The 112656-nt window shown below is 65.4% G+C and carries 109 protein-coding genes (2 of these 109 running past the window's edge); 56 read left to right on the top strand and 53 right to left on the bottom strand.

Features of this window, described 5'->3' with window-relative positions; genetic code table 11:
• From cphA (FBX97_RS15035) to FBX97_RS15025, 3 genes are all read left to right on the top strand, one after another.
• On the top strand, positions 1–162 hold the final stretch of the coding sequence (gene cphA, locus FBX97_RS15035) for a cyanophycin synthetase (RefSeq protein ID WP_141832924.1). The gene continues 2022 nt to the left of window position 1, outside the view; 162 of the gene's 2184 nt are visible here — the last part of the coding sequence; its start codon lies beyond the left edge, outside the window; it ends in the stop codon at positions 160–162.
• Between the two features lie 106 nt (positions 163–268).
• On the top strand, positions 269–2839 hold the full coding sequence (gene cphA / locus FBX97_RS15030; RefSeq protein ID WP_141832922.1) for a cyanophycin synthetase: 2571 nt from the start codon (positions 269–271) through the stop codon (positions 2837–2839).
• Positions 2840–3031: 192 nt separating this feature from the next.
• Positions 3032–3400, top strand: coding sequence for a hypothetical protein (locus FBX97_RS15025; protein ID WP_141832921.1), 369 nt, complete (start codon positions 3032–3034; stop codon positions 3398–3400).
• Positions 3401–3426: 26 nt separating this feature from the next.
• Here FBX97_RS15025 and FBX97_RS15020 read toward each other — a convergent pair whose 3' ends face one another.
• Positions 3427–4617 carry a hypothetical protein gene (locus tag FBX97_RS15020; protein WP_141832920.1) on the bottom strand — a complete coding sequence of 397 codons (1191 nt, stop codon included), beginning with the start codon at positions 4615–4617 and terminating at the stop codon, positions 3427–3429.
• A gap of 207 nt (positions 4618–4824) precedes the next feature.
• On the opposite strand from FBX97_RS15020, the gene FBX97_RS15015 reads away from it, so the two are divergent.
• From FBX97_RS15015 to FBX97_RS15005, 3 genes are all read left to right on the top strand, one after another.
• Positions 4825–5115: a hypothetical protein gene (locus FBX97_RS15015; protein ID WP_141832919.1), complete on the top strand. Its 291-nt coding sequence runs from the start codon at positions 4825–4827 to the stop codon at positions 5113–5115.
• Between the two features lie 159 nt (positions 5116–5274).
• The gene (gene mutS, locus FBX97_RS15010; RefSeq protein WP_141832918.1) at positions 5275–7971 is read left to right on the top strand and encodes a DNA mismatch repair protein MutS; all 2697 of its coding nucleotides are present in this window, start codon (positions 5275–5277) and stop codon (positions 7969–7971) included.
• On the top strand, positions 7971–8945 hold the full coding sequence (locus tag FBX97_RS15005; protein WP_370457247.1) for a hypothetical protein: 975 nt from the start codon (positions 7971–7973) through the stop codon (positions 8943–8945). Before mutS ends, FBX97_RS15005 begins: the two co-directional genes overlap by 1 nt.
• Before the next feature lie 68 nt (positions 8946–9013).
• Here FBX97_RS15005 and FBX97_RS15000 read toward each other — a convergent pair whose 3' ends face one another.
• Positions 9014–9553: a peptidylprolyl isomerase gene (locus tag FBX97_RS15000; protein ID WP_141832917.1), complete on the bottom strand. Its 540-nt coding sequence runs from the start codon at positions 9551–9553 to the stop codon at positions 9014–9016.
• Between the two features lie 79 nt (positions 9554–9632).
• Here FBX97_RS15000 and FBX97_RS14995 point away from each other — a divergent pair, with 79 nt between their 5' ends.
• From FBX97_RS14995 to FBX97_RS14985, 3 genes are all read left to right on the top strand, one after another.
• Positions 9633–10757 carry a cupin domain-containing protein gene (locus FBX97_RS14995; protein WP_141832916.1) on the top strand — a complete coding sequence of 375 codons (1125 nt, stop codon included), beginning with the start codon at positions 9633–9635 and terminating at the stop codon, positions 10755–10757.
• Between the two features lie 10 nt (positions 10758–10767).
• The gene (locus FBX97_RS14990; protein WP_141832915.1) at positions 10768–11247 is read left to right on the top strand and encodes a hypothetical protein; all 480 of its coding nucleotides are present in this window, start codon (positions 10768–10770) and stop codon (positions 11245–11247) included.
• Between the two features lie 292 nt (positions 11248–11539).
• Complete coding sequence (locus FBX97_RS14985; RefSeq protein ID WP_141832914.1) at positions 11540–11833, top strand: hypothetical protein; 294 nt, start codon at positions 11540–11542, stop codon at positions 11831–11833.
• A 150-nt stretch (positions 11834–11983) separates the two neighbouring features.
• Here the strand turns inward: FBX97_RS14985 and bamC are convergent, their stop codons facing one another.
• The 8 genes from bamC to FBX97_RS14945 all read right to left on the bottom strand — a co-directional run bounded on the left by bamC (position 11984) and on the right by FBX97_RS14945 (position 19190).
• A complete protein-coding gene (bamC, locus tag FBX97_RS14980; protein WP_255517473.1) occupies positions 11984–13102 on the bottom strand; it encodes an outer membrane protein assembly factor BamC in 1119 nt (372 codons plus the stop codon).
• 37 nt (positions 13103–13139) lie between these two features.
• Positions 13140–14015 (bottom strand): 4-hydroxy-tetrahydrodipicolinate synthase, encoded by an 876-nt coding sequence (gene dapA / locus FBX97_RS14975; protein ID WP_141832912.1) that lies wholly within the window; start codon positions 14013–14015, stop codon positions 13140–13142.
• A 125-nt stretch (positions 14016–14140) separates the two neighbouring features.
• Positions 14141–14707: a bifunctional 2-polyprenyl-6-hydroxyphenol methylase/3-demethylubiquinol 3-O-methyltransferase UbiG gene (locus tag FBX97_RS14970; protein WP_141832911.1), complete on the bottom strand. Its 567-nt coding sequence runs from the start codon at positions 14705–14707 to the stop codon at positions 14141–14143.
• Between the two features lie 14 nt (positions 14708–14721).
• Complete coding sequence (locus FBX97_RS14965; protein WP_141832909.1) at positions 14722–15927, bottom strand: tryptophan--tRNA ligase; 1206 nt, start codon at positions 15925–15927, stop codon at positions 14722–14724.
• Positions 15928–15934: 7 nt separating this feature from the next.
• A complete protein-coding gene (locus tag FBX97_RS14960; protein ID WP_141832907.1) occupies positions 15935–16588 on the bottom strand; it encodes a site-2 protease family protein in 654 nt (217 codons plus the stop codon).
• Positions 16589–16670: 82 nt separating this feature from the next.
• Positions 16671–17294 carry an L-threonylcarbamoyladenylate synthase gene (locus FBX97_RS14955; protein ID WP_141832905.1) on the bottom strand — a complete coding sequence of 208 codons (624 nt, stop codon included), beginning with the start codon at positions 17292–17294 and terminating at the stop codon, positions 16671–16673.
• 92 nt (positions 17295–17386) lie between these two features.
• Complete coding sequence (locus FBX97_RS14950; RefSeq protein ID WP_141832903.1) at positions 17387–18220, bottom strand: 3',5'-nucleoside bisphosphate phosphatase; 834 nt, start codon at positions 18218–18220, stop codon at positions 17387–17389.
• A 94-nt stretch (positions 18221–18314) separates the two neighbouring features.
• Positions 18315–19190 (bottom strand): alpha/beta fold hydrolase, encoded by an 876-nt coding sequence (locus FBX97_RS14945; RefSeq protein WP_141832901.1) that lies wholly within the window; start codon positions 19188–19190, stop codon positions 18315–18317.
• Positions 19191–19364: 174 nt separating this feature from the next.
• Here FBX97_RS14945 and FBX97_RS14940 point away from each other — a divergent pair, with 174 nt between their 5' ends.
• The 4 genes from FBX97_RS14940 to FBX97_RS14925 all read left to right on the top strand — a co-directional run bounded on the left by FBX97_RS14940 (position 19365) and on the right by FBX97_RS14925 (position 22424).
• The gene (locus FBX97_RS14940; RefSeq protein WP_141832899.1) at positions 19365–19889 is read left to right on the top strand and encodes a gamma carbonic anhydrase family protein; all 525 of its coding nucleotides are present in this window, start codon (positions 19365–19367) and stop codon (positions 19887–19889) included.
• Positions 19890–19892: 3 nt separating this feature from the next.
• Positions 19893–20849 carry an Hsp33 family molecular chaperone HslO gene (gene hslO / locus FBX97_RS14935; protein WP_141832897.1) on the top strand — a complete coding sequence of 319 codons (957 nt, stop codon included), beginning with the start codon at positions 19893–19895 and terminating at the stop codon, positions 20847–20849.
• Positions 20850–21032: 183 nt separating this feature from the next.
• Entirely contained in the window at positions 21033–21524 is a 492-nt protein-coding gene (locus tag FBX97_RS14930) for a Dps family protein (RefSeq protein ID WP_141832895.1), read from the top strand.
• 135 nt (positions 21525–21659) lie between these two features.
• On the top strand, positions 21660–22424 hold the full coding sequence (locus FBX97_RS14925; protein WP_141832893.1) for a DUF3108 domain-containing protein: 765 nt from the start codon (positions 21660–21662) through the stop codon (positions 22422–22424).
• A gap of 63 nt (positions 22425–22487) precedes the next feature.
• Here FBX97_RS14925 and FBX97_RS14920 read toward each other — a convergent pair whose 3' ends face one another.
• Complete coding sequence (locus FBX97_RS14920) at positions 22488–23483, bottom strand: cyanophycinase (protein WP_185748597.1); 996 nt, start codon at positions 23481–23483, stop codon at positions 22488–22490.
• 372 nt (positions 23484–23855) lie between these two features.
• On the opposite strand from FBX97_RS14920, the gene FBX97_RS14915 reads away from it, so the two are divergent.
• Together FBX97_RS14915 and FBX97_RS14910 are read left to right on the top strand one after the other, a co-directional pair.
• A complete protein-coding gene (locus tag FBX97_RS14915) occupies positions 23856–24491 on the top strand; it encodes an OmpA family protein (RefSeq protein WP_141832889.1) in 636 nt (211 codons plus the stop codon).
• A gap of 28 nt (positions 24492–24519) precedes the next feature.
• Positions 24520–25692, top strand: coding sequence for a YsnF/AvaK domain-containing protein (locus FBX97_RS14910; RefSeq protein WP_141832887.1), 1173 nt, complete (start codon positions 24520–24522; stop codon positions 25690–25692).
• A gap of 58 nt (positions 25693–25750) precedes the next feature.
• Here FBX97_RS14910 and FBX97_RS14905 read toward each other — a convergent pair whose 3' ends face one another.
• The 5 genes from FBX97_RS14905 to FBX97_RS14885 all read right to left on the bottom strand — a co-directional run bounded on the left by FBX97_RS14905 (position 25751) and on the right by FBX97_RS14885 (position 30540).
• Positions 25751–26044: an addiction module antidote protein gene (locus FBX97_RS14905; protein ID WP_141832885.1), complete on the bottom strand. Its 294-nt coding sequence runs from the start codon at positions 26042–26044 to the stop codon at positions 25751–25753.
• Between the two features lie 2 nt (positions 26045–26046).
• The gene (gene ftsB / locus FBX97_RS14900; RefSeq protein WP_141832883.1) at positions 26047–26427 is read right to left on the bottom strand and encodes a cell division protein FtsB; all 381 of its coding nucleotides are present in this window, start codon (positions 26425–26427) and stop codon (positions 26047–26049) included.
• Between the two features lie 80 nt (positions 26428–26507).
• On the bottom strand, positions 26508–27794 hold the full coding sequence (eno, locus tag FBX97_RS14895; RefSeq protein ID WP_141832881.1) for a phosphopyruvate hydratase: 1287 nt from the start codon (positions 27792–27794) through the stop codon (positions 26508–26510).
• A 203-nt stretch (positions 27795–27997) separates the two neighbouring features.
• Positions 27998–28852 (bottom strand): 3-deoxy-8-phosphooctulonate synthase, encoded by an 855-nt coding sequence (kdsA, locus tag FBX97_RS14890; RefSeq protein ID WP_141832879.1) that lies wholly within the window; start codon positions 28850–28852, stop codon positions 27998–28000.
• The gene (locus FBX97_RS14885; RefSeq protein WP_141832877.1) at positions 28849–30540 is read right to left on the bottom strand and encodes a CTP synthase; all 1692 of its coding nucleotides are present in this window, start codon (positions 30538–30540) and stop codon (positions 28849–28851) included. Before FBX97_RS14885 ends, kdsA begins: the two co-directional genes overlap by 4 nt.
• A 215-nt stretch (positions 30541–30755) precedes the next feature.
• On the opposite strand from FBX97_RS14885, the gene FBX97_RS14880 reads away from it, so the two are divergent.
• The 4 genes from FBX97_RS14880 to FBX97_RS14865 all read left to right on the top strand — a co-directional run bounded on the left by FBX97_RS14880 (position 30756) and on the right by FBX97_RS14865 (position 35359).
• Positions 30756–31874 (top strand): YjgN family protein, encoded by a 1119-nt coding sequence (locus FBX97_RS14880; protein ID WP_141832875.1) that lies wholly within the window; start codon positions 30756–30758, stop codon positions 31872–31874.
• A gap of 5 nt (positions 31875–31879) precedes the next feature.
• Positions 31880–32947 (top strand): M48 family metallopeptidase, encoded by a 1068-nt coding sequence (locus tag FBX97_RS14875; protein WP_141832873.1) that lies wholly within the window; start codon positions 31880–31882, stop codon positions 32945–32947.
• 170 nt (positions 32948–33117) lie between these two features.
• Entirely contained in the window at positions 33118–34845 is a 1728-nt protein-coding gene (locus FBX97_RS14870) for a methyl-accepting chemotaxis protein (RefSeq protein WP_141832871.1), read from the top strand.
• Positions 34846–34957: 112 nt separating this feature from the next.
• Positions 34958–35359, top strand: a complete 402-nt coding sequence (locus FBX97_RS14865) for a PRC-barrel domain-containing protein (protein ID WP_141832869.1) — start codon at positions 34958–34960, stop codon at positions 35357–35359.
• A 172-nt stretch (positions 35360–35531) separates the two neighbouring features.
• On the opposite strand, the gene FBX97_RS14860 is transcribed toward FBX97_RS14865, so the two are convergent.
• Positions 35532–36857, bottom strand: a complete 1326-nt coding sequence (locus tag FBX97_RS14860) for an amidohydrolase (protein WP_141832867.1) — start codon at positions 36855–36857, stop codon at positions 35532–35534.
• A 313-nt stretch (positions 36858–37170) separates the two neighbouring features.
• Between FBX97_RS14860 and FBX97_RS14855 the strand changes: the two genes are divergently transcribed.
• Complete coding sequence (locus tag FBX97_RS14855; protein WP_141832865.1) at positions 37171–38922, top strand: methyl-accepting chemotaxis protein; 1752 nt, start codon at positions 37171–37173, stop codon at positions 38920–38922.
• Positions 38923–39025: 103 nt separating this feature from the next.
• On the opposite strand, the gene FBX97_RS14850 is transcribed toward FBX97_RS14855, so the two are convergent.
• Positions 39026–42241: an error-prone DNA polymerase gene (locus FBX97_RS14850; protein ID WP_141832863.1), complete on the bottom strand. Its 3216-nt coding sequence runs from the start codon at positions 42239–42241 to the stop codon at positions 39026–39028.
• An 82-nt stretch (positions 42242–42323) separates the two neighbouring features.
• On the opposite strand from FBX97_RS14850, the gene FBX97_RS14845 reads away from it, so the two are divergent.
• Together FBX97_RS14845 and FBX97_RS14840 are read left to right on the top strand one after the other, a co-directional pair.
• The gene (locus FBX97_RS14845) at positions 42324–43118 is read left to right on the top strand and encodes a PhzF family phenazine biosynthesis protein (RefSeq protein ID WP_141832861.1); all 795 of its coding nucleotides are present in this window, start codon (positions 42324–42326) and stop codon (positions 43116–43118) included.
• Entirely contained in the window at positions 43115–43543 is a 429-nt protein-coding gene (locus FBX97_RS14840; protein ID WP_141832859.1) for a GNAT family N-acetyltransferase, read from the top strand. The genes FBX97_RS14845 and FBX97_RS14840 overlap by 4 nt, the downstream gene beginning before the upstream one ends.
• A gap of 123 nt (positions 43544–43666) precedes the next feature.
• On the opposite strand, the gene FBX97_RS14835 is transcribed toward FBX97_RS14840, so the two are convergent.
• Together FBX97_RS14835 and FBX97_RS14830 are read right to left on the bottom strand one after the other, a co-directional pair.
• Positions 43667–43984: a hypothetical protein gene (locus tag FBX97_RS14835; protein WP_141832857.1), complete on the bottom strand. Its 318-nt coding sequence runs from the start codon at positions 43982–43984 to the stop codon at positions 43667–43669.
• A gap of 129 nt (positions 43985–44113) precedes the next feature.
• Entirely contained in the window at positions 44114–44524 is a 411-nt protein-coding gene (locus FBX97_RS14830; RefSeq protein ID WP_141832855.1) for a DUF4259 domain-containing protein, read from the bottom strand.
• Between the two features lie 251 nt (positions 44525–44775).
• On the opposite strand from FBX97_RS14830, the gene FBX97_RS14825 reads away from it, so the two are divergent.
• Positions 44776–45018, top strand: coding sequence for a hypothetical protein (locus tag FBX97_RS14825; RefSeq protein WP_141832853.1), 243 nt, complete (start codon positions 44776–44778; stop codon positions 45016–45018).
• Positions 45019–45026: 8 nt separating this feature from the next.
• Here the strand turns inward: FBX97_RS14825 and FBX97_RS14820 are convergent, their stop codons facing one another.
• Both FBX97_RS14820 and FBX97_RS14815 read right to left on the bottom strand, forming a co-directional pair.
• Positions 45027–45374: a hypothetical protein gene (locus FBX97_RS14820; RefSeq protein ID WP_141832851.1), complete on the bottom strand. Its 348-nt coding sequence runs from the start codon at positions 45372–45374 to the stop codon at positions 45027–45029.
• A 28-nt stretch (positions 45375–45402) separates the two neighbouring features.
• Positions 45403–46272, bottom strand: a complete 870-nt coding sequence (locus FBX97_RS14815; RefSeq protein ID WP_141832849.1) for a hypothetical protein — start codon at positions 46270–46272, stop codon at positions 45403–45405.
• A gap of 178 nt (positions 46273–46450) precedes the next feature.
• Here FBX97_RS14815 and FBX97_RS14810 point away from each other — a divergent pair, with 178 nt between their 5' ends.
• Positions 46451–46768 carry a Dabb family protein gene (locus FBX97_RS14810; RefSeq protein WP_141832847.1) on the top strand — a complete coding sequence of 106 codons (318 nt, stop codon included), beginning with the start codon at positions 46451–46453 and terminating at the stop codon, positions 46766–46768.
• A 16-nt stretch (positions 46769–46784) separates the two neighbouring features.
• Here FBX97_RS14810 and FBX97_RS14805 read toward each other — a convergent pair whose 3' ends face one another.
• The 8 genes from FBX97_RS14805 to FBX97_RS14770 form a co-directional block, all read right to left on the bottom strand.
• Positions 46785–47216 carry a hypothetical protein gene (locus FBX97_RS14805; RefSeq protein ID WP_141832845.1) on the bottom strand — a complete coding sequence of 144 codons (432 nt, stop codon included), beginning with the start codon at positions 47214–47216 and terminating at the stop codon, positions 46785–46787.
• 175 nt (positions 47217–47391) lie between these two features.
• The gene (locus tag FBX97_RS14800; protein WP_141832843.1) at positions 47392–47904 is read right to left on the bottom strand and encodes a ferritin-like domain-containing protein; all 513 of its coding nucleotides are present in this window, start codon (positions 47902–47904) and stop codon (positions 47392–47394) included.
• A 131-nt stretch (positions 47905–48035) separates the two neighbouring features.
• The gene (locus FBX97_RS14795; protein ID WP_141832841.1) at positions 48036–48383 is read right to left on the bottom strand and encodes a hypothetical protein; all 348 of its coding nucleotides are present in this window, start codon (positions 48381–48383) and stop codon (positions 48036–48038) included.
• 61 nt (positions 48384–48444) lie between these two features.
• Positions 48445–49506, bottom strand: a complete 1062-nt coding sequence (locus tag FBX97_RS14790; RefSeq protein ID WP_141832839.1) for a glycoside hydrolase family 43 protein — start codon at positions 49504–49506, stop codon at positions 48445–48447.
• Complete coding sequence (locus tag FBX97_RS14785; protein WP_141832837.1) at positions 49503–50522, bottom strand: LacI family DNA-binding transcriptional regulator; 1020 nt, start codon at positions 50520–50522, stop codon at positions 49503–49505. Before FBX97_RS14785 ends, FBX97_RS14790 begins: the two co-directional genes overlap by 4 nt.
• Before the next feature lie 76 nt (positions 50523–50598).
• Positions 50599–52074 carry a glycoside hydrolase family 30 beta sandwich domain-containing protein gene (locus FBX97_RS14780; protein WP_255517472.1) on the bottom strand — a complete coding sequence of 492 codons (1476 nt, stop codon included), beginning with the start codon at positions 52072–52074 and terminating at the stop codon, positions 50599–50601.
• Between the two features lie 31 nt (positions 52075–52105).
• Positions 52106–54805, bottom strand: a complete 2700-nt coding sequence (locus tag FBX97_RS14775) for a TonB-dependent receptor (RefSeq protein WP_141832835.1) — start codon at positions 54803–54805, stop codon at positions 52106–52108.
• Positions 54806–54991: 186 nt separating this feature from the next.
• Positions 54992–56485, bottom strand: coding sequence for a glycoside hydrolase family 30 beta sandwich domain-containing protein (locus tag FBX97_RS14770; RefSeq protein WP_141832833.1), 1494 nt, complete (start codon positions 56483–56485; stop codon positions 54992–54994).
• Between the two features lie 178 nt (positions 56486–56663).
• Here FBX97_RS14770 and FBX97_RS14765 point away from each other — a divergent pair, with 178 nt between their 5' ends.
• The 4 genes from FBX97_RS14765 (at position 56664) to FBX97_RS14750 (ending at position 60908) form a co-directional block, all read left to right on the top strand.
• Complete coding sequence (locus FBX97_RS14765; RefSeq protein ID WP_141832830.1) at positions 56664–57722, top strand: AI-2E family transporter; 1059 nt, start codon at positions 56664–56666, stop codon at positions 57720–57722.
• An 80-nt stretch (positions 57723–57802) separates the two neighbouring features.
• Entirely contained in the window at positions 57803–60184 is a 2382-nt protein-coding gene (locus tag FBX97_RS14760; protein WP_255517471.1) for a TonB-dependent siderophore receptor, read from the top strand.
• A gap of 81 nt (positions 60185–60265) precedes the next feature.
• Positions 60266–60589, top strand: a complete 324-nt coding sequence (locus FBX97_RS14755; protein WP_141832828.1) for a hypothetical protein — start codon at positions 60266–60268, stop codon at positions 60587–60589.
• An 85-nt stretch (positions 60590–60674) separates the two neighbouring features.
• A complete protein-coding gene (locus FBX97_RS14750; RefSeq protein ID WP_141832826.1) occupies positions 60675–60908 on the top strand; it encodes a hypothetical protein in 234 nt (77 codons plus the stop codon).
• 29 nt (positions 60909–60937) lie between these two features.
• Here FBX97_RS14750 and FBX97_RS14745 read toward each other — a convergent pair whose 3' ends face one another.
• Positions 60938–61378, bottom strand: a complete 441-nt coding sequence (locus FBX97_RS14745; protein ID WP_141832824.1) for a PACE efflux transporter — start codon at positions 61376–61378, stop codon at positions 60938–60940.
• A 139-nt stretch (positions 61379–61517) separates the two neighbouring features.
• Between FBX97_RS14745 and FBX97_RS14740 the strand changes: the two genes are divergently transcribed.
• Entirely contained in the window at positions 61518–62411 is an 894-nt protein-coding gene (locus FBX97_RS14740; RefSeq protein ID WP_141832822.1) for a LysR family transcriptional regulator, read from the top strand.
• Between the two features lie 124 nt (positions 62412–62535).
• The gene (locus FBX97_RS14735; protein ID WP_141832820.1) at positions 62536–62781 is read left to right on the top strand and encodes a hypothetical protein; all 246 of its coding nucleotides are present in this window, start codon (positions 62536–62538) and stop codon (positions 62779–62781) included.
• A gap of 50 nt (positions 62782–62831) precedes the next feature.
• On the opposite strand, the gene FBX97_RS14730 is transcribed toward FBX97_RS14735, so the two are convergent.
• The 3 genes from FBX97_RS14730 to FBX97_RS14720 all read right to left on the bottom strand — a co-directional run bounded on the left by FBX97_RS14730 (position 62832) and on the right by FBX97_RS14720 (position 66140).
• Complete coding sequence (locus FBX97_RS14730; protein WP_141832818.1) at positions 62832–63110, bottom strand: hypothetical protein; 279 nt, start codon at positions 63108–63110, stop codon at positions 62832–62834.
• Between the two features lie 131 nt (positions 63111–63241).
• Positions 63242–63823, bottom strand: coding sequence for a PEP-CTERM sorting domain-containing protein (locus FBX97_RS14725; protein WP_141832816.1), 582 nt, complete (start codon positions 63821–63823; stop codon positions 63242–63244).
• 70 nt (positions 63824–63893) lie between these two features.
• Entirely contained in the window at positions 63894–66140 is a 2247-nt protein-coding gene (locus FBX97_RS14720) for a phosphocholine-specific phospholipase C (protein ID WP_141832814.1), read from the bottom strand.
• Between the two features lie 384 nt (positions 66141–66524).
• Between FBX97_RS14720 and FBX97_RS14715 the strand changes: the two genes are divergently transcribed.
• Positions 66525–67493, top strand: coding sequence for a tetratricopeptide repeat protein (locus FBX97_RS14715; RefSeq protein ID WP_141832811.1), 969 nt, complete (start codon positions 66525–66527; stop codon positions 67491–67493).
• Positions 67494–67611: 118 nt separating this feature from the next.
• Here the strand turns inward: FBX97_RS14715 and FBX97_RS14710 are convergent, their stop codons facing one another.
• Positions 67612–69414, bottom strand: a complete 1803-nt coding sequence (locus FBX97_RS14710; RefSeq protein WP_255517470.1) for an ABC transporter ATP-binding protein/permease — start codon at positions 69412–69414, stop codon at positions 67612–67614.
• 217 nt (positions 69415–69631) lie between these two features.
• Complete coding sequence (locus tag FBX97_RS14705) at positions 69632–69982, bottom strand: CzcE family metal-binding protein (RefSeq protein ID WP_141832807.1); 351 nt, start codon at positions 69980–69982, stop codon at positions 69632–69634.
• Between the two features lie 170 nt (positions 69983–70152).
• On the opposite strand from FBX97_RS14705, the gene FBX97_RS14700 reads away from it, so the two are divergent.
• Entirely contained in the window at positions 70153–70824 is a 672-nt protein-coding gene (locus FBX97_RS14700) for a heavy metal response regulator transcription factor (protein WP_141832805.1), read from the top strand.
• Positions 70821–72242 (top strand): heavy metal sensor histidine kinase, encoded by a 1422-nt coding sequence (locus FBX97_RS14695; RefSeq protein ID WP_185748596.1) that lies wholly within the window; start codon positions 70821–70823, stop codon positions 72240–72242. The genes FBX97_RS14700 and FBX97_RS14695 overlap by 4 nt, the downstream gene beginning before the upstream one ends.
• Here FBX97_RS14695 and FBX97_RS14690 read toward each other — a convergent pair.
• The 4 genes from FBX97_RS14690 to FBX97_RS14675 form a co-directional block, all read right to left on the bottom strand.
• Positions 72205–73536 carry an ATP-binding protein gene (locus tag FBX97_RS14690; RefSeq protein WP_141832801.1) on the bottom strand — a complete coding sequence of 444 codons (1332 nt, stop codon included), beginning with the start codon at positions 73534–73536 and terminating at the stop codon, positions 72205–72207. The two genes, FBX97_RS14695 and FBX97_RS14690, sit on opposite strands and share 38 nt — an antisense overlap.
• Positions 73537–73556: 20 nt before the next feature.
• The gene (locus tag FBX97_RS14685; RefSeq protein WP_141832799.1) at positions 73557–74219 is read right to left on the bottom strand and encodes a response regulator transcription factor; all 663 of its coding nucleotides are present in this window, start codon (positions 74217–74219) and stop codon (positions 73557–73559) included.
• Between the two features lie 48 nt (positions 74220–74267).
• The gene (locus FBX97_RS14680) at positions 74268–75809 is read right to left on the bottom strand and encodes a Do family serine endopeptidase (RefSeq protein WP_141832797.1); all 1542 of its coding nucleotides are present in this window, start codon (positions 75807–75809) and stop codon (positions 74268–74270) included.
• 220 nt (positions 75810–76029) lie between these two features.
• On the bottom strand, positions 76030–76500 hold the full coding sequence (locus FBX97_RS14675) for an Hsp20 family protein (RefSeq protein ID WP_141832795.1): 471 nt from the start codon (positions 76498–76500) through the stop codon (positions 76030–76032).
• A gap of 246 nt (positions 76501–76746) precedes the next feature.
• On the opposite strand from FBX97_RS14675, the gene FBX97_RS14670 reads away from it, so the two are divergent.
• The 3 genes from FBX97_RS14670 to FBX97_RS14660 all read left to right on the top strand — a co-directional run bounded on the left by FBX97_RS14670 (position 76747) and on the right by FBX97_RS14660 (position 79716).
• Positions 76747–78645, top strand: coding sequence for a M61 family metallopeptidase (locus FBX97_RS14670; RefSeq protein ID WP_141832793.1), 1899 nt, complete (start codon positions 76747–76749; stop codon positions 78643–78645).
• Positions 78646–78705: 60 nt separating this feature from the next.
• Positions 78706–79035 (top strand): hypothetical protein, encoded by a 330-nt coding sequence (locus tag FBX97_RS14665; RefSeq protein WP_141832791.1) that lies wholly within the window; start codon positions 78706–78708, stop codon positions 79033–79035.
• 144 nt (positions 79036–79179) lie between these two features.
• Positions 79180–79716 (top strand): GNAT family N-acetyltransferase, encoded by a 537-nt coding sequence (locus FBX97_RS14660; protein WP_141832789.1) that lies wholly within the window; start codon positions 79180–79182, stop codon positions 79714–79716.
• Positions 79717–79880: 164 nt separating this feature from the next.
• On the opposite strand, the gene FBX97_RS14655 is transcribed toward FBX97_RS14660, so the two are convergent.
• Together FBX97_RS14655 and FBX97_RS14650 are read right to left on the bottom strand one after the other, a co-directional pair.
• Positions 79881–81281 (bottom strand): PQQ-dependent sugar dehydrogenase, encoded by a 1401-nt coding sequence (locus tag FBX97_RS14655; RefSeq protein WP_255517469.1) that lies wholly within the window; start codon positions 81279–81281, stop codon positions 79881–79883.
• A 30-nt stretch (positions 81282–81311) separates the two neighbouring features.
• The gene (locus FBX97_RS14650) at positions 81312–81947 is read right to left on the bottom strand and encodes an NAD(P)H-dependent oxidoreductase (protein ID WP_141832787.1); all 636 of its coding nucleotides are present in this window, start codon (positions 81945–81947) and stop codon (positions 81312–81314) included.
• Positions 81948–82044: 97 nt separating this feature from the next.
• Between FBX97_RS14650 and FBX97_RS14645 the strand changes: the two genes are divergently transcribed.
• The 3 genes from FBX97_RS14645 to FBX97_RS14635 all read left to right on the top strand — a co-directional run bounded on the left by FBX97_RS14645 (position 82045) and on the right by FBX97_RS14635 (position 85084).
• Complete coding sequence (locus FBX97_RS14645; protein ID WP_141832785.1) at positions 82045–82962, top strand: LysR family transcriptional regulator; 918 nt, start codon at positions 82045–82047, stop codon at positions 82960–82962.
• An 88-nt stretch (positions 82963–83050) separates the two neighbouring features.
• Positions 83051–84196, top strand: a complete 1146-nt coding sequence (locus FBX97_RS14640; RefSeq protein WP_141832783.1) for a tetratricopeptide repeat protein — start codon at positions 83051–83053, stop codon at positions 84194–84196.
• A 21-nt stretch (positions 84197–84217) separates the two neighbouring features.
• Entirely contained in the window at positions 84218–85084 is an 867-nt protein-coding gene (locus tag FBX97_RS14635; RefSeq protein ID WP_141832781.1) for a hypothetical protein, read from the top strand.
• 490 nt (positions 85085–85574) lie between these two features.
• Here the strand turns inward: FBX97_RS14635 and FBX97_RS30180 are convergent, their stop codons facing one another.
• The 3 genes from FBX97_RS30180 to FBX97_RS14625 form a co-directional block, all read right to left on the bottom strand.
• Positions 85575–85697: a hypothetical protein gene (locus FBX97_RS30180; protein WP_255517468.1), complete on the bottom strand. Its 123-nt coding sequence runs from the start codon at positions 85695–85697 to the stop codon at positions 85575–85577.
• Positions 85698–85815: 118 nt separating this feature from the next.
• The gene (locus FBX97_RS14630) at positions 85816–86289 is read right to left on the bottom strand and encodes an AtaL-like protein (RefSeq protein ID WP_141832779.1); all 474 of its coding nucleotides are present in this window, start codon (positions 86287–86289) and stop codon (positions 85816–85818) included.
• Between the two features lie 29 nt (positions 86290–86318).
• Positions 86319–87188 carry an SDR family oxidoreductase gene (locus FBX97_RS14625; protein WP_141832777.1) on the bottom strand — a complete coding sequence of 290 codons (870 nt, stop codon included), beginning with the start codon at positions 87186–87188 and terminating at the stop codon, positions 86319–86321.
• Between the two features lie 117 nt (positions 87189–87305).
• Here FBX97_RS14625 and FBX97_RS14620 point away from each other — a divergent pair, with 117 nt between their 5' ends.
• Positions 87306–88199 (top strand): LysR family transcriptional regulator, encoded by an 894-nt coding sequence (locus FBX97_RS14620; RefSeq protein ID WP_141832775.1) that lies wholly within the window; start codon positions 87306–87308, stop codon positions 88197–88199.
• On the opposite strand, the gene FBX97_RS14615 is transcribed toward FBX97_RS14620, so the two are convergent.
• The gene (locus tag FBX97_RS14615) at positions 88189–88824 is read right to left on the bottom strand and encodes a CatA-like O-acetyltransferase (RefSeq protein ID WP_141832773.1); all 636 of its coding nucleotides are present in this window, start codon (positions 88822–88824) and stop codon (positions 88189–88191) included. The genes FBX97_RS14620 and FBX97_RS14615 overlap by 11 nt on opposite strands.
• Before the next feature lie 85 nt (positions 88825–88909).
• Here FBX97_RS14615 and FBX97_RS14610 point away from each other — a divergent pair, with 85 nt between their 5' ends.
• Both FBX97_RS14610 and FBX97_RS14605 read left to right on the top strand, forming a co-directional pair.
• Positions 88910–89389, top strand: coding sequence for a GNAT family N-acetyltransferase (locus tag FBX97_RS14610; protein ID WP_141832771.1), 480 nt, complete (start codon positions 88910–88912; stop codon positions 89387–89389).
• Positions 89390–89581: 192 nt separating this feature from the next.
• A complete protein-coding gene (locus FBX97_RS14605) occupies positions 89582–92404 on the top strand; it encodes a PAS domain S-box protein (RefSeq protein ID WP_185748595.1) in 2823 nt (940 codons plus the stop codon).
• On the opposite strand, the gene FBX97_RS14600 is transcribed toward FBX97_RS14605, so the two are convergent.
• Positions 92401–93171, bottom strand: coding sequence for a S9 family peptidase (locus FBX97_RS14600; RefSeq protein ID WP_141832767.1), 771 nt, complete (start codon positions 93169–93171; stop codon positions 92401–92403). The two genes, FBX97_RS14605 and FBX97_RS14600, sit on opposite strands and share 4 nt — an antisense overlap.
• Before the next feature lie 122 nt (positions 93172–93293).
• On the opposite strand from FBX97_RS14600, the gene FBX97_RS14595 reads away from it, so the two are divergent.
• The 4 genes from FBX97_RS14595 to arsH are packed head-to-tail and all read left to right on the top strand — an operon-like array spanning position 93294 to position 96125.
• Complete coding sequence (locus tag FBX97_RS14595; RefSeq protein ID WP_141832765.1) at positions 93294–93629, top strand: helix-turn-helix transcriptional regulator; 336 nt, start codon at positions 93294–93296, stop codon at positions 93627–93629.
• Positions 93626–94105 (top strand): arsenate reductase ArsC, encoded by a 480-nt coding sequence (locus FBX97_RS14590; protein ID WP_141832763.1) that lies wholly within the window; start codon positions 93626–93628, stop codon positions 94103–94105. Before FBX97_RS14595 ends, FBX97_RS14590 begins: the two co-directional genes overlap by 4 nt.
• A gap of 9 nt (positions 94106–94114) precedes the next feature.
• Positions 94115–95395 carry an arsenic transporter gene (locus FBX97_RS14585; RefSeq protein WP_141832761.1) on the top strand — a complete coding sequence of 427 codons (1281 nt, stop codon included), beginning with the start codon at positions 94115–94117 and terminating at the stop codon, positions 95393–95395.
• A gap of 13 nt (positions 95396–95408) precedes the next feature.
• Positions 95409–96125: an arsenical resistance protein ArsH gene (arsH, locus tag FBX97_RS14580; RefSeq protein ID WP_141832759.1), complete on the top strand. Its 717-nt coding sequence runs from the start codon at positions 95409–95411 to the stop codon at positions 96123–96125.
• A 21-nt stretch (positions 96126–96146) separates the two neighbouring features.
• Here arsH and FBX97_RS14575 read toward each other — a convergent pair whose 3' ends face one another.
• From FBX97_RS14575 to FBX97_RS14565, 3 genes are all read right to left on the bottom strand, one after another.
• Positions 96147–97622: a DNA polymerase Y family protein gene (locus tag FBX97_RS14575; RefSeq protein ID WP_141832757.1), complete on the bottom strand. Its 1476-nt coding sequence runs from the start codon at positions 97620–97622 to the stop codon at positions 96147–96149.
• Positions 97552–98262 (bottom strand): translesion DNA synthesis-associated protein ImuA, encoded by a 711-nt coding sequence (gene imuA, locus FBX97_RS14570; protein ID WP_141832755.1) that lies wholly within the window; start codon positions 98260–98262, stop codon positions 97552–97554. The genes FBX97_RS14575 and imuA overlap by 71 nt, the downstream gene beginning before the upstream one ends.
• Before the next feature lie 62 nt (positions 98263–98324).
• Entirely contained in the window at positions 98325–98939 is a 615-nt protein-coding gene (locus tag FBX97_RS14565) for a TetR/AcrR family transcriptional regulator (protein WP_141832753.1), read from the bottom strand.
• Between the two features lie 73 nt (positions 98940–99012).
• Here FBX97_RS14565 and bdcA point away from each other — a divergent pair, with 73 nt between their 5' ends.
• Positions 99013–99726: an SDR family oxidoreductase gene (gene bdcA / locus FBX97_RS14560; RefSeq protein WP_141832750.1), complete on the top strand. Its 714-nt coding sequence runs from the start codon at positions 99013–99015 to the stop codon at positions 99724–99726.
• A gap of 47 nt (positions 99727–99773) precedes the next feature.
• On the opposite strand, the gene FBX97_RS14555 is transcribed toward bdcA, so the two are convergent.
• Positions 99774–100253: a hypothetical protein gene (locus FBX97_RS14555; protein ID WP_141832748.1), complete on the bottom strand. Its 480-nt coding sequence runs from the start codon at positions 100251–100253 to the stop codon at positions 99774–99776.
• 208 nt (positions 100254–100461) lie between these two features.
• Here FBX97_RS14555 and FBX97_RS14550 point away from each other — a divergent pair, with 208 nt between their 5' ends.
• Together FBX97_RS14550 and FBX97_RS14545 are read left to right on the top strand one after the other, a co-directional pair.
• Positions 100462–100911 carry an Rrf2 family transcriptional regulator gene (locus FBX97_RS14550; RefSeq protein WP_141832746.1) on the top strand — a complete coding sequence of 150 codons (450 nt, stop codon included), beginning with the start codon at positions 100462–100464 and terminating at the stop codon, positions 100909–100911.
• Complete coding sequence (locus FBX97_RS14545; RefSeq protein ID WP_141832745.1) at positions 100901–101821, top strand: NAD(P)/FAD-dependent oxidoreductase; 921 nt, start codon at positions 100901–100903, stop codon at positions 101819–101821. Before FBX97_RS14550 ends, FBX97_RS14545 begins: the two co-directional genes overlap by 11 nt.
• On the opposite strand, the gene FBX97_RS14540 is transcribed toward FBX97_RS14545, so the two are convergent.
• Positions 101809–102231, bottom strand: a complete 423-nt coding sequence (locus FBX97_RS14540) for a VOC family protein (RefSeq protein WP_141832743.1) — start codon at positions 102229–102231, stop codon at positions 101809–101811. The genes FBX97_RS14545 and FBX97_RS14540 overlap by 13 nt on opposite strands.
• 202 nt (positions 102232–102433) lie before the next feature.
• Here FBX97_RS14540 and FBX97_RS14535 point away from each other — a divergent pair, with 202 nt between their 5' ends.
• The 6 genes from FBX97_RS14535 (at position 102434) to FBX97_RS14510 (ending at position 110711) form a co-directional block, all read left to right on the top strand.
• Positions 102434–103687, top strand: coding sequence for a putative Na+/H+ antiporter (locus tag FBX97_RS14535; protein WP_255517467.1), 1254 nt, complete (start codon positions 102434–102436; stop codon positions 103685–103687).
• A gap of 138 nt (positions 103688–103825) precedes the next feature.
• Positions 103826–104299 carry a DUF86 domain-containing protein gene (locus tag FBX97_RS14530; protein ID WP_141832741.1) on the top strand — a complete coding sequence of 158 codons (474 nt, stop codon included), beginning with the start codon at positions 103826–103828 and terminating at the stop codon, positions 104297–104299.
• Positions 104300–104378: 79 nt separating this feature from the next.
• Complete coding sequence (locus FBX97_RS14525; protein ID WP_141832739.1) at positions 104379–104975, top strand: DUF2760 domain-containing protein; 597 nt, start codon at positions 104379–104381, stop codon at positions 104973–104975.
• A 5-nt stretch (positions 104976–104980) separates the two neighbouring features.
• Complete coding sequence (locus FBX97_RS14520) at positions 104981–106831, top strand: Hsp70 family protein (RefSeq protein ID WP_141834507.1); 1851 nt, start codon at positions 104981–104983, stop codon at positions 106829–106831.
• Between the two features lie 6 nt (positions 106832–106837).
• The gene (locus tag FBX97_RS14515) at positions 106838–109687 is read left to right on the top strand and encodes an Hsp70 family protein (RefSeq protein ID WP_141832737.1); all 2850 of its coding nucleotides are present in this window, start codon (positions 106838–106840) and stop codon (positions 109685–109687) included.
• Positions 109688–109976: 289 nt separating this feature from the next.
• Positions 109977–110711, top strand: coding sequence for an SDR family oxidoreductase (locus tag FBX97_RS14510; RefSeq protein WP_141832735.1), 735 nt, complete (start codon positions 109977–109979; stop codon positions 110709–110711).
• Position 110712: 1 nt separating this feature from the next.
• Here the strand turns inward: FBX97_RS14510 and FBX97_RS14505 are convergent, their stop codons facing one another.
• Positions 110713–111627 carry a LysR family transcriptional regulator gene (locus FBX97_RS14505; protein WP_141832733.1) on the bottom strand — a complete coding sequence of 305 codons (915 nt, stop codon included), beginning with the start codon at positions 111625–111627 and terminating at the stop codon, positions 110713–110715.
• A gap of 314 nt (positions 111628–111941) precedes the next feature.
• Here FBX97_RS14505 and FBX97_RS30415 point away from each other — a divergent pair, with 314 nt between their 5' ends.
• Positions 111942–112656: the 5' portion of a methyl-accepting chemotaxis protein gene (locus FBX97_RS30415; RefSeq protein WP_141832731.1), read on the top strand. The gene runs 428 nt beyond the window's last position; only the first 715 of its 1143 coding nucleotides appear in the window; it begins with the start codon at positions 111942–111944; its stop codon lies beyond the right edge, outside the window.

Below are 112656 nucleotides of genomic sequence, written 5' to 3'. Positions count from 1 at the left end.
AACGAGACGTCGCTGCTGAGCATGAGCAAGGTCAAGCCGGCGACCGCCGGCCAGCCGGAGGCGGTGCTGGCCGCCGCCGCCGCGGGCTGGGCGCTGGACGTGCCGCACGACCTGATCTGCGCCGGACTGCGCACGTTCGATGCGGCTGGCGCAAAGAAGTAAGACGTTAAATGGATAAGCGTCCCGCCATCGAGCGGGGCGCATCGCGCTGCCCGAATGCATGCAGCTTGCATCGGCGGCGCGGGATCACACAAAGGATCGAAGGTTTATGGAAGTATCACGCGTACGCGCCCTGCGCGGCCCCAACCTGTGGAGCCATCACACTTCGGTGGAAGCGATCGTCGCCTGCACCCCTGACGAAGAATCGATCGGCGCCCTGCCCGGTTTCGAGACCCGCCTGCGCGGCCTGTTCCCCGAGATCTGGCCGCTGCAGCCGATGGGCCATGACGACACCATCCCGCTGGCGCAGGTACTCGAAGTGGCGGCGCTGGCCCTGCAGGCGCAGGCCGGCTGCCCGGTAACCTTCTCGCGCACCACGGCGACGCTGGAACGCGGCATCTACCAGGTCGTGGTCGAGTACAGCGAGGAAGACGTGGGCCGCCTGGCGCTCGAACTCGCGGAAAAGCTGTGCGCCGCCGCGCGCAACGACCAGCCCTTCGACCTCGAAGCCGCCCTCACCCAGCTGCGCGAACTGGACGAGGACGTGCGCCTCGGCCCGTCGACCGGCTCGATCGTGCACGCCGCCGTGGCGCGCGGCATTCCGTTCCGCCGCCTGACCGAGGGCAGCCTGGTGCAGTTCGGCTGGGGCAGCCGCCAGCGCCGCATCCAGGCCGCCGAGATCGACGCCACCGGCGCCATCGCCGAGACCATCGCCCAGGACAAGGAACTGACCAAGAAGCTGCTCGACGCCGCCGGCGTGCCGGTGCCGCTCGGCCGCGCCGTGCGCGACCCGGACGACGCCTGGGCCGCCGCGCTGGAAGTCGGCCTGCCGGTGGTCATCAAGCCGAAGGACGGCAACCAGGGCAAGGGCGTGACCGTCAACGTGACCACGCGCGCGCAGCTGGATGCCGGCTTTGCCGCCGCGTCCGAGTTCCGCGACGACATCATGGTCGAAAAATACCTGCCGGGCCACGATTACCGCCTGCTGGTGATCGGCAACAAGCTGGTGGCCGCCGCCCGCCGCGATCCGCCGCACGTGGTCGGCGATGGCCGCCACAGCGTGCGCGAGCTGGTCGAGATCGTCAACCGCGACCCGCGCCGCGGCAGCGGCCACGGTACCGCCCTGACCAAGATCCGCTTCGACGACATCGCCCTCGCCTCGCTCGCCAAGCAGGGCTTCGATGCCGAATCGGTGCCCGACAAGGGCCAGCGCGTCACCCTGCGCAACAACGCCAACCTGTCCACCGGCGGCTCGGCCACCGACGTCACCGACGACGTGCACCCGGACGTGGCGGCGCGCGCCATCGCCGCTGCGCACATGGTCGGTCTCGACATCTGCGGCGTCGACCTGGTGTGCGACAGCGTGCACAAGCCGATCGAGGACCAGCACGGCGGCATCGTCGAAGTGAATGCCGCGCCGGGCCTGCGCATGCACATCTCGCCGTCCTTCGGCAAGGGTCGCGCGGTCGGCGAAGCGATCATGGACACCCTGTACGCGCCGGGCGACGACGGCCGCATCCCGGTGGTGGCCGTCACCGGCACCAACGGCAAGACCACCACCGTGCGCGTGATCGCGCACCTGCTGGCCGCCTCCGGCCTGCGCACCGGCATGACGAATACCGACGGCGTGTATATCCAGGGCCGCCGCATCGACAGCGGCGACTGCAGCGGTCCGCGCAGCGCGCGCAACGTGCTGCTGCACCCGGACGTCGACGCGGCCGTGTTCGAGACCGCGCGCGGCGGCATGCTGCGCGAAGGCCTCGCTTTCGATCGCTGCCAGGTCGGCGTGGTGACCAACATCGGCGCCGGCGACCACCTGGGCCTGAACTACATCACGACGCTGGAAGACCTGGCCGTGCTGAAGCGCATCATCGTGCAGAACGTGGCGCCGAACGGCATGGCGGTGCTGAACGCGGCCGACCCGATCGTCGCCGCGATGGCCGAGAACACCCGCGGCGACGTCACCTACTTCGCCCAGGACTGCTCGCTGCCGCTGATGCAGAAGCACCGCGCCCAGGGCCGCCGCATCGTCTATGTCGACAACGGTGACCTGGTGTGCGCGCAAGGCAAGCGGGAAGAACGCATCGCACTGAGCGAGGTGCCGATCACCCGCGGCGGCGTGGTCGGCTTCCAGGTCGAGAACGTGATGGCGGCCGTGGCCGCGGCCTGGGCGGTCGGCATCGCGTGGGACGCGGTGCGCGCCGGCCTGCGCACCTTCGTCGGCGAGAGCGACAACGCGCCGGGCCGCTTCAACGTGTTCGATTACAAGGGCGCGACCGTGATCGCCGACTACGGCCACAACCCGGACGCGATCGCCGCGCTGGTGAATGCGGTCGAGTCGATGCCGGCACAGCGCCGCTCGGTGGTGATCAGCGGCGCCGGCGACCGCCGCGACCAGGACATCCGCGAACAGACCGTCATCCTCGGCAAGTCCTTCGACGACGTGCTGTTGTACGAAGACCAGTGCCAGCGCGGCCGCCAGGAGGGCGAAGTCGTGGCCCTGCTGCGCCAGGGACTGGCCGGTGCGCCGCGCACCAGCCACGTGGAAGAGATCAAGGGCGAATTCGTCGCGATCGACCGCGCGCTGGCACGCCTGCAGCCGGGCGACCTGTCGCTGATCCTGATCGACCAGGTGGACGAAGCGCTGGCGCATATCGCCAAGCGCGTGGCCGAAGCCTGAACGCCGGTGGCGTAGATGAGTCCAACGGGCGCTGCGGCGCCCGTTTTTCATGGCATCTGCATCGCCGCGCCTTGCTGCTGCGCAATTTCCTGTGCAACAGATGACCGGGCGCGCGCGCTCGAGACAGCCAATGACGTAGGATGGGCAGTCACGGCTTTCAACCCTCAGCTTCCATCAGACAGCGGTGTGATCATGACCCTCGAAAAGGATACGCAGCCCTCCGTCACCGACGAGCACCTGCCCGAGATGCCGTTCCGGCGCCTGCTCTACCGCTTCCTGTTCTTCGACTGGCTGTTCCGCGACGTCAGCGCCGCGCGCGACCGCATCGAGCGCCACGCCGCCCACCAGCACAACCGCAAGATGAGCCGCTACCTGCCGGTCTACCTGCGCCGCTGGTCCTTCCTCACCGCCTTCGACTTCGCCCTCGGCGTGCTGTTCGAAAAAGTCTTGCAGGCCGGCCTGGTGTCGGCCTGGTTCTTCACCTGGTCGTGCGTGACGCTGACCGGCATGGTCGTGATCACGGTGGCCTGGGTGATCCTGAACCATGCGCGGCTGTCCTAGCCCTGCCGTTGCCGGCGCCGGCGCCGTCAGCCTGCCGGCAGCGGCGGCGCCGGCGGCGGGGCCAGCGCCTGCGGCACCGTGTGCTGGCGCCTGAGGTTGGCCTGGGCAAACAGGAACAGCATCCACACCGGCGCTTCGTAGTAATACATGCGTGAATTCAAGGGCATCGCAAAGATGACCAGGCTGAGCAGGATGCCGTTGAAGTAGGCCAGCCGGCCGAACAGCACCAGCAGCACCAGCAGCATCAGCAGTCCGCCGCCGCTGAGCAGGTTGGCGATCACGCCCATGTTCTGGAAATAACAATTCACGCAGGGCGGATGCTCGTAGCCGAGCCCGATGATCTTTTCCTCCAGCCCGGTATTCAGATAACTGTGCAGCCCGGTCTTCCAGATCGACAGGCTGCCGTCGTCGTTGTGGGCGAAGCGCTGGTCGAGGTGGTCGAGGATGTTCGAGGTGCCGAGGAAGGCCAGGATGCACAGGAACAAGACCAGCACGTGCCATTTCTTGATGCGGTGGCTCCACAGCAGCGGCAGCAGCGCCAGCATCACGCAGGTGAAATAGACCGAGGTGGCCGAGCCGGTCAGCAGCATCGACAGCACGGTCAGGATCGAAATCCAGTAGACCCGCTTGCGATAGCCCGAGGTGAACAGGTAGACCGCCAGCAGGAAAGCCATGTTGTTGGCGTAGGTGCCCGGCTCCACCTGGATGCCGGAAAAGCGGTTGATGCCGACGAAATCGACCGCGTCGCGGCTGGGCGAATTGAACACCATCTCGTGCAGGTCGACGATCGGCCCGCCCAGCAGGTAGTACATGGCGATCTGGATGTAGAGCGCGGCGAGATTGATCACCAGCAGCCAGCCGACAGCGGCATTGAATTCCCTGGGCCAGCGCTTGCTGGCTTCGTAGATCAGCACGGCCAGCAGGATGTTGGTGCCCACGAAGATCGGGTAGATGAAGGACACCTGCTTGAAGAAGATCGTGTGCAGCAGGATGATGAGCAGCCCCACCAGGATGTACATCGACGACGCGCCGATGCGGATCGGCCGCGCCAGCATGACCGGCAACAGGCACACCAGGCAGACCCCGGCCGCGAAGTAGCGCGGCCACATCGTGTTGGTCTGCAGGTCTTCGAACGGCGTATAGAACAGGAACACGGCGCCGAAAAAGGCGATCGTGGCGGCGACGGAACGCACATTCCATTTTTCGGTGAGAGGCATCGTCGGCTTCTGATTGGCGCGGATATGCTTACTATCAAGCCGCCACGCCGGGCTGGGCTTGTGCGTTCTCAAGGCTCATCAGCATCGGATAAAGGGCACCGTGGTCACAACGGACAATTGCTTGGCCTCTTCTATTTCATTGATGTCAACTAAATAGCAAAAGCACAAGAGGAACAGGATTTCTTTACCCAACCACGGAGAATTCCGATGACCTACTTGCATATTCATGACCAGGGCTTGCCGCAACGTGCACTCGGCGAGCGGCGCACCGATCGCGCCACCGCCGACAATGTCGAAGATGCCTTGCGGGCGCATGGCTTGCGGGCGGCGGCGCAGGCGATGGAGCACCAGCACGTCGACCTGGCCATCGCCTTGCGCGTGCTGTCCCATCCGGCCAGGCGGCGCGCACCGGTAGCGGCCGCGGCCGCGCCGGGACAGCTGCGGCCCGCCCGGCCCCACAGCGCCACGCCCGACGATTTCCTTGCCGTTCCGGCCTGACCCGCCGCGCCGCGCCTTCCCGCACAGGGAAGGCGCGCCCTCGTTCCGGAAACCCGTTGTTACCAAACCGCACCGCCCAGCCCTCCCGGCGCTTGTCGAACGCGGTAAAATGGCAACTCTCGGCCGGCGCCCTGCCCGGCCTCTTGCATACCGTACCCCATGAACGTCCCACGCGAAATCAATGCCGACGCGGCCAAACGCCTCGCGACCGAAAAGCACACCCCGATGATGCAGCAGTACCTGGGCATCAAGGCCGATTACCCGAGCATGCTCGTCTTCTACCGGATGGGCGACTTCTACGAGCTGTTCTTCGAGGACGCCGAGAAGGCCGCCCGCATCCTGGGCATCACGCTGACCGCGCGCGGCAGCTCGGGCGGCAATCCGATCAAGATGGCGGGCGTGCCCTTTCACTCGCTGGATCCCTACCTGGCCAAGCTGGTCAAGCTGGGCGAGTCGTGCGCGATCTGCGAGCAGATCGGCGATCCGGCGTTGGCCAAGGGCCCGGTCGAGCGCAAGGTGGTGCGCGTGGTGACGCCCGGCACGCTCACCGATTCGGACCTGCTGCCGGAAAAGGCCGAGCGCCCGCTGCTGGCCGTGTGCACGGTCACCAGCCGCAAGGTGGTGACGACCGGCCTGGCCTGGCTGTCGCTGGCCAGCGGCAAGCTGCGCCTGATGGAATTTAGTGGCGACGCTAGGGCCGCCGCCGTACGCCTGGTGCAGGAGCTGGAACGCATCGTGCCGGCCGAAGTGCTGCGCGCGGACAGCCTGGACACCTTCGAAGAAGCGCCGATGGGCCACACCCAGCGCGTGCCGGAGTGGCATTTCGACGTCGTGCACGGCCATAAATCCCTGCTCGACCAGCTGAACGTGGCGACCCTGTCCGGCTTCGGCTGCGACGGCCTCGGCGCCGCCTTCGGTGCGGCCGGCGCGCTGCTGCGCTATGCCCAGTCGACCCAGGGCAAGGGTTTGCAGCACGTGAAAACCGTGGCCGTCGAATCCGAGAGCGAATTCATCGGCCTGGATGCCGCCACCCGGCGCAACCTGGAATTGACCGAGACCATCCGCGGCCACGAGTCGCCGACACTGTTCTCGCTGCTGGACGGCTGCCGCACCGCGATGGGTTCGCGCCTGCTGCGCCACTGGATCCACCACGCGCGCCGGGATCAAGGGGTGGCGCGCAGCCGCCACGAGGCGATCGCCGCGCTGATCCAGCGCGAAGCGGCGCCGGGCCTATCAAGCACGCTGGCCCACGTGCCGGACATCGAGCGCATCACCACCCGCGTCGCCCTGCTCAGTGCGCGCCCGCGCGACCTGTCCTGCCTGCGCGACGGCCTGAAGCAGTTGCCGGCCCTGCGCGAGCTGGTCTCGAGCTGCTTCATCCCAGGCGATTCCTCCCTGCTGCGCGCCATCCATGACGCGATCGCGGTGCCGGAAGCCTGCGTCGACCTGCTGGTGCGTGCCGTGGCCGAGGAGCCGGCGGCGATGGTGCGCGACGGCGGCGTGTTCGCGCCCGGCTTCGACGCCGAGCTCGACGAACTGCGCTCGCTGTCGCAGAACGCCGGCCAGTTCCTGGTCGACCTGGAGACGCGCGAGCGCGCGCGTACCGGCATCGCCAACCTGCGCGTCGAGTACAACCGCGTGCACGGCTTTTATATCGAGGTCACCAACGGCCAGGCCGACAAGGTGCCCGAGGATTACCGGCGCCGCCAGACGCTCAAGAACTGCGAGCGCTACATCACGCCCGAGCTGAAAGCCTTCGAGGACAAGGCGCTGTCGGCACAGGACCGCGCGCTGGCGCGGGAAAAGCTGCTGTACGACCTGCTGCTGGCCGACCTGGCGCCGCACATCGGCTGCCTGCAGCGCATCGCCTCCGGCATCGCCCAGATCGACACGCTGGTGGCGCTGGCCGCGCACGCCCAGCGCAGCAACTGGTGCGCGCCGCAGCTGGTCGACGCGCCCTGCCTGAGCATCGTCGAGGGCCGCCATCCGGTCGTGGAGAACCAGATCGAGCGCTTCATCGCCAACGATTGCCGCCTGCTTGATGACCGCAGGCTGCTCTTGATTACCGGCCCGAACATGGGCGGTAAATCGACCTTCATGCGCCAGGTGGCCCTGATCACGCTGCTGGCCTACATCGGCAGCTACGTGCCGGCGACGAGCGCCAGCATCGGCCCCATCGACCGCATCTTCACCCGCATCGGCGCGTCCGACGACCTGGCCAACGGCCGCTCCACCTTCATGGTCGAGATGACCGAATCGGCGACCATCCTGAACGGCGCCACCGACCGTTCGCTGGTGCTGATGGACGAAGTCGGGCGCGGCACCTCGACCTTCGACGGCCTGGCGCTGGCGTGGGCGATCGCGCGCCACCTGATCGACGTCAGCCGCAGCTTCACGCTGTTCGCGACCCACTACTTCGAGCTGACCCAGTTGCCGGAGGCGCATCCGAGCGCGGTCAACGTGCACCTGTCGGCGGTCGAGCACAAGGACAGCATCGTGTTCCTGCACGCGGTGCAGGACGGTCCGGCGTCGCAGAGCTACGGCTTGCAGGTGGCGCAGCTGGCCGGCGTGCCGCCGACCGTGATCCGCGCCGCGCGCAAGCACCTGGCGCGGCTGGAATCGCAGGCGCTGGATGCGGCGACGCCGCAGCTGGACCTGTTTGCAGCGCCGCCTTGCGATGATGCGCAGACGCCTGCAGACGACGCTGTGCAGGCGGAACCGCCGGCACCCGCGGCGGCCGCAGCGCTGGAGTCGGCGGCGCTGGACCTGCTCGACCAGATCGACCCGGACGCGCTCACCCCGCGCGAGGCGCTCGAGCGCTTGTACGAGCTGAAGCGCCTGGCGGCTGCCGCCTGATGCCGATGCCGCGTGTCCGCCTGCGCCTGAGTACCCTGCTGTGCGCCACCCTGCTCGCCGCCGGCGCCTGCGCGGCCGCGCCCAGGGACAAGGACGACAAGAAGGCCGACACCAGGGAAGACGGCACGCACCGCTTCGCCCTCATCGGCCACAGCTTCAACGACGGCGGCGAGAAGCGCCTGAAAAAGGCGATCGACGAGACCGACGACAAATCGACCGCCTTCGTGGTCGTCACCGGGATCAAGGCCACGGGCGAACCCTGCAGCGACAAGCTGTACCAGCAGCGGCGCGAGCTGATCGACGACGCCAGGCGTCCGATGGTGGTGCTGCCCGCCGGCAGCGACTGGACCGAGTGCCGCAACAGCGCCGGCCGCACCAATGCGATCGAACGCCTGAACCGCGTGCGCGAGCTGTTCTATGGCGAGCCGTCCTCGCTCGGCGAGCGCAAGCTGGCGCTGACGCGGCTGTCGATGAGCCCGCGCTTTCGCAGCTATGCGGAAAACGCCCACTGGTCGATGGGCAAGGTGCTGTACGCCACCGTCAACCTGCCGGCCAACAACAACCACTACATCATGGAAGCCGGGCGCAACAGCGAGTACGAGGACCGCCTGGTGGCCAATCGCTTCTGGCTGAACCGGCTGTTCGCCATCGCCAAGCGCGACAAGCTGGAAGCGGTGGTGCTGTTTTCCGAAGGCGATTTGAAGGCGCTGTCGCAGCCGACCGGCTTCCGGGCGCTGCTGCGGCGTGCAGTGCCGGACAACGACGGCTTCGCCGAGACGCGGCGCCAGGTGCTGGCGCTGGCGCAGAAATTCCAGGGCAAGGTACTGCTGGTCGACACGGCCGCGCCGGCCAAGGGCGCGAAGCCGGCGATCGAATGGCGCGGGAACGTGGGGCACCTGTCCACCGGCGCGACGGCGCTCGAGGTGGAGGTGGATCCGGGCGGCAAGAACCTGTTCAAGGTCGAAGCGCCGTAGGGTGGGTCCGGGGAGCCCACCCTGCATATTCAGGTATCCGTTGCGACGGAGACCCGACAGGAGCGACTTTACTGCAGCGGCTGGCTACGGAAATGGTCGCCTTCGTCGCTGTCTTCCGGCTCATCGCCATGGTGGTGGCCATGGGCGCCGTGCACGTGGCCGTGCTGGATCTCTTCTTCGGTAGCGGCGCGGACGTCGATCACCGACAGCTCGAAGCGCAGGGCCATGCCGGCCAGCGGGTGGTTACCGTCCAGCACGACCTTGTCGTCCGCCACTTCGGTCACGGTGAAGATCACCGGCTCTTCGTCGCCACCTTCGGCCACGCCTTCGAACTGCATGCCGACTTCGATCGGCTCCGGCAGGCGGTTGCGCTCTTCGACCTTCAGCAGGTTCGGGTCGTAGTCGCCGAAGGCGTCTTCCGGCTCGATCTGGATGGTCGACGCGTAGCCCACGTCCTTGCCGTCCAGTTCCTCTTCGATCTTCGGCAGCGTGTTCTCGTAGCCGCCGTGCAGGTACACCATCGGCTGGGCGCCGTCTTCGATCAGGTTGTTCTGGGCGTCCGACAGTTTGTAGTTGACCGTCACGACCGTATTCTGGGCAATCTTCATTGCGCTTCCTTTCGTGGATAAGGTTCCGATTATAACCTTGGTATCGCAATTCCCGACTGCGGGCTGGTTATAATGGCGCATGCAAAAATTACAGCTCCTCGGCAATATCACGCCCGCCCAGTTCCTGCGCGACTACTGGCACAAGAAACCGCTCCTGATCCGTCAGGCGATACCTGATTTCAAGCCGCTCCTGAAGTTCGACAAGCTGGCCGAACTGGCCAAGCTCAACCACGTCGAATCACGCCTGGTGACCCAGGGTGCCGACGGTAATTGGGACATGCAGCACGGCCCGCTGGCCGAGCTGCCGCCGCGCACGCAGCGCGAATGGACGATGCTGGTGCAAGGGGTCAACCTGCACGAGCCGAAAGCCGATGCCCTGCTGCGCCAGTTCCGCTTCGCCCCGGATGCGCGCCTGGACGACCTGATGGTCAGCTTCGCCACCGACGGCGGCGGCGTCGGTCCTCACTTCGATTCCTACGACGTGTTCCTGCTGCAGGCGCAGGGCAAGCGCCGCTGGCGCATCAGCGCGCAGAAGGACCTGAGCCTGGTCGAAGGCCTGCCGCTGAAGATCCTGGCCAACTTCGAGGCCGAGCAGGAATTCGTGCTGGAACCGGGCGACATGCTCTACCTGCCGCCGCACTACGCCCACGACGGCGTGGCCGAGGGCGAATGCATGACCTATTCGATCGGCTTCCGCTCGCCGTCGTACCAGGAACTGGGCGAAGCCTTCCTGCAGTTCATGGCCGATTCGATCGACCTGCCGGGCCGCTATGCCGACCCGGGCCTGCAGCCGGCCAAGAACCCGGCCGAGATCCCGCGCCACATGCTCGACACCATCACCGAAGAGCTGAACAAGGTGCGCTGGGACGAGGAAGACGTCGCCATCTTCCTGGGCGAATACCTGTCCGAGCCGAAGCACAACGTGTTCTTCACGCCGGTGGCCAAGCCGCTGACGGTCGGCCGTTTCATGGAACAGGCGGCCAAGCGCGGCCTCAAGCTGTCGGCCAAGACCCTGATGCTGTACCGCGGCAAGCACGTGTTCATCAACGGCGAATCGTTTGCCGTGGGCCGCGCCGACAAGGCCGTGCTGGACGTGCTGGCCAACCGGCGCGGCCTGGACGGCAGCCTGCTCGACGGGGCGTCCGACGACGTGCTGGAAGCGCTGTACACCTGGTACCAGGACGGCTGGCTCGAACTGGCCTGATCCGTTCCCGATGAGCGAACCCAGGACCGAGCGCTTCGACACCCGCACGCAGTTCCAGCAGGAACTGCGCAGCCTGCTGGCGCGGGCGCGTGGCACGCTCGACCTGTTCGATCCGGACTTCGCCCTGTTCACGCTCGGCACCCCGGAAACGGAGTCCGAACTGCGCCGCTTTCTGCACAACGGCGGCACGCTGCGCCTGGCGATGCACGAGAGCGGCTGGCTGGAGCGCAACGCCCCGCGCTTCCTGCGCCTGCTGCGCGACTACAACCACCGCATCGAATGCCGTGTCACGCCGCGCGGCCTGCGCCAGCTGACCGATTCCTTCGCCATCGCCGATGCCCTCCACGTGGTGCGGCGCTTCCATAGCGATCACCTGCGCGGTGCCGCTGCCTTCGACGCGCCGGACCAGGCCGATCTCCCGCGTGAACGCTTCAATGTGATCTGGGCCGAATCCCTTCCCGGCCTGCACCCGACGGTGACCGGGCTTTGAAGGGAATCGGCCACGCTGGCACCAGGTTTTGCTGTACCGCAAGCTGTAAAACTTTCGTCACATCTTGTAACAATATGAACGTTGCTAGATGGTGCAATAGTTCCAGTTTGGCACGTGTTTTCTGTTGCGAATCAGTAAATTTGGCTATAATATCGGGTTAGGAAGGTTCCGTTGTCCGTATGCACTTTTTCCAAAGTTAAGAAAGCTACGAGAATTCCTGACGAGCGATAATTACCGGTAATTATTCATCGCAACAGAAGTACTTACCTTTTGAATTAATTAAGGAAAAACCATGAAAAAATCCCTGCTGATCGTTTCCCTGCTGGCTGTTGCTCTGGCTGCTTGCAGCAAGAAAGAAGAAGCTCCGGCCGCTGCTCCGGCTGCTGAAACCACCGCTGCTCCGGCTGCCGCTCCGGCCGCTCCGGCTGCTGACGCAACCGTCGCTGCTCCGGCAACCACCACCGACACCACCGCTGCTTCGCCGGCCGCTGCTGACGCTGCTGCTTCGGCTGCTTCGGCTGCTGCTTCGGCTGCTTCGGCTGCTGCTGACGCCGCTTCGGCTGCTGCCGCTCCGGCATCGAAGTAATCAGCGTTGCTTCATTAAAACCGGCCTGCGGGCCGGTTTTTTTTCGCCTGCGATTTCATGGACGGCGACATGCCGGGTAAGGGACGCATTATCGCCAGCCATAAAAAAACCGGCCTCGATGGGCCGGTTCTTTAATCACCATTCACATGGTTATTTCAGTTCATCCGTCAGCAATTGCAGGATCTTGGCGCCGGTCGCCGTCGTTTCCGGCTTGCCGTCGTTGGTCTGCACGGTAATATCGCTGGTGGTGGCATTCGGCACGGCCGAGACCAGCACGCGGTAACGCTGCGCTTCCTTGTTCTTGTCTTCGCTACCGAACAGCTTGCTGAAGAAGCCATCCTTCTTGGCCGAGTCCGGATCGACATAGCGCACGAAGTAGATGCCCTGCACGCGGTCGCGGTCTTCGACGGTGAAGCCGACGCGGTCCAGCGCCAGGCCGACGCGGCGCCATGCGCGGTCGAAGCCTTCGTCGACGGTGACCTTGCCGTTTGCCAGCTTGGCGTGCTGGGCTTCCGGCGTGGCGTTGGCGACGGCAGCGGTGGCTTCCTTGACCTTGACGCCGTTCAGCTTGGCCACCAGGCGGCCCAGGAATTCGGCTTCCAGGCCCGGATCGTTCGGACGCACGGTCCAGGTCGCGACTTCCTTCTGCGGACCGGTCAGCACCTCTTCGGCGCCGCGGTGGCTGATGTAGATCTCGGTGGCGCCATCCGGACGGCGCTCGAGGCGGGTGCGGAACTTGTCGCGCTCGCCGGTCGAGTAGGCAGAATCGAACACGCGGCCGATGGTCCGGCGCAGGATGTCCTGCGGGATCTTGGAGCGGTTCTCGTTCCAGTTGGTTTCCATGACGCCGGTCTGCGGCGATTCCATGTCCAGCGTGAAGCCGGCATCGGTCCAGAACTGCTGCAGCTGCGGCCACAGCTGTTCCGGCGTCTGCTTGACCACCAGCCAGCGCTCGTTACCGGCGCGCTCGATACGCACGGCATCGGTCGAAACCGGGCCGATGGCATCATTGGTCGCCGCCGGCACGCCGACCGGCGCGGCCGCGGTGCCATTGGCATCGCGCTGCTGCTGGAAGCCCGATGCGGTGGCAACGCCGCGGCCATCCGGCACGGCGTAGCGGTTGTCCTTCTGGAGCTGGGTCAGGTCGGGCGGGACGTCCAGCGGTGCGGCCTTCTTGGTCGACTTGTAGTCCACCTTGTCGGATTCGAACACGGTCGTGCACGCAGCCAGGCTGAGCGCCATGGCGGTCAGCGCGAGGGTGCGGGTCATAGTCTTGCAATTCGTCATATGGTTAAAGCTCGAGTCATCAAAGGACGCCGGACTCGCGCAGCGCGGCGCGAACGGTATCGTGATATTGCGCAGACAGGGGTGCCAGCGGCAGGCGCAACCCAGACGGCATCTTGCCCATTTCGGTCAGCGCCCATTTGACCGGAACCGGATTCGGTTCGACAAACAGCTTGCTGTGCAGCGACAGCACGCGGTTGTTGATCTCGACGGCACGTGCGGCCTGGCCGGACAGGGCGGCGTCGCACATGTCCTTCATCAGGCGCGGCGCGACGTTGGCGGTGACCGAGATGTTGCCGGCGCCGCCGCACAGCATCAGCGCGACCGCGCTGGCGTCGTCGCCCGAGTACACGCCGAACGATTTGTCGACCATGCGCAGCAGTTCGGTGCCGCGGCCGATGTTGCCGGTCGCATCCTTGATGCCGACGATGTTATCGACGCTGGAGAGGCGCACCACGGTCTCGTTGGCCATGTCGGCCACGGTACGGCCCGGCACGTTGTAGAGGATGACCGGGATGTCGACCGCTTCGGCGATCGCCTTGAAGTGGCGGTACATGCCCTCCTGGGTCGGACGGTTGTAATACGGGACCACCTGCAGCGTGGCGTGGGCGCCGACGTCCTTCGCATGGCGGGTCAGTGCGATCGCTTCCGCGGTGGAATTGCCGCCCGAGCCGGCGATCACCGGGATACGGCCGGCGATGTGCTCGACCGTCAGCTTGATCAGTTCGCAGTGCTCCTCCGGGCTGACGGTGGCCGACTCGCCGGTGGTGCCGACGATGACGATGCCGTCCGTGCCTTCCGCGACGTGCCAGTCGAGCAGCTTGCGCAAGCTGTCTTTATCCAGGCTGCCGTCCTCGAACATCGGAGTGACGATTGCTACTATGCTGCCCTTAATCATAATCAGTGGACCGTGCTGTTAATAAATAAAAGTCTGATTGTAGCGGATCGCCCGCGCTTATGGTTCATTCCATGCCACATAAATGGCTCAGTTCGGGGCGCCACGGCGGCGATTCTTACAGCCGGTTACAAATCCAGTTTCGCGGTGCCCAGATCGAAGGCCGGCCCGGCGGCGCACACCCGCTGTACCCGCGCCGGCTTCGGATTCTGCACCACCCCATCCTCGAACCCGAGCACGCGCAGGCCGGCGCGGCCTGCCAGGCCCATCAGTTCACTGGGCATCAGCAGGAAGTCCGGGTTGGACGGTTTGCCGAACACTTCGTTCCCGCGCGCAAAGGTTTCATAGATCAGGATGCCATCCGGCGCCAGCGAGGCGCACAGCGACGGCAACAGCGGCCGGTACAGGTAATTGGTGACCACGATGCCGGCCAGGCTGTGCGGCGCGAACGGCCAGGCGGCGCCCGGCGCTTCCAGGTCGTATTCGACGGTGATGATGTCGTCGCCGTGCTCGCCGGCTTCGATGCGCGCCAGCGCGCCGGCGTCGCGGTCGAGCGCGATCACCGTGTGGCCGAGCGCGGCCAGCAGGCGCGCATGGCGGCCGCCGCCGCAGGCCAGGTCGAGCACTTCGCCGTGGCGGATCAGCGGCGCCCAGCGCCGGACCCAGGCCGAGGCCTGCTCAGTCGGTGCGTGCATGGTGTTCCTTTCAGTCAGCTCAAATGGGAGAGACCCATGGTCTCGCGCACGTCGCGCATGGTTTCCTGGGCCAGCTTGCGCGCCTTGTCGCAGCCGTCGGCGACGATCGCGCGCACCAGGCTCGGATCGTCCAGGTATTGCTGTGCGCGTTCGTGCATCGGTGCCTGCTCGGCCAGCACAGCCTCCACCACCGGCTGCTTGCAGTCCAGGCAGCCGATGCCGGCGCTGGTGCAGCCCTGCATGACCCATTTGCGGGTCGCGGCATCGGAATACACTTCGTGCAGCTGCCACACCGGGCACTTGAGCGGATCGCCCGGATCGCTGCGGTGCACGCGCGCGGGATCGGTCGGCATGGTGCGGATCTTCTTCGTGACCGCGGCCGGGTCTTCGCGCAGCGAGATCGCGTTGCCGTAGCTCTTGCTCATCTTGCGGCCGTCCAGGCCCGGCAGGCGCGCGGCCGCGGTCAGCTCGACTTCCGGCTCGACCAGGATGATCTTGCCGCTGCCTTTCAGGTAGCCGAACAGGCGCTCGCGGTCGATGTTCGACAGGCTGCCGGCTTCGTCCAGCATCGCCTCCGCCTGCTCCAGCGCGGCGGCGTCGCCTTCCTGGTGCCAGGCGCTGCGCAGCTCGGCATACAGGCGGGCACGCTTGCTGCCGAGCTTTTTGACGGCATCGAGCGCCTTTTGCTCGAAGCCCGGCTCCTTGCCGTACAGCCCATTGAAGCGGCGTGCGATCTCGCGCATCATCTCGACGTGCGGCACCTGGTCCGCGCCCACCGGCACCTGGGTCGCACGGTAGATCAGCACGTCGGCCGCTTGGAGCAGCGGATAGCCGAGGAAGCCGTAGGTGGCGAGGTCGCGCCCGGCCAGGTTCTCGATCTGGTCTTTATAAGTCGGCACGCGCTCCAGCCAGCCGAGCGGCGTCGCCATCGACAGCAGCAGGTGCAGCTCGGCATGCTCTGGCACGCGCGACTGGATGAAGAGCGTGGCCTGGGACGGATCGACGCCGGCCGCCAGCCAGTCGACCACCATGTCCCAGGTATGCTTTTCGATGACGCCCGGTTCCTCGTAGTGCGTCGTCAGCGCATGCCAGTCGGCCACGAAGAACAGGCAGGGCAGCTCGGATTGCAGGCGGATCCAGTTCTTGAGCGCGCCATGGTAGTGACCCAGGTGCATCAGCCCCGTGGGGCGCATGCCGGAGACGACGCGGTCGGGGAACATGGCGGCCTCAACTCAAAAGGAGGATCAGCGGCGATGCGATCAGGTACAGCAATTTGCCGGCGATCGAACCGACGAAGAACAGCCAGATCGTCACCACTTTCAGCAGGATCAGCGCCAGCAGGATCAGGAAGCCGTAGGGTTCGAGGCGCGCGAACTGGTAGGCGGCCTTCTGCGGCAGCAGGCTGAACACGATGCGGCCGCCATCCATCGACGGGATCGGCAGCAGGTTGAAGGCCATCAGCCACAGGTTGACCTGCACGCCGGCCTTGGCCACCAGGTTGGGGAAGGATTCGTCGACCTGGAAGTATTGCAGCAGGATGCCGAAGATCAGCCAGATCAGCGCCATCACGAAGTTGGCGCCCGGGCCGGACAGCGCCACGAAGGCCATGTCGCGCTTCGGATGGCGCATCTGGCCGTAGTTGAGGGGCAGCGGCTTGGCATAGCCGAACACGAAGCTCGTCATCAGGTACATGACCACCGGGATCACAATCGTCCCGACCGGGTCGATGTGGGCCAGCGGATTCAGGGTGGTGCGTCCGGCAGCGTGGGCGGTGTTGTCTCCGAAACGGCGTGCGACGAAGGCCTGGGCGGCATCGTGCATCGTGAGCGCGAAGAGGACAGGCAGTGCGTAGACCGCCAGGTTACGTATAAGTTCATCCATAACCTGGGATTTTATCAGAGCGCGCGGCCGTGGACGGGGCGATGCGCCCCGCCGGGCCAAAATGACGGCTTGATTGCCGGTTTTAGAGACCGAACACGGCCGGATCGCCGCGGCCTTCGCGCAGCAGCACCGGGTCGGCGCCGGACAGGTCGATGATGGTGGTCGGCTCCAGCGTGCCGGCGCCGCCGTCGATGACGACCTCGATCTGTTTATCCAGGCGCTCGCGCACCTCCTCCGGATCGGACAGCATGTGGTCGTCGCCGGGCAGCTGCAGCGTGGTGCCGATCAGCGGCTCGCCCACTTCTTCCAGCAGCGCCAGCAGGATCGGGTTTTCCGGCACGCGCACGCCGATCGTCTTGCGCGACGGGTGCGACAGCCGGCGCGGCACTTCCTTGGTCGCTTCCAGGATCACCGTGTAGGGGCCGGGCATGGCCGACTTCAGCTGGCGGTACTGGCGGTTGTCGACGCGGGCGTAGGTCGCGATCTCGGACAGGTCGCGCACCAGCAGCGTCAGGTGGTGCTTGTCGTCGACGCCGCGGATGCGGCGCAGCTTCTCGACCGCGGCCTTGTCGTCGAGGCGGCAGACCAGGGAATAGGCGGAATCGGTCGGCACGGCGGCGATGCCGCCGGACTGGATGAGTTGGGCCGCCTGCCGGATCAGGCGCTGCTGCGGGTCGACCGGGTGGATTTCGAAATAGTGGGTCATGGGCTTGAGACCTGACGGGATTCTTGTAAGGGGCACAAGATGAGGTTGGCAGCCCGGAGTTTCAAGTACCGCTACACCGTCGTTGCCAGCACTTAAAACCAGTCATGCCACACCGGCGTCAACCCTGCCGGCAGCGGCGCCAGCTTGTCGAACTCGACCCGCGCCTCGCCCGGCGCATGGAAATCGGTGCCGCGCGAGGCCAGGAAACCGTGGCGCTTGGCCACTTCGGCATACACGCCGTACTGATCGGGCGTATGGCTGCCGGTCACCACCTCGATGGTATTGCCGCCCAGCTGCTTGAACTCGTCGAACAGCGCCCCTTCGGCGGTGCGGTCGAAGCGGTAGCGGCCCGGGTGGGCGATCACCGGGATGCCGCCGGCGCTGCGGATCCAGCCGACCGCGTCGGCCAGCGTGGCCCAGCGGTGCGGCACGTAGCCCGGCTTGCCTTCGCTCAGGTATTTGCGGAACACCTCGGGCGTGTTGGCGCAGGCGCCGATCTCGACCAGGTAGCGCGCGAAGTGGGTGCGCGACAGCAGGTCCGGGTTGCCGACGTATTTCAGCGCACCTTCGTAGGCGCCCGGGATGCCGGCGCGCGCCAGCTGGTTGGCGATCTCGCGTCCGCGCGCGTCGCGGCCGGCGCGGGTGGCGGCCAGGCCCTGCACCAGCTGCGGGGCGTCCTCGTCGATCTGCAGGCCGACCACGTGCACGGTTTCATTGGCCCAGGTGACCGAGATCTCGACGCCGGGCACGAAGCGCATGCCGAGCGCGGCCGCCGCCTGGCGCGCAGCCTTGATCCCTTTGACCTCGTCGTGGTCGGTCAGCGCCCACGCGTCGACGCCGCCCTTGCGGGCGTAGGCAGCCACCGCGGCGGGGGCAAGCACGCCGTCGGAGACGTTGGAATGGCAGTGGAGGTCGACTTTCAGCATGGTGCGGAATCCGGAAATAATGTCAGCGCGAAGCGTTCATTGTACGCGGATCGGCTTGACCGGGCAGAGCGTGCGTTGCGCCGCGGTGAGGGATTTATTGGAGGAATTCCTCGATCATCCGCGCCAGCAGTTCCGGTTGATCATGATGCAACATATGCCCCGCGTCCGGCATCATGCGCGGCGTGACGTTGCTGATCTGCGCCAGGCGCCGGTCGACTTCATGGCGCGCCTCTTCCTTCGGTCCCATCCAGCGCCACATGTCGGTGTGCTCGGCTTCGATCCACAGCACCGGCGCCGTTATGCGGCGCCAGCAGGCCAGCACTTCCTCGGCCTGGTACAGCAGCGGCCCCGGCATCTTGTGCGCCGGGTCGCCGAGGATTTCCCACTGCCCTGCCCCGTTCCGGGCCGCCCAGTGCTGCGCCAGGAAGGCGGCGCGCGCATTCGGCAGGCGCGGGTTGGTCTTCTGCAGGCGCGCCGCTACCTCCTCGACACTCGCATAGCCGCGCATCGACGGCGGCACCTTCAGTTCGTCGAGCCATTTGGCGTAGCGGCCCGGTGCCTGCTCCGGCTTCGTGGCCGGCAGGCCGAAACCTTCGAGGTTGACCAGGCGCGCGATGCGTTCCGGACGCACGCCGGCATACACGCTGACGATGTTGCCGCCCATGCTGTGGCCCAGCAGATTGACGGGCTGGCCCGGCGAATAATGGTCGAGGATGGCTTCCAGGTCGGCAAAATAATCCGGGAACCAGTAAGTATCGTTGCCGGAACGCGCGGTCAGGCCGAAGCCGCGCCAGTCGTGGGCGATCACGTGCCAGTCGCCCTGCAGGGCGTCGACCACGAACTGGAAAGACGCAGACATGTCCATCCAGCCATGGGCCATGAACAGCTTGGGCGCTCCTTCGCGGCCCCAGTGACGGACGTGGGTGCGCAGGCCGCGGATGGTGAGGAATTCGGAACGGGACGGGGTCATGGGATCTCGGATTAAATAGAACGACCGTTTTATTATACGTAAAAGAAACGTCGAAAACCGGATTGGGGGTGCTTGCAATCGTCCCCCACGGCCCCATCTAGGCCGCTTGCCGGACGATGGCAGGCGGGAGGGCGTAAAATAGCGCCTTGTTCAAACCCTTCCGCGAGCACATCCATGGCGATTTACCAGTTGGGCGAGCATGCGCCCGAGATCGACGCGTCGGCCTATGTGGCCGATTCCGCCACCCTGATCGGCCAGGTGACGGTCGAGGCGAATGCCTCGGTCTGGTTCGGGGTGACGATCCGCGGCGACAACGAACGCATCACGATCGGCGAAAACAGCAATGTCCAGGAAGGCACGGTGATGCATACCGACATGGGCTTCCCGATGGTGATCGGCAAGAACGTCAGTATCGGCCACCAGGCCATGCTGCACGGCTGCACGGTCGGCGACGGCTCGCTGATCGGGATCCAGGCCGTGCTGCTCAACGGCGCCAGGATCGGCAAGGGTTGCCTGGTCGGCGCCGGCGCCCTGGTGACCGAAGGCAAGGAGTTCCCGGATCACTCGCTGATTCTGGGCAGCCCGGCCAAGGTAGTGCGCACGCTCACGGAAGACGACCTGCTCCGCCTGCAAGGCAACGCCGACGGCTATGTCGAGCGCGGCCGCCGCTTCAAGGCGGAGCTCAAGAAAATCGGATAAAGAATGACGACTGATACCAGCAAGGACATCCTGCAAAAATTCATCTTCGACAACGCGGCCGTACGCGGCGAGCTGGTCGAGATTTCCAATGCGTGGCGCGAGATCCAGTCGCGCCACGACTACCCGACCGCAGTGAAAGGCTTGCTGGGCGAGATGGTCGCCGCGGCTGCGCTGCTGTCGGCCAACCTCAAGTTCAACGGCGCGATCGTGATGCAGATCTTCGGCGACGGCCCCGTGCAGCTGCTGGTGGTCGAATGCGACGCCGACCTGCACCTGCGCGCCACCGCCAAGCTGGCGGCGAATGCCGTGGTGGCCGACGATGCGTCGCTGGTCGACCTGCTGAACAAGACCGGCAAGGGCCGCTTCGTGATCACGCTCGACCCGAAGGACAAGGTCCCGGGCCAGCAGCCCTACCAGGGCGTGGTGCCGCTGATCGGCGACAACGTCGCGACGGTCATCGAAAACTACATGCTGCGTTCGGAACAGATGGACACCAAGCTGTGGCTGGCGGCCGATGACGGCGTTGCCCGTGGCCTGCTGCTGCAGAAGCTGCCGCGCAACAGCGCTGTCGAGGGCCAGGTCGCGCAGGCCACCGAGGAAGAAGACCTCGAGACCTGGAACCGCGCGCTCGCACTGGGCGGCACCCTGAAGCGCGAGGAACTGCTCACCACCGACGTGGAGACCCTGATCCGGCGCCTGTTCTGGGAAGAAACGATCCGCGTGTTCGACCCGGCGCACCCGGAATTCCGCTGCACCTGCTCGCGCGAAAAAGTCGGCGACATGCTCAAGATGCTGGGCCGCGAGGAAGTCGAATCGGCGCTGGCCGACCTGGGCCAGCTCGGCATCAACTGCGACTTCTGCGGCAAGCACTACGGCTTCGACGCGGTCGATTGCGCGCAGCTGTTTGCGACCGACAGCACCGCTGACGCCGTGGCACCGGTTTCCGACGTCAAGCATTGATCGTAGGGTGGACGGGTCTCCCGTCCACGCTTTCAACCGGCGCCTGCCTTACCGGGCGCCATCAATCCGCGCTATCCGCCCGATAAAAATACTGCGCTACAGAGTTTTACCAATAATGCTAAGCTGATATCTATCAAGCGGCCCAACCGCATTGCCAACAGCTATCATGAATTGGAGAAACGTATGAGCATCGATATCGGTATCTCGACTGAAGACCGCGCAAAAATCGCCGAAGCCCTGTCGCAGACCCTGGCTGACAGCTACCTGCTGTACCTCAAGACCCACAACTTCCACTGGAACGTGACCGGCCCGATGTTCCAGCCGCTGCACTCGATCTTCGAAGAGCAGTACACCGAGCTGTGGAACGCCCTGGACGACATCGCCGAGCGCATCCGCGCGCTGGGCCACTTCGCACCGGGCACTTATGCCCGCTATGCCGAGCTGTCCTCGATCAAGGAAGAGCCGACCGTGCCGGACTGGAAAGAAATGCTGCGCCAGCTGGTCGAAGGCCAGGAAACCGTGATCCGCACCGCACGCAACGCCTTCCGCATCGCCGACGACGCGAATGACCAGCCGAGCGCCGGCATGCTGAGCGACCGCATGGAAATCCACGAAAAGAATGCGTGGATGCTGCGTTCCTTCCTGGGCAACCAGGCCGACGGCACCCAGACCTGATTCTGGTATTCATAAACAGACCATGCACGTCATGGACTGCCCTTCCGGGCAGGACATGACGTGCATATCCATTTTTTGTTGCCTGATAAACAGCGCAACCGCATACTCGGCGCTATCCCACCTGCGGAGATCGCCATGCCCACCCTGCGTCGTGCGCTGTTGCCGGCCCTGCTTGCCGGCCTGTCCCTGTCTTCCCATGCGGCCGTCGTCAACGTCGACGTCGGCACCCCGCTGCCCCGCTTCGCCCTGCTCAAGCCGGGCACCCATCACTACCTGCGCTACGTCAAGACGACGGATGGCGCCAGCAGCCCGGTCGACATCTGGAAGCGCGAAGTGCGCTTCGACGAGCGCGGCGGCAAGCGGCAGTTGCACATCGTCCAGCGCTGGGATGGCGTGGTGCCCGGACCCTCGGTGCGCCGCTTCGATTCCTGGTTCGACGCGGGCACCTTCCGCCCACTCACCCACGAACGCATCAGCGAGAAAGACGGCAAGCGCACCGTCGAGGGCTTCGTGTTCGCCCCGGACCGCATCAGCGGCATGCAGGACCTGCCGGAGAACACCCAGAAAGACCTGTCGATGGCGTCGAACGAACCGGCCTTCAACTTCGAGACCGACATCGAACTGCTGCAGACGCTGGCACTGGCCGAGGGCTACGACGCGCGCATCAATTTCTACCACCCCGGCGGCAAGGCGGCGCCGCAGCGCTATAGCTTCAGGGTGACCGGATCCGAGACCATCGCCGGCCCCGCCGGTCCGGTGGATTGCTGGGTGGTGAGCACCGACTACAACGAGCCGGGTTCGGTGTCGACGTTCTGGTTCGCCAAGGGCACGCAATTGATGGTGCGCCAGCAAGGCACGCTGCCCGACGGCCGGGTGCTGGTGAAGACGCTGATCGACTGAGCCGGCCCAGGATGCCCGGCCGGCGTCTTCCTGCGCGGACCGGTGCCGCGCAGGTCCGCCCATTCAATAGATTGCGCCGCCCGGCTGGCTGGACACGAGCGTGCCCTTGACCGCCGACAGCGAATAATTGCTTGTGGCGCCGTACCCGGACCAGTTGTCGAGATCGAAGGTGCCCGTGCCCGACAGGCGCTGCACACCGACGTTCTGGTAGGTCAAGGGCGTCTGCGGGGCACACACCTGGGGCAGGCCGACCGTTTTCAGGAAGTACACCGCGCCGACGCCGACCCGGCTTGCCTGGCCATTCTCGACCAGCAAGGCCGTCTCGACGTCGACGCCGATGCCGCGCGCCGTGCTGGTCCAGCCATCGTTGACGACGCGCGCCAGGAAGGTGACCAGGCGGCCCAGGCGGTCGCGGGCGTCGAGATGGGAATCGGTGATCGCGCCCAGCAGTGGCGGCAGCGACAGGAAATCACGGTCCAGCGTGACGTTCTTGCTGTACGGATTGGCAAGCGCCTCGCTCGACGTGACCGACTGGTTCAGGCCCGAATAGATGAACTGGCCCAGCACGGCGAGGCCGGCGCTGGTGCCGCCGATCGGGACGTTGCGGTTGGCCAGTTCCTGCAGCGTCGCAGACAGCGGCGTCCCTTTCCAATACTGCAGGTAATCGCCCTGGTCGCCACCCGCGATGAACACCGCTTCGGCGCCGCGCAGGCGTTGCAGGACGAAAGGATCGCTGGCCGCATCGCGGCTCGGCACGACGATCGTCTCGACCGAGCGCACGCCGCCCATCGCGAAGATGTAGGGGTTGTAGGCGTCGGTCCCGGTGGCACGGATCACCACGAAGTTGCCGCCCCCGCCTTTGCGGATCATCCATTTGAACGCATCGTCCACGTCCGGCCCGCCGCCCATCAGCACGAATGACTGTTGCGCGGGACGCGGCACGACGGCATCGCTGGTGTCGCCGACGGCGTAATACTTGTACGGCTTGCCTGCATGGGCTGCCGGTGCGATACACAGGCTCAGGGCAAGCATGCCGATCCAGCGCTTGAATATTTTCATGAAGAACTTTCGCAAAGAGATACGGGAAGGCCAACAGTAAGACAAGTTGGACAGAATATAACGAAGCTTCGCTCGGGACGAGGCCATCCGTACAACATTTTTGGAGATGGGCGATCGCGCTTGAAGTGCTGATGAAGTTCCCCAACAAGACTGTGGGGAAGTGTGTACAGCACCCCCGCCCTTTGTCCTACATGACCCGACGCGGTTTCCTTACAGGATAAGCGGGTGGCTATTGAACAAATAGCTAAAATAAATCCCACCCTCGAGCATCAAGGCAATTGACGGTAGTAAATAGATTTAACCGTATATTTGCTGGCGTTATGCGCCACGGCTCAAATTTCTGAAATGTATGTAACTAAAGGAGACCATTAAATGGCAAACCCGGATCACAAAGGCGACGGCGCACCGCCAAGCAAAATTCATGTTGGCCCAGCCACGAAAAAGGCAGGCTGGCTTCCCTGGGTACTTCTGGCCCTGGGGATTCTTGCCCTCCTGTTCGGGATGCGGCGCTGCAGTAAAGACGACACCGTGACCCAAAGCGCAGCAGTACCGGCGACGGCACCTGCCACCGGGACGGCAACGACGCCTGCCACTACCACTACCAGCGCGGCGCCTGCATGGACCTCGGGCATCGGCAGCTATCTGGCCGGCACCGAAGCACTGCCGCGTACCTTCGCCTTCGAAAAACTCCATTTCGATACGGCCAAAAGCGATATCCGCGCGGCCGATCGTGATGAGCTGAACACGCTGGCCGCCACGATGAAGCAGTATCCGAATGCGCGCGTCCGGGTCGTCGGCTATGCCGATGCACGCGGCGCCGCCCCTGCCAATGCCACGCTCGGCAAGGAACGTGCAGACAGCGTGAAGGCTGCGCTCGTCGCTGAAGGCATTGCCGCGGATCGTATCGACACCGCTTCCGGCGGCGAGAGCAACCCTGTCGATACCAATGCCACGTCTGTCGGTCAAGCCGAAAACCGGCGCACCGAGCTGGTCGTCCTCCAGCGCTAAACCCAATTGATCTTGCAAGGAGAATCCCATGTCACGCACTCTTACCGCACTGTTCGACACCCGCGCCGATGCCGACGCCGGCCGCCAACGCCTGCTCGAGGCCCGTGTCGATACCGATCATGTCAGCATCTACGACCAGTCCTCAGTTGCCGCAAGCGGCTACTCGTCGCAAGGCGAACCGGGCTTGTGGGCGGCGCACCCGAACGCATTCCTGCCCGACGAAGACCGCCACGCGTATGAAGAAGGCGTGCGCCGCGGCGGCTTCCTGCTCATCGCCGATGTCGATGAGGACGAGGTCGACGACGCCGTTCGCGTCCTCAACGAATCGCACATGCGCACCGTCGATATCGACCAGCGCGCCGACCAGTGGCGCTCGGAAGGCTGGACGCCGCCCGCTTCTGGCATGGCGGGCATGGCCGGGATGGCGGGCATGGCCGGCAGAAGCACCGGCATGCAGCAGTCGATGCCGATGTCGGCGCAGTCGGGGCAGTCAGGGAATCTGCAGGGCGACATGGCGCGCACCGATTCGCTCCAGCGCGATACCGCGGTCCAGCGCATTCCGGTCGTCGAAGAGGAACTGAAGGTCGGCAAGCGCGAAGTCCAGCGGGGCGGTGCACGCGTCTATTCGCGCATCGTCGAAACGCCTGTCAACGAAAGCATCGAATTGCGCGAGGAGCACGTGGACGTGCAGCGCCGTCCGGTCGACCGCCCGATCGACCCTGCCGACGTCGACGCTTTCAAGGAGCAAAGCATCGTGATGCGTGAAACGGCCGAGGAAGCCGTGGTCGAGAAATCGGCGCGCATCGTCGAGGAAGTCACGATCAGCAAGGAAGTCGGCGAGCGCCAGGAACACATCCACGACACGGTGCGCCATACCGAGGTCGACGTCCAGCGCCTGGATGGCATGGCCGGGCGCGGCGCGGACGACGACACTTACTACCGCAGCCATTTCCAGAGCAACTACGGCAGCGCGGGCGGTGCATACGACGACTATGCCCCGGCGTACACGTACGGCACCCAGATGCGCGGCGACAGCCGCTACAGCGGCCGCCAGTGGGATGCCGTCGAAAGCGACCTGCGCAGTGACTGGGAGTCGCGTCACGCCGGCACGGGGTCGACCTGGGAAAAGATGAAAGCGGCGGTGCGTCACGGATGGGATCGCGTGACCGGCGACGACGGTGCCACCACCCGCTCGTACTAATGAGGTTGTGAGAGGCAATAAAAAACGCGGGCATGCCCGCGTTTTTTATTGGAATTTTTTATTGAAACAAGGCCGGATCCGGCCCGTCCCCGGGCCGATGCAGGTCGATCACCTTCATCAGGGTCAGCGTGGTGTCCAGGCTCATCTCGCCTGCGCTGAGCGCCTCGGCCAGCTGGGCGCGCGGCAGGCCGGTGGCGGCGGCCAGTTCGGCCAGGCCGTCGGCTTGCGCGACGGTGGACAGCGCACGGGTCAGCAGGTCCGGGTCGCCGGATTCGAAGGCGCTGGCGAGGTAGGCAGCGATGGCTTCGAGCGTGTCGAGGGCCGGGTCGTTCGGAGGCGTTGGGTCGGCCATGATCAGTCTTCCGGAGGTGGCAGCGGTCGGTTCGTGCCCTTGGCGGTCTTGGTGCCGGGCTTGGGTTCGGGCTTGGGCGGCGGCACGGTCATCATAACCGCCGGCTTTTCATCCTTGCGCAGCACCTGCACGAAGATCTCGTTCTGCTTGATCATGCCGAGATCGTAGCGCGCGCGCTCCTCGACCGCGCCCAGGCCTTCGCGCAGGTCGCGCACTTCGGAGTCGAGCTTGGCGTTGCGCGCCTTCAGCTGCTCGGTGCGGACATGGCTGGCGGCCAGCTGGTTTTCGAGATCGGTGACGGCAAGCCAGCCCCCTTTCCCCAGCCACAGCGGGTACTGGATCAGCAGCAGCAAGGCGGCGAGGACTAGGGTGATGATGCGCATCTAACTATGATTTACAAAAAGACGGGACACGATCCACCCGGCCACGCCGGTGGGATCGCATCCCGGATTTTTAAAGCTTATTACTTAATGTTGTAGAACGCGTCGCGGCCTGGGTAGGACGCGATATCGCCCAGGTCTTCCTCGATGCGCAGCAGCTGGTTGTACTTGGCCATGCGGTCCGAACGCGACATCGAGCCGGTCTTGATCTGCAGGGCGTTCAGGCCCACCGCAATGTCGGCGATGGTCGAGTCCTCGGTCTCGCCCGAACGGTGCGAGATGACGGCGGTGTAGCCGGCGCGCTTGGCCATTTCGATGGCGGCGAAGGTCTCGGTCAGGGTGCCGATCTGGTTGATCTTGATCAGGATCGAGTTGGCGATGCCCTTCTGGATACCTTCCTTCAGGATCTTGGTATTGGTGACGTAGAGGTCGTCGCCGACCAGCTGCACCTTCTTGCCCAGGCGGTCGGTCAGGATCTTCCAGCCGTCCCAGTCGCCTTCGGCCATCGCGTCTTCGATCGAGATGATCGGGTACTTGTCGCACCAGGTCGCCAGCATGTTGGTGAAGTCTTCGGCCGACAGCTGCAGGCCGCCTTCGCCTTCCAGCACGTACTTGCCGTCCTTGAAGAATTCGCTCGCGGCGCAGTCCAGGCCGATGGCGATCTGGGTGCCCGCTTCGTAGCCGGCCTGCTCGATCGCCTGCATGATCAGCTTGATGGCTTCCTCATGGTTGGCCACCGACGGGGCAAAGCCGCCTTCGTCGCCGACGGCGGTGTTCAGGCCCTTCGAATGCAGGATCTTCTTGAGGGTGTGGAACACTTCGGCGCCGTAGCGGATCGCTTCCTTGAACGACGGTGCGCCGATCGGGATGATCATGAATTCCTGGATGTCCAGGTTGTTGTCGGCGTGGGCGCCGCCGTTGATGACGTTCATCATCGGCACCGGCATCTGCATCGCGCCCGAACCGCCGAAGTAGCGGTACAGCGGCAGGCCGGCTTCTTCGGCGGCGGCCTTGGCGACGGCCATCGAGACGGCCAGCATCGCGTTGGCGCCCAGGCGGCTCTTGTTCTCGGTGCCGTCCAGGTCGATCAGGGTGCGGTCCAGGAAAGCCTGTTCATTGGCGTCCAGGCCCATGATGGCTTCGCTGATCTCGGTGTTGATGTTCTCGCAGGCTTGCAGTACGCCCTTGCCGAAATAACGCTTGGGATCGCCGTCACGCAGCTCGATCGCTTCGCGCGAGCCGGTCGAGGCGCCCGACGGGACGGCCGCACGGCCCATCACGCCGGATTCCAGCAGCACATCGCACTCGACGGTCGGATTGCCGCGCGAGTCAATGATTTCGCGGCCGATGATATCAACGATAGCACTCATGGTTCTTCAGTCTCCAGAAGGTAAGAAATCGATACGGGCGCATCCAGCCGCAGGATGCGCTTTGCGTTAGCGCTAGTACGTCGTCCCTGCGAAGGCAGGGACCCAAGTTATCGGCGACATCACGAACTTGGACCCCTGCCTTCGCAGGGGCGACGCTCATACGTTCGTAGGTTTGTTCTTTTACGTTGTGTTTCTACATCCGTTTATCGGAAGTCGGACTCGATGAAGCCCGCCTTCTTGACGATCCGGTCGATATCGACCAGCGTGCTCAAGAGATCCTTCATGCGTCCCAGCGGCACCGCATTCGGACCGTCCGACAGCGCGCAGGCCGGATCCGGGTGCGTCTCCATGAACAGGCCCGACACGCCGGCCGCCACCGCGGCGCGCGCCAGCACCGGCACGTGTTCGCGCTGGCCGCCCGACGAGGTGCCCTGGCCGCCCGGCAGCTGTACCGAGTGGGTGGCGTCGAACACCACCGGGCAGTTCGATTCGCGCATGATGGCGAGCGAACGCATGTCCGACACCAGGTTGTTGTAGCCGAACGAAGCGCCGCGTTCGCAGGCCATGAAGCTGTCTTCCGGCAGGCCCGCTTCTTTCGCTGCGGCGCGCGCCTTGTCGATCACGTTCTTCATGTCGCCCGGGGCCAGGAACTGGCCCTTCTTGATGTTGACCGGCTTGCCCGAACGCGCGCAGGCGTTGATGAAGTCGGTCTGGCGGCACAGGAAGGCCGGGGTCTGCAGCACGTCGACGACGCTGGCCACCACCGGGATCATCTCCTCGTCGTGGACGTCGGTCAGGACCGGCACGCCGATGGTCTTGCGCACGTCGGCCAGGATCTCCAGGCCCTTCTCCATGCCCGGACCGCGGAACGACTTGCCCGACGAGCGGTTGGCCTTGTCGAACGACGATTTATAGATGAACGGAATACCCAGCGCGCTGGTGATTTCCTTCAGCTGGCCGGCGACGTCCATCGCCATGTCGCGCGACTCGATCACGCAGGTGCCGGCGATCAGGAAAATCGGCTGGTCGAGACCGACGTCGAATCCACACAGCTTCATGCTGCATCTCCTTGCAGGGCCGCGACGTCATTGACGTTCGCAGCTTGTTGGTTGCCGGCCTGGTGCGCCAGGGCCGCCTTGATGAATGCCGAGAACAGCGGATGGCCGTTACGCGGGGTCGACTTGAACTCCGGGTGGAACTGCACGCCGATGTACCACGGGTGGGAGCCGGCGCCTTGGCGGGGCAGTTCCATGATCTCGCACAGGTCTTCGTTCGGGGTGCGCGCCGACACGATCAGACCCGCTGCTTCGACCTTCGGCAGGTAGTAATTGTTCGCTTCGTAGCGGTGACGGTGGCGCTCGGTCACGAGGTTGCCGTAGATCTCGGCCGCCAGCGTGCCCGGGTTCACCGCGCAGGTCTGGGCGCCCAGGCGCATGGTGCCGCCCAGGTCGGAATCGTGGCTGCGCTGCTCGACCTTGCCGTCGTGGTTCTGCCACTCGGTGATCAGGGCGACCACCGGCTGGTCGGTCTCCGGATCGAACTCGGTGGAATTCGCGTTCGGCAGGCCGGCCATGTGGCGCGCGTATTCGATCAGCGCGACCTGCATGCCCAGGCAGATACCCAGGTACGGGATCTTGTTTTCGCGTGCATAGCGCGCGGCCATGATCTTGCCTTCCACGCCGCGCTTGCCGAAGCCGCCCGGCACCAGGATCGCGTCGTACTTGGCCAGGTGGCCGCAGCCGGTGGTTTCGATCTCTTCCGAGTCGATGTACTCGATGTTGACGCGGCTCTCGGTGTGGATGCCGGCGTGGCGCAGCGCCTCGGTCAGCGATTTGTACGATTCGATCAGGTCGACGTACTTGCCGACCATGCCGATGGTGACTTCGTGCTTCGGGTTTTCCAGGGTGTGGATCAGCTTGGTCCACATCGACAGGTCGGCCGGCGGCGCCTCGAGGCCGATGGCTTCCAGGATGATGTCGTCCAGGCCCTGGTCGCACAGCACCTGCGGCACCTTGTAGATGGTGTCGACGTCCCACACCGAGATCACGGCCTGCTCTTCGATGTTGGCGAACAGCGAGATCTTGGCGCGCTCGTCGTCCGGGATGCGGCGGTCGGCGCGGCACAGCAGCGCGTTCGGCGAAATACCGATCTCGCGCAGTTTCTGCACCGAGTGCTGGGTCGGCTTGGTCTTGAGTTCGCCGGCCGACGAGATCCAGGGCACCAGGGTCAGGTGCACGAAGGCGGCGCCCTTGCGGCCCGAGCGCAGCGACAGCTGGCGCGCGGCTTCCAGGAACGGCAGCGATTCGATGTCGCCGACGGTACCGCCGATTTCCACCAGCGCCACGTCGACGCCTTCGGCGCCGCGGCGGATGTAATCCTGGATCTCGTTGGTGATGTGCGGGATCACCTGCACGGTCTTGCCGAGGTACTCGCCGCGGCGCTCCTTGCGGATCACGGATTCATAGATCTGGCCGGTGGTGAAGTTGTTCACCTTCTTCATGCGGGTGCTGATGAAGCGCTCGTAGTGGCCGAGGTCGAGGTCGGTCTCGGCGCCGTCGTCGGTCACGAACACTTCGCCGTGCTGGGTCGGGCTCATCGTGCCCGGGTCCACGTTGATGTACGGGTCCAGCTTGAGCATCGTGACTTTGAGGCCGCGCGATTCGAGGATCGCGGCGAGGGAAGCGGCCGCGATTCCCTTGCCCAGGGAAGATACGACGCCGCCAGTGACGAATACAAATTTGGTCATTGTGCAGAAGGTGCCGAACGGCACGCGCGGGAAATTGAAATTATACCTTAAACCGGCCAAACCTTTTTAATACAACTTGGCAACTTCCGGCAAAACGGCCGTTGTCGCGCCATGCGTGGCGTATCCGACGCAAGGCAGGACGGGGAAGTTGTAAAAATCATCAAAGTACGATCAATGTCGCTACACTGGTATTTCTATCCGTCAACAGCGATGCGATGAACGAATCCAGCCAGCAGGACGATCCCCTTTTCTCCGCCGACGATGCGCCGCTGGCCTTCGCGTTCAGCGGCAGCGGCGGCGACTACTTCCGCATCTGGATCGTCAATCTGCTGTTGACGCTAGCGACCCTCGGCATCTATTCGGCCTGGGCCAAGACCCGCCGGCTGCAATACTTTTACCGCAACACCCGGCTGGCCGGCGCCGGCTTCGACTTCCGCGGCGACCCCAAAGCCATCCTGCGCGGCCGCATCCTGGCCGTCCTGCTGCTGGGGCTTCTATATGCCGCGTTCGGCACGTCGATCGAGGGTGGGCTGCTGGCCGGGACCCTCGTTCTCGCCGCCGTTCCATGGATCATGCGGTCGGCCTTGCGCTTCCGGCTGGCGAACACCTGGTACCGCGGCCTGCCGTTCGGCTTTGCCGGTACGCAGGGAAAAGCCTATCTGATCTACCTGTTCCCTCTGGGGATGCTGTTCTTTTCCGACGCGGTGGACGAGCTCTTGCCGGACAGCCTGTTGTCGAACGCCTTGCTCATGGCCTACTTCGGCTGGCCATGGATGCACGCCTCGATGAAGCGCTACCAGCACATGCACCTGATGTATGGCGACCAGCAGGCCGGCTTTGCCTTGTCGATGCATGCCCTGGCCCGGCCGTATGTCCGGATCGTCGTCGTGCTGTGCGCCGCCGTGGCCGTGCTGCTGCTCGTCGTCACGGGCATGGCCTCCCAGCAGCGCCCGGATGCGCAATGGGAGCGCCTGTTCGACACCACGTGGTGGATCTACGGCTACCTGTTCCTCCTGCTCGGCCTGCCCTTCACCGCGGTGCGCATGACCAACCTGGCCTGGTCGGCCACTGCCTTTCCCGGCATACGCATCACCTGCGCCATCCCGCCTGCAGGCTACCTGCGCCTGCAGGCCGTCAACTGGCTGCTGACCCTCCTCACCCTGGGCCTGTTCCGCCCGTTCGCGGCGGTGCGCACCTGGCGCTACCGGCTGGCGCATGTGCAGGTGCACGCGCCGGATGGCGCCGCGCTGACGGCACGCTATGCCGCGCGGACCAGCCGGGCCGCAACCGGCGACGGCCTGGCCGACCTGGCCGGCCTGGACCTGTCGTGGTGAGCGCGATGACGAACGCCAGCTACTTCGATGGGCACAACCCCCGCATGCAGCCGGTCACCCTGACGGTCGACGCCGGCCGCTTGCACATCGCCGGACCGGGCCTGGCACGCAGCGTCCCGCTCGGCACCGTGCGGCCGGGAGAACGGTTTGCGCGGGCGCCGCTCGTGCTGCGACTGGACGGCGGCGCCTGCTGCGAGGTGGCGCCCGGTCCGGCCTGCGGCCAACTGCTCGCGGCGATCGGCCACCGCGAAAGCCTGGTGGCGCGCTGGCACGCGCGCCGGCCGCTGGCCCTGCTGGCGCTGCCCGTGCTGGTCCTGCTGCTGGCACTGCTCTACTTGCGCGGACTGCCGCTCGTGGCCAAGCCCATCGCCGCCACGCTGCCGCTCACGGTCGACCGCGATCTCGGCAAGGCCGAGCTGGACGGCCTCGAGGCGGAAGGCGAGCTGCGGTCTTCCCGCCTGCCGGATGCGCGCGTCGCCGAAGTGACGGCCCTGCTGCCCCCGCTGCTGCCGGCGCATCCGCGGCTGCCGGTCCGGCTGCTGGTCAGGGATGGACCGGAGATGGGCGCCAACGCCTATGCGCTGGCGGACGGCACCATCGTCGTCAGCGACGACCTGGTACGCCTGTTCCAGACCGGGGACGGCCGGCTCGACGCCGAAGGCAAGGCCGCATTGATGGGGATACTCGGGCACGAAGTGGGCCACCTCGAACACCGCCACAAGGCACGCATGATCGCGGTGTCCTCGCTCGGCACGATGTTGTCGGCCACGCTGTTCGGCGATATCAGCGCGGTGGCCGCCGCCCTGCCGGCCCGGCTGGCGCGGATGCACTACTCCCGCGACATGGAACGCGAGGCCGATGCGTATGCGGCCGAGGTACTGCGCCGCCAGCATTTATCGGTCAGGCATTTCACGGATGCCTTGTCCAGGCTCGAGGAGGCGGAAGGCGATACCGCCCGGCTGCCACGCTGGGTACAGGACTCGATGGGCTACCTGTCCACGCACCCTGGGACCACTGAGCGTATCCGCCGGCTGCAAGAGATTGGCGAAGCAGACGCACGTGCTTTCAATTAACAAATTCGCACAAAATTGATGAAAACGCACACATATGGTGCATTTATTGCACCATATGTTCAATATTATCTGTTGCGTGTACGCACAAACTTTAAATAGAGATATAAAAATTGCTGTAGGGCAAAGTAGAATCGAACCCCTGTTTGTGTCGGTTATTGAAAGGATGTTCGATGTCTGCTCTTGAAAACATTAGTATCGGCAAGCGCCTGAGCGGCGGCTTCGCGCTGGTGCTGGCGATGACGCTGGCGATCGGCGGTGCCGGTGTCGTCTCCCTGGACAGCATCGGCACGGCCACCCACACCGCAATGGACGTGCCCCTGGCCAAGGAGCGCATGATCACCGAATGGCACACCCAGACCTTCGGCGCGGTGCGCCGCACCGCCGCCATCGTCAAGAGCGCGGACCCCAGCCTGATCGACTTCTTCAAGGAAGACGGTGCCAAGACGTCGGGCCGCTCGACCGAACTGATCAAAAAGATCGAACCGCTGCTGTCGAACGACGAAGAAAAAGAACAGTTCCGCAAGATCGGCGAACTGCGCAAGACCTATACCACGGCCAAGGACAACGCGATCAAGGCCAAGACCGCCGGCGACAGCGCCGAAGCCGCCCGCCTGCTGGACCAGGAATTCATTCCGGCCTCCAAGGCCTATGAAGCCGGCCTTGCCAAGCTGGTCGAGATGCAGCACCAGCACATCGACGCCACCGCCAAGGACATCGACGGCGACATCAACGGCAGCGCCCGCATCATCGGCCTGCTGTGCGCGCTGGCGCTGGCGGTTGGCGCGGTCTGCTCGTGGCTGCTGACGCGCGGCATCGTGCGCCCGATCCGCGAAGCCGTCGACCTGGCCGAGGCCGTCGCCGGCGGCGACCTGACCCGCCGCATCGAGTCGGATGCGCGCGACGAAACCGGCGCCCTGCTGCGCTCGCTGCGCGACATGAGCGACAGCCTGGTACGCATCGTCAGCGAAGTGCGCAGCGGCACCTCGACGATCCACGGCGCCGCCGGCGAAATCGCGGCCGGCAACCTCGACCTCTCGAACCGCACCGAACAGCAAGCCTCGTCGCTGGAAAGCACGGCCTCGTCGATGGCGCACCTGACCGACACCGTGCGCCAGAACGCCGACAATGCACGCCAGGCCAACCAGCTGTCGATCACCGCCTCCAGCGTCGCCTCGGAAGGCGGCGCCGTGGTCGAACAGGTGATCCAGACCATGGGTTCGATCAACGAATCGTCGCGCAAGATCGTCGACATCATCAGCGTGATCGACGGCATCGCCTTCCAGACCAATATCCTGGCGCTGAATGCGGCCGTGGAAGCGGCCCGTGCCGGCGAACAGGGCCGCGGGTTCGCGGTCGTGGCCGGCGAAGTGCGCACGCTGGCCCAGCGCTCGGCGGCGGCGGCCAAGGAAATCAAGAGCCTGATCGACGATTCGGTCGGCAAGGTCGATACCGGCGCCAGGCTGGTCGACCAGGCCGGCGCCACCATGCAGCAGGTGGTCGGCGCGATCCAGCGCGTGACCGACATCATGGCCGAGATCGCATCGGCCAGCCAGGCGCAGACCGGCGGCATCGAGCAGGTGAACAGCGCGATCGGCCAGATGGACCAGGCGACCCAGCAGAATGCGGCGCTGGTCGAGGAATCGGCTGCCGCGGCCGGCTCGCTGCAGGAGCAGGCCGCCAAGCTGGCGCAGGCGGTCGACCAGTTCAAGCTGGAGTACACCGCGCCGGCGCGGGCAGCTGCCGCAGTCCCGGCCGCACCGGCGGCCAGGGTGCCGGCCGTACGCACGCGCGCCGAACCGAAGCTGGCACGCCCTGCCCCGGCCCCGGCCCCGGCGAGCGCCCACACGACAGGCAAGCGCGTGGCCGCGACCGCCGGCGATGACTGGGAAGAATTCTGATCGACGATGCCGGCCATGCGCCGGCATTTTTTTTGCCCCTGCATGACGTATGCTTTCGTACGGAATCCAGCGGACTCGGGTTATCCTTGCGGCTCCAATGAAGGAGATCCACATGTCTTACCTGGAACGCGACGATTACGGTATGTACAAGAACAAGCACGGCAAGGGACCGGGCCCCGAACTGATGGGCGCCCACACCCTGCTCGGCGACCACGTCCATAACCTGCAGAACGAACATCTTGGGGTGATCAAGGAACTTATGGTCGACATGCGCACCGGCACGATCGCGTATGCGGTGATGTCGGCCAGCCGCTTTCTCGGACTCGGCGAAAAACTGTTCGCGGTGCCGTGGCAGGCGCTGACACTGGACCCCGGGCACAAGCGCTTTACGATGGACGTGTCGAAGGAACGCATCGCCAGCGCGCCGGGGTTCGACACGGATCACTGGCCGGACATGGCGGACCGCAGCTGGATGGGGGAAGTGCACGCTTACTATGGGACGCAGGCGGCATAAACGTCAAAGCACCTGCGTCAATTGAACTTGCTGCTCGCCCCAGAACCGTCGCCCCTGCGCAGGCAGGGGCCCAAGTTCATGGCACAGCGCAAAACTTGGGCCCCTGCCTGCGCAGGGGCGACGTGTCGATCTAGCGGACGATAACGGGCACTGCCGCCGCCCGATTACTTCATTACTTCTTCGGCGCCAGCAGATCCAGCAGGATCGCCGTTTCCGCCTTGATGGTGTTGGTCACGGTCGGCTTGAAGTCCGGCGCCCACTGCGGCGAATGGGTGCCCGGCAGCGGCTGGCCGGCCTTCTTTGCCGCGTCCAGGCGCGCGCCATCGACCGCGCCGATGTGCAGCAGCACCGCCTTCACGCCCGGCTGCAGGCCGTACTGCGAAAAGTCTTCCGAGGTCATCTTGGGCGGCATCTCCTTGACCCACTCCGGACCGACCGCGCCCTGCACCACCTTGACCATGCGCTCGATCAGCGCCGGATCGTTGTAGACCGAATCGGTGCCCGGCTGGACGTCGACCAGCGGCTCCTTGGGCGCACCGGCGGCGATCGCCTCGCCCTTCACTTCGCGCGCGATACTGGCCAGCACGCGCTTGCGCACTTCCGGCTTGAAGGTGCGCACCGACAGCGACATCGTGACCTGGTCCGGGATGATGTTGGCGACGGTGCCGCCATGGATGCTGCCGATGGTGATCACGACCGGGTCGATCGGATTGTTTTCGCGCGATACCAGGGTCTGGATCGCCATCACCATGCGCGCCGCCATCACGATCGGATCGCGCGCCTCGTGCGGCACCGCGCCGTGGCCGCCCTGGCCGTAGACCGTGATGTTGACCACGTCGGACGAGGCGCGGAACGGGCCGGCATGGTACATCACCGTACCCGACGGCATGGTGGCGTCATCGTGGAAGGACAGCGCGTAATCCGGTTTCGGGAAGCGCTTGAACAGGCCATCCTTCAGCATCGCTTCGGCGCCGTGCACGGTTTCCTCGGACGGCTGGCCGATCAGCATCAGGGTGCCGCTCCAGGCCTTGCGGTTGTCGGCCATCAGCTTGGCGGTGCCGTACCAGGCCGACATGTGCAGGTCGTGGCCGCAGGCATGCGCCACCGACACGGTCTCGCCGGCGGCAGTCTTGGTGCTGACCTTGCTGGCATACGGCAGGCCGGTCTTTTCCTGGACCGGCAGCGCATCCATCTCGGTACGCAGCATCACGACCGGGCCGGGACCGTTCTTCATGATCGCGACCACGCCGGTGCCGCCGACGCCGGTGGTCACCTCGAAGCCGAGGGACTTGGCGCGCTCGGCCAGCTTGGCGGCGGTCTGGTGTTCGGCGAAACCGAGTTCCGGATTCTTGTGCAGGTCCTGGTAGAAGGTTTCGATGGCCGGGTAGTTGGCGTTCAGCTGCTGGGCGAACGGGGCCGGCAGCGGTGCGGCGTAGGCGGCAGCGCCGATCAGTCCGGCGGCGAACAGGGTGGTACGGAGAATGCTGGATGGCTTCATGAGGAGAACTTCACTTTTTCTGGGTGAAACGAGGAATGGTAGGCATGGGTGGGCTTACCGCCTTTTTTCAGACTACCAGATCGCTCTGGATGCAACAATTTTCAACTTAACAATCTTGCGAGAGAAGTGTCGGATAATACCTACAGAAATGTGGCATAAAGATTTCTAAATGGAATTTTAATTCCCCAAAGAAACGCCTTTCATTACAATTCCCAGCTCCCGGCCAGCCCCCTTTCAACCGTGCCCATGCTCCCCATCCGAGCAGGTTCCTTCACGTGTGGCGGCCGTTTTCTGGACAAAAAAGGACTGTATTATGGGATTTCTTGGAAACATCAAGATCGGCAAGCGCCTCGGTCTCGGCTTTGCGCTGATCCTGGCAATGACTCTGGTGATTGCCGCCGTCGGCGCACTGCGCATGACCGAAGTGGCCACCGCGACCAAGGCGATGATGGCCGTGCCACTCGCCAAGGAGCGCTTGATCACCGACTGGTACAGCCTGAACTTCGCATCGATCCGCCGCACCGCCGCGATTGTGAAAAGCACCGATCCGTCGCTGGGCGCCTACTTCAAGGAAGATGCGGCGGCCTCGGTCAAGAAGGCGGCCGAACTGCTCAAGCAGATCGAACCGCTGATCGCCGCAAGCGGTCCCGAGAAAGACCTGTTTGCCAAAATCCTCGAGCAGCGCAAGGCCTACAGCGCCTCGCGCGACGGCGCCGTCAAGGCCAAGGCCGACGGCAATGAAGAAGAAGCCGCGCGCCTGCTGGACAAGGCATTCACCCCGGCCGCCCAGCGCTACCAGGACCTGCTGCAGGAACTGGTGACGATGCAGCGCGCCAGCATGGACGCGACCGCGGGCGGCATCGACGACAACGCGGTACGCAGCACCAAACTGATGATGATCCTGGCCGCCTGCGCCCTGCTGGCCGGCGCCGTGTTCGCGTGGCAGCTCACGCGCGGCATCGTGCGTCCGATCCAGGACGCCGTGACGGTGGCGGAAACCGTCGCCGGCGGCGACCTGACCCACCGCATCGACGCTTCGGCCCAGGACGAAACCGGCGCCCTGCTGCGCGCCCTGCGCCACATGAACGACAGCCTGGTGGGCATCGTCAGCCAGGTCCGCGGCGGCACCGACACCATCGGCACCGCCTCGCGCGAAATCAGCGCCGGCAACCTCGACTTGTCGAGCCGTACCGAGCAGCAGGCCAGCGCGCTGGAACAAACCGCCGCCTCGATGGAAGAACTGACCACCACCGTGCGCCAGAACGCCGACAACGCGCGCCAGGCCAACCAGCTGGCGATCGCCGCCTCCGAAATCGCGATCCAGGGCGGCACCGTGGTCGGCGAAGTGGTCACCACGATGGGCGCGATCAACGACTCGGCCAAGCGCATCGCCGACATCATCGGCGTCATCGACGGCATCGCCTTCCAGACCAATATCCTGGCCCTGAACGCAGCCGTGGAAGCGGCGCGCGCCGGCGAACAGGGCCGCGGCTTCGCCGTGGTCGCGTCGGAAGTGCGCAACCTGGCCCAGCGCTCGGCGGCGGCCGCCAAGGAAATCAAGGAACTGATCACCGCCTCGGTCACCAGCGTCGACGCCGGCGCCCGCCTGGTCGACCAGGCCGGCACGACGATGGAACAGGTCGTCACCAGCATCCGCCGCGTGACCGACATCATGGCCGAGATCACCAGCGCCAGCCAGGAGCAGACCACCGGCATCGAGCAGGTCAACCACGCGATCGGCCAGATGGACCAGGTGACCCAGCAGAATGCGGCCCTGGTCGAGGAAGCGGCGGCAGCGGCGGCGTCGATGCAGGACCAGGCGGCGACGCTGGCGGACGTGGTCAGCGTGTTCAAGCTGGATCGTGCGCACGGGGCTGCTGCCGTGGCACCGGCGGCCAGGGTGGCTGCGGTAACGGCACCGGCGGTGCGTGCGGCGGTGCGTGCGGCGGTGCCGGCTGCAAAGGCGATCGCTGCGAAGCCGGTCAAGCGCGAGCCGGCTGTCCAGCGCGCGCCGGCGAAGCGTGAGCCGGTGGCTGCCGGTGCCAGCGATTGGGAAGAGTTTTAAGTTAGCCGCAAAACGTCGTCCCCGCGAAGGCGGGGAGCCAAGTTTGCCAGCCTCTCGATAACGCAAACAAAGCCCGCTGGCCACGCACGATGCGCATCGGCCGCTAACAAAAATCCCGGCTCCGCGTATCCAGCTTCCCCAGCAGGTGCGACATATCCACCAGCCGCTTGGCAACCAGGTGCCGCACCTCCCCTTCGCGCTGCCACACCCCGTACACACCCAGCAAAGGCGCATGCAGCACCTCGCGCCGCTGCTGGTCGACCAGCGTCGGCCACACGATCACGTTGACGTTCCCGGTTTCGTCTTCCAGCGTCAGGAACAGCACGCCCTTGGCCGTGCCCGGACGCTGGCGCACGGTGACGATGCCGCAGGCGCGCGCCAGCTGGCCGTTCTGGAAGTCCATCAAGACCTCGGCCGGAATGAAGCGCTTGGCCAGCAGCTGGGTGCGCAGCAGCGCCAGCGGATGGCGGCCCAGCGTCAGGCCTTGCGCGCGGTAGTCGCCGACGATGTCCTGGCCTTCGCTCGGGGGCGCCAAGAGCGGCGTCTCCTCGACCGGCTCGGTCGGGCGCAGCAGGTCGCGGTCGGGTACCGCCCCCACCGCTTCCCACAAGGCCTGGCGCCGGTGGCCGGCCAGCACGCCCAGCACATTGGCGCCGGCCAGCACCTGCAGGTCGCCGCGGTCGAGGTGGGCACGGCGCGCCAGGTCGGCCACGCTCGCGAACGGCCGTACCGCGCGCGCTACCTCGATGCGCTCGCCCGCTTCCGCGCTCAGGCCGCGCAGCATGCGCAAGCCGAGGCGCACCGCGGGCTGTGGACGCGCGCCGTCCCGCACACTGCCAGGCGCCGCGCCAGCGGGCACGAATTCTTCCAGCGTCGAGTCCCAGCCGCTCAGCGTGACGTCGGCCGGACGCACCTCGATGCCATGGCGGCGCGCATCCTGCACCAGTTGCGACGGACTGTAGAAACCCATTGGCTGGCTATTCAACAAGGCACACAAAAAGGCGGCCGGCTCGTGGCACTTGAGCCAGGAACTGGCATAGGCCAGCAGCGCGAAGCTGGCGGCGTGCGACTCGGGAAAACCGTATTCGCCGAAGCCCTGGATCTGGCTGAAGATCTGCTCGGCGAAGGATTGTTCGTAGCCGCGCGCCAGCATGCCGCCGACGATGCGCTCGTAATACTTTTCCAGCCCGCCTTTTCTCTTCCAGGCCGCCATCGCGCGGCGCAGCTGGTCGGCTTCGCCCGGCGTGAAGCCGGCGGCCAGGATCGCCACCTGCATCACCTGCTCCTGGAAGATCGGCACGCCCAGCGTGCGTGACAGCGCCCTTTCCATTTCCGGACTCGGATAATGGACCGGGTCCTTGCCCTCGCGCCGCCGCAGGTAGGGATGGACCATGCCGCCCTGGATCGGCCCGGGACGCACCACCGCCACCTCGATCACCAGGTCGTAGAAGCGGCGCGGCTTCATGCGCGGCAGCATGCTCATCTGTGCGCGCGATTCGATCTGGAACACGCCGACCGTATCGGCCTTGCAGATCATGTCGTAGGTCGGCTTGTCGTCGGGCGGGATGTCCTGCATCTCGAACACGGTGCCGCGGCGCTGCCCGACCAGTTCGAGGCCGCGCCGCAGCATCGACAGCATGCCTAGCGCCAGCACGTCGACCTTCATCAGGCCCAGCTCCTCGAGGTCGTCCTTGTCCCACTGGATGACGCTGCGCTCGGGCATGGTCGCGTTTTCGATCGGCACCAGGCGCGACAGCTTGCCGCGCGCCATCACGAAGCCGCCCGGGTGCTGGGACAGGTGGCGCGGAAAGCCGAGCAGGCGCTGGGCCAGCGAGGCCCACTGCTGCGACAACGGCGCTTCCCGATCGAGGCCGCTGTCGGCCAGGCGGTTCAGCAAATCCGCCTTGCCATCGAACCAGTGGTGCTGCTTGCAGACGCGCTCGACGATGGCCAGGTCGATGCCGAGCGCGCGTCCGCTGTCGCGCAGCGCGCTCTTGGGCCGGTAGCTGATCACCACGGCCGCCAGCGCCGCCCGCGTGCGGCCGTACTTGCGGTAGATGTACTGGATGACTTCTTCGCGGCGCTGGTGCTCGAAGTCGACGTCGATGTCGGGCGGCTCGTTGCGCTCCTTCGAGATGAACCTTTCAAATAACAGGTTCGCCCGCGCCGGATCGACTTCGGTGATGCCCAGGCAGTAGCACACCGCCGAATTGGCGGCCGAGCCGCGCCCCTGGCACAGGATGTGTTGCGAACGCGCGAAGCGCACGATGTCGTACACGGTCAGGAAGTAGTGCTCGTAGCCCATCTCGGCGATCAGCATCAGCTCATGCTCGACCTGCTGCTGCACCGCCGCCGGGATGCCGTCGCGGAAGCGCCGGTGCGCGCCAATATACGTTTCGCTGCGCAGGTAGCTGCTGGCGGTGTGGCCGGACGGGACCACTTCGTCCGGATACTCGTAGCGCAGCTCGTCCAGCGAAAAGGTGCACAGGCCGGCGATGCGCAGCGTCTCCTGCAGCGCCGCGCGCGGATAGATGTTCCCGAGGCGCACGCGCGAGCGCAGGTGCTGCTCGGCGTTCTGCGCCAGCGCATAACCGCATTCGGCCACCGGCTTGCCGATGCGGATGGCGCTCATCGTGTCCTGCAGCGGCTTGCGCGAGCGTACGTGCATCACCACGTGGCCGAGCGCGACGATGGGGAGCCCGTGCTGCCAGCCGACTTCCTCGATGGTGGCGCGGTGCGCATCGTCGAAGGCGCGGTGCAGCAGGTTCAGGCCGATCCAGGCGCGTCCGGGGAACACGCGCGCCATCCATGCCGCCTGCGCGTGCAGGCGGTCGACGCCGGCCGGCTCGTGACCAGGATACGCCGGCAGCAGGATCGCCAGACAATCCGGCATGCCTTTCAAATGCGTCAGCTGCGGCGGCGGCGCATCGAGGTCGGCGGGACGCAGCAGGTAACTGCCCTTTTCGCTGCGCGTGCGCCCCAGCGTGATCAGCTCGGACAGGTTGCCGTAGCCGTTGCGGTTCTGCGCCAGCAGAATCAGCGACAGCGCCGGCTCGCCGCCTCCGCTGTCGTCGTGCAGGTGAAAATGCGCGCCGACGATCAGCGGCAGCTTTGCCTTTTTCGCCTCCCCATGCGCACGCACGACGCCGGCCAGCGAACATTCGTCGGTGAGCGCCAGCGCTGCGTAGCCCAGCTGCACCGCCCGCGCCACCAGTTCCTCCGCGTGCGAAGCCCCCTGCAGGAAGGAGAAGTTCGACAGGCAGAACAGCTCGGCATAAGCTGGCAAGCCCTGGATGGATGATGGCGGATCGGATAGCATGGATGGGCGGCAGATTTATCTTAGCTAAAAGAAATACTGTATAAAAACACAGTATAACTTACGAACCCGACAATTGCGAAACATGCACGTACACGCCTTGATCTGCTTCAGTTCGAGTCCCGGCCAGGGCAACCCGGCGCTGGTGATCGAAGGCGCGCCGCGCGACAGCGCCGCCCGCCAGGCGCTGGCACGCGAACGCAACACCACCTGCGTCTTCCTCGACGAAGACGGGGCAGGCACCCAGGTCGATTTCTTTTACCCGCACATGCGCAGCCCGCTGTGCCTGCACGCGACGCTGGCCGTGGCCGCTGTGCTGTTCGCGCGCCCGGGCGCGCCGGCCACGATCGCGGTCGAGACAGCGCTGAAGGGCCAGCGCCTCGAGCTCGCGCGCGAGGGTGCCGGCTATTTCGTGAAGCTGGCGCCGCAGGCGGTACCCGCCATCGACGTCACCCCGGCGCAGGTGGCGGCGCTGCTGGCCGCACCCGCCATCGCCCTGCCCTCGCCGCCGCGCCTGGCCTCGGTCGGCAGTCCCAAGCTGCTGGTGGAGGTGGCGGACACGGACGCGCTGTATGCGCTGGCGCCGGACCTCGCGGCCATCGCCGACTGGGGCCATAAAAACGGCGTCAGCGGCATCTACGCCTGGTGCCGCCGCACGGACGGCGACTACGAAGGCCGCAACTTCAACCACCTGGACCCGGCCCTGGAAGACAGCGCCACCGGCGTCGCGGCCGGCGCGCTGAGCGTGGCGCTCGGCCAGGGGCTGACCCTGCGCCAGGGCCGTGCCACCGGACGCGATTGCCTGATCCGCACCCGCGTCGACGGCGCCGCGGTGCTGGTCGGCGGCGCGGCCGAACCGGCCGGCCAGACCAGCGCATGACGATTCGTGAAGCCGGTCCGGGAGACTTCGAGCGCATCGCCGCCCTGTTCGGCCAGCTCGGCTACCCGAACGACGCCGGACAATTGGCCCGGCGGCTGGCCGCGCTGCCGGCGGGCGACACGATACGGGTGCTGGTCGCACAGGAAGGCGACACCGTCGCCGGCGTGGCCGTGGTGCACGTGATGGCGCCGCTGCACGTGCCGGACCGCTGGGCGCTGCTGTCCGCGCTGGTGGTCGACGATGGGCAGCGCAGCGGCGGCATCGGCGCCGCGCTGCTGCAGGCGGCCGAAGCCTTTGCCCGCGAACACGGCTGCGCCCACCTCGAACTGTCCAGCAATGTGGCGCGCACCCGGGCGCACCGATTCTACGAACGGCAGGGTTATCGGGAAAAGCGGATGCGCTTCGTGAAAATGCTGGTGCCGTGAGATTGCCATGGCTTGGTGAATCCCAACGGTGCCCCATCGGTCAGAATCGCCATGGTGAGCCTTGGCCGGGACTTGCAACACACGCGTCGATGCCTGCATGCCGCTCATGAAGAATTGGCGCGCCTAACGCTCCTGCTTGTCTTGCCCTTCACTATCATTGTCTTTCGGCACAACGGCTAACGAACCCATAAAAGCCACCAGGACTGCCAGAAGGCCAATACCCACCGAAGTAAGGATAATCGAGGGCGCTAGTCCGTAGCGAACAAGCTTTTCAAACGCTACGCTTGGCCCGTTACGTATCAGTACATTGAGAAACAAACACCCATAAGTTGCGAGCGTTACAGAAAGAAAAACTATCTGATATTTGAATCCGCTCATCCATGCCGCAAGCCCAGGGCCAAATAGACCACCGAGTAGGCCGGCGAATACGCCATCCATCATGACCCTGTCCTGTTCTTCGTTGTTACCGGAGAATGGGAATACGCCTTGCACCGCAACTGTACGCCTCGGCGCATTGAATGAGCCCTCCACGCCAGACCTGAAGCCGGCCATGTCCGCATCACGCCAGCGCTATGCACCAACGCGCGCCATCAGCGCCTTGAGCGCCGCCCGCCACGCGTCCGAGTCATCCGACTCGTCCCAAAGCTCCATCAATTCGGAAGGCTCGGTCTGTATGCGATCAAGGGCCTGGCGCGCCTTGCCAATCAAGCTTGCCGAAGGTTTTACCTTGACGCGCTGTAGCCATGCATCGACATTCCAGGATATTTCATCCTGAGTGCCGACATTGCCTTGTGACCGCGCCACGACTTCTGCAGCCGCAATGGCCGCGCATGCTTCCGGTGCTTCGAGATAGTCACTACCGGTGTTGATCACTGCATCGAGTGCGGATTCGACAAAGCTGAAATCATCCTGCTCTTCCAGTTGTGCCACCCAATCGCAGGCGTCATCGTTGCCGAACGACTCGTAAGACCAAGCTCCCATTCAATTCTCCTGTTGTACGGCTTTTTATATTGTCTGTTTTTGAATGGCCAGGCATGAGACCTTGCCACTCGAATCACCGGTGTATCAGCCGCGCCACGTTGTCGTTGCAAGACTTACCACTGATATGCCTGCCTGGTGCGGAATTCATCCTGCCGTTACGCGACTGCTGTATTCTCGGTGACTTATCCACCTCGACGAGTGCGCCGCCCATGCAAACCCAAACGACTCTTCCAGACAGCGTTGTCGCCCTCATGACCTATGTTGACGATGCCGGGTGGACCGAGCACGCCGAGCTCGTCGTTCAAATCATGATGTCGAGCGTCCATCCTGACGTCGAGTCGTCGGTCGCCACGGCCGCTTTCCTGCCCCGCAGCGTGCGCACCAACGTCGCCGGTTTCCTGAGCGAGATGCTGGTCGACGGTCTCAGTAACGAGCAGCGCAACGCGATCTTTTCCTGGACCCAGTGCTGGGCGCTGGCCAGCCTCGACCAGTAACACCGATCTCAGGTCAAGCTGGCGGAGTTGTCTGGCGTCGCAAATCTTTTCAGGAGCCAGCTGCACACTGAAAAGATGGCAAACGTCAGCATCCACATCATGAGGTTGAGGTCGTCGATAGGCCCACCTTTTCCATCCAAGCCGTCGAGCAGAAAAGCGGCCCCGCCCGGAAAAGGGATGGCACCATGGCCGCCCGCAAATATGCCGGGACTCAGCATGGCGGAAAATCCCAGACTGAAGAGGCACGTGCCCACTATCCCAAAACGGCGTATGAATGCAAACCATAGCGCCGCGTAGAAGACTGTCGAGATCAACAGCCAGATAACGAGCGGCCCGCTCGAAGACGATGCGATCAACTTTCCTCCCACAACGATAAGCCGCGCTTCACCATCCCTCGAGTAAGAAAATGTGCCGGTAGCGGTAAACGTAATCCGGCGCAAAATCGCCTGCAGGACGCGGGTAGCGCGCCAGCGCGAAGTTGCTCTTGCCTTTCAAGTAGTTGACCAGGCTGTTCCTGATCTCGCGCGGATTATTCAGTTCCTCGTTGGCCAGGTTGCGATAGAACGCGCCGCGCGAATTCTCGTCCACGTCGAGTTGGTCGACTGTCCAGGTGATGGTGCCGTTTGCCGGTACGAATTCCATGTTGAAACTGCCCGACACGCTGTTGCGCAAGGCCACGCGCGGATAGCGGACCTGGGACACCAGTTCGTTCACCACGCCGATCAAGTAGACGCAACTCTGGAACGTTGCCGGCGGCATGGTTTCCAGCGCCCTGTTGAAGCCGTCCTGATCGTTCATCGGGTCGGCGGCGGGAATGCAGCGCGACGGATACGCGATTTGATCGCCACTGCGGGCGGCCCACCAGATGGCCATGCCATTGTCGCGGCCGGGGCGGGCATACCCCGCCGCCAGCCGCTGGATCGCATAGCGCTGGCCCGCCTCGTGCGCGCGCATGTAGAGGCCGGCCGCCTTGTCCCAGTCCGGCTTGACGCACAATCCTTCCTCGTACATGTTCCCGGCCAATAGCATGATGTAGGGCTTTTTCGCCGCCAGGCCGGACTTGATCGCGCCCACGGCGCTCGAACACAGGCCGTCGCCCAGCATTCTTTCGATCGCTTCGGTTTGCATGCGTTCGCTGCGTTCCGCGAGCGTTTCCTTCGCATGCGCCGCACCGGCCCAAAGCCATGCACCCGAGAGTAAGGCAGTGCTCGTCCATAACAGAAATCGTTGATTCAGGCGGGAACCGGCGTTCATGGTCAGGCGTCGTTGTCGTTATCGGTATGGCCATATCATCCCATACCGGCGCACCCGAAAATGCGCGCTTTCTCACCGCGACCTGGCCGCGTCCATGCAATCGCCGGCGCGCCAGCGGCACCCTGCAGGCCGCGCTGGGCGATGCTAAGATAATGATCCATTGTTAACATGACCGATCATGACCAACCCATCCACCACCCTGCGCCACGTCGTCCTGTTTGCCTTCAAGGACGAGGCCAGCGCCGAACAGGTCCAATCCATCGTCGACGGCTTCAAGGCACTGCCGTCCACCGTGCCCGGCATCACCGCCTATGAATGGGGCACCAACGTCAGCCCGGAAGGCTTGAACGACGGCTTCACGCATTGCTTCACGCTGACCTTTGCCAGTGCCGAAGACCGCGACACCTACCTGAGCCATCCCGAGCACCAGCGCTTCGTCGGCACCCTGGGAGCCGTGCTGGCGCGCTCGCTGGTGCTGGATTACTGGGCGCAGTAACCCCCCCGCAGCCGGATCAGGAGCGCAGCCGCGCGCGCTCCTGGTCGCGCTCTTCGTCCGCCTGGCCGCGCAGCGAACGCAGGAACAGCCCGAGGCCGCCGAAGGCCAGCGCCAGGATGAAGATCAGCTCGAACGCCGACATGGTGCGCAGGTTCATGCTGACCGACGAGATCACGCCGAACACCATCGCGCCGAAGGCGCCGACCGCCAGCAGCCAGCCGAAGAAGTTACGCGCGTTATAAAAGATCATGGCGATGCCGATCACCAGCGGCATCAGGATCATCCCGCCGGTCACGCCATAGCCGCCGATGCCGAACAGGCGCGCGCCCATGCCGAAGGTGGAACTCACCACCACCGAATTCAGCAGCAGATAAAAGCCGCCGCACATCAGGATCAGGCCGAGGAAAAACTGGCCCGCACCGCCGCTGGTTCCGCCTGCACCTTTCATTGCCGCCTCCTTTCGATGTGTGATGCGTTCAATTAAACAGCTGGCAATAAAATAACATCACAGCGGCGCCTGCACCGCGGTAAAAGACGGCATTTTTTAACGTGGGAATGGAAAACGGGGCCGCGTGGCCCCGTTGCCGCCCAGGCCGGGCGGGCGCCCGGCCGAAGGGAGGGATTCAGACTTTCGCGGTCACGCCGGGCTGCTCGGCGCGTGCCAGGAAGGCTTGGGTGACTTCCGGCAGGTGTTCCAGCAGCCAGGCCGCCATCGCCTTTTCCTGGACGATGATCTGTTCGCAGGCCGCCTGGGTCGCCGTGTCGCCGACGGCCTGTGCCGCGGCGATCAGCGAAGTGTAGCTGGCGATTTCGAGGTTCTCGAAGACGTAGCCGGCCATGGCGCCTTTCACGACTTCGTCGCTGGTCGTCATGCCGCCCACGGCCTGGCCGAAGGCCATCAGCTTGCCGCCGAGGTCCTTGACGATCGAATTGCTGATGCCGCGGCGGGTCAGGCATTCGTCCAGCAGGCGCTGCTGGCCGCGCGTTTCCTCAATGTGCTGGACGATGCGTGCACGCAGCGCCGGATAGTGTTCCAGGCGCTCGGCCTGGGCGGTGAGCATTTTTTCGGCCTGCTGCTCCATCGCGTGGGCGTCGCGCAGCCAGTCGTTGAGGTTGTCGTTTGCCGTGGTCGTCATGATTCCTCCGCTAAAGGTAAGTTGATGTCGGCGGCAGCCATGCATGCAGCATGATCTCGAGCCCGCCAAGTCTCCTACCTTCGCAGAGTCGCCGTGCGGCGTTTGTCAGTTGCCTCACATTGCGAGGCAATTTATTCGTCGAATTCCTCGGCGAGGTTCTTCCAGCCGCGGCTCTTGGCGAAGGCCGCGAATTCCTCGGGCGCCTCCAGCACGATCAGGCGGCTTTCCTGCAGGCCAGGGTCGCTGAGGCCGAAGTCCGGCCCCTTGTAGCCGAGCGCACGCAGGCGATCGACGATCTGGCGCAGCAGCACCGTGTCCTTGTGCGCGCCGGATTCGAGTTGCGCCTTGAAGTCCACGTACACGTCAATGATCCCGTAACCCTCGTCGAAGATGCGGATGGCCTTGACGTCGAGGGTACGGCCGTTGCTGTCCTTGGCCTGGAAGGCGCCGGACAATTCAATATCGGAATCGGTAGTCATGGCCACAGCATACCACCGGCGCGCACGGCGCGTCGCCGGTGCGCACGCTGCCTCGGCCGCCTCAGCCGCCTGCCGCGAGCGGACGCGGTTCCACCCCTTCGCGGGTCATCTTGACCGGCTTGATGGTGCCGTCCTCGTTGAAGGTCAGGTGCTCGATGGCCATTTCGCGGTGGTTACCCTCGTTGTCGCCCAGCGGGCGGCGGTGGTAGGCGATGTACCAGTCGTCGGTGCCGGGCACGTTGACGATCGAATGGTGCCCTGCCCCGCGCGCGATCTTGCCGTCCTGCGCCAGGATGGTGCCGATGCGCTTGAACGGGCCAGTGGGCGAATTGCCCATCGCATACGCCACCTTGTAGTCCGGCCCGGTCCAGCCGCCCTCCGACCACATGAAGTAATAGATGCCCTTGCGCTTGGCCATGAACGAGCCTTCCACATATTGCGGATCCGGCGTGATCTCCTTGTAGGTAGTGCCGTCCGCGAATGGCAGCACGCTCAGCAGGTCGGGCGCCAGGCGCACCACGTTGGCGTGTTTCCAGCCGCCGTAGTACATGTAGATCTGGCCGTCGTCGTCCTTGAACACCATCTGGTCGATCGGCTGGGCGCCGTTGTGGATCTCGCCGATCAGCGGCTTGCCGAGGGCATCCTTGAACGGCCCTTCGGGACGGTCGCTGACCGCGACGCCGATGCCGCCCAGCTGGCCGTTGGCCTTGATGTCGTTGGCGCCGAAGAACAGGTAGTACTTGCCCTTGTGCTGCACGGCCGAGGGCGCCCACACCGCGTAGGCAGCCCAGGACACGTCGGCAACGTCGAGCACGCGCCGGTGCTTTTCCCAGTGCACCAGGTCGCGCGACGAGAAGGCGTCGAGGAAGGTCTGCTTGAGGTAGGGTTCCCAGATCAGGTCCTTGCGCGCGCGCATGCGCTGCTGCTCGGGCGTGAATGCCGCCGAGCGCTCCGGCTTGCCGAGATCGTCCGAATAGGTCGGGTAGATCCAGTACTGGCCATCGAAGGCGCGGATCTCGGGATCGGCATACCAGCCGGGCACGATCGGATTCGCGGCCTGGGCATCGAGGCCGGCGGCCGCCAGCAGCAGCACCAGGCTGCGCAGCGCAAGGGACTTCTTCATCGGGCATTCCTTTCACAGGTGACCAGCGAGGCCCGCATGCTCACGCTGACCGGAAAGGTGCGCGTGACGGGCTTCTGCAGGCCGTAACAAAGATTGAGTAATTCGGCGACGCCATTGCGCGTCATTTCGCGCCATGGAATGTGCACCGAGGTCAGGCGCGGCGCCGCATAGGCGGCGGCGGGGGTATCGTCGTAGCCGATCACGGACACGTCCTGCGGCACGCGGATGCCGGCTTCGTGGAACCAGGACAGCGCGCCCAGCGCCATCTCGTCGTTGGCGCAGAACAGCGCGCTGAAGCGGCGGCCCGAGGCGACCAGTTCCTGCGCCGCGGCGTAGCCGGCGCCAGAGGAGAAATCGCACTCGGCCGCCCACAGTGCGCGGGTATCGATGCCGGCGGCTTCGAGTTCGCGCATGAAGCCGTCCATGCGGTCGATGTTGTCGGCCACCGTGGACGGGCCGGCGATCACCGCGATCTCGCGGTGGGCATGGTCGAGCAGCGCGCGCGCGGCCAGGCGGCCGCCCAGGCGGTGGTCGACCGTGAAGCTGCGGCCGGCGCTGCTGTCGAAGCTGTGGTTGAGCGCCACCAGGCGGTCGCGCTTCGGTCCCAGCGTGGCCAGGTCCTCGTCCGTGAACGGACTGGTGAGGACGATCACCCCGTCGCAGCCGTGTTCGACCAGGAAGCCGACGCCCTCCACCGCCTGGCGCCGCGCATCCTCGCGGCTGACGCCGAAGGCCACCATCATGTGCAGGCCGGCGGCGCGCAATTCGGTGTCGATGACCTGCAGCAGCGAGGTATAGAAGGTGCCCGACAGCAGCGGGATATACACGCCGATCATGCGGCTGCTGCCGTACAGCAGCGAGCGTGCCGCGTGCGAGGGCCGGTAGCCCAGCGCGTCGATCGCCTTTTTCACGCGTTCCAGCTTGGCCTGCGATACCGAACCCTGGCCGCGCACCACGCGCGACGCGGTGCCCAGGCCGACGCCGGCCAGGCGGGCTACGTCCTTGATAGTCGCCACGAACAGTCCTCAGTCGTTGTTATCCTTATATTCCAGCCGCCCAAGCATACTATAGGTTGCCCGGGCGGCTGCCGGATCAACGGACCGCGGTCTGGATCGCGTGGGCTGGAATGTCGACCTCCACCTCGGCGCCGTCGACCACCAGGCGGTAGCGCTGGGCCTTGTCGGTCTGGTTCAGCACCACCACCGCCAGGCTGCCGTCGGCGTTGCGGAAGGCGGTCGCATCCAGCGTGCTGCGGCTGGTGGCGGCGCTCACGCGGCGTGCCTGCGGCCGGATGTACCGGGTGAAGTGGCCCATGTAGGCGTAGCTCGGCGTGAAGACCAGCTGGCCGTCGTCGCTGGCGTGCAGCAGCGCGAAGCAGTAGTTGCCGACGTGGTTGGGGCCGCCACGGCTGTCGAGCAGCATGTTCCAGTCGACCCAGCCCGACGAGCCGGCGTTCAGGTCGGCCAGGATCTCGCTGCCGTAACGCTCGCCGTTGGCCCAGGACTGCATCTGCGACGCGTCGAACTTCTCGACCGAGGACTCGGTCAGCAGCAGCGGCACGTCCGGGTACGCCTCGTGCACGGCGGCCAGGTTGCGGTGCATCGGCATGCCCTTGGCCCAGGTCTCGTACCAGTGGTAGCCCACGCCCCAGATATAAGGACGCGCCTTGGGGTCGGACAGGATGGTGCCGGCGCGCTGCGGCAGCAGGTCGCGGTTGTGGTCCCAGACGATGACCTTCTTGTCGCCCAGCCCCGCCGCCTTCAGCGCCGGCCCCAGGTGGTCGCCCAGGAAGCGGGTCTCTTCGTCGGCCGTGAAGATCATCGATTCCCAGGTCTGCTTGGCCATCGGCTCGTTCTGGATGCTCAGGCCCCACAGCGGGATGCCGGCCTTTTCGTAGGCTTTCACGAAGCGCACCACGTACTGCGCCCACAGGTCGCGGTACTCGGGCAGCAGGCTGCCGCCGCCCAGCATGCTGCCGTTCGACTTCATCCAGGCCGGCGCGCTCCAGGGCGAGGCGAAGGTACGCATTTTGGTGCCGTAGGACGCGCCCGCGGCCAGCGACTGGCGCATCAGCGGCACGCGGTACTTCATGTCGTGCTCGATGCTGAACGAATCGAGCGTGCGGTCGCCGTCCTTCACGTAGGTGTAGCTGGCGCTGCTGAAGTCGGAGCTGTGGATCGTGGTGCGCAGGATGCTGTAGCCCAGGCCCCCCTTCGGATCGAAGTAGGCCGCCAGGAAGGCCTGTTGCTGGTCGGGCTTGAGCTTCGCATACACCTCGGCGGTGGCGTCGGTGACGGCGCCGCCGAAGCCGAACACTTCCTGGAACTGCTTGCGGGTGTCCACGAACACCGCGGTTTCGGTTTCCATCGGCTGGGTCGCCGCGCGCGGGCTGCTGGATGCCTGCTGCGCGAAGCGCCGGTTCGAACCCTGGGCCGTCGTGTAGATCTGCCATGGTCCCTGGGCCTGGGCCCGGGCTTGCGCCGGCGCCGCCATCGCCACGCCGCTACACAGGCTGCCGCCCATCACGGCTGCGCCGCACAGCAACTGCATCATTTCTCGTCTTTTCATATGCGTCCGTCTCCTTGTTCGAATACCCAGCTTACAGCTTGTAGTTCAGGCCGACCAGCACCTGGCGGCCATAGGTCGTGTAGCGTTCCGGGGCATAGGCGCCGCTCGAGAACGGGCTGCCCTGGATGGTCTGGTAAGGCGCGTTGTTCAGGTTATTCGCCTGCACCATGATCGACAGGTTCTTGTACGGTCCCTCCTGGAATTCGTAGCCGATCTGCAGGTCGATCTGCTTCTCCGCCAGGATTTCGCTGAAGGCGCGCTGGGCGAACAGGCCGGTGACTTCGCCGCGGTATTTCGAGCGATAGCGCTCGCTGACGCGGGCCGAGAAGCCGTTCTTTTCATAGAACACGGTCAGGTTGGCGACCACGCCGGACAGGCCCGGCAGCTTTTCCGAGGTGCCCGGTCCGTTCGGATGGATCGAACTCTCGGTGCCGGAGGCGCTGGCCTGCACGCCGAAGCCGTCCAGTCGCTGCGCGAACATCCCGAACTGCAGCGAGGCGGTGAGCTCGATGCCGCGCACGAAGCCGCCCTGGCCGTTGGCCGGCTGGTTGATGGTGCCGATGTTCTGGATCGGGACCACGGTGCTCGGGTTGGGGAAGCCGGTGTAGTCGAACTCGCGCTGCTGGTTGTAGATATAGCTCTTCAGGTCCTTGAAGAAGTAGGCGGCCGACACGTAGCTGCCCTTGCCCAGGTAATGCTCGAGCGACAGGTCGTACGAGTTGGCGCGCCACGGCTCCAGGTTCGGGTTGCCGCCGCCGCCGTTCCACATGCGGGTGGTGGCATCGACGCCGGCGCCGATGCCGGCGCGCATGTCCGACATGCGCGGCCGCGCCACGGTCTTGGCGGCGCCGAAGCGCAGGTAGGTGTCGCCGACGTACTCGCCGAGGTCGAAGTTCAGGTTCAGGCTCGGGAGCAGGTCGTTGTACGAGGTGCCGCCGGTCAGGTCGGTGATCACGCCGCCGTTGACGGCCTTGCCGCGCGCCTGCTGGTCGACGTGCACGTACTGCACGCCGGCGTTGCCGCGCACCGGCACCCGGCCGAGCTGGGTGTCGATGCCGAGGCGCGCATAGCCGAGCGTCTGTTTCTCGATGACGCCCCAGTCCTGCTGGGCGACGTCGGTATCGACCGGCATCTTGTCGTAGTAGCGGTCGAGGGCCGCGCGCGGGTCGAAGCTCAGCACGCCCGGGATGCCGGCCCAGGCCAGCGAGGTGGTCGGCTGGATGATGTCGCCGTCCACCGTGGTCAGCGCGCGGTTGTTCTTCAGGGCGTAGCGCTGCGACACGTCCTCGTGCGACTTCTCGCGCCGGGAGTAGCTCAGGCCGGCCTGGAAGTCGCGGAAGAACCCGTCCAGCTCGCGCTTCACGTTCACCTTGGCCGCGCTCAGCTTGTCCTCGACGATCGGGTGGTGCATGGTGGCGTCGTGGCCCCAGCCGCCGACGTCGGCCAGCTTGATGATGCCCGGGTTGGTGAAATCGACCGAGGGCGTAAAGGTCGGCAGGCCGGCGCCGGTCGGGATCCGGAAGCCGAAGTTGTTGTCGGCGGCGCCCGAACCGGAGCGGCCGAGGCCGGCGTAGGTCTCGGAAGTGGTCTCGCGGCGCTTGGCCGACGAATACGACAGGTCGCCGTCGGCGCTCCACTTGTTCGCCAGGCGCAGGCTGGTGTTCCAGCCGGCGGCGAACAGCTTGTCCTTGCGCGTGTTGTAGTCGTTGCGGACGATCGGTTCCAGGTTGACGATATTACCGCCTGTAAGCAGGCGTGTGCCGCCGATAGTCGAGATCTGCGGGTTGGTGTAGGTGACGGTATCGGCCGAATTCCACATCATGCCGCGCATGATTTCCTTCTGGTCGAACTGCGAGTAGTACAGGTCGAGCACGGAGCGGAGGTCGCGGTTCGGCTTGTAGTCGATCACCGCCATCAGGCCGTCGCGCACCTGCTTGCGCGAGGTCGCCGTGACTTCGGCGCCCTTCAGCGCGGTGACGTCCTCGTTCCCCGGCGGCAGCTTGTTGTTCTGGCCCCACCACCAGGACTTGTATTCCTTCTGCTGGCCCGGCGAATCCAGGTGGGCATAGCCGATCGCCAGGCCCAGGGTGCGGTTCATGAACTGGTCGATGTAGGAGATCGAGGCGCGGCCGCCGTTGGCCGACCAGCCCGAATTGATGCTGCCGTTGCCGTTATGCTCGCCGCGCACGTTGAACGCGATCGTGCGTTCGCGCCGGTCCAGCGGGCGTACGGCGCGCAGGTCGATGGTGCCGGACAGGCCGGCCGCGGTCATCGCCGCATCCGGCGTCTTGTACACGGTGACGCCGCCCAGCAGTTCGGACGGGTACTGGTCGAATTCGGCGCTGCGGTCGTTGCTGGTGCTGGTCTGCTCGCGGCCGTTCAGCAGGGTGACGCCGAAGTCCGGCGCCAGGCCGCGCAGCGAGATCACCTGGGCGCGCCCGGCCACGCGCTGCGCGGTCAGGCCCGGCAGGCGCGCGATCGATTCGGCGATCGAGGAATCGGGCAGCTTGCCGATGTCTTCGGCGGTGATCGCTTCGACGATGGAATCCGAGTCCTTCTTGATCGCGATCGAGCTTTCGATACTGCCGCGGATGCCGGTAACCACCACCTTGGACGCGGTGTCCAGGGTGTCTTCCTGCGCCAGCGCTGTCGTGCTCCACAGCAGCATGGCGCAGGCGGCGGCGATCGGGGTCACGGAAAGCGGGTGGCGCTTGTTGCCTTGATAGGCCATGTCATGTCTCCAGTATTTTTTATAAGGGTTGGAAACGTTGCCAAATCGGGACGCAATGAAATTGGAAACGTTGCCAAATTGCGGCACATTATTGTATTGCCGTTAATTCGATGTCAAGACGCGTTGTGCGTGTGCGCAACACCGTGCGTCGATCCAGCCCACCCGGTGTCGCCGCCAACGCTGCCCTCAGGGCTGCGCCACGCCCTGCCAGGTAAAGCTGGCCACGCTCCCGGCCGGCAGCGTGTAGGCGAAGCCGCCTCCTGCAACGCGCACCGCCACCTGCCGCGGCGCCGCGCCGCCATTCGCCACCAGCAGCGCAATGGAACCGTCCGGGTTGCGGAAAGCGACGTTCGGCAGCACCCTTTCCCCTTCGCTGGACGCGATCCGGTAGGCCCCCGGCAGCACGAAGCGGCTGGCGTGCGCGAGCGCGTAATACTCGACGTTGCGCGTGACCGCGCCGGTGCGCGCATCGATGGTCACCACGCCGCGGCAATCCTTGCAGCCGCCCAGGTGCGGGCCGTCGTCCTGGTCCAGCGCCAGGTTCCAGAACAGTACCCCGCGCGCCCAGCCGCGGGTGGTGTCGATCACCAGGGTCTTGGTGAAGTACTGCAGGTTCCTGGCCCAGTCCGGCGACCAGCGCCCGCCCGAGCATTCGGTGAACCAGGCATCCTTGGCCGGGAACAGCGCGTGCAGCCGCCCCATCGCGCGCACGTCGCCGCCGTAGCAATGCCAGGCGATGCCGCTGACGTATCTGGCGGCGCGCGCATCGGACAGCACGATGGCCGGGGATTCCGGCTCGTCCCAGTTGTGGTCCCAGTCGAAGATGGCGGTGCCGGGATTGGCGCGCGCCAGCAGCGGACCGAGATGGCCGCCGATGAAGGCGGCGCGCTTGGCCGGGTCGACCCGCATGCCGGGATAGCTGTCCGGTTCGAAGTGCGGCTCGTTCTGCAGCGTCAGCGCGGAAATCGGCACGCCTTCATGCTTCATCGCATCGACGTAGCGGTTCAGGTAGCGCGCAAAGGCATCGTAGGCTTCCGGTTTCAGCGTGCCCTGCACCAGGCTGCCGCCGCTCTTCATCCAGCCCGGCGCACTCCAGGGCGAGGCCATCACCTTCAGTTGCGGGTTGATCTTCAGGGCCGCCTTCACCGTCGGCAGCACGGTGTCGCGCTGCGGGTCGAGCGAAAAACGGGCGAGTTGCGGATCGCTCTGCCCCGGCGGCATGTCGTCGAAGCTGTAGTGGCTGCGCGAGAAATCCGAGGCGCCGATGGTCAGCCGGGTGAACGACAGGCCGATGCCGTCCGGCCGCTTCGCGTTGCCGGTAGAGCGCCCGAACAGTTCCTGCATCAGGGCGCCGCGCTGCGTCGGCGTCATGCGCTTTTCGATCAGGTAGGCGGAGGCGTCGGTGATGGCGGCGCCGAAACCGGCGATCTGCTGGTAACGGGTGGCGGGATCGATCTCGATCACGGCGCCCTGGGCGCCGGCGGGCGCCGCCGCGCCGAACTGCGCATCGGGTTCGCGCGACAGCAGCTTGGCTTGGTCGCCGGTGGTGATCCAGGCCTGCACTGCGCCTGCTGGTGCCGCCGTGGCCGCCGCATGCACCATGACGGGCGCTAGTACGGACAGTGCACCGAGCAGCAGTGCGAGCGCGGGCCGGCGCCCGCTCGGGGTCGGAATCGACATCGTGTCTCCTGTAGATTGTTATGGATGGCAGCGCCCGATACAGAAATTGGAAACGTTGCCAAATTATTGGCGGCCACTATAGCACCTGTGTTCCGGATGTCAACGTGAACGCGCCCCGGCCAGGCAGATGCACTATGATGAGCGTGAACAAATTACTCAAATTACATTATTGGCATTTATGAACCAATTCACCCTGCAGCAAAAGTTTTTCTTGCTCCTGCTGAGCCTGATCACGATCGGCTTCTTCTGGATCCTGTTCCCCTATTCCGGCGCCGTGTTCTGGGGCGTGGTGTTCGCCATCCTGTTCGAGCCGCTGTACCGCTGGCTGCTCGGCAAGACCAAGCAAAAACCCACGGCGGCAGCCCTGCTCACGCTGCTGTCGATCGTGGTGATGGTGCTGATCCCGGTGGCGCTGATCACGGGCTCGCTGATGCAGCAGGCGGCCGGCGTGTACAGCATGATCAGTTCCGGCCACATCGATGTCGGCGCCTACTTCCGGCAAATCATGGGCGTCCTGCCGGACTGGGTGATCAGCCTGCTGGAACGCTTCGACCTTACCTCGCTCTCGACGCTGCAGCAAAAACTGCAGAACGCCGCCTCCCAGATCAGCCAGACCGCAGCCCGCCAGGTCATCAACGCCGGCCGCAACACCTTCGATTTCCTGGTCGGCCTGACCGTCATGCTGTACCTGCTGTTCTTCCTGCTGCGCGACGGCAAGGGGCTGGCCGCGAAGATCCGCGCCACGGTACCGCTGAGCCGCAAGTACAAGCAGCGCCTGTTCAACAATTTCACGACCGTCGTGCGCGCCACCGTCAAGGGCAACGTGCTGGTCGCCCTGGTCCAGGGCGCGCTGGGCGGGCTGGCGTTCTGGTTCCTGGGTATCCAGGCACCGCTGCTGTGGGCGGTGGTGATGGCCTTCCTGTCGCTGCTGCCGGCGGTCGGCGCCGCCATCGTGTGGGCGCCGGTGGCCATCTACCTGCTGGTGTCGGGCTCGATCTGGCAGGGCGTGGCGCTGATCGTGTGGGGCGTGGTGGCGATCGGCCTGGTCGACAACGTGCTGCGCCCGATTTTGGTCGGCAAGGACATCAGGATGCCGGACTACCTGGTGCTGATCTCGACGCTGGGCGGCATGGAACTGTTCGGGCTGAACGGGTTCGTGATCGGCCCGATGATCGCGGCGCTGTTCATCGCCGTGTGGGACCTGTTTGCCACGGCCGAGGAATTTCATCAGGAGTGATTTGTTGCAGTTATGAGACGTTCGGTTTGTTGCTCACGGGTTAATTGATTAGGATTCAATTTTCCCTGGAGCTGATCACCTTGAAACTGAAATTGATACGCCAAGCTGTCCTGCTGGCCGCCTACGGTAGCGCCGCCGTCACTGCCGCCCCGGCGGCCTTCGCGCAGACCGCCCCCGCTGCCGACAGCACCATGCAAAGCGTCAGCGTCGTCGGCTCGCGCCGCGTCGGCAACACCTCGTCCACCGACACCCCGGTCCCGGTCGACTACATCCCGATGACCAAGGTGGCCGAGCAAGGCGGCCAGTTCGACTTGGCGCAATCGCTGGCCAACATCTCGCCCTCGTTCAACTCGACGCGCCAGACCGGCGCCGACGGTGCCGACCTGGTCGACTCGGCGGCCCTGCGCGGCCTCGGCTCGGACCAGACCCTGGTGCTGGTCAACGGCAAGCGCCGCCACACCACCGCCCTGGTCAACCTGTTCGGCGCGCGCAACCGCGGCAACACCGGCACCGACATGAACGCCCTGCCCCTGCTGGCGATCAAGGACGTGCAGGTGCTGCGCGACGGCGCCGCCGCCCAGTACGGCTCGGACGCGATCGCCGGCGTGATCAACGTCGAACTGAAAAAGAGCCTGGGCTGCGAATCGGTGGTCGGCTTCGGCGAATACTCGCAGCACGACGGCAAGAACTGGCTGGCCTCGGCCTACTGCGGCGTGGCCGTGGGCGGCGGCGTGCTGGGCATCACCGGCGAATACTACGACCGCGGCCGCTCCAACCGCGCCGAGCCGGACAGCCCGCGCATCATCGGCGACACCAAGAGCCGGAACGAGACCCTGTACGTGAACGGCGAATTCCCGGTCGGTCCCGGCAAGCTCTACCTGACCGCCGGCGCCCAGACCCGCGACGCCTCCTCGGCCGCCTTCGCGCGCGGCGGCCTCGGCACGGACGACATCCCGACCCGCAACTCGGCCGCGATGTACCCGGAAGGCTTCGTCCCCTTCATCAACGGCGACGTCGACGACCGCTACGCCACGCTCGGCTACCGCGCCCGCTTCGGCGAATGGGCCGGCGACTTCTCGCAGACCTACGGCTACAACCGCATGCGCTATACCATCGCGCATACGCTCAACGCCTCGATCGCCAACCAAGACCTGCTGAACGGCGGCCAGGGCATCAGCCCCTCGCAATTCGACGCCGGGGGCTTCTCGTTCCGCCAGCTGACCACCAACGCCGATTTCAGCCGCTTCTACCCCGACGTGCTGGGCGGCCTGAACGCGGCCTTCGGCTTCGAATACCGCGCCGAGAACTACAAGATCTTCGCCGGCGAGCCGGCTTCCTACATCGATGCCGACGGCGTGGGTGCCGGCGGCGCCGGCGGCAGCCAGGGCTTCCCGGGCTTCCAGCCGGGCGACGCCACCGACCGCAACCGCCACAGCAGCGCCGCCTACCTCGACTTCGAAGCCGACCTGACCGAGCGCACCAAGCTGCAGGCCGCCGTGCGCCACGAGCGCTACTCCGACTTCGGCTCGACCACCACCGGCAAGCTGGCCGGCTCGTTCAAGGCCACCAACGACGTGCTGCTGCGCGCTTCCGCCAGCACCGGCTTCCGCGCGCCGTCGCTGCAGCAGGTCTACTTCTCGTCGACCTTCACCGACTTCATCGGCGGCGTGCCGATGGACGTGGTGCTGGCGCCGAACGGCGGCGCGGTCGCCAACGCTGCCGGCATCCCCAAGCTCCGCGAAGAAAAATCGAAGAGCTACACGCTGGGCGCGACCTGGACCCCGACCCCGTCGATCTCGGTGACCGCCGACCTGTACGACATCGACATCGACGGCCGCATCGTGCTGACCGGCCGCTTCGACGCCGACAACTACCCGGCGCTGGGCAGCGTGCTGCAATCGCTGGGCGTCGGCCAGGCCCAGTTCTTCGTCAACTCGATCGACACCCGCACGCGCGGCCTGGACCTGACCGCCTCGCACCGCACCGCCCTGGGCGGCGGCCGCCTGACCACCTTCCTGGCCATGAACTTCAGCAAGACCGAAGTCAAGGACGTGCATGCCCCGGCGGCGCTGGCGGGCTACGAAGACGTGCTGCTGTCCGAGCGCGAGCGCCTGTTCATCGAACAGGGCGGCCCGCGCCGCAAGGCCACGCTGGACTTCGACTACGTCCTGGGCAAGCTGGAAACCGACTTCCGCATCGTCCACTACGGTCCGCAGACCCTGGGCACCTTCTCGGGTCCGCCGGTACCGAACCAGCACTACGAAGCGAAGACCTCGGCCGACCTGGCCTTTACCTGGTCGTTCACCGACAAGACCAAGCTGACCGTCGGCGGCACGAATATCTTCAACGTGCATCCGACCACGCAGAACGCGGACGAGACCGACAACGGCTTCAAGTACGAGAGCCTGCAGTTCGGCCTGAACGGCGCGGCCTACTTCGCGCGCCTGTCGCACAAGTTCTGATCGTTTGATCGGGCCGGTTTGACCTGGCTGTTACCGGCAGAGTGGCTTATGCTGGTAACAGCCTGACAACCGGAGACGATCATGATCTTGCGCGAATGGCGGGCCGAGGTCCGCCGCGACAAGCTCGACGCGTATGTCGCCTATGTCCGCGAGACGGGACTGGCCCATTACGCCGCCACCCCCGGCAACCTGGGGGCGGCGATCGCGACACGGCACCTGGATGCCACGCGCAGCGAGATCGTGACCCACAGCTACTGGACGTCGCTGGAGGCCATTGCGGCGTTCGCCGGCGAGCCGATCGACCGGGCGCGCTATTTTCCGATGGATGACCAGTATTTGTTGACGCGGCCGGAGACGGTGGCGCATTTCGAGGTGGCGGATGGGCGCTTGCCGGTGGCTGAGTAGAAAGGTCAGAGAATCTCTGGGCACTGGACGGATGAACGCGGCCAGAAGCGGGCATCCATGGAGGCGCTCCGTGACCGGAAATTTGATGTCGTCCGTCAAAATCTACGACGTGGTCACTATCAAAGGACTGCGCAAGCCCATCGATTTCCAGCCCGGCGATATGAACGTTCGCGCGCCAGCCATTGGCGATGTCGCGGCAGTAGTCGAGGTGTATAGCAATCCTCCTGGCTACGAGCTCGAGTGCAGCGGAAAGGACGGAGTAACCATATGGCTTCACGCATTCGCGCCTGAAGATGTCGAGCTTGAAGTGATCGGTTGATCAGCGGCTTTACTGCCCGTTCAAGCTCGCTATGCCCGCCCAGTTCCATACGCCGCCGTCGCAACGACGGGAAACACGCGATCGTACGCGATGTTGAACAGGAATCCGTACACGAGATAGAAAATCACGATCGCAATATCCATCAACAGCGCCGCCCACAGGCCGATGCCCAGGTACCAGGCAATCATCGGGATCAGCATGGCGACCAGTCCCGCCTCGAACAGGAAGGTATGGGCCACCCGGATCGCCATCGTCTTGTGGACGCTGCCGCGCAAGCGCAGCATGGCGCGGTCGAACCCCGCGTTGAACACGAAGTTCCAGACCGTGGCGACCGTCGCCGACGCGATGCCGATCACGCCCATGTGCTGCACCGGCTGGTCGAAGACCGCTGCCGATCCGGGGATGAAGATGGCCAGCGCCACCGCTTCGAACAGGAGTGCGTGGCGGACGCGATCTCGGAATGTACGCATGTAGATTTTCTTTCTTGACAGCGCTCGCGGACTTATCGGTACGGCCTTTGCCCGGATGCGCGATTGACGTTACGGAAGCATCATCGCATACTCGATAAATGTATGCATACAGGAAAAATCGAGACATCATGCTTCAAATATGAAACATCTGAACTGGGATGACTTGCGGCTGCTGGCGCTCATCGCGCAGGAAGGTACCTTGCGCGGAGCGGCCAAGAAGGCGGGCCTGAGTCCAGCCACGCTCTCGCGCCGGCTTGACGACCTCGAGGAAGCGGTCGGACACAAGCTCGTCGAGCGCTTCCAGGGCGGTTGCATTCCGACGGCGTTCGGTACCGATGTCATTGCCTTGGCCGGCCAGATGGGCGAGATCGCGCTGGACGTCGAGCGCACGCGCGATCGCCAGGATGCGCATGCGGCATCGGGCCTGGTGCGGATCAATACCGATGAGTGGCTGTCCTATTTCCTGACGACCCGGTTTGCGCGCTTCCATGACGCCTATCCGAACGTCGAGGTGGAAATCATCACCTCCCACCGGCCCTACAGTTTGACGCGCCGGGAAGCCGATATCGCGATCCGGCCTTACCGCCCCGAACAGCTCGACCTCGTCACGCGCCGCATCGGCACCTTGTCCTTCGGGCTGTACTGCAGCAGGGATGTGGCGACGCGCCATGCCGCTGCGCTGGCCAACCGGGAATGGGCGAGCGTGCCCTTCGTGGGTTTCGACGAGCCGCGCGCGGAGTTCCAGTCCGACCGCTGGCTGCGCGCACTGCCCGGCGCACCGGCGCCATGGATGAAGTGCAGTTACGGGCTCGGTATCCTCGATGGCGTGACCCATGGCGCCGGCCTGGGTGTGCTGGCGACCTTTCTTGCCAACGACGCGCAGAATCTGGTCGCCGTGATGCCCCATATTCCCGAGCTGGATCAGGAAATCTGGCTATCGATGCACGGCGGCTTGCGTACCAGCGCGCGTGTCAGGGCAGTCGTGGATTTCATGGAGCAGGTGTTCAGCGCATATGGGGAAACGGGCCGATAACGGATGGCCCGCTCATCGTTGGATGAACGTACGGTACGTCCTACACAGCGACTTGCACTCATCCTATTTTGAGCGGTGCCGAGCGCGTCCATGATTGCTGTACATATCAATGAGAGGAGCAATCATGAAAACTTATCAAAGCGTACTGATTGCCGGTCTGATAGCGATGGGCCTGGCAGCCTGCAGCTCGACCGACATGAATTCCGGCAGTACCGGCAGCTCGTCGATGGGATCGACGGCCAGCGGCACCCGGGCGGATATCGCCAACGCCACGGACCGCACCAACGGCAGCAACGGCGGCGGCGCCGACAACTCGATGGGCAATAACGCCGGCACCGGCAACAGCGGTGCCGGATCGAACAGCCGCTGAGTCAGCGGCTTTCTCGCGCCCGCTCTTGAGCGGGCGTTACGCGATCCTGCTCAAGCGCGGCGGCGTCCTGCATAAGCATGGGCAAAACCGTCGAGCACGTGCGCGGGCAGCATTTTTGCCATGCTGTGCAGCACCAGCGGCACGATCATGAGTTCGTCGACCGCGCCGAGTACCGGCAAGGTGAAATTCAAAGGCTCGACGGCAAACAGTCCCAGCACCGCCAGCCCTGGCAGCAGCCACACCGGACGTTGTTCATGGCGGATGGCGAACCACAGCAGGCGCAGGTCCTGGCCGGCCACCACACGCCACAATGCAAAGATGCGTTTCATGCGTTCTCCTCCATGGCTGGGGTTTTTCCCTGCCCCTAGATGGGTCGTCACGCCCTGAACACAATAGGTAATTCGACAAGGCTGTCACCTTTCAATGCGACAGCCTGGGGTCATGCCATGCAGGACCGCGTTCATGATTTGCGTGCTCGCCGCACGGCCCCGCCCAGCCCCAGCCCTGCCAGCAGCAGCGCCAGCGAACCCGGTTCCGGCACCGCGGCGGCGCTGTCGAAGCTCAGGTCATCCATCACGTAGGTCGCCTGGAAGTCGCTGGCCACGACCACCGTGTCGACAAGACCGTCCCAGCCGGCGTCCAGGAAGGCCGGCGTCTCCGCCAACTGCAGCGACGCCGAGCTGGCGACCAGCTGGCCGTTCGCATACAGGTCGAAGCGCACGCTGCTGTCGCTGTAGCCGGCAAACCAGGCGCCGTCGAAGACGGTCGGCGCCAGGAAGCGGATGGTGCTGGCGACCGGACCGCCGTCGATCCAGTCGGTGGTCACCCTGCCCTGGCCGGAATGGGCCGTGAACGGCCATTGCTCGCTGGTGATGACCGACAGGCCGGAACCCGACCAGTCCAGGCCACCGTAGTTGGCGGGGACGGCAGCGATGTCGTCGGGACCGGCGATGTCGTCGAAATTCAGCACGGTGGCCGAAGCCAGGGGCGCGCACAGCGCGATGGCGGCGCTTAGGGCGACGCTGCGGATGATGGGATGCATAAGATTCCTGTTCAAGTGATGGCAAGGTGACGGCAGCCGGCGCCATGCCGGCGGCCGTGCATGGCTGGCGTCAGGCGCGGCCCAGGGCCGGGTCGCTGACCGTATGGCGCCCGGTTTCGACGCGGCCTGCGAAGCGCCGCAGGTAATCGGTCTGGCCCGAGACGGTGGCGCTGAAGTCGTACCAGTAGCCGTTGGCCGCCACCGGGATGCGCACCGTGAGTTCGGTACGCGCCGCCAGCGTGTGCAGCTGGCGCAGCTGCGCATAGGCGTTCGCGGCCAGGCTGAAGGTGCACGGCGCCGCCCCGGTATTCACCAGGCGCAGCACCAGCTCGCCGGTGGCGGCGTCGCAGCGCACCTGCACGTCGGGGCGCGGCTGGCCTGCCGCGACGGCGCGCAGCGCACTGCCCGTGAAGTGGCGGAAGTAGCCGTTCGGTCCTAGTACCCACAGATCGTACGGCCCGCCGCTGACGCCCGGGGTCCAGCTGTCCGCCAGCGATTTGCCCGCCTCGACCGTATAGCGGCGCGGTACAGCCGCCAGGTCCTTGCGGTCGTACACGTGGAACACGGCGGCCTGGCGGCCGGTGTTGATGAAGGTGAGTGCCACGCGCGCCGACGCCATGGTGGCGCCGGGCAGCACTTCGCAGGTGGTCGCCAGTTCATACGGCAGCGCGCGCGAGGGCCGCGTGCCTGCGGCCTGCAGCGGCATCTGCGGCGACGCCGGCGGCGCGATCTGCGGCAGGCGCTGCTGGGCGGCGCGCAGGGCGTCGGCCTGGCTTCGGTCCTTGCGGCCCGCTAGCGTCGGCAGGGTCTCGCTGTTGGGCGTGGCGAAGTTGAAGGCGCTGGTCAGGTCGCCGCAGACTGCCCGGCGAAACGGGCCGATGTTCGGTTCCTTGACCCCGAAGCGCGCTTCCAGGAAGCGCAGCACCGAGGTGTGGTCGAATACCTGCGAGTTGACCCAGCCGCCGCGGCTCCAGGGCGAGATCACGAACATCGGCACGCGCGGACCGGGACCGTAGACGCGGCCGTCCGCAGCCGGCTGCTTGGTGCTGCCGGCCGGCTTGCCGTGGGTGTAGTACTCGGGACCCATGTCTGCCGGCGCCAGCGTGGTCTTGCCGGCGTAGCCGCCCTTGCCGTCCGGCGACGGTGCGGACGGCGACGGCACGTGGTCGAAGTAGCCGTCGTTCTCGTCGTAGGTGACGATCAGCACGGTCTTGCTCCACACCTCGGGGTTGGCCGTCAGCGCGTCCAGCACTTCCTGGATGAACCAGGCGCCCTGCACCGGGCTGGACGGGCCGGGGTGCTCGCAATAGATCGACGGCGCGTTCATCCACGATACCTGCGGCAGCTTGCCTTCGCGGATGTCGCGCTTGAAGGCGTCCAGGTACTGTTCGGGGCGGGTGCCCGGCAGGGTGTTGGCGATGCCTTTGTACAGCGGGTTGTTGACGTTGTCGGTTGCCGCGTCGTAGGCGTGGTAGGGCAAGGCCTGGCCGGTGCTGGTGTAGGGCTGGCCGGGGGCGCCGCCGCTGGAGACCGGGTAGCCGGAGGCGATGTTGGCTTTCCTGAATTGGCGGAACGCGCCCAGCATGTTGTCGCCCCACTCGTCGGGCATGTTCTGGTAGCTGATCCAGCTCACGCCGGCCTTTTCGAGGCGCTCGGCATAGGTGGTCCAGGTGTAGCCGGTGTTGACGCCGCTCTGCACCCCGTCGATCGCGTCCCACTCGTTGGTGACGAAGGCGGTGCCGGTCGGCACCGCGCCGTTGGTGCCGGTGATGAAGAACGAGCGGTTGGCGTCGGTACCGGTATGCATCGCGCAGTGGTAGGCGTCGCACAGCGTGAACGCATTGGCCAGCGCGAACTGGAACGGGATTTCGTTCTCGTTGAAGTAGCCCATCGAGATCGGGTTCTTGTAGCGCGGCCACTGGTCCATGCGGCCGTTGTCCCAGGCCAGCTGGCTGTCGTTCCAGTCGTGCGGCGTGCCGTTGGCGCGCTGCGCGTTGCCGACGCTGCCGTCCAGGTGGAACGGCATCACCACGGTGCCGTTGCCCAGGCGCTGCTGCCACACGGTGCGGCCTTCCGGCAGCGGGATCGGGAAGCGGTCGCCGAAGCCGCGCACGCCGGCCAGCGTGCCGAAATAATGGTCGAAGGCGCGGTTTTCCTGCATCAGGATCACGACGTGCTCGACGTCGCGGATGGTGCCCGTCGCGTTATTGGCTGGGATCGCGAGCGCGCGCTGGATCGCCGGCGGGAAGGCTGCGTAGGTGGCGGCGGCGATGCCTGCGTGGGCAGTGCCGCGCAGAAAACTGCGTCGTGAGGTCATGAGGTTTGTCCGGGCGTTGGTGATTTCTCTAATGCAACAAGATCTGTTGCATAACCGTTGTCATGCCGCTATGGCTTTGGAACGTCGCCAATGTAAACCGCGTGCATGACGACGCCATGACAAACCACGGGCTCATCCAATGCCGACACGGCACAGGTAGAAGCCGCTTTATTTGCGGCCAGACGCCTCAAGTCAGTACCGAGGTAGCGCCATACGCTACCTCGCGTAGCGCGTGGCGGGAGATGCCATACTGACTTCACAATCTCTTCCGCTAAATGTTTAACGAAGGCATTATTTCTATATGGCAATGGAACATCTGCCACACGTGAAATAGAAACCCACCAGTCGGAATCCGACTTATAGAAATAACGGGATCAGCAAAACATGGAACTTCAACGACTTCTAGCGGCTGCAACAGCAGGTGACCCATATGCTCAGAACGAGCTGGGAACCCGATTCCACCTTGGCAATGGCGTAGCGCAGAATCTGACGGAAGCGGCGCATTGGTATAAGCAGGCTGCTGAACAAGGACTATCCATTCCCCAATACAACCTGGGCCTGATGTACCGTGAAGGTTTTGGGGTAGAAAAAAACGACGAAACCGCCATCTCGTGGATCACGAAGGCTGCGCACCAGGGCCTTGCTAATGCTCAATATGATCTTGGATTGATGCATGAGTCGGGACACGGTACGGCAAAAAACGATGCGGAGGCCGTCCGGTGGCTGTTACAAGCGGCCGAGCAAGGCATGCCGGAAGCCCAGAATCATCTCGGGGTGCGGTATCTGGAAGGCCGAGGCCTCCCTAGAAATGACATTCAAGCAGCGGAATGGACCAGGAGAGCGGCAGAACAAGGCCTGATGGATGCGCAGCACAATCTTGCGCTGCTATACCTGGACGGCACGGGCGTACCGCAGGACGATCAACAGGCTGCATTCTGGACAACAGAGGCGGCTCGACAAGGACATGATGGGGCAAGCTACAACCTTGGTCAGATGCACCTGAAAGGCCGGGGTATGCCGCAGGATATGTCAAAAGCCATGACTTGGTTTCGCGTGCTTGCTGAAAAAGGGAATGTTCTATGCCAGTACAACCTTGGCGTGCTCTACGGTGAACCCGGCCCATCGCGAGACGACCAGAAATCCCTGTCCTGGTACAAGAAAGCAGCGGCGCAAGGATATGCCGATGCGCAGGCAAATCTGGCTCTGATGTACATAAAAGGACAAGGCGTGGCGCAAGACTACGGGATCGCGTCCGAATACCTGTCGCAGGCAGCAAAACAAGGGCACGCTGGAGCACAGCACAATCTGGATATGATCGTGAAAAAAATCCGGGAGCAAGGGAAGCTTCACTGAACTGTCCACAGAAATCATGAGCGGACCTGCGCCGATGAAGTGCCGACGTCTTCATCGAGGAAGGAAGCGCCGTCTTCGCAGTATTCGAAGACGGCGGTGGCGGCAGTAAAAGCCTCGGTCAATGAGGCACAAGGCCAGCCAGACTCCCGACAGCGTATTTGTCGGAAGTCGCCACTTCCGTCGCCTGCCGCATTGGCGGCACGCTTGCCCCATCGAACCGGTAAGCCGTCGCATCCAGCAACTCCCACTGCCCTTCCCCCATCAGGTGCAACACATGGGTATGGTGGCGCAGCACCGCCGGCCGGTGCGCAATGCTGATCAGCGTGGTGCCGCTCTCGCGCAGGCGCCCGTACAGCGCCGCTTCGTTGGCACCGTCGAGCGCACTGGTGGCTTCGTCCAGGATGACGATCTTCGGCGCATGCACCAGCACGCGGCCGAAGGCCAGGCGCTGCTGCTCGCCGACCGACAGCAGCTTGTCCCAGTCGCGCACGGCATCCAGGCCGCCGACGCGTTCGGCCAGGCGCGGCAGGTGCACCTGTTCCAGGATGGCCAGCAGCTCGGTGTCGCTCAGGGATGAGTGCGTGCTGGGGTAGATCAGCTGGCTGCGCAGCGTGCCGCCCTGCAGGTAGGGCTGCTGCGGCAGGAAGAAAAAGTCTTCCTGCGGCGGATGCTGGATCGTGCCGCTGCCGGTCTGCCACAAGCCCGCGATCGCCCGCAGCAGCGAGCTCTTGCCGCAGCCGCTGTCGCCGGTGATGAGCAGCGCGTCGCCCGGCTTCAGGCTCAGGTTCAGTTCCTTGATCAGCACCCGGTCGGACTGGGGCGGATGCAGGGTCAGCGACTGCAGCGCCAGGTGCTTGCCGGGACGCCGTTCGATGCTCGGATGGCTATCGACGGCAGCAACAGCACCGGCAACAACAGCGCCGGCAGCAGCGCCGCTGGCAGCCGTGCCAGGCGCAGCATCGTCCAGCACCAGCCGCGACAGGCCATGCAGGCGGTCGATGCCGGCAATGAAGCGGCTCAGGCTTTCGAAATTGTCGACGATGACGCCGACGGCGCCCAGCACCGCGGTGAAGGCGCCGGCGGCCTGGATCGCGCGCCCGACTTCCAGCTCGCCCGACAGCACGCCGCCGGCCAGGATCACGCCCGGCAGCACCAGCGTGAGCTGGCTGAAGGTGCGCTGGAACATGTTCAGGTTGCGCTGCTTCTTGATCAGCTTGGCGAAGTTGTGGATGGCCTTGTCGAGCTTGAGATTGATGCGCGTCCGTTCCTGTTCTTCGCCGCGGTAGAAGGCGATCGATTCGGCGTTTTCGCGCAGGCGGATCAGGCTGAAGCGGAAGTCCGCTTCGCGCCGCAGCTGCCAGAAGTTCAAGTGGATCAGTGGATTGCCGAACACGTACAGGGCGACCACCGTGCCGATCGACGCGTACAATGCCAGCACGCCTACGAGCGTGTGCGAGATCGACCACAGCACGGCACTGAAGGCCACCAGCTGCATGATCGAGCCGATGAAAATCAGGAGAAAGTGAATCGAGCGCCCGGTGAAGGTGTTGATGTCTTCGCTGATACGCTGGTCGGGATTGTCGATGTCCTTGTCGGCGTCGAGCGCGTAGTATTTGCGCCCTTTCAGGTAGCCGTCGAGGAAGCGGCCGGTGAGCCAGCGCCGCCAGTGGTTGGCGAACAGGTCGCGCATGTAGTAATAGAAGGCGTAGACCGGTACCGCGAACGCCAGCGTGAACAGGCAGGCGCGCACCGCCGTCCAGAAGCGGTTGCCGTTCTTGGCGGCCAGCGCCGACGTCATTTCGCCGGCCTGGTCGTTCAGCATGACGGCCAGCTTGGTTTCGACCAGCATCAGGCCGATCAACAGGAACAGCAGCCACCAGGCCTTCTTTTTTTCTTCGCCCAGCCAGTAGGGTTTGGCCACGTCGACGAATTGCTTCCATGCGGCGACGGAGAGAAGCGCTTTCCGGCGCCGTTTGGATTGGGGAGTGGCAGAGGTAGGCGAGGTCATGGTTTTGCAGACAAGCGTAATGTACGGCTTGAGCATATGACCGGGCATGAATTTGTTCGGTGCGGAAACATACATAGCGACAAGCCCGTCACCGGACCTGCCGCTATTTGCTACAAACCCTTGCGGGCCATCAGCCCTGGGTCAGGGGATTCGGCGCGATGTAGACGCGCACTTTCGGGGCGGTCACGCCTTCCGGGGCGATCACGGACAGGTCGACCACGTCCTTGTTCGGCCAGTTGTTGAACGCGAAGGCGAAGCGCTGGCCGTTCACGTCGAACTGTACGGTCTCGCCACTGGTGACGTTGATGTGGCGGGTACGCTCATGGACGACGATGGTGCGGTGTGCATGCTGGGCGGGTACGCCGTAATCGGCACGTGCATGCTTGGTCGGTGCCACGTCGGAGGCGGTGGCGCAACCGGTAGCGAGCAGGACACTGGCGAGCAGTGGGAGGATCAGGGTACGGGTTGGGCGGTTCATCATTTTTCTCCTCTAGGTTGGATGAGGCTAGTCTAGAGTTCTGCCCCTGACACGAGCATGACCCGAATATGACAATTGCATTACAGAAGCAGGTCGGATTTGTCACCCGCAAATCCGCCAGAGTCCGGCACAATGCCGATGATGCAAAATGACTGCGAATAGACGCGAAATAGATGCGAATACTGATTGTTGAAGATGATCCCAAGACCGGCGACTACCTGAACAGGGGCTTGCGCGAATCCGGTTTCAATGCCGACCTGGCGCGTTCCGGCCCGGATGGTCTCTACCTCGCGCTCGAGCACGATTACGACCTGATCGTGCTGGACGTGATGCTGCCGAAAATGGATGGCTGGACCGTGCTGCACGAGCTACGCCAGCGCAAGGACACCCCGGTGCTGTTCCTGACCGCGCGCGACGAGATCTCCGACCGCGTGCGCGGCCTGGAACTGGGCGCCGACGATTACCTGGTCAAGCCCTTCGCCTTCGCCGAACTGCTGGCGCGTATCCGGACCCTGCTGCGGCGCGCGCCGGCGCGCGAACCCGACGTCATCCGGGTGAGCGACCTCGAGGTCGACCTGCTGCGCCACCGGGTATCGCGCGGCGGTGCCCGCATCGACCTGACCCCGCGGGAGTTCGCCCTGCTGAAACTGCTGGTGCGGCGCGAGGGCGAGGTGCTGTCGCGCTCCCTGATCGCCTCGCAGGTGTGGGACATGAACTTCGATTCGGACACCAACGTCGTCGACGTCGCGGTCAAGCGCCTGCGCGCCAAGGTCGACGACCCGCATCCGCGCAAGCTGATCCACACGGTACGCGGCATGGGATACCTGCTGGAAGAACGCGCGTGACGCGCACGCCGCTGTCGATCTCGCTGCGCCTCGGCGTGCTGTTCGCCGCGATCGCCGCCGGCGTGTTCGGGGTCGTCGACGCCTACCTGTACCAGACGCTGGCGGTGCAGATGGAAGAGCGCGACGACGCCGACCTGCTGAACAAGGGCTTGCTGGTGCGCCAGCTGCTGAGCACCCTGCCGGCCGGCGGGCGCATGCCGCAGGAGCAGCTGCAAGCCGTGCTGGCGCCGGTGATCGGCCAGGAAGGCGTGAGCCTGCACGTGGCGCTGCCGGACGGGCAGGTGCTGGTATCGACCGTGCAGGATGAGGGCCGGCTGTCGGCCTATGTGCCGGTACCGCTGACGCGCGCGCCGGAACGCCTGGACATCGTGGAAGTGGAAGGCGAGCAGTCGCCGACCCACGTGCTCGACATGCTGGCCGACTACGGCGGCCTGGGTGCGCGCACCCAGGTGCGCGTGCTGCTGCTGCGCGAGCGCTCGGACCGCCTGGCGATCCTGCAACGCTACCGCATCGACCTGCTGACCGCGCTGGGCGCCGGCATCCTGCTGGCCAGCGCGCTCGGCTTCTGGGCCATCCGCAGCGGCCTGCGCCCGCTGCGCGGCATGGTTGCCAAGGCCAACGACATCCATACCCACCACCTGAATACGCGCCTCGATCCGGCCAGCATGCCGGCCGAACTGCGCGAAATGGCGGTCGCCTTCAACGACATGCTCGACCGCCTGGAAGAAGGCGTGCAGCGCCTGTCGGGCTTTGCCGCCGACCTGGCCCACGACCTGCGCACGCCCATCAACGCCTTGATGATGCAGACCCAGGTGGCACTGGGGCAGGAACGCAGCATCGACGAGTACCAGGCCCTGCTCGCCTCCACCCAGGAAGAGTACGAGCGGCTGTCGCGCATGATCGAGAACACGCTGTTCCTCGCGCGCGCGGAAAACGCCCAGCTCGCGATGAGGCGCGAGCGGCTCGACATCAAGCGCGAGCTGGCCCACATCGCCGATTATTTCGAGATGCTGGCCGAGGAGAAAAACGTGCAGCTGACGCTCGGCCCGATGCCGTCACAGCCTTTGTTCGCCGATCCGGTACTGCTGCGCCGGGCGGTCAACAACCTGATGTCGAACGCGATCACCTACACGCCGCCGGGCGGCCGGGTGCGGCTGGAAGCGCGCGCGGAAGAGTCGTGGATCACGATCTCGGTGAGCAACAGCGGCGACGGCGTCCCTTCGTTCGACCTGGAACGCGTGTTCGACCGCTACTACCAGGCCGACCCCGCACGCGCCAGCGGCAGCTCGGTCGGGCTGGGCCTGCCGATCGTGCGCGTCATCATGCACCTGCACGGCGGCGGCGCCCAGGCCGAGATCCACCCGGGGGCCGACACCGTGTTCAGCCTGTGCTTCCCGCGCCAGGTGCCGGAAACGTGACCCTGGCCTCGAGGCCTTTCAGGCGTGCCGATTCGCCCAGCGTCAGCCGGGCGCCATGGCGCTCGGCGATCGACTTGATGATCGCCAGTCCCAGCCCGCTGCCGGCGGCGTCGCTGCCCGGCACGCGGTAGAAACGGTCGAACACGCGTTCGCGTTCCGCCGCAGGGATGCCGGGGCCGCTGTCCTCGACCGTCACCACCACCTCCCCTGCCCGCGCTTCCACCGACACGTCGACCGTGCCGCCGCTCGGGGTGTACTTGATCGCATTGTCAACCAGGTTACGCAGCAGGATCATCAGGGCATCGCTCTGCCCCTGCACGGCGGCGGCATCGGCGCGCTGCAGGCCGAGGTCGATGTGCCGGGCCTGCGCCACGCCGGCCAGGTCGGCCACCGCACGTCCCGCCAGTGACGCCAGGTCGACCGGCTGGCGCGGCGCTTCGTTGGCTTCCTGGCGCGCCAGCACCAGCAGCTGCTCGACCAGGCGGGTGGCGCGTTCGATGCCGGCGGACAGACGGCCGATGGCGACCTGGCGCGCCTCGTCGCAGTTGGCGCGCTCCAGGCTCGTTACCTGCAGCTTGAGCGCGGCCAGCGGCGTGCGCAGTTCGTGGGCGGCGTCGGCGACGAAGTTCTGCTGGGCGTCGAAGGCGGTGCGCACGCGCCCGAACAGCAGGTTCAGTTCCTGCACCAGCGGGCGCACCTCGTCCGGCAAGCCGTTTTCCGACACCGGCGACAGGTCGTCGGCCTGGCGCGACGCCACCTGGCGCCGCACCCTGGCCACCGGATCGAGCGAGCCGCTGACCACCCACCACACGACCAGCATCAGGATCGGCATCATGACCGCGATCGGCCCCAGCGTGCGGAACGCCAGGTTGCTTGCCATGCTGCGGCGCACGGCCAGGTCCTGGGCCACCTGCACGGTCTGGTTATCGGTCTGGATCGAGAAGATGCGGTAGGTCGTGCCGTTGGCGCGCACGTTGGAGAAGCCGAGCACCGCGCGCTGCGGCAGGCGTGCGTGCGAAGCGCTCTTGAACACCTGCACGCCGTCCGGCGACCACACCTGCACCACCATGTCGTCGCTGCCCGAGAGCGGCGTCTCGACGTTGTCCGCGGTCTCGGTGCTGGCGAGCGGCACGCGCGAGCGCAGCGACAGCGCCATCTGCTGCATGTGATAGTCGAAGATCTGGTCGGCGTCCTGCAGCGCCGTGCGGTAGGCGATCGACGCCTGGGCCACGGCGGCGATCGTGATCGCGGCCAGCAGGTACCACAGCAGCCGGCCGCGCAGGGAATGGGTCAATACACGCCTTACTTTCACTTCTAGACCTTGGGAACCATGTAGCCGACCCCGCGCACGTTCTGGATCAGGTCGCTGCCGAGCTTCTTGCGCAGGCCGTGGATATACACCTCGACCGCGTTGCTGCTGACTTCATCGCGCCAGCTGTACAGCTTTTCCTCGAGCTGGGCGCGCGACAGCACCGCCCCGGGACGCGCGACCAGCGCTTCCAGCACGGCCCATTCGCGCGCCGACAGCACGGTCGGCGCACCGTCGACCAGCACTTCGCGGGTGGCGGGATTGACGGAGATGTTCTTGTACTCGAAGACGGGTTCGGCGCGCCCGGCGGCACGCCGCAGCAGCGCGCGGATGCGCGCCAGCAATTCATCGAGATCGTAGGGTTTGAGGACGTAGTCGTCCGCGCCGGCATCGAGCCCGGCGATACGCTGCGCCACCGCATCGCGCGCGGTGGCGACCAGCACCGGAGTGCGGTCCTTGCGCGCGCGCATGCTGCGCAACACTTCCAGCCCGTCCTTGCGCGGCAGGCCCAAGTCAAGGACCACCAGGTCGTAGTTCTGGTTCTGCATCAGGGCCGTGTCGGCCATTTCGCCGTCCTTGACCCAGTCGACGGCGTAGTGCTCGGCCCTGAGCAGGTCGAGCACCACTTCGCCGATCATCGTATCGTCTTCCACCAGCAGCAGCCGCATTCAATCCCCCGATTTCTGAAACCCTGCGGACAGAAGACTCTGCGATTCTTAACCGATCCTGACAGGAATGAAGATTCTGTCATCCCCGCGCTGGATCAGCAAGGCCACCGACTTGCTGGACTTGCCGACCACGTCGCGCACCTGCGCTACCGAGGTCACCGGCCTGCCGTTGACCGACAGCAGGACGTCGCCCGGCTGGATGCCGGCCATCTGGGCGGCGCCGCCCGCATCCTCGATCAAGAGGCCCGACGGAATGCCGGACTGGCGCTTCTCCATCGGGTCCAGCGGACGCAGGGCCAGGCCCAGCTTGGCGCCGGTATCGTTGCTGGCCAGGCTGTTGCGGTCGGCAGGCGCCGCCTTGTCGCTGGCACTGCCCAGCGTCGCGTTCACCTGCACGTTCTTGCCCTCGCGCCAGACGTCCAGCGCCAGCTTCTCGCCCGGCTTGGCAACCGACACGATCGCAGTCAGGTCGCCGCCGCCGATGACCGGCTGGCCGTTGACCTTGCGGATCACGTCGCCCGACTTCAGGCCGGCCTTGTCGGCGGCGCTGCCGCGTTCGACATTTTGCACCAGCGCGCCGTCCGGCGACTCCAGCTTGAAGGAATCGGCAAAGTCCTGGCCGATGTCCTGCAGGCTGACGCCCAGCTTGGCGTGCTGCACCTTGCCGGTAGCGACGATCTGGTCCTTGATGCGGATCGCCGCATCGATCGGGATCGCGAACGACAGGCCCTGGTAGCCGCCGGTCTGGCTGTAGATCTGCGAGTTGATGCCGACCACTTCGCCACGCGTGTTGAACAGCGGGCCGCCCGAGTTACCCGGGTTGACCGCGACGTCGGTCTGGATGAACGGCACCGAGTCGCCCGGCAGCGAGCGCCCTTTCGCGCTGACCACGCCGGCGGTCACGGTCGATTCCAGGCCGAACGGCGAACCGATCGCCAGCACCCATTCGCCGACCTGCAGGTTACGGGTGTTCCCCAGCGGGACCACCGGCAGGTTCCTGGCATCGATTTTCAGCACGGCGACGTCGGTCTTGGTATCCGAGCCCAGGACTTTCGCGCGGTATTCGCGGCGGTCCTGCAGCTTGACCGTGACTTCGTCGGCATCGCGCACCACGTGCGCGTTGGTAAGGATGACGCCGTCCGGGCTAACAATGAAGCCCGATCCAGCGCCGTAAACGACTTCGCCGCGGCCACCGTTGCCACCACGTGGCTGTTGCGGTTGCTGGAAGCGGCGGAAGAATTCAAAGAAAGGATCGTCCTCGTCGAACTGCGGCATCTGGCGCTGCTGCGCCTTGGTGCTGCCGACGACGCGGATATTCACCACGGCCGGGCCGTTGTGGGAAACGATCTTGGTAAAGTCGGGCAAGCCGACTGCGGTCGCGTTGCCGGCGACAGGCGCCGGGGTCGCTGCGACCGGTGCCGGTACGCTTGCCGGCGCGGGGACGTTGGCTGCCGCGGCGGCTTCGGCGGCGGCAGTTGCGTTATTGTGATTGACTGCGATCGCGCCAACCGCTCCGCCAACGACGCCGGCCGTGCACAGGGCGAGCGTGAGACGTTTTGCGGTGATGGCAACTGCACCTTCGGTTTGCATGTACGTGCTCCTGGGTTTGGAAAAGTGGTTCTGAGGACTGCTGTTTTGGTAAGGAGTATATTGAGCTTGCAGTCTTAGAACATGCTTAAGCTAGAGTTCGCACGAGCTTAGGCGGCGCTTAAGCCGAACGCGTGGACGGGAATCCCGTTTACCCTACGGGCGGGTAAACGGAAAAGAGGCGCCGAAGCGCCTCTTTCTGACTACCGTTACTGATTACTGATTACGCAGCCTGCTGGGTCGGTTGCTCCAGCACTTGCACGTTGTCGGTATTGCCCAGTGCATCGGCGATCGCGATCTTGCGCGGCTTGAAGGCTTCCGGCACTTCGCGCACCAGTTCGATGGTCAGCATGCCGTTGTCGAAGCCGGCGCTGACGACCTTCACGTGGTTGGCCAGCTGGAAGCGCTGTTCGAAGTCACGCGAAGCAATGCCACGGTGCAGGAAGGTGCGCTGCACGTCGTCTTTTTGCTTGCGGCCGGTGACCAGCAGGGTATCGCGTTCGGCGACGATGTCGATCTCGTTGCGGTTGAAACCGGCGAGCGCCATCACGATACGGTATTTGTCTTCGCTGACCAGTTCGACGTTGTACGGCGGGTAGCTCGGGGCGGCTTCAGCACGCTGCTCGAGCAGGTTCACCAGGCGGTCGAAACCGATAGCGGAACGGTACAGGGGAGTCAGATCGAAAGTACGCATGATTACATATCCTTTTAAAGTTCAAGCGATAAAGTTGTCGGACCTCATCGTGAGCATCCGATGGAACCAATCTATGTCCCGCCATACGGTTTTCAAGGCATACAAAATATCGATTTGAAGGCCACTTTTCGAATTTTATTCGCATCACTGCAGGCTGGAATTTTGCATTGTCAAGCGTGCTATATTCGTTCGTTTGCACCCGCGTTCGTACCCTGTTACTCGTTTCCCTCCTCGCTCATTCTCGACATGACCGCACTCCTTTCACGCTCCGCATCCGCCCTCGCACTCGCGCTGGCACTGGCCTTCCCTGCCGCCCACGCCGACGTTCCTGCGCCGGTCAATCCGACCTACCCCGGCACCATCGTGCTGAACGTCGACGCGACCAACCTGTCGCAGCAGATCTTCCGTATGCGCATGTCGATTCCGGTCAAGCCGGGTCCGCTGACGCTGCTGTATCCGCAATGGCTGCCGGCCAACCATGGCCCCAATGGCCCGATCACCCAGCTGGCCGGCCTGAAGTTCACGGCCAACGGCAAGCCGGTGGAGTGGACGCGCGATCCGGTGCACGTGTATGCCTTCCACGTCAACGTGCCGGAAGGCGCGGCCACGCTGGAAGCCGAGTACCAGTACCTGTCGCCGCTGGACGCGACCCAGGGCCGCAACACCATGACCGACGACATCCTCGGCGTGCAATGGATCTCGACCACGCTGTACCCGGCCGGCTACGTGGCGCGCGGCGTGACCGTGCAGGCCAACCTGAAACTGCCGACTGGCTGGCAGTACGCCACCGCGCTAGAGACCGAGAACCGCCAGGGCGACGACATCCGCTTCAAGCCGAGCGACCTCGAAACGCTGGTCGATTCGCCGCTGTTCGCCGGCCGCTACTACAAGCAGTTCGACCTCGACCCGGGCGGCAAGGTGCCGGTGCGCCTGAACGTGTTTGCCGACACGCCGGAAAGCCTGGAAGCGAAACCGGAGCAGATCGAACCGCACCGCAAGCTGGTGCAACAAGCGTATAAACTGTTTGGCTCGTACCACTACGACCACTACGATTTCCTGTTCGCGCTGTCCGACGAATTCGGCGGCATCGGCCGCGAGCACCACCAGTCGAGCGAGAACGGCGTCAAGCCGGGCTACTTCACGGACTGGTCCAAGAGCGAAGCCGGGCGCGACCTGCTGCCGCACGAGTACACCCACTCGTGGGACGGCAAGTTCCGCCGCCCGGCCGGCCAGAACGTCCCCAACTTCAACGTGCCGATGCAGAACGAGCTGCTGTACGTGTACGAAGGCCAGACCCAGTACTGGGGCAACGTGCTGGCCGCGCGCTCCGGCCTGGTCTCGATCGCCGGCGCCCGCGACGCCCTGGCTGCCACCGCGGCGCGCTACGACAGCGTCGCCGGCCGCGCCTGGCGCTCGGTGCAGGACACGGTCTACGACCCGATCATGAACGCGCGCCGCCCGCTCGGCTGGGCCAACTGGCAGCGCAGCGAGGACTACTATTCGGAAGGCCAGCTGATCTGGCTCGACGTCGACACCCGCCTGCGCGAAATGTCGAACGACAAGCGCTCGCTGAACGACTTCGCGCGCGCCTTCTACAGCATCAACGACGGCAGCCACCTGCCCGCCTTCTATACCTTCGAGGACGTGGTCGCGACGCTGAACAAGATCCAGCCCTACGACTGGGCCAGCTTCCTGCGCTCGAAGCTCGACGGCCACGGCCCCGGCGCCCCGCTGGACGGCCTTGCGCGCGCCGGCTGGAAGCTGGTCTACACCGAGACCCCGACCGACCTGGTCAAGGGTGCGGACGACCGCACCAAGGCGACCGACCTGAGCTACTCGCTCGGCTTCACGGTCGGCGCCGACGGCGCGATCCGCGGCCTGGTCTGGGACGGCGTGGCGTTCCGTGCCGGCCTGGCGGCGAATTCCTCGATCGTCGCGGTCAACAACCGCGTCTACAAGCCGGAACTGCTGAAGAAGGCGATCACGGAAGCCAAGGACGGCAAGCCGATCCAGCTGCTGGTCAAGAAGGGCAACGTGCTGCGCACGGTGTCGCTCGACTACCGCGGCGGCCTGCGCTATCCGCGCCTTGAACGGATTCCGGGTACCAAGGATCGGCTGGAGGCGATCTTCTCGGCGTTGAAGTAATTTCCACCTGTGGCTGCCTGAGGGCAGCCACATTTTTTTGGGGCGCCAGCCACGAGGCCGATGACAACTAAGCGAAAAGCAAAGGCGGCGAAGCAAAAGAAAAATTCGGTGACCGACTATGTCTTGTGCCTCTTTTTTGTCGTCGTGCTGCTTTTGTTCGGCATTTTTGGCATCCATGACGGGACCGTCACCGTAAGGCCCAACCGTCACCTTCCGGCTACCCTGCTCCGTGGTGAGGAGGCCATGACGGTAGCCGTCGGCGCCATCGGTTGCGCGAGCCTATTGGTCCTGTGGCTGTGCAGGCACCGGACCTGGCTTCCGCTGGCGATCGGCGCAGCCATCATAGGCAATGTGCTTGTCGCGATGCTAGCCTTTAGCAGCGTTGGTTAGGTTGGATGCGTCATGCGAGCCATGGCCGGTTCGGGTCGAGAGCGGCCAGGACCGGACGTTCCACTAACCAGATTCTCAAATACTTATTATGGATGGCGCACAAATACATCATTCGCTGAAGATGTTTGATACAAAAGGGCAGGCATGAGCGCACCGTCGCATCCGCTGCAAAGGATCGCACCGGGAGGAGCTGAGGCCCTGTTCCGCCTGTTCCAGCTGTACTACTACGAGGGTTCCGATTGGGCGGATGAAGATATCGGTCCGGACGGCTTGTTCGATGCCTCTCCAGAGCAGATTGCCGATTACATCAATGACCCCGCCAAGGGTGCCTATTGGATTAGGAAAGATGGTGCGCTGGTGGGCTTCGTCGTCACCGAACCCTTCACCCTGCCGAACGGCAGCGTGGCCGAAGAGGTGGCCGATCTGTTCATTCTGAAGCGTTATCGGCGCCAGGGATTGGCATTTGAGGCTGTGCACGCATTAGCGCGCACCTTCACCGGCCCGTGGCTGGTAGCGATTTTTCGCGCCGACACCCGTGCCGGCGCGTTCTGGCAGCGTCTGTTCGCCAGTCTGCCACCAAACAGCGTACGCTCGTACGACGATCCGAACCTGCCGGACCTATTGCAGCACGCAATCAACGATACAGATTCCCAAGCGCCATCCACGACATCAACGACCTAAAACTATAAGGAGATTGAGCGGAAACGCGAAAAAAGTCAGCGACGAGTTCAACCCGGCTCGTCCTTCTCTGGTCGTCAACGTCTGCAATGGATCGGAAGCGGACATTCAGGTAGGTCTGCAACCGGTCAAAAGCCCGCATGTTCCGCCACGCAGTTCCCGCTGGCCTACCTCTTCGGTGTCAGCATCAGGAGCCTGCCGCGCGGACCATCCTCCAGCACCCATAGCGCGCCGTCCGGCCCGGTGCGAACGCCACGGATGCGTTCGCCCATGTCCCAATGGTCCACCTTGCTCGCATTCTCGCCGTCGAGTGCAATGCGGTCCAGCGACTTGCCCGAGAGACCGGTGATGAAGAGGGAATTTTTCCACTTCGGGAACAGGTCCGCATCGTAGTAAGCGAGGCCGCCTGGTGAAATGGCCGGATTCCACGACACTTTCGGGGCTTCGAAGCCGTCACCAGGCGCGTGGTCAGGGATGTCGCGGCCGTCATAGTGGTTGCCATTCGATGCTTTCGGCCAGCCATAGTTGAGGCCTGGCTTGATCAGGTTGATCTCGTCGCCATGGCGCGGCCCCATCTCCATTTCCCACAGGCGTCCCTGCCTGTCGAAGGCCATGCCCAGCAGATTGCGGTGGCCATACGACCAGACGGCTGGATGGAAGCCCCTGGCCGCGAGCGGGTTGCCGGCAGCGGGCGTGCCGTCGAGGTTCAGGCGCAGCACCTTGCCGAGCGTCGACCTGGGGTCCTGCGCCGGATCGAAAAGCTGGCGGTCGCCACTGGTGAAGAAGAGATACTTGCCATCTGGCGAGAGGCCAATACGGCCCGAATAGTGCCCGCCAGTCGAAGCCTCCTGGCCGCGGAAAAGGACCTTTGTGTCCTTGAGCGTGCCGGCTGCCTGATCCAGTGTCGCAGTGGCGAGCACGACCCGGGTGTCGGTACCGGGACCAGCCTCGGAGTAGCTGAAGTAGAGCAGCTTGCTGGCCGCGAAATCGGGAGCGGGCACGATGTCCATGAGCGCGCCCTGGCCCTTGCTGCTGACGGAGGGTGTGCCGGACACTGTCCGCCTGGTACCGGTCGCGGGATCGAACAGGATCATCGTCCCCTCCTTTTGCGTCACCAGCACGCTGCCGTTGGGCAGGAATGCCATGGCCCATGGGCTCTTGAATGTGCCGACCGGCTTGATCTCGAAAGGCAGGCCGGCCGCGGTTGCACTTGTCTGCGCGTTCGCCGCCGGGGCGGCGGAGAACGCAAGCAGGGTGAGCGAGAAAGTGGTGGCAAGGCCGAGCATGCTCGAATTCATATTTTCCAGATCTCCATTCGCGGATTGATGCCAGGTTGCTGAGGCAAAAGGTATGCCAATGATGCGCCGGCGCTGTTGGTGCAAAGGGCAGGAGGAAGTGTAGAGCAAAACGCCTATTGCAGACGCTGCGCTGGCGGCGGCAATCATCCCCGACATATGCGCGAAGCGACTGTGCCGGTTGCACACACCGAAAGCCTCTTCGTTTTGTCCGATCTCGGTCGGGTTCAGACGTTTAGGCAGGTCCGCAACTGGCCAGAAGCGGACCGTCAACTACGAATTTTGAAAGCAGCAGACCAAAGATCAGTCAATCTCGCTCACGAACTGACCCAGCGGGCGGCGCACCTTCGGCAGGTCCACCAGCCAGTCCTGCTCGGCCTTGCGGTAGCCCAGCGGCAGCATGACCGCGCTGCGCAGGCCGCGCTCGCCCAGGTTCAGGATGCGGTCGACGGCAGCCGGATCGAAGCCTTCCATCGGCGTGCAATCGACTTCCTCGAAGGCGGCCGCGATGACCGCCGCACTGAAGCCGATGTAGGCCTGGCGCGCAGCGTGCTGGAAGTTGACTTCCGCGTCGCGGCCCGGGTAGGTCGACAGCAGTTGCTGGCGGTAGGCTTCCCAGCCTTCGTTGCGGAAACCGCGCACCTCGTTGGTAAGGTCGAACATGTGGTTGATGCGCTCGGGCGTGTAGTTGTCCCAGGCGGCGAACACCAGCAGGTGCGAGGCGTCGACCACCTGCGCCTGGTTCCAGGCGACCTCGCGGATCTGGGCGCGCAGCGCCGGATTGTTCACGATCAGGATTTCATAGGGCTGCAGGCCGGACGAGGTCGGCGCCAGGCGCGCGGCTTCGATGATGCGCTCTAACTTATCCTGCGGCACCTTGCGCGCCGGGTCCATCGCCTTGGTGGCATAGCGCCATTGCAGTTTGTCGAGCAATTCCATGTAACGTCCTTTCGAATTAAAGATGCGCTATTGTATTTGTTCACGACAGATCGATAAACTATGCTTCTGGCAAATGATTTGTTCTTGAGGAAGCAAGATGGGGCGGAAGTTCGATCACCTGGCCGATGTCGAGGTGTTTCTCAACGTCGTCGAGCATGGTTCGTTCAGCGCGGCGGCGGTCGTGCTGTCGACCACGCCTTCGGTGCTGAGCCGGGCCGTGTCGCGGCTCGAGGCGCGGCTCGGCGCACAACTGTTGCGCCGGACCACGCGCAGCCTCAGCCTCACCGATGCCGGCCAGCGCTACGCCGACGAGGCCCGCGACGCCTTCGCCCGGCTCGGGCAGGCCGAGCAGGCAATGCGCAGCACGACGGCGCAACTGAGCGGCAAGGTGCGCATGAGCGTGTCGACCGGCTATGGCCTGCAGCGCCTGCCGCGCGTGCTGGCTGCCTACAAGCGCGCCTATCCGCTGGTCGAACTGGACGTCGACATCACCAACCGCAACGTCGACCTGGTGGCCGAGGGCTTCGACCTGGCGATCCGCTCCGGCCCGCTGCCGAGCAGCACGATGGCATCGCGCCATTTGGAAGCGTCGCCGCTGTGCCTGCTGGCTGCCCCTGCCTACCTGGAGACGGCCGGACCGCTGGCGACGCTGGACGACCTGGCACGCCAGCATTGCATCGCCTTCGTCCGGCCCAACACCGGCCGGGTATTTCCCTGGCAGCTGCGCGATGGCGAGCGCGACATCGACTGGATCCCGCCGGCGTCGGTAACGGTGTCGACCGACGCAATGGGCGTCATCTGGCTGGCCGAACAGGGTATGGGGATTGCGTTGTGTCCGCGCCTGTTTGCCGAAGCCAGCCTGGCGGCGGGACGGCTGGTGGAGGTGTTGCCGCAGCTGGGTGGACGGACGCGCGCATTCTCGGTCGTGTATCCGGCCCACCGTGGCCTGTCGGCGGCGTCGCGCGCACTGATCGACATGCTGGTGGCGGCGCGGGACGGTTCCTGCCTGGCGTGACTGTTCGTGACTTTTCCGCCCAGGCAAGCTGCTATGCTGAGCGACATCGACTGGCGCAGGATCAGGCACGTCATTTTCAGGGTGCATTTTGAAGAAACAACTTTTGTCAGCTGCCGTTATCGCTTTCACGGCATGCGCTTCGGTCTCGGCTTCGCATCAACACCTTCCCGATGCGGATCAAGCCGGCGCTCCAGCACCTGCCACGCAGCCGCAATCGCCTGCTGCCGGCACCGACGCCAAGCCGTTTGCCAGGGCGCTGGCGCACGCCATATCGCTCATCGACGCAAAGCAGTTCGATGCGGCGCGCGAGGAACTCAATGCCTTGATGAAGACCTATCCGGATGAGCCCAGCATCCTGTTTTTATTTGCCAATACCTCGATGCAACTGGGGCACCGGGCCGAAGGCGAAGCGTATTTCGAGCGCTACCATGCCCTGGCGCTGCGCAGGAAAGAATACAAGCCCGGTGACATGCTGCTGGTGCTTGCCCGCCTGTGCCGGGAGCGCGACGACATCGCGGCATCGCGCAAATGGCTCGATCAAGTCGACCCGAACGATCAAAAGACGTATTTCGCGGCGCAGATTCAACGCTCCATGCTGCTCGCCAAGGAAAAGAATGTGACAGGCGCGCTCGCGCTGGTCGATTCGCTGGAGCCGCGCACGCCCGATGACCTGCTGCAGGTGATTCTGTCCAAAGCAGATTACCTGCGCCAGTTGGGACGGCTCGAAGAAGCCTACGAGGTGCTTGCCGCCGGTACGCCACGTGTCGCGCCCGAAGCCGAACTGCTCAATTTATATGCCTCGGTAGCGAACGAGACTGGACGATTCGATGTGGCGGAAAGCGCCGCACAACTGGCCATTGCAAGGGCGCCCGGCGAGTACACGGCCTATAACAACCTCGCTTCATGGTACGTCGAACGCAACGTGAAACCGGCGTATGCATTGCAGCTTGCGTCCAAGGCGCTGGAGATCAAACCCGACAGTCCCTATGCGATGGACACCGTGGGTTACGCGCAGTATCGGCTCGGCAATCTGGAGGCAGCAGAAACACAGTTGCGGCGCGCCTATGCGCAACTTCAGCATCCGGAGATTGCATTGCATCTCGTCGAGGTATTGCTGCAAAAAGGGGAACGCGACGAAGCACGACAACTGATGCGCGAAGCGAGCGCCAAACTGGACAGCCCGCCGAGCGAGCCGCTGCGCAAGAAAATCGAAGGCTTGCAGTTGCGCTTGTAGGGCGGTTCTTTCCGGACTCGATTGCGCTACGCCGCTTTCACAGATGACCGATATCATCCAACATTTACCTATGCACCCTATGCTGAAGTTGCTGAAAATAAAGGGGGTGATATGGGATGGTTCGAGGCCTGGCGCGCCGTAAAGCATATACGCAATTCTCCTTACCAGACGGCGCTGGCCGCGCTGCCGGCAGGACTTCAAGCCTACTGGCAGCACAGCGCGCCGCAGGAATACCCGGGCATCCCGACGGATGCCTTTTTTTTCGTCCGTGCGGCCGAAGGGCTGATGAATTTCTTCGATGTCGTGACCCGTAGCGGCAAGCCCTGCGCCCTGCCCTCGGAAGCGGCAGACTCGGTCTGGCATGCCTGGCTGCGCTGGAATCCGGCGGGGCTGGACTATTTCTGCATCAAGCATTTCGGATGCAAGATACCGCATATCGAGCGCTCCGAACTGGGAGCCGGCGCACTGCTCAACAGCTTCGTGCGTTGCCGCGGACGCCAGGGCGCTACCTTGCATGCATCGGCGCTTCCTGCACTGTTCCGGCTCGACGCCAGGCTGAAGATGCGCGGCGGTCACGGTTACTGGAACCGGATGTTTTCCGGCCGTGTCGTCTATGTACGCCTCGACGCGCGTGGCCTGGGCAGACGGCGGGCGTCTCCCCATCCGGAACTGACGCAGGATGCGTTGCAGGCAGCAGGACTGAAGTACCAACGCAGCGCTGGTGTCGCTTCGTCAGGCGATGGCGCACCCTTTGCCTTCCTGGGTGGCGATGCGGGCGGCAGCAGTTTCGATGATGACTGCAGTGCCGGTGCAGGCGACAGCGGCTACGATAGCGGAAGCAGCTGCGGCAGCAGCTGTGGTGGCGGTTGTGGCGGCGGGGGAGATTGAGAAATAAGGAGCAGCTGAAACAATGGTTATTTGCTGTCAGACTCTCGAATGACCTCATGCCGGGCATACCAAGACTATGAAGCATATCCCACCGCCTCCCGTCCTCGACTGTGCTCGCGTCATGGCATATGCGTTCGTAGAGGACATTCCTTATCGCCGCTGGGGTGCGCTGTACATGGATGGCGTATTGCTGGAACACGTTCCGTGTCTTGCCATCTGTATCAATTTGGGGTCGGACCGGAGCGTCATGTTTTTTCGCTGCGATTTGGAGTGGAAGGTCCTTGGCGCATCTATTGAACCAGCTGCGGCAGAAGCAAAAGCAAAAGCGGAAGAGAACTACCCTGGTGTTACTTCGCGTTGGATTGACGTGAATACCAGCGTCAAAGCAGCGCTGGAATGGAGAACTCTTTCGCGTAGGCGTCTATAGATCAGCAAACGTTGCAGTGAATTTATTTCATCTGCCGGTCGAATCTCTACGATACGTTCGATTTCAGCTTTTCCTGCTTGTTTGCTTATAAAAAAACATCGCCATCGCCGCAGAAGCCAGCAACAAAACAACGCCTGCCATGTCGACGCCGACATTCACGCGCACATCCACTTTTACGTCTTTCATATTCACATTGCCTCGATGCTTTGGTAAGTCAAGCATAGCATGGGGACTTTCGCGGTGACGCACGGGCAAACCTGGGCCCCGGCCTGCGCCGGGGCGACGAACCGACTATGCGCGACGATCAAAGCTTGCCTTCCGCCAGCATCTCGCGCGTCCGCTTCAAGGTCGACAGCAAGGCGCTTTTATACCCCTTCTCGCTGTCCATCCACGCCTGCTCGGCCTGCTCCTCTGGCCCGCCCGGCTGCTTGCCGCGCAAGCCGGTATAGCAGTAGAACCGCAGCTGCAGCGCACCCGCGTCGTCCTCGAACAACTCGTTGACGATCACGCCTTCGCGCGGCCCGGTCGCCTGGAAGAAGGACACCTTGGTTTCCGGCTCGAAGGCGATGATCTCGCGCAGGTCCTGGCCGCCGATGGTTGCTTCGCGCACGATGTGGGTCGCGCTCTCTTCCACGACCTCGCAGTAGGTGCACAGGCCGGGCGGCAGGAATGGGCGGGCGTCGCGGGCCTTGAGCACCAGGCCGGCCCAGGCCTGGGCGCGGGTCAGCGGGGTCTCGCCTTCCGGATTGACCGGGACGGTGGCAGTCGAATAGATCATGATGTCTCTCCTTGTCGATGAAGCTGGATTCAAACCGAAGCGGCGATGCCGGCCGCGAACTCGCGGTACGAACGCAGCGGCCGGCCCAGCATCGCGGTCAGGCGGGCGACGTCGCCGGCTTCGGGCACCATGCCGTCGGAAAGGAAACGCTCGCTCATCAGGCGCATGTCGTAGGCCATCCAGCCGGGCATGAAGTTGCGCAGGTTCTGCTCGAAAGCCGCGGTGTCGTCGCCGCCGTAGGCAACCGGGCGTTGCAACACGTCCGACCAGATAGCGGCGACATCGGGGCCGGTCAGGGTGTCCGGGCCGACCAGGTTGATGCGTTCGAGCGGCAGCGGGCGGGTGGCGTTCTTGCGGTGGATCAGCTCGATGGCCGCGATCTCGCCGATGTCGCGCACGTCGACCATGGCCAGGCCCTTGGCGCCGATCGGCATCGGATACACGCCGTAGCCGAGCACGACGTCCTTGACGGTCACGTCGTTGCTGATGAAATAAGCCGGGCGCAGGATGGTGGCGGAAAAACCCATTTTTTCGATCATGCGTTCAACGCCGTACTTGCCGGCGAAGTGCGGTACGTTGACATAGACGTCGCTGTGGATCACCGACAGGTAGACCAGGCGGTCGACGCCGGCTTCGCGGGCGGTGTTGAGGGCGATCAGCGCCTGGGTGAATTCGTCGGGCACCACGGCGTTCAGCAGGAACAGGGTAGACACGCCTTTGAAGGCGCTGCGCAGCGAGTCGACGTCGAGCAGGTCGCCCTTGACGACGTCGACGCCGCTCGGGAAGTCGGCCTTGGCCGGATCGCGCACCAGGGCGCGCACGCTGGCGCCGCGCTTGACGAGTTGTTCGACGACGTTGCGGCCGATGGTGCCGGCGGCACCGGTAACGAGGATGGTCATGATGTGCTCCTTTAGGTGATGTGGTTGACGACGAGTTCATGGTAGTCATCCCACAGCTGGACCGATAGACGGTATAGTTGGACATATCGTCTCGCTGATGGAACACATACGGAACATATGGATCTCCTCGCCCTCACCGACTTCAACCTGGTCGCCCGCCATGGCGGCTTCGGCCGTGCCGCGCGCGCCACCGGGCGGCCGAAAGCGACGCTGTCGCGCCGCGTGGCCGAACTGGAAGCCGATCTCGGCCTGCGCCTGCTCGAGCGCGGCGCGCGCACCCTGAAGCTGACCGAGGAAGGCCGCGCGCTGTACGAGCGCACCGCCGTCCTGCTCACCGAAGTCGACCAGACGGCGGCGGAGATCGCCTCGGGCGGTGCCAGGCCGCGCGGCCGCCTGCGCATCAGCGCGCCGATGCTGTTCTCGCAGATCGCGATGGGGAAACTGGCGGCCGGCTTCGCGCTGGCCTATCCGGAAGTGCGGCTGGAAGTGACGACCGAGGACCGGGCGGTCGACATGGTCGAGGAAGGCATCGACCTGGTGATCCGGGTCAATCCGGATCCGGACGAAAGCCTGGTCGGGCGCATCTTCGTGCGCGACCGGCTGCTGGTGGTGGCCGGCCCGGGCCTGGCGCGGCCCGAGGACGGCACGCCGGTGCCGGCGGTGGTCCGCGGCAGTGCCGATCGCAGCGCCACCTGGGCCATGCGCACGCCGGCCGGCCCGTCCCGCATCGCGGTCGACCCGGTGCTGGGCCTGTCGTCGCTGGTGATGGTGCGCGATGCGGTGCGCGCCGGTGTCGGTGCCGGGCGCCTGCCGGTCTCGCTGGTCAGCCACGACCTGGCCGACGGCCTGCTGGTGCAGTGGGGCGAGGTCGAGGGGCCGGAGATCGCGCTGTGGGCGCTGTACCCTTCGCGGCGGCTGCTGAGTGCGCGCGTGTCGGCCTTCCTCGAGTTCCTAAAGGCGGCCTTTCCGCTGGGGACGTCGGAAGAGCTGGCCGCCTACATCACGTCATGATCGCTTCCAGCTCGCGTGCGACCTGCTGCGCGAACTGGTGGATGTGATAGCCGTCGACGAAGCCGTGGTGCGCCTGCACCGAGAACGGCAGCTGCAAGCCGTCCGGCCCGTCGCGGAACTTGCCCCAGGCCAGCGACGGGATGTCGGGCGTGGCCAGCGAGGCCATCGGATGCTGGATCGACGTAAAATCCAGCCACGGCATGCAGGTGATGAAAACCTGCTCCTTGGCCGCGCGCGGCGGCAGCGCGCTGTATTTCTGGTTCATCTCGAGCATGGCGGACGCCTCCTCGCGCGCCGCCTGGCCGCGGGCGACGAATTCGCGCACGTCGTCGGACCAGTCGAACTGGGCGAAATTCAGGTCGAAGTGCTGGTTCACGACCGTGAAGGAAGGGTGCAGGCGGTCGATCATGATCACCTCGCCGTCCAGGACGCGGTAGCGGAAATTCTCGACCTGCAGCACCGCACGCAGCACGGCGCACAGCAGCACGTGGAAAGGCGCGAGGCCCTGCGCCTTGCACCAGGGCCGGAAGTCCGGCAGGTCCATGCGGAAGCACAAATTGACCGCCGGGCTTTGCATGCGGTCGAAAAAGTCGAAGCGGTCGCGCCGCCGTTCAAAATTCTGCATAAAACATGTCTCCTGATTCTTGGCGGCATTGTCGCATAGCCAGGTTTCGTGCGAGCATGTCTCATTATCTATCCAGCATGCATCCATGATCATTCGACCGACCTGCGAAGCCGATTGGGAAACCCTCAAATCCATCCGCCTTGCCGCCCTGCTCGACGCCCCGACCGCCTTCGGCGTGAGCCACCGGACCGCGGCCGCCTACACCGAGGCCGAATGGCGCGAACGTGCGGCAGTGGGCGGCACGGCGTTCTGGCTGGCCTTCGATGACGGCGGCAAGCCGGTCGGCATGATCGGCGGCGCCGTGGATGGCCAGGGCCATTACAACCTGATCGGCATGTGGGTCGTGCCGGAGCAGCGCGGCTCGGGCGCGGCGCGGCAGCTGGTCGATGCCGTCAAGGCGCATGCCCGCGAGCGCGGCCACCGCCGCATCGTGCTCGACGTGGCACCGGAAAATGCGCGCGCGGCACGTTTCTACCTGAACCAGGGCTTCGTCTTCATCGACGAATGGGAGCCGCTGGCGAGTCACCCGGCCATCCGGGTACAGAAAATGGCATGCTTTGTTTAGTAAGCAAAATGTAAAGAATGTTTACATTGCGCGACACATTCAGCGGCTCAGGCGTATATTTACAGCCGAGGAAACAACCACCAGATGGTAAGGACACGACGCATGTTATGCTCCCGAGGCAACATTTTTGTAATCGTTTCCTGATCCATGCTTCTGCGCTTTCGCTTCGACCGTATCGCCCTTGCCCCGCTGTTGGCCGCCACCGTGGCCGGGGTCATGCTCCTTCTTACCTTTGCAACGCTGCAACTCGTTGGCCACACGCTGACAAAGCAGGTTGAACACGAAATCGGCGACAACCTGGCCGAGCTTGCGTTCCAGACCACGGACAAGCTCGACCGCGGCATGTACGAGCGCTACCGCGAAGTCAAACTGATGGCAGAGCGGCATGAGATCACCGATCCGGCCGTGCCTGCCGAGACCAAGCGTGCCGTGCTCGACAGCATGCAGGACACCCACCCCTACTATGCCTGGATCGGCCTGACCGATAACGCCGGCAAGGTCAAGGTCGCGACCAAGCACTTGCTGGAAGGGGCCGATGTCTCGCGCCGCCCCTGGTTCACTGCTGCCTATCAGAATAGTTACCTGCATGATGTGCATGAAGCGGTCTTGCTCGCCAGGTTTTTGCCGAATCCTCGCGGCGAGCCCAAGCGTTTTTTCGACATCGCCTTCCCTTACTATGGAAAAGACGGAACCATTGTCGGCGTCCTGGGTACCCATCTGAGCTGGCAATGGGCCGGCGAAGTGGAACGCTCGGTCCTGCGCCCGCTGGCCGAGCGCAAAGGTGTCGACACGCTCATCCTGAGTAAAGGCGGCGCCGTCCTGCTCGGACCGAAGGAATATGCCGACAAGGTCCTGCACCAGGACAGCCTGCTGCAGGCGCAGCGCGGCGGCAACGGTGCGCAGATCGAAACCTGGCCGGATGGCAAGCGCTACCTGGTCGGCTACAGCCGCAGCCTAGGGCATCGCTCGTATCCGGGACTCGGCTGGACCGTGCTGGTGCGGCAGCCGCTCGACGAAGCTTACCAACCGGTCGAGGCCTTGAAGGACAAGATCCTGTGGAGCGGCCTCGGCGGCGCAGCACTGGTAGCGCTGCTGGTCTGGGCGCTGGCACGCGACATCACGCAGCCCCTGCGCACCATTACGCGCCATGCCGATGCACTCCAGGCCGGCAATGCGCACGACATCCCGCCGATACGCAGCCGCCTTGCGGAAGTGCAGATCCTGCAGAGTGCACTCAACGCGCTGCTGGGCAAGGTACGACTGAACGAACAGGGATTGCGCGAACTCAACGCCACACTGGAAGCGCGCGTGCTGGAACGCACGGTCGAGTTGCACAAGGCGGTCGACGACACCCGCAAGAGCGAGCAGCGGGTCAAGGCGATCATCGATACCGCCCTGGATGCCTTCGTCGGCGTCGATGCGCAGGGCAGGATTACCGACTGGAATCCGCGGGCCGAGGAAATCTTTGGCTGGACACGCGCAGAGGCGCTTGGCCGGACCGTCACGGAAACCATCATTCCCCCGCGCTTGCGCGAAGGGCATGATAATGGGATGCGGCGCTTTTCGCTATCCGCCTCCTCCGATGTGGTCGGCAAGCGCCTTCAATTGTCCGCCATGCGCCGGCATGGCGACGAGTTTCCGGTGGAGATGACGATCGGCCTGATCAACGCCGGCGACACGCACTTTTTCGGCGCCTTCATCCAGGATATTTCGGTCAGAAAGCGCATCGAGGACGAACTCGCGCGCGAACGTGAACTGCTCGACGCCGTCCTCGATTCGATCGATGTCGGCGTGGTGGTCTGCTCGCGCGAGGGCGCGATCAGCGTATTCAACCGGGCCGCGCGCGAGATCCATGGTCTTGCTCCGGCCCAGGTGCCGCAGGATCAATGGGCCGGCCACTATGACTTGTTCATGCCGGACGGCCGGACGCCCATGCGGAAAGAACAGATTCCCCTGTTGCGGGCAATGCATGGCGAGCTGCTCGAAAATATCGAGGTGGTGGTCAAGCCAAAACAGGCGGCGCCCCGCCACCTGCTGGCCAGCGGACGCGCACTGCACGCTGCGGATGGCACGAATATCGGCGCCGTCATCGCACTCAAGGATGTCACGGCACTGAAGGAATCGGCACGCCGCCTGGAAGCGAGCGAACGGCGCCTGCGCACCATCACGGATAACCTGCCGGTCCTGATTGCGTATATCGATCGTGCCGAACGCTACCAGTTTGCGAACGGCACCTACGAAAAGTGGTATGGCATTGCGCCGGCAGACATGATCGGCAAGAGCGTGAAGGATGTGTTCGGCGAAGAGATGTACCTGCGCGACCAGCCCTTCCTGCGCCAGAACCTTGGCGGACAGGCCATCCGTTTCGAAGCCGAAGTGGCAGGACCGGATGGCACGAAGACGGTCGAGGTCGTAGGCATTCCGGATATGCAGGACGGCAAGTGTGTCGGGACCTACGTACTGAGTTCGGATATCTCGGAAGCGAAACAGCACCAGGAAATGCTGAACAGGATCGCCCGGACCGACTCCCTGACCGGCTTGCCGAACCGCCGCAGCTATGACGAACGGCTGGCCGAAGCGGTGCAGCGCGCCCAGCGCAGCGGCCACGCGATCGCCCTGATGTTCCTCGACGTCGACCATTTCAAACAGATCAACGATACCCTCGGCCATGCCGTGGGCGATGCCGTGCTGGCCGAGTTTGCCCAGCGTGTGAAATCGTCGGTGCGGATCACGGACACGGTCTGCCGCCTGGCCGGCGACGAGTTCACGGTCATCCTGGAGAGGCTGAAGACGGTCGAGGAAGCCTCGCTCGTCGCGGCCAAGATCCTGAAAGCGTTCGAGCGTCCCTTCGTCCTCGACGGCGGCGAGCGCAGGGTGTCGACCAGCATCGGCGTCGCCTATGCGTGCGACTGGCCGATCGACATCCCGGCACTGGGCAACGAAGCGGACAAGGCGCTCTACACGGCCAAGCGTGAGGGGCGTGGCCGGTTTGCGGTCAAGGACATGCGCGCTTAACTGGTTTCACGCGCGATATAGCGCGTGCTCCAGGCCGCAATCAGCCCGGCCACGTAGGCTGCATCTTCCCTGCCCGTGAGCAGGTGATCCATCCCGTCCAGCGACACATAGCTCTTCGGATGCCGGGCCAGCTCGAAGATGCGGCTGGCGTTCGACTTGTCGACGGTGTCGTCCTGGGGCGCGTGCAGCACCAGCAGCGCGCGGCCCAGGTTGGCGATCCGGTCGTGCAGCCCGTGCCCGATGGCGTCGTCGACGAAGTGCTGGCGGATATTGAAGTTGCGGCCGGCCAGGCGCACGCGCGCTTCGCCCAGCTTGGCGATGGTGTCGAGGTGCTCGGCAAACAGTTTGTTCACCACGTACTGCGGGTCGCTCGGCGAGGCGATCGTCACCACCGCCTTCGATTCCGGAATCCGGTGGCTTGCCGCCAGCACCGCGGTGCCGCCCATGCTGTGGCCGACCAGCAGCGCCGGCGCCTTGAAGCGCTCGCGCAGGAAGTCGGCGGCGGCGACCAGGTCGTGCACATTGGACGAGAAATTAGTGTCGGCGAAATCGCCGGCGCTGTTGCCGAGGCCGGCGAAATCGAAGCGCAGCATGGCGATGCCGAGTTCGGCCAGGCCCTGCGAGACGCGGGTCGCGGCCAGCACGTCCTTGCTGCAGGTGAAGCAGTGGGCGAACACGCCGTAGGCGCGCGGCGTGCCGTCGGGGGCGTCGAGCTTGGCCGACAGCTTGCCGTGCGGGCCCTGGAAGTCAATACGTTCGGTGAGCATGGAGAATCTGGTGCGGTTTTTACGATGGCGCCACTGTGCACCGGATCGGCTGTGCATGCAAGCCAGCCCCTCCCCGCTATATTTCGACTATACTCGAAATATCGAAATGTATTGGAGCGGCCATGGACAACAAGGATGCGGTGACGGCCCTGGCCGCACTGGCGCAGGAGGCGCGGCTGGCGGCTTTCCGGCTGCTGGTGCAGGCTGGTCCCGAAGGACTGGCCGCCAGCAAGATCGCCGAGGCGCTCGGCATGCCGCCGTCCTCGCTGTCGTTCCACCTGAAGGAGCTGACCCACGCCGACCTGGTCGTGCCGCGCCAGGAAGGCCGCTTCGTCATCTATGCCGCCCGCTTCGAACGCATGAACGCCCTGCTGGGCTTTCTCACCGAGAACTGCTGCGGCGGCAATCCCTGCTCGCCCCTCTCCCTGCCCGCCTGCGCCAAAGGAAACCCGGCATGAACGTCCTCTTTCTCTGCACCGGCAACTCCTGCCGTTCTCTGATCAGCGAAGCCGTCTTCAACCACCTGGCCCCGGCCGGCTGGCACGCCATCAGCGCCGGCAGCCAGCCCACGGGCAAGCTGAACGAGCGCGCGCTGGCCCTGCTGGCGCGCAAGGGCATCCCGACCGCGGGCTATTCCAGCAAGTCCTGGGACGGCCTGCCGCTCACGCCCGACATCGTGGTCACGGTGTGCGCCAGCGCCGCCGGCGAAACCTGCCCGGCCTACCTGGGGCCGGTCCTGCGCGCGCACTGGGGCGTGGAAGACCCGAGCCACGTGGTTGGCAGCGAAGAGGAGATCGGGGCCGCGTTCGAACAGGCGTACGCGATCCTGCGGGCGCGTATCGAAGCCTTCCTGGCGCTGCCGCTGGACACGCTGGCGCAGGACCGTGCCGCGTTCAAGGCAGAGCTGGACCGCATCGGCAGCATTGACGCCTGAAGGACCTGCGTGCTGACTGCCCTGCTCATCTTCCTGGCCACGCTCACGCTCGTGATCTGGCAACCGCGCGGCCTCGGCATCGGCTGGAGCGCGGCCGGCGGCGCCATCGCCGCCCTGCTGGCCGGCGTCATCCACGTCGGCGACATTCCTGTCGTCTGGCACATCGTCTGGAACGCGACCGGCGCCTTTGTCGCCGTGATCGTCATCAGCCTGCTGCTCGACAAGGCCGGTTTCTTCGAGTGGGCGGCGCTGCACGTGGCGCGCTGGGGGGCCGGCAGCGGCCGCCGCCTGTTCGTGCTGCTGGTGCTGCTCGGGGCGGCGGTGGCCGCGCTGTTCGCCAACGACGGCGCCGCGCTGATCCTGACGCCCATCGTGGTCGCCATGCTGGCCGCCCTGCGCTTCACGCCGCGTGCCACGCTGGCCTTCGTGATGGCAGCCGGCTTCATCGCCGACACCGCCAGCCTGCCGCTGGCGGTGTCGAACCTGGTCAACATCGTGTCGAGCGACTACTTCGGCATCGGCTTTGCCCGCTATGCGGCGGTGATGGTACCGGTGAACCTGGTATCGGTGGCCGCCACGCTGGGCGCGCTGGCCTGGTTCTTCCGCAAGGACATCCCGCTCCACTACGACCCCGCACAGCTCCGGCATCCGCAGGACGCCATCCATGACCGCGCCACCTTCCTTGCCGGCTGGTGGGTACTGGCGCTGCTGCTGATCGGCTTTTTCTGGCTGGACGCCATCGGCATTCCGATCAGTGCAGTCGCCGCGTCAGGTGCCGTCATCCTGCTGGCGGTGGCGGCGCGCGGCCGGCGCATCCCGACGCGCGACGTGCTGCGCGGGGCGCCGTGGCAGGTGGTCGTGTTCTCGCTGGGGATGTACCTGGTGGTCTACGGCTTGCGCAATGCCGGCCTGACTGCATACCTGACGGCCCTGTTCGAGCGCTGCGCCGAGTATGGTATCTGGGGCGCGGCCCTCGGCACCGGCTTGGTCACGGCCATCCTGTCATCCGTGATGAACAACATGCCGACCGTGCTGGTCGGCGCCCTGGCCATCGATGCCACCTCGGCACAGGGCACGCTGCGCGAAGCGATGGTGTACGCCAACGTCATCGGCGCCGACCTGGGCCCGAAGATCACGCCGATCGGCAGCCTGGCTACCCTGCTATGGCTGCACGTGCTGTCGGCCCGCGGCATCCGCATCTCGTGGGCATACTACTTCCGCATCGGCATCGTGCTGACGCTGCCGATCCTGCTGGCGACCCTGGGCGCGCTGGCGCTGCGCCTGGGCTGAATCGAGAAATCACATGGACAAGATCCCGAACCTTCCCAACATCCAACCCGAGCTGCTGGACCTGCCGACGCCGGACAAGCTGGCGCCTACCGGCGACCTGGACCACCCGCCGCGCATCCTGCTGCTGTATGGCTCGCTGCGCGAACGCTCCTTCAGCCGTTTCCTGACCGAGGAAGCCGCGCGCATCCTGGAACACTTCGGCGCCGAGGTGAAAATCTTCGACCCGATGGAACTGCCGATGGTGGGCAGCGTGCCCGAGACCCATCCGAAGGTGGTCGAATTGCGCGAGCTGTGCCTGTGGTCGGAAGGCCAGGTGTGGTGCAGCCCGGAGCGCCACGGCGCGGTGACGGCGGTGATGAAGAACCAGATCGACTGGATTCCGCTGGAAATGGGCGCGATCCGGCCGAGCCAGGGCCGCACGCTGGCGGTGATGCAGGTCTGCGGCGGCTCGCAGTCGTTCAACGTGGTCAACACCCTGCGCCTGCTGGGGCGCTGGATGCGCATGTTCACGATCCCGAACCAGTCGTCGGTGCCGATGGCATACAAGGAGTTCGACGATGCCGGCCGCATGCGCCCATCGGGCTACTACGACCGCGTGGTCGACGTGATGGAAGAACTGTTCAAGATGACGCTGCTGCTGCGCGGCCGCACCGACTACCTGACCGACCGCTACAGCGAGCGCAACGAACGTGCACGCAAGGCGATCGACCGCCAGATCGATAAACTGTAAGGCCGCGCTCCCAGCCGAACATCAGCCGAACAGCCCGTGCAGGAACCAGCGCGGTTCGGCGTCGTCGGCGCCGATGCGCTCACGATAGACCCAGTACAGCGTGTGGTCCTGCCCTTCCGCGATGAAGTAATCGCGCGTCTGCGGGCCGTTCCACCAGCCGGCCTCGATGCGCTCCGGACTCGACGTCATGCGCAAGGGCGAACCGTAGAACGGCCGGTGGTTGCGCATCAGCAGCGCGATCGGCTTGGCCAGCAGCCAGGTCGGACGCGGCAGCGCCATCACGTCGGGCGGCATGCGTGCTTCGCGTGCCTTGTCGGCCACCTTGTGCTGCAGCGGCACCCAGGCGTTGGCCTGCTCGGGACGGTAATCGGCTTTCAGCAAAGGCTGCAGCACGTTGTCGGCGCCCAAGCGCGCGGCCACCAGTTCCAGCATGCGCATGCGGTCGTCCTCGGTGCCGCCCGGCTCGGGGAACAGCGACTCGCTGGGCGGCGCCATCGGCTGCACCTGCACGGCTTCCAGTCCCAGGCCGATCACCGGCGCGTCCAGCACCGTCTTGGCCAGGCGCTCCTTCAGCAGGCGCACCAGGTGTTCGTCGCGCCAGGCCGGTTCGGCCAGCGTCACGTCGATGCAGGTCGGCGCACGCGCCACCCTGCCCCGCTCGTGCTCGAGCTTGAGCGTGATGCGTTCCACCGCCAGCTGGCGTGCGCACAGCCAGCCGACCAGCTGCAGCAGCAGGCGCCTGCTGCCTTCCAGCAGCAGTTCGGCGTCGTCGATGCGGTCGAACAGTTCGAGGCGCGCGTAAAAGGTCTCCGGCGGCGCGATCCATTCGTAGAGTTCGGGCGCCAGGCCGTAGGCGGCGTCGAGCAGGTCGAGCAGCGCGCCGCCGCAGCGCCGCTGCAGGCCGGGCCGCGGCAGCCGGCGCAGCTCGCCCAGCGTGGTGCAGCCGATGCCGTCGAACCAGGCCGCATGGGCGCGCGCCGGCGGCGCCAGCAGCACGGCCAGGCGGTCCAGGCGCCGCACCAGCGATTCCATCCGCACCGCGCGCCCGGCATTGGCGCGCGCCAGCAGCCAGGCGCCGCGCGCGGTCGGCGACGCCGCCAGCGACACGGTAAAACCGAGCGCGCGCACGTTCTCGCGCACGCGCGCGCACAGCGCGTGGATGCCGCCGAACAGGGTCAGGCTGGCGCCGACGTCCATGATCAGGGTCGATTCCTCGTCCTCGGCCACCTGCGGCGTGTACTGCAGCAGCGTCAGCGCCACCGACTGGCGCGCGCCATCTTCCAGCGCCAGGTCGCGCTCGTGGATCCGGGCATCGGGCAGCAGCATCAGCACGCCGCCGCGGCGCATCCCGATTTGCACGCCGGCGTCGCGCGCGCAGGTGGATGCGACCAGCACGCGCTCCTGGTCGAGCACGACGCTGCCGCTGTCAGTGCACCAGCTCGGAGCGAAGACCTCGAGCGGCAACCGGGGCAGGTGCAGTGCGATCCACAGGCGCATGGCGTTGTACCAGGTGAGAAGTGAGTGGCAGGAACAGCGACGCATCGCGCGTCGGTCCCCGGCGTTTGACGAAATCGATCTCGAGCCCGCCGGCCTGCGGCCGTAGCGCCAGGCGCAGCGGCGCCGGCGAGGCGTCCTGGCCCGCCGCCAGCGGCCGCATCAGGAAAAACAGGGTCTCGCCAGCCTGGGCGGCGAGATGCAGGCGGCGCAGGCTGTCGGCGCGCGCATGGTTCTGCCAGAACAGCAGCGCGCCGCAACTGCCGCTGCGCAGCACCTGCTCGGCGGCCCACAGCGCATCCGCGGTCTGCGCGGCGCGCAGCCAGAGCAATTGCGAAGGCGGCACGCCGAGCGCGGCCAGCGCCAGCGCCTGCGGCGGATGCGGCGGCTGCAACAGCACGATGCGGCGCCTGGCGACCTCGGCCAGCGCTGGCCGCAGCAGGCGCATCTCGCCGATGCCGGGCTGCTGGATCAGCAGGTCGACCAGCGAACCGGTCGGCCAGCCGCCGCCGGGCAGCTGGGCCGACAGCGCAGGGTGGCCGGTGTCGATGCAGCGCGTACTGGAGCGCGCCAGTTGCGAGGCGCGCCAGAGCGACGGGTGCAAGGATTCCGGCGCTACAGACGTGGAATCTGAGCAAATCATATGTGACGCAAGGAAATACTGTATGTTTATACAGTATACGTCTCATCAGGTTTTGGCAAGATTTATCTTTTGGAATCGTGCGCGGTGTCCAGAGCCAGCGCCTGTGCGATCGCCAGGCCGGCCAGCCGCGCAGTGGCCAGCAGGCGCTCCAGGCTCTGGCCATGGCGCGCGCTGGCCGAGAGCCCGGCCATGGTGGTGGAGACAAAATCCGCCAGGCGATCCGCCTCCTGCGGGTAGCGCGCAGCGATATGTTCCCGAATCAGATCTTGCGCGGCCACATGGTAGCCGCAGGCGGCGTCACGGGCTTCCGGATCGTTGCTCCGGGTTCCTTCCAGCACCATGCAGCCGGTGGCGCCGGGATCGGCGGCGTAGTGGCGTGCCGCCTCCACCAGCACCTCTGCAAGCGCTTCGGCCAGCGGCCGTTCCGCGCTGAAAATCTGCGTCAAGGGAATGGCACCGGTTTGCGCATAACGATCGAGGATCCGTGCGTACAGCCCGGCCTTGCTGCCAAAGGCAGCGTAGAAACTGGGCGGGTTGATGCCCAGCGCCTTGGTCAGGTCGGCAACGCTCACAGCGTCGTAACCCTTCTCGTGGAACAGGCGCTGCGCAGTGACGACCGCCTCTTCGGGATTGAAGCGGCGGGGACGGCCGCGTGCGGAAGATATATTTGTAGTCATGATTACAGAAATGCTTGACAAGGGGTCTAATGGTTATTGTAGCATGCACTACATTAACCAAAAGGGAGGGACCATGACGGATTTTGCTGACAAGAAGGTGCTGGTGCTCGGCGGCAGCCGGGGGATTGGCGCGGCGATCGTGCGCCGCTTTGCCGCAGACGGCGCGCAGGTGGCGTTTACTTACTCGGGTTCGCCGGAAGCGGCCCAGCGCATTGCCGCGGAAACCGGGAGCACGGCATTCGTGACCGACAGCGCGGACCGGGATGCGGTCATCGCCCGGGTCCGCGACAGCGGTCCATTGGACGTCCTGGTCGTCAACTCGGGCATTGCCATCTTCGGCGATGCGCTGGAGCAGGACCCGGACGCAGTCGACCGGCTGTTCCGTATCAATGTCCATGCGCCGTATCACGCTTCGGTCGAAGCGGCGCGGCAGATGCCCGCCGGCGGCCGCATCATCGTGATCGGATCGGTCAACGGTGACCGCATGCCCCTCCCCGGCATGGCGTCCTATGCCTTGAGCAAGTCGGCGCTGCAGGGGCTGGCGCGCGGGCTGGCACGCGATTTCGGCCCGCGCGGCATCACGATCAACGTCGTGCAGCCGGGACCGATCGACACCGACGCGAATCCGGAAGACGGCCCCATGAAGGACCTGATGCACAGCTTCATGGCGATCAAGCGCCACGGCCGTCCTGAAGAGGTGGCGGCCATGGTGGCCTGGCTGGCGGGACCGGAAGCGGGCTTCGTGACCGGGGCGATGCACACGATCGACGGTGCATTCGGCGCCTGACAAAAAGCCCGCATCGCGCGGGCTTTTTTGTCATTGAAACGGCGGTCTTACTGGGAAACCGGCGCGGCAGGTGCCGGGGTGGCGGCAGCGTCCGGTACAGGCGTCATGGTCGCAGCCGGCGCCTGGGTGTCGGCCGGCGTCGGCGTGGAAGCCGGCGACGCAGCCGGTGCCGCAGCAGCATCGGGCGCCGGCGTCGCGGCCGCGGCGTCCTGGTTATCCTTCTCCGAGTCCTTCACGGTGTCGGTCTTCGCCGTGTGCTTGGCCTTGCTCTTCTCATGCTTGGCGCTGGCTTTCTTGGCATGCGCTTTGGCCGGCTTCGCCTCGTCACTCGTCTTTTTCTCGTCCGCTTGCGCTGCCGGTGCGGCAACAGGTGCCGCCTTGGTGTCAGCTTTCGCTGCCTTCACGTCGGCATTGTTGACCAGCACAGCCTGCTTGGTGGCCGGCTTCGAGGTAGCCGGGGCGGACGTCTGTGCAAATGCAGCGGTAGCGAACAGGCTGGCGATGACGACGGCGATGGTTTTTTTCATGATGAAGGGTCCTCTGCTGTTTATCGGTATATGTGAACGTTGTTGCGTATCACTTGCTCATGAAACGCAGCCGCCCCGGCGCCTGTTGACCGAATTTACAAACGCTTACGTGGCTGACACATACTTACATACTTCACAACGTTCACCGCGCCCGATAAGTCAGCAGCAAATGCCCACATAGGGCGTTTTTTGTACTATCATAAGTTACATGAGACGAGACAGTAAGCTTTCTTCGATCCTGCACCTCCTCCTCCACATGGCCCACAGCGCCCGGCCGCTGACCTCGGAGGAACTTGCGGGTTTCCTGCACACCAACCCGGTGCTGGTGCGCCGCACGCTCGCCGGCCTGCGCGAGCGCGGCTACGTCGGCTCGGGCAAGGGGCATGGCGGCGGCTGGGTCGTCACGGCCGACCTGCGCCAGGTGACCCTGCGCGACATCTACGAAGCGGTCGGGTCGCCGGCCGTGTTCGCGATGGGGAACCGGGTCGAACACCCCGAATGCCTGGTCGAGCAGGCCGTCAACCAGTCTCTCGCCAGCGCCTTCGAGGAAGCCGAAGCGCTGCTGATCGAGCGGCTTTCAAACGTCACGCTCGCCGAACTTTCCGAGCGCTTCAATGCGCAGTACGCCCAACACCGAGGAGCACACCATGAAGAATAAATCCGGGAATGCGGAATTCGACGTCATCGTCGTCGGCGGCAGCTATGCCGGCCTGTCGGCGGCGCTGCAGCTGGCGCGTGCGCGCTGCCGCGTGCTGGTCATCGATGCCAACCGGCGCCGCAACCGCTACGCCCATCGCTCGCATGGTTTCCTCACCCAGGACGGCAGCGAAGCGGCGGCCATCGCGGCCGATGGCCGGACCCAGCTGCAAGCCTATCCCACCGTCGCGTGGGCCAACGACACCGCCATCGGCGCTGCCGCCGATGGCGACGGTTTCCGCATCACGCTGGGCGACGGCGGCAGCGTAAGCGGCCAGCGCCTGGTCCTGGCCACGGGCGTGGTCGACACCCTGCCGCCGGTGGACGGATTGCAGGAACGCTGGGGCAAGAGCGTCTTCCACTGTCCCTACTGCCATGGCTACGAGCTGAACGAAGGCGAGATCGGCGTGCTGGCGGTCGGCGCGCTATCGATGCATCACGCGCTGATGCTGCCGGACTGGGGCCGCGTCACCTTCCTGCTGAACGGTACGTTCGAGCCGGACGCCGCCCAGCTGGCAGCCCTCGAACGGCGCAGCGTGAGCGTGGAACGCACGCCGGTGGCGCGCATCGACGGCGCCGCCGACGTGGTGCTGGCAGACGGCCGGCGCCTGCCGATGGCGGGACTGTTCGTGGCGTCGCGCACGGACAGCGCCAGCCCCCTCGCTTCCCAGCTCGGCTGTGCGTTCGAGGATGGGCCGATCGGCGCATTCGTGGCCACGGATGCGCAACAGGCGACCAGCGTGCCCGGCGTGTTCTGCTGCGGCGACCTGGCCCGGGCCACAGGCAACGTGGCGTTCGCGGTCGCGGAAGGTGCCATGGCCGGGGTCGCGGCGCACCGGTCGCTGATCGCCGAGCTGAATCACCCGGCCTGACCGCTCCCCTGACCGTCACCCTGCCGCGACCAGACCAGGTTCCACAGGTGGCCATCGATGTCCTCGAAGCCCTGGTCGTACATGAAACCATGGTCCTCGGGCGGATGCGGGATGCGGGCGCCGGCGGCGCTGGCCCTGGCGATCAGGCTGTCCACCTCCTCGCGGCTCTCGCAGCTCAGGCAGATGACGACCTCGTTGGCTTCCTTCGCCTGCACCAGCGGCTTGTCGATCAGGGACCTGAAAAAGGGTTCGGTCGTCAGCATGGCATGGATGGTGCCGTCGACGATGTTCATGAAGGCAGCGCTGTCGTTGCTGAATTGCGGATTGAAGCTGAAACCGAGTGCGGAAAAGAAGGCTCTGGATTTTTCCAGGTCCTTGACTGGAAGATTGAAAATGATCTGCTTGTTCATGACATTCTCCTAGGGAACAGTGGCTGGCATTGTGGTCCTGCATCCTGACGACGAACGACACACGCACGCATCGACAGGCATATACAAAAATTGTCGTCCCCGGCCCAATACGTCGTTTGCTTGAGAAAAATGAAATAATAAAGGCATCTGCCCTCAATTCCTCAACAATGACGCCTGCCCTGCCCTTCCACGGAGCCGCCCCATGACCACCGCCATGCAAAAAATCGGCCTGGTCCTGTTCATCATCGCCCTGATCCACACCTTCTCCACTTACCTGTTCGAATACCTGGCCCACCGCCACCCGCGCCATGCCGGGCTGTTCCATCTATTAGGCGAGGTCGAGGTCGTATTCGGCTTCTGGGCCGCCATCCTGATGCTGTTCATGGCTTTCGTCGACGGCAGCGCCGCCGCCATCGATTACGCCGAGTCGCGCAGCTATACCGAGCCGCTGTTCGTGTTCGTGGTGATGGTGGTGGCCGCATCGAAGCCGGTGCTGGAGACGGCGCGCGCATTGGTGCGCCTGCTTGCACGCGCGGCGCCGGTCCGCAACGAGGTCGCGCAGGCCTGGCTCGGCCTGGCGCTGGTGCCGCTGGCCGGTTCCCTGATCACCGAACCGGCCGCGATGACGCTGGCGGCGCTGATGCTGGCGCCCACCGTGTTCCGTCCCGGGATGCCCGAGTGGCTGAAGTACGGGGCGCTGGGGGTGCTGTTCGTGAACGTGTCGATCGGCGGCACGCTCACCGCCTACGCCGCGCCGCCGGTGCTGATGGTGGCCGGCCCCTGGGGCTGGGACAGCACTCACATGCTGCAGCACTTCGGCTGGCGCGCCCTGGTCGCGGTGCTGTTCAACGCCAGCATCGTCACCCTGCTGCTGCGGCCGCACCTGCGCTCCTTCGATGCCTCGGTCGAGGGGGAGTCGCCGGTGCGGGTGCCGCCGCTGGTGGCGCTGATCCACCTCGGCTTCCTGGCGGCGGTGGTGCTGCTGGCCCACCATCCGGTGCTGTTCGTCGGCCTGTTCCTGCTGTTCCTCGGTTTTACCCAGGCGTATGCGCGCTACCAGGACCCGCTGGTGCTGAAGGAGGGCTTGCTGGTCGGCTTTTTCCTGGCCGGACTCGTGGTGCTGGGCGGCATGCAGCAGTGGTGGCTGCAACCGATCGTTTCCAGCCTCGGCGCCACCAAGCTGTTCTTCGGCGCGCTGGGCCTCACCGCGATCACCGACAATGCCGCCCTGACCTATCTCGGCTCCCTGATTTCCGGCTTGTCCGAGCACGAACGCTACATGCTGGTGGCCGGCGCGGTGGGCGGCGGCGGCCTGACCGTGATCGCCAATGCGCCGAATCCGGCCGGCGCCGCGCTGCTGCGGCGCGGCTTCAACGAGGAGTCGATCGGGGCCGTCGGCCTGCTGCTGGGCGCGCTCCTACCCACTTGTGCGGCGGCCGCGATGTTCCTGTTGTAAGGTAGGCATCGAAATCAACCAAGAGCACCTAACAAAACCTTCAGGGCAAGGCGCAGCGTCGAAGACAGTACGCTAGTACGGCGAGACGATGCAACGCTGCCATGGAGGTTTTTAGGTGCTCTATCACCGAGGACAGGCATGGACAACGATCTCCTGGTCAGCAAGATGGGCACCATCGAGCGCTGCTGCAAGCGTGCCCGCGACGAATACGAAAAGGACCCGACCACCTTTGTCGGCGACATCACGCGCCAGGATGCGGCCACGCTCAACGTGATCCGCGCCTGGGAAGCGGCGGTGGAAATGGGCGACTACGTGCTGGGCAGCCTCGACCTCGGCCCGGCCCAGGACGAGCGCGAGGTGATCACGCTGCTGGCCGAACACGGCTGGATCGAGGCGGCGCTGGCCGAGGACCTGAAGCGCACCGGCGAATTCTGCCGCGCCGAATGGGATTACCAGGCGGCGCCGCTGCCGGCGCTGGTCACCATCATCAAGCGCGGGCTGGACGAGTTCGATGCCTATGCGCGTGCCCTGCTGAGCGGGGCGGCGGTACTGCCGGCCGGGGGCGATCCAGGCGCCACGGACGGCAGGCCGGCCGGCGATCCGTCGATCTGAGCGGTCGATGCTGCTCAATTTATTTGTTCAACTGGTATGATGCGCGCTTTGATGGATTAGCTACGGATATCACAAGAACATGAGCCAACCGACCTCTCTGCCTTCCTTCTGGAGCAGGCTTTCCCTCGCCTTTGGCGCCCTTTTCAAGACCATCGGCGACGCCGAATTCGCCGCGCGCGTGCGCGACGACCAGGTCGGCCCGGTCGCCGCACCGGCCCCTGCACCTGCACCTGCCCCCGCTCCGGCCCCTGCACCCGCGCCGGCACCTGCGCCGCCACCGGTCACGCTGCGCGTGGCCACGCCCGACGCCGCCATGCAGCTGCTGGCCCTGCTGCAGCGTGAAGCGCGCCTGATCGACTTTGCCAACGAAAACATCGCGGCCTATGCCGACGCCGACATCGGTGCCGCCGCGCGCGTCGTGCACGAAGGCTGCGCGCGCGTGCTGCGCGAGCACTTCACGATCGAACCGGTGCGCAGCGAAAACGAAGGCGCGCGCGTGACGCTGCCGGAAGGCTTCGACGCCGCCAGCGTGCGCCTGACCGGCAACGTGGTCGGCAAGGCGCCGTTCACCGGCGTGCTGAACCACCGCGGCTGGCGCGCCGCGGACGTGCGCCTGCCGCAGCTGGCCGAACAGCACGATGCCCGCATCCTGGCCCCGGCGGAGGTGGAACTGTGAATGATCTGACCAACGCACGCTATGCCATCGGCATCGACCTCGGCACCACCCACAGCGCCCTTTCCTGGGTCGACCTGCAGGCCAGCGACGGCGAAAAGGCCGACCAGGGCGTGCTGGCGGTGCCGCAGCTGAGCGGCCCCGGCACCGTCGAGGCGCTGCCGCTGCTGCCCTCCTTCATGTACCTGCCGCACCCGGACGAACTGGCACCGGGCGAGCTGGCCCTGCCCTGGACGGACGGCATGGCCGCCCCCGTCGTGGGCGAGATGGCACGTTCGCGCGGCGCCGGTACCCCGATCCGCCTGGTGTCCTCGGCCAAGAGCTGGCTGAGCCACCCGAGCGTGGACCGCCGCGCCGCCATCCTGCCGACCGACGCGCCGGAAGAAGTCGAGCGCGTCTCGCCGTTGACGGCCTCCACGCGCTACCTCGAGCACCTGAAGCAGGCCTGGAACGCGGCCTATCCGTACGCGCCGTTCGAGCAGCAGGCTGTCACCGTGACGATTCCCGCCTCGTTCGACCCGGCCGCGCGCGAACTCACCGCCGAAGCGGCGCGCAACGCCGGCTACGGCAGCCCGACCCTGCTGGAAGAGCCGCAGGCGGCCCTGTACAGCTGGATCCAGGGCAGCGGCGGCGCCTGGCGCAAGCAAGTAAAAGCCGGCGACATCGTGCTGGTGGTCGACGTCGGCGGCGGCACCAGCGACTTTTCGCTGATCGCGATCCTGGAACGCGACGGCAACCTGGAACCGCACCGGGTGGCGGTCGGCGACCACATCCTGCTGGGCGGCGACAACATGGACCTGGCCCTGGCGCACCTGGTCGCGCGCAAGCTGCAGGCCAATGGCACCCAGCTCGACGCCTGGCAGATGCGCGCCCTCACCTACGCCTGCCGCGGCGCCAAGGAACACCTGCTGGCCGACGCCAACGCGGCCGCCTGGCCGATCGTGGTGCCGAGCCGCGGCTCGAAACTCATCGGCGGCTCGATCCGCACCGAGCTGACGCGCGACGAAGTCACCGCCTTCATCACCGACGGCTTCTTCCCGCGCGTGGAAGCCAGCGCGCGCCCGGCCGTGCGCACCCGTGCCGGCCTGACCCAGATCGGCCTGCCGTACGCGCAGGACGCGGCGGTCACGCGCCACCTGGCCGCCTTCCTGGCGCGCCAGGCCGGCGCCACCGCCGAGCTGCAGGGCTTCAATGGCCAGGTCAATCCGGAGCACACCTTCCTGCACCCGAGCGCGGTGCTGTTCAACGGCGGCGTGTTCAAGTCCGACATCCTGGCGCAGCGCGTGATGGACACCATCAACGACTGGCTGTACATGGAAGGCGCGGAACCGGCACGCATGCTGGAAGGCGCCGACCTCGACCTGGCCGTGGCCCGCGGCGCCGCCTACTACAACTATGCGCGCCGTGGCGGCGGCGTGCGCATCCGCGGCGGCACGGCGCGTTCCTACTACGTCGGCGTGGAATCGTCGATGCCGGCCATTCCCGGCATGGAGCCGCCGATCACGGCCCTGTGCGTGGCGCCGTTCGGCATGGAAGAAGGCAGCGAGCTGGAACTGCCGGGCCAGGAATTCGGCCTGGTGGTGGGCGAGCCGGTCGCTTTCCGCTTCTTCGGCTCGACCACCCGGCGCCAGGACCGCAGCGGCGACGTGCTCGAGTTCTGGGGCCCGGACGAGCTGCAGGAGCTGAACGAGATCCACGCCGACCTGCCGGCCGAAGGCCGCACGCCGGGCGACGTGGTGCAGGTCAAGCTGCATGCGCTGGCCACCGAGTCCGGCACGCTGGAACTGGTCGCGGTCTCGCGCGAGGGACTGCGCTGGAAGGTGGAGTTCGACGTCCGCAGCGCGCCTGACGCCCAGTAACCCAGAGTGGACGCATCCACTTATCTCGTCGGCATCGACCTCGGCACCACCAACACGGTGCTGGCGTATGCCGCGCCAGGTGCCGCCGAGGTCGAGACCTTCGCGGTCGACCAGCTGGTGGCGCCCGGCGAAGTGGCCGCGGCGCCGCTGCTGCCCTCGGTACGCTACCACCCGGCCGAGGGCGAGCTCGCGCCCGGCGCGCTGCAGCTGCCGTGGCAGCCGGCCGACCCGGCCGGCATCCGCGATGCCGTGGTCGGCCGCCTGGCGCGCGTGTTGGGTGCGCAGACGCCCGGTCGGTTAGTTGCGTCTGCCAAGAGCTGGCTGTCCCACCCCGGCGTCGACCGCACGGCGCCCATCCTGCCCTGGGGCGCGCCCGACGAGGTCCCGAAAATTTCGCCGCTGGCCGCCAGCGCCGGCTACCTGTCTTATCTGCGCGCGGCCTGGAATGCGCGCTTCCCCGCTCACCCGCTGCAGGACCAGCGCATCGTCCTGACGATTCCCGCTTCCTTCGACGAAGGCGCCCGCGCGCTGACGCTGGAAGCTGCCAGGCTGGCCGGCCTGCCGCACCTGCGCCTGCTGGAAGAACCGCAGGCGGCGCTGTACGACTGGCTGTATCGGCACCGCGCATCGCTGCACGAGGAACTGGCCGGATCGCGCCTGGTGCTGGTGGCCGACGTCGGCGGCGGCACCACCGACTTCAGCCTGGTCAAGGTCGAGCTGGTCGACGAGCAGCCATCGCTCACCCGGATCGGCGTCGGCAACCACCTGATCCTGGGCGGCGACAACATGGACCTGGCCCTGGCGCACCTGGCCGAGTCCCGGCTCGGCGGCGCCGACGGCCAGCGCCTGTCCAGCGTGCGCCTGGCGCAATTGACGGAGCGCTGCCGCGCCGCCAAGGAGCAGCTGCTGGCGGCGGACGCGCCCGAGCAGGTCGGCGTGACCCTGCTCGGCGCCGGTTCGCGCCTGATCGGTGCCAGCCGCACGGCCCAGCTGACGCGCGCTGACGTGCAGGCCATCGTGCTGGACGGCTTCTTCCCGCTGAACCCGGCACAGGAAACGGCCCAGCGCGCGCGCGCCGGCATCGTCGAATTCGGCCTGCCCTATGCCAGCGACCCGGCCGTCACGCGCCACCTGGCCGGCTTCCTGCGCCAGCACGCGCAGGCGGCGCGCGAGGCGCTGGGCCTGCCTCCCGGCGATGATGCGGCGCTGCCGGTGCCGGACACCCTTCTGCTCAACGGCGGCGTGTTCCGCGGCGCAGCCCTGGCCCGGCGCCTGGCCGAGGTGCTCACGGGCTGGCGCGGCGCGCCGGTGCGGGTGCTGCACAACCTCGACCCGGACGTGGCCGTGGCGCGTGGCGCGGTCGCCTATTCGCTGGCGCGCCAAGGCGCCGCACCGGCCATCGAGAGCGGTTCGGCGCGCACGTATTACCTGCTGCTGGACGACAAGCCCCATGACAATAAGCTGCGCGCCGTCTGCATCCTGCCGCGCGGTGCCGCCGCCGGCAGCGAGGTGCTGCTGTCGGAACGCAGCTTTGCGCTGCGCCTGGGGCGGCCGGTGCGCTTCCACCTGGTGTCCTCGGTGAGCGCCGCGGTGCAGGCCGGCGACCTGGTCGACCTCGATCCGCTCGAGGTGGTGCGCCTGCCGGCGATTGCCACCGTGCTGCGCGCGACCGGCAAGGCCGTGCGCGGTGGTTCAGGGTCGAGTGCGGCGGCGAGTGAAATGCCGGTGCAGCTGGCCGCTTCGCTGTCCGAAGTCGGCACGCTGGACATGCATTGCGTGGCCGAAGACGGCAGCGGCCAGCGCTGGCGGCTGGAATTCCAGCTGCGCGCGCAGGACGACGCCGATCCGCCCGAGGGCGCGGACAACGCAGCCCTGCCGCCGCGCCTGGACGAGGCCCTGGGCCACATCGACCGCATCTTCGGCAGCCGCAACCAGCAGGTCGACGCGCGCGAAGTGCGCCAGCTGCGCGCCACGCTCGAGCACCTGCTGGGCGGCCGCGAGCGCTGGGAAACGCCGCTGCTGCGGCGCCTGTTCGACGCGCTGATGGAACGCGCCAAGGGCCGGCGCAGGTCGCCCGAGCACGAACGCGTCTGGCTCAACCTGGCCGGCTGGTGCCTGCGCCCCGGCTTCGGCCATCCGCTCGACGAATGGCGCATCGAGCAGCTGTGGGCGCTGTTCCCGGGCGGCGTCCAGTATCACAAGGACAGTCAAGTGCGCGCCGAATGGTGGACGCTGTGGCGGCGCGTGGCCGGCGGCCTCGCCACCGAAGCGCAACTGCGCCTGCTCGACGACTTCGCCTTCAACCTGCAGGCCGAGCCGGGCGAACGGGCCAAGCGCCCGGTCACGCTGGTCGACGGCAGCGAGGACGACATGCTGCGCCTGGGCGCCTCGCTGGAACGCATCCCGTCCGCCTACAAGGCCGAGATCGGCGACTGGATGGTGGGGCGGATCATGGCGATCCCGCCGGCCCCGAAGCCGGACCCGAAAGCCGCCGCCACCTACGCGCGCTACCTGTGGGCGCTGGCCCGCGTCGGCACGCGCCAGTCGCTGCACGGCAGCGCGCACGAGGTGGCACCGCCGGACGCCGCCGCACGCTGGCTCGGCGAACTGCTGAAACTGGACTGGAAACGCATCGAACCGGCCGGCTTTGCCGCCGCCCACATCGCGCGCAAGACCGGCGACCGCTCGCGCGACATTGATGGGGAACTGAGCGAGCAGGTGCTGCAGAAGCTGGCCGCCAGCGGCGCGCCGGCCAACTGGAGCGCGATGGTGCGCGAGGTGGTGGAACTCGACCAGGCCAGCGCCACGCGCATGTTCGGCGATGCGCTGCCGCCGGGTTTGAAGCTGCTGCGCTGACCACAATCGGCGCTGGCCCTTGACCACCCGGTCCACGAATTGCTGCGCCAGTCCCGGCGCATTCGCTGCCGCCGTCTGCATGGCAATCTGGTCGTAATACGTCAGTTCGTGCACGATGATCGGCACGGGATGGCCGAACCGTTCCTCGATTGTGGTGACAGCCGCGTGGCAGCCTTCGGGGAAACCTCACCCATTGTTCGCTTCGGCGAACACCCTGTTTGCCGCCACCCGGCTTATCAGATCCAGCCCGATATCCGACGATAGCCTTTTTGAACAGAGAGGAGTCGGAATGGAAGCGCATCACAAGGAAGTCGCCCTGGTCACCGGCGCGAACAAGGGCATCGGGCTGGAAATCGCGCGCCAGCTCGGCCACGCCGGCATCGCCATCATCGTCGGCGCGCGCGATGGCACCCGTGGCGAAGCGGCGGCCGCCACATTGCGCGGCGAGGGCGTGGATGCCCGCTTCATCCAGCTCGACGTCACCGACCAGGCCAGCATCGAGCAGGCTGCGGCGGCCATCGGCGCCACGCACGGCCGGCTCGACATCCTAGTCAATAATGCCGGCATCGGCGATCCCGCGGATGGACCACCCGCCGGCGCCTCCGTCGACGCCGCGCGGCGCCTGTTTGCCACGAACTTCTTCGGTGCGCTCAGCGTGACGCAAGCCATGCTGCCCCTGCTGCGCCAGGCGCCTGCAGGCCGCATCGTGAACATGTCGAGCAGCCTGGGTTCGATGACGGTGAACGGCGATGCCACGTCGCCGTACCATGGCGTGCACCTGATCGGCTATAACGCCTCGAAGGCTGCCCTGAACATGTTGACGGTGCAGCTGGCCGAGACGCTGCGCGGCACCAACATCGCCGTCAACGCCGCCTGTCCGGGCTACGTCGCCACCGACCTGAATGGACATGGCGGGCCGCTGACCCCGGCCGAGGGTGCGGCAACGCCGGTGCGGCTTGCCCTGCTGCGCGGCGGTCAGCCCAACGGCAAATTCCTCAGCGCCGAAGGCCAGGTACCCTGGTAGTTCAGCCGTGCCGCCGTTCTTCGGCCACCAGGTCGACGAACGCGCGCAGGGGCGCCGGCATGCGGCGGCTGGAAAAGTACAGTTGCGGACCGTCGAATCGCAGCCACCAGTCGGGTAACACCGGCTGCAGCCTGCCGCTGGCCAGGTCCGGCGCCAGCCAGTTCCTGAAGGTGCACACCAGACCGTGGCCGGCGCAGGCGAAGCCGATCGCGGCGGCCGCTGCGTCGACACCCACGACCAGGCGGCCCGGTGGATCCAGCGTCAAGGTTTCGCCTTCTTTCTCGAAGGTCCAGGCGGTCAGTGCGCCGCTCGAAAAGCGCATGCGCACGCAGTCGTGCGCCAGCAGTTCGCGCGGATGCGCAGGCAGGCCGCGCCGCGCCAGATAGTCCGGTGCCGCCGCCAGCGCCAGCTGCTGGAACGCCGGTCCGATCGGCACCGCGATCATGTCCTGCGCCATGTGTTCACCGTATCGGATGCCGGCGTCGCACCCTGCCGCGGTGATGTCGACCAGGCGATCCTCCACCTGGATCTCGACGCGCACCGCCGGATGGCGCAGCAGGAAGCGGTCGATCAGCGGCGGTAGGATATCGACCATCACCGCGCCCGTCACATTCAGGGTCAACAGGCCGCGTACTTCCTGTTCCGGGCTCGTCACGTCGTGCAGCGCCGCCCGTACGTCGGCAAACAAGGGCGCGATGCGTTCGGCCAGCGCGCGTCCGGCCTGGGTCGGCATCACGCTGCGCGTGGTGCGCGCCAGCAGCGGCACGCCAAGCTGCGTTTCGATACGGGTGATGGTTTCGCTGACCTTGGCAGGCGACAGGCCCAGTTGCCTGGCTGCGGTACGGAACCCGCCTGCCTTGCAAACGGCCAGGAAGATCGCCAGTTCGTCGAAGGATGGGTCATTATTGTTTGCCATGGCAAACAATGTAGCTGTTTTAAGTCGCACTGCCTAGGCAAGCCCGCATGGCCGCTATTGCCAAAGAATGCAGTTGCAATAAAAAAAATCATTACTCACAACACCTTAGCCTCATGCACAGTGATGTGTGGTTTATTGGGCGTCGCCATCACAAATTATCACCATAATGCTTGCGCTACGGCAACTAGTTCTGCAATCATCTGCACAAATGCATTAAAGCAATAAGTTATGCCAGCAATCATTGCCGTGCTCTACGCGGCACTGCTCTGTTCGCCCCCCTGGACCCTGATGATTTCATTACGGAGCGATGCGTGATGCGCCGACGCCCCCTGCACTTCTATTACCCGCTGTTCATGGCCCTGGCCGCCGGCTGCGCCATCCTGCCCCTGGCCGGCTGGCAATGGCACGGCTGGCTGATCGCTGCCGCGCTGCTGGCGGCAGGCGCTGCCGCCGCCGCGTTTGCGCCGGCCGCCGCTGCCGCCGCTGACTCGCCGGACGATTACCTGGCCAGCCGCCGCCACTTCGGCGAGCAGGTGGCCACGGTGTGGGCGTCGCATATCGACGCTTCGCGCACCCAGATGGAAACCGCGGTGGTGGCGCTGGTCGGGCGCTTTTCCAGCATCGTCATGAAGCTGGAGCAGGCGCTGGCTGCGTCCGGCGCGGCGCGCAATCACGAAGGCGGCAGCATCGTCGAGGTGTTTGCCGCCAGCGAGAAGGAATTGCGTTCGCTGCTCGACATGCTGGCCGGCGCCGCCGCCAGCAAGCAGCAGATGCTGCACAAGATCGAAGGCCTGCAGGAGATCACGGTCCAGCTGCAGAAGATGGCGGCCGACGTCGCCAGCATCGCCTGGCAGACCAACCTGCTGGCGCTGAATGCCGCGATCGAGGCGGCGCGCGCCGGTGAGGCAGGGCGCGGCTTCGCCGTCGTCGCGGGCGAGGTGCGCATGCTGTCCAACCGCTCCGCCGACATCGGCAAGCAGATCGCCCAGCAGGTCGGCCAGATCAGCGCCGCGATCGGCGCCACCTCGC

This window comes from Herbaspirillum sp. SJZ107, assembly GCF_006715485.1.
Taxonomy (GTDB): domain Bacteria; phylum Pseudomonadota; class Gammaproteobacteria; order Burkholderiales; family Burkholderiaceae_D; genus Telluria.
This window is presented reverse-complemented; position numbering and strand designations above follow the sequence as displayed.

Bases quoted from the DNA above. Each gene is read 5' to 3' on its own strand.
- cphA (WP_141832922.1), top strand. From the start codon at position 269: ATGGAAGTATCACGCGTACGCGCCCTGCGCGGCCCCAACCTGTGGAGC.
- FBX97_RS15025 (WP_141832921.1), top strand. From the start codon at position 3,032: ATGACCCTCGAAAAGGATACGCAGCCCTCCGTCACCGACGAGCACCTG.
- FBX97_RS15020 (WP_141832920.1), bottom strand. From the start codon at position 4,617: ATGCCTCTCACCGAAAAATGGAATGTGCGTTCCGTCGCCGCCACGATC.
- FBX97_RS15015 (WP_141832919.1), top strand. From the start codon at position 4,825: ATGACCTACTTGCATATTCATGACCAGGGCTTGCCGCAACGTGCACTC.
- mutS (WP_141832918.1), top strand. From the start codon at position 5,275: ATGAACGTCCCACGCGAAATCAATGCCGACGCGGCCAAACGCCTCGCG.
- FBX97_RS15005 (WP_370457247.1), top strand. From the start codon at position 7,971: ATGCCGATGCCGCGTGTCCGCCTGCGCCTGAGTACCCTGCTGTGCGCC.
- FBX97_RS15000 (WP_141832917.1), bottom strand. From the start codon at position 9,553: ATGAAGATTGCCCAGAATACGGTCGTGACGGTCAACTACAAACTGTCG.
- FBX97_RS14995 (WP_141832916.1), top strand. From the start codon at position 9,633: ATGCAAAAATTACAGCTCCTCGGCAATATCACGCCCGCCCAGTTCCTG.
- FBX97_RS14990 (WP_141832915.1), top strand. From the start codon at position 10,768: ATGAGCGAACCCAGGACCGAGCGCTTCGACACCCGCACGCAGTTCCAG.
- FBX97_RS14985 (WP_141832914.1), top strand. From the start codon at position 11,540: ATGAAAAAATCCCTGCTGATCGTTTCCCTGCTGGCTGTTGCTCTGGCT.
- bamC (WP_255517473.1), bottom strand. From the start codon at position 13,102: ATGACCCGCACCCTCGCGCTGACCGCCATGGCGCTCAGCCTGGCTGCG.
- dapA (WP_141832912.1), bottom strand. From the start codon at position 14,015: ATGATTAAGGGCAGCATAGTAGCAATCGTCACTCCGATGTTCGAGGAC.
- FBX97_RS14970 (WP_141832911.1), bottom strand. From the start codon at position 14,707: ATGCACGCACCGACTGAGCAGGCCTCGGCCTGGGTCCGGCGCTGGGCG.
- FBX97_RS14965 (WP_141832909.1), bottom strand. From the start codon at position 15,927: ATGTTCCCCGACCGCGTCGTCTCCGGCATGCGCCCCACGGGGCTGATG.
- FBX97_RS14960 (WP_141832907.1), bottom strand. From the start codon at position 16,588: ATGGATGAACTTATACGTAACCTGGCGGTCTACGCACTGCCTGTCCTC.
- FBX97_RS14955 (WP_141832905.1), bottom strand. From the start codon at position 17,294: ATGACCCACTATTTCGAAATCCACCCGGTCGACCCGCAGCAGCGCCTG.
- FBX97_RS14950 (WP_141832903.1), bottom strand. From the start codon at position 18,220: ATGCTGAAAGTCGACCTCCACTGCCATTCCAACGTCTCCGACGGCGTG.
- FBX97_RS14945 (WP_141832901.1), bottom strand. From the start codon at position 19,190: ATGACCCCGTCCCGTTCCGAATTCCTCACCATCCGCGGCCTGCGCACC.
- FBX97_RS14940 (WP_141832899.1), top strand. From the start codon at position 19,365: ATGGCGATTTACCAGTTGGGCGAGCATGCGCCCGAGATCGACGCGTCG.
- hslO (WP_141832897.1), top strand. From the start codon at position 19,893: ATGACGACTGATACCAGCAAGGACATCCTGCAAAAATTCATCTTCGAC.
- FBX97_RS14930 (WP_141832895.1), top strand. From the start codon at position 21,033: ATGAGCATCGATATCGGTATCTCGACTGAAGACCGCGCAAAAATCGCC.
- FBX97_RS14925 (WP_141832893.1), top strand. From the start codon at position 21,660: ATGCCCACCCTGCGTCGTGCGCTGTTGCCGGCCCTGCTTGCCGGCCTG.
- FBX97_RS14920 (WP_185748597.1), bottom strand. From the start codon at position 23,483: ATGAAAATATTCAAGCGCTGGATCGGCATGCTTGCCCTGAGCCTGTGT.
- FBX97_RS14915 (WP_141832889.1), top strand. From the start codon at position 23,856: ATGGCAAACCCGGATCACAAAGGCGACGGCGCACCGCCAAGCAAAATT.
- FBX97_RS14910 (WP_141832887.1), top strand. From the start codon at position 24,520: ATGTCACGCACTCTTACCGCACTGTTCGACACCCGCGCCGATGCCGAC.
- FBX97_RS14905 (WP_141832885.1), bottom strand. From the start codon at position 26,044: ATGGCCGACCCAACGCCTCCGAACGACCCGGCCCTCGACACGCTCGAA.
- ftsB (WP_141832883.1), bottom strand. From the start codon at position 26,427: ATGCGCATCATCACCCTAGTCCTCGCCGCCTTGCTGCTGCTGATCCAG.
- eno (WP_141832881.1), bottom strand. From the start codon at position 27,794: ATGAGTGCTATCGTTGATATCATCGGCCGCGAAATCATTGACTCGCGC.
- kdsA (WP_141832879.1), bottom strand. From the start codon at position 28,852: ATGAAGCTGTGTGGATTCGACGTCGGTCTCGACCAGCCGATTTTCCTG.
- FBX97_RS14885 (WP_141832877.1), bottom strand. From the start codon at position 30,540: ATGACCAAATTTGTATTCGTCACTGGCGGCGTCGTATCTTCCCTGGGC.
- FBX97_RS14880 (WP_141832875.1), top strand. From the start codon at position 30,756: ATGAACGAATCCAGCCAGCAGGACGATCCCCTTTTCTCCGCCGACGAT.
- FBX97_RS14875 (WP_141832873.1), top strand. From the start codon at position 31,880: ATGACGAACGCCAGCTACTTCGATGGGCACAACCCCCGCATGCAGCCG.
- FBX97_RS14870 (WP_141832871.1), top strand. From the start codon at position 33,118: ATGTCTGCTCTTGAAAACATTAGTATCGGCAAGCGCCTGAGCGGCGGC.
- FBX97_RS14865 (WP_141832869.1), top strand. From the start codon at position 34,958: ATGTCTTACCTGGAACGCGACGATTACGGTATGTACAAGAACAAGCAC.
- FBX97_RS14860 (WP_141832867.1), bottom strand. From the start codon at position 36,857: ATGAAGCCATCCAGCATTCTCCGTACCACCCTGTTCGCCGCCGGACTG.
- FBX97_RS14855 (WP_141832865.1), top strand. From the start codon at position 37,171: ATGGGATTTCTTGGAAACATCAAGATCGGCAAGCGCCTCGGTCTCGGC.
- FBX97_RS14850 (WP_141832863.1), bottom strand. From the start codon at position 42,241: ATGCTATCCGATCCGCCATCATCCATCCAGGGCTTGCCAGCTTATGCC.
- FBX97_RS14845 (WP_141832861.1), top strand. From the start codon at position 42,324: ATGCACGTACACGCCTTGATCTGCTTCAGTTCGAGTCCCGGCCAGGGC.
- FBX97_RS14840 (WP_141832859.1), top strand. From the start codon at position 43,115: ATGACGATTCGTGAAGCCGGTCCGGGAGACTTCGAGCGCATCGCCGCC.
- FBX97_RS14835 (WP_141832857.1), bottom strand. From the start codon at position 43,984: ATGATGGATGGCGTATTCGCCGGCCTACTCGGTGGTCTATTTGGCCCT.
- FBX97_RS14830 (WP_141832855.1), bottom strand. From the start codon at position 44,524: ATGGGAGCTTGGTCTTACGAGTCGTTCGGCAACGATGACGCCTGCGAT.
- FBX97_RS14825 (WP_141832853.1), top strand. From the start codon at position 44,776: ATGACCTATGTTGACGATGCCGGGTGGACCGAGCACGCCGAGCTCGTC.
- FBX97_RS14815 (WP_141832849.1), bottom strand. From the start codon at position 46,272: ATGAACGCCGGTTCCCGCCTGAATCAACGATTTCTGTTATGGACGAGC.
- FBX97_RS14810 (WP_141832847.1), top strand. From the start codon at position 46,451: ATGACCAACCCATCCACCACCCTGCGCCACGTCGTCCTGTTTGCCTTC.
- FBX97_RS14805 (WP_141832845.1), bottom strand. From the start codon at position 47,216: ATGAAAGGTGCAGGCGGAACCAGCGGCGGTGCGGGCCAGTTTTTCCTC.
- FBX97_RS14800 (WP_141832843.1), bottom strand. From the start codon at position 47,904: ATGACGACCACGGCAAACGACAACCTCAACGACTGGCTGCGCGACGCC.
- FBX97_RS14795 (WP_141832841.1), bottom strand. From the start codon at position 48,383: ATGACTACCGATTCCGATATTGAATTGTCCGGCGCCTTCCAGGCCAAG.
- FBX97_RS14790 (WP_141832839.1), bottom strand. From the start codon at position 49,506: ATGAAGAAGTCCCTTGCGCTGCGCAGCCTGGTGCTGCTGCTGGCGGCC.
- FBX97_RS14780 (WP_255517472.1), bottom strand. From the start codon at position 52,074: ATGAAAAGACGAGAAATGATGCAGTTGCTGTGCGGCGCAGCCGTGATG.
- FBX97_RS14775 (WP_141832835.1), bottom strand. From the start codon at position 54,805: ATGGCCTATCAAGGCAACAAGCGCCACCCGCTTTCCGTGACCCCGATC.
- FBX97_RS14770 (WP_141832833.1), bottom strand. From the start codon at position 56,485: ATGTCGATTCCGACCCCGAGCGGGCGCCGGCCCGCGCTCGCACTGCTG.
- FBX97_RS14765 (WP_141832830.1), top strand. From the start codon at position 56,664: ATGAACCAATTCACCCTGCAGCAAAAGTTTTTCTTGCTCCTGCTGAGC.
- FBX97_RS14755 (WP_141832828.1), top strand. From the start codon at position 60,266: ATGATCTTGCGCGAATGGCGGGCCGAGGTCCGCCGCGACAAGCTCGAC.
- FBX97_RS14750 (WP_141832826.1), top strand. From the start codon at position 60,675: ATGTCGTCCGTCAAAATCTACGACGTGGTCACTATCAAAGGACTGCGC.
- FBX97_RS14745 (WP_141832824.1), bottom strand. From the start codon at position 61,378: ATGCGTACATTCCGAGATCGCGTCCGCCACGCACTCCTGTTCGAAGCG.
- FBX97_RS14740 (WP_141832822.1), top strand. From the start codon at position 61,518: ATGAAACATCTGAACTGGGATGACTTGCGGCTGCTGGCGCTCATCGCG.
- FBX97_RS14735 (WP_141832820.1), top strand. From the start codon at position 62,536: ATGAAAACTTATCAAAGCGTACTGATTGCCGGTCTGATAGCGATGGGC.
- FBX97_RS14730 (WP_141832818.1), bottom strand. From the start codon at position 63,110: ATGAAACGCATCTTTGCATTGTGGCGTGTGGTGGCCGGCCAGGACCTG.
- FBX97_RS14725 (WP_141832816.1), bottom strand. From the start codon at position 63,823: ATGCATCCCATCATCCGCAGCGTCGCCCTAAGCGCCGCCATCGCGCTG.
- FBX97_RS14720 (WP_141832814.1), bottom strand. From the start codon at position 66,140: ATGACCTCACGACGCAGTTTTCTGCGCGGCACTGCCCACGCAGGCATC.
- FBX97_RS14715 (WP_141832811.1), top strand. From the start codon at position 66,525: ATGGAACTTCAACGACTTCTAGCGGCTGCAACAGCAGGTGACCCATAT.
- FBX97_RS14705 (WP_141832807.1), bottom strand. From the start codon at position 69,982: ATGATGAACCGCCCAACCCGTACCCTGATCCTCCCACTGCTCGCCAGT.
- FBX97_RS14700 (WP_141832805.1), top strand. From the start codon at position 70,153: ATGCGAATACTGATTGTTGAAGATGATCCCAAGACCGGCGACTACCTG.
- FBX97_RS14685 (WP_141832799.1), bottom strand. From the start codon at position 74,219: ATGCGGCTGCTGCTGGTGGAAGACGATACGATGATCGGCGAAGTGGTG.
- FBX97_RS14680 (WP_141832797.1), bottom strand. From the start codon at position 75,809: ATGCAAACCGAAGGTGCAGTTGCCATCACCGCAAAACGTCTCACGCTC.
- FBX97_RS14675 (WP_141832795.1), bottom strand. From the start codon at position 76,500: ATGCGTACTTTCGATCTGACTCCCCTGTACCGTTCCGCTATCGGTTTC.
- FBX97_RS14670 (WP_141832793.1), top strand. From the start codon at position 76,747: ATGACCGCACTCCTTTCACGCTCCGCATCCGCCCTCGCACTCGCGCTG.
- FBX97_RS14665 (WP_141832791.1), top strand. From the start codon at position 78,706: ATGACAACTAAGCGAAAAGCAAAGGCGGCGAAGCAAAAGAAAAATTCG.
- FBX97_RS14660 (WP_141832789.1), top strand. From the start codon at position 79,180: ATGAGCGCACCGTCGCATCCGCTGCAAAGGATCGCACCGGGAGGAGCT.
- FBX97_RS14650 (WP_141832787.1), bottom strand. From the start codon at position 81,947: ATGGAATTGCTCGACAAACTGCAATGGCGCTATGCCACCAAGGCGATG.
- FBX97_RS14645 (WP_141832785.1), top strand. From the start codon at position 82,045: ATGGGGCGGAAGTTCGATCACCTGGCCGATGTCGAGGTGTTTCTCAAC.
- FBX97_RS30180 (WP_255517468.1), bottom strand. From the start codon at position 85,697: ATGAAAGACGTAAAAGTGGATGTGCGCGTGAATGTCGGCGTCGACATG.
- FBX97_RS14630 (WP_141832779.1), bottom strand. From the start codon at position 86,289: ATGATCTATTCGACTGCCACCGTCCCGGTCAATCCGGAAGGCGAGACC.
- FBX97_RS14625 (WP_141832777.1), bottom strand. From the start codon at position 87,188: ATGACCATCCTCGTTACCGGTGCCGCCGGCACCATCGGCCGCAACGTC.
- FBX97_RS14620 (WP_141832775.1), top strand. From the start codon at position 87,306: ATGGATCTCCTCGCCCTCACCGACTTCAACCTGGTCGCCCGCCATGGC.
- FBX97_RS14615 (WP_141832773.1), bottom strand. From the start codon at position 88,824: ATGCAGAATTTTGAACGGCGGCGCGACCGCTTCGACTTTTTCGACCGC.
- FBX97_RS14610 (WP_141832771.1), top strand. From the start codon at position 88,910: ATGATCATTCGACCGACCTGCGAAGCCGATTGGGAAACCCTCAAATCC.
- FBX97_RS14600 (WP_141832767.1), bottom strand. From the start codon at position 93,171: ATGCTCACCGAACGTATTGACTTCCAGGGCCCGCACGGCAAGCTGTCG.
- FBX97_RS14595 (WP_141832765.1), top strand. From the start codon at position 93,294: ATGGACAACAAGGATGCGGTGACGGCCCTGGCCGCACTGGCGCAGGAG.
- FBX97_RS14590 (WP_141832763.1), top strand. From the start codon at position 93,626: ATGAACGTCCTCTTTCTCTGCACCGGCAACTCCTGCCGTTCTCTGATC.
- arsH (WP_141832759.1), top strand. From the start codon at position 95,409: ATGGACAAGATCCCGAACCTTCCCAACATCCAACCCGAGCTGCTGGAC.
- FBX97_RS14575 (WP_141832757.1), bottom strand. From the start codon at position 97,622: ATGCGCCTGTGGATCGCACTGCACCTGCCCCGGTTGCCGCTCGAGGTC.
- imuA (WP_141832755.1), bottom strand. From the start codon at position 98,262: ATGATTTGCTCAGATTCCACGTCTGTAGCGCCGGAATCCTTGCACCCG.
- FBX97_RS14565 (WP_141832753.1), bottom strand. From the start codon at position 98,939: ATGACTACAAATATATCTTCCGCACGCGGCCGTCCCCGCCGCTTCAAT.
- bdcA (WP_141832750.1), top strand. From the start codon at position 99,013: ATGACGGATTTTGCTGACAAGAAGGTGCTGGTGCTCGGCGGCAGCCGG.
- FBX97_RS14555 (WP_141832748.1), bottom strand. From the start codon at position 100,253: ATGAAAAAAACCATCGCCGTCGTCATCGCCAGCCTGTTCGCTACCGCT.
- FBX97_RS14550 (WP_141832746.1), top strand. From the start codon at position 100,462: ATGAGACGAGACAGTAAGCTTTCTTCGATCCTGCACCTCCTCCTCCAC.
- FBX97_RS14545 (WP_141832745.1), top strand. From the start codon at position 100,901: ATGAAGAATAAATCCGGGAATGCGGAATTCGACGTCATCGTCGTCGGC.
- FBX97_RS14540 (WP_141832743.1), bottom strand. From the start codon at position 102,231: ATGAACAAGCAGATCATTTTCAATCTTCCAGTCAAGGACCTGGAAAAA.
- FBX97_RS14535 (WP_255517467.1), top strand. From the start codon at position 102,434: ATGACCACCGCCATGCAAAAAATCGGCCTGGTCCTGTTCATCATCGCC.
- FBX97_RS14530 (WP_141832741.1), top strand. From the start codon at position 103,826: ATGGACAACGATCTCCTGGTCAGCAAGATGGGCACCATCGAGCGCTGC.
- FBX97_RS14525 (WP_141832739.1), top strand. From the start codon at position 104,379: ATGAGCCAACCGACCTCTCTGCCTTCCTTCTGGAGCAGGCTTTCCCTC.
- FBX97_RS14510 (WP_141832735.1), top strand. From the start codon at position 109,977: ATGGAAGCGCATCACAAGGAAGTCGCCCTGGTCACCGGCGCGAACAAG.
- FBX97_RS14505 (WP_141832733.1), bottom strand. From the start codon at position 111,627: ATGGCAAACAATAATGACCCATCCTTCGACGAACTGGCGATCTTCCTG.